Source organism: Alistipes sp. DJF_B185 (assembly GCF_964250025.1).
GTDB classification, from domain to species: Bacteria; Bacteroidota; Bacteroidia; order Bacteroidales; family Rikenellaceae; genus Alistipes; species Alistipes finegoldii.
Genome location: NZ_CAXUDY010000001.1, coordinates 340,743 through 456,085, shown reverse-complemented (window position 1 = coordinate 456,085; position 115,343 = coordinate 340,743). Strand labels below are relative to the sequence as shown.

Genomic DNA, 115,343 nt, shown 5'->3' with positions numbered 1-115,343 from the left:
GTCGATCTCCAGAATGACGCGGCCGACCTTCCGGCAGAAGGCCGTGAGCGCCTGCGAACCCATGTTCCGACCGCGCAGGGCGGGCGAAACGGCGAGATGCTCGACGTAGCGGTACGCTCCGGCGTTCCAGTGGAACAGAATGCCGATGAACTCTTCGCCGCGCCAGATGCCGTCGGCTTCGAAGCGCGGATCGCCGAACGCCCGGTCGTACCCTTGCGCGTTCCAGCGTTCGCAGCGGGGGAATGACTGTTCGTAAAGGTCCCACGCTTCGGCCCAGCCTTTGTCCGAACGGGATTCGAAAGGTATGAATTGCAGCTCCTGTGTCATTGTCGTCGTAATTTTGCGCAAGATAGTGTAAATTCCGCGCATTGCCAACTCCTGCGGCTCTCCTGCGGCTCTCCTGCGGCTCTCTGCGGCTCTCCGCGGCTCTCTGCGGGCGTTCCGGACGGCCGGGACGACGAAAAAGGGACGCCCGGTCCGGACATCCCTTCCGGCGCCTTCCGGCGCGAACTTTTTATTTCCTTTATTCTTCGGTTTTTCCGCCGGTTACCTCGTCCGGAATGCCGTCGCAGCGCACGAAGACCTGTACGTCCGAGCGGTCGTCCTTGGCCGTCCAGACCATCGAGGTCTCGGTGAAGTCGGTCACGATGTAGCGGTGCGCCCAGTCGCCTGCGCCGTAGTCGTAGCTGCCGCGGATGACCGCACCCAGCTCCGCGTCGTTGTCGATGACGAAGCGGCCCGTCAGCTTGCGGGTGCCGAAGCTGTCGAGGTTCTGGTACATGACGTACTTGGCGTCCTTGCGGATGAATTCGATGTAGACGAAGCTGCCTTCGGCGAGCGGCGCGCCGTTCCATTCGGCCAGCTGCCACGTACCCGCGATGTTGTTGTTGGTCACCTCCAACGGAGTTACGTACATGTCGTCGTCGCAGGCGCCCAGCAGCGCGAGGGCCGACAAAAGGGCCGCAAATCTCAAAAATCTTTTCATATGACTTGTTTTTATCCTGTTTCTTATTCTGTTTCTTATTCTGTTTCCCCGAACTCGATCCACAGCATGCGCTGACTCGGCGGCACGTCCGGTCCCCCGACCGGCAGGGGAGTCCGCCGGAGCGGCTGCGGGGCTTTGGCCGGGTCGAAGCGGACGACCAGATCGCCTTTTGCGCCGGGTGCCAGCGTCGCCGGTTCGCAGGCGAAGCTCAGGCCGGTCGCCGCGAACCCCTCGTCGCAGAGCGGGGTCAGCGGTTTGTCGCCCGCATTCAGGCACTCGATACGCTCGCTCTGCACCTTGTCGGTGCGGCCGAAGCGGACGGTCCGCTGCTTGAGCCGCAGCGCGCCCATCGCATGGGGATAGTCGTCGTCCGTGCGCACCGAGGCCGTGACTGCGCCCCGGAGGCTGAGGATCGCTGTAGGCTCCTTGTCCGAGAGCTGGGTGTAGACGAAAATCCGCCGGTCGAAAACCCCCGGATGTCCCTTGGGGCGGTAGGTCACTGTCACGGCGCCTTCGCCGCCCGGTGCGACGGGCTTTTTGTCCCAGCTCGCCGCGGCGCAGCCGCAGGTGGTCTGCACGCGGGTGACGACCAGCGGCTTGCCGCCCGTATTCCGCCACCGGAAGGTGTAGACCGGCGGAACGTCGTCCTCGCCGATATGCCCGGCGTCGATCAGCGTGCGTTCGAAACGCATCGCTTCAGCTCCTCCCGCGGCCGTGGCCGGGTGGGCCAGACTGTCGAGTTTGGCGCGCGGGACGATGCGGATCTGGGCGCGGAGCGGCGGGGCGGAGAGAGCCGCCCACAACGCTCCGCAGCAGAGAAGCATGCGTGTTATCGTCGCTGTTTTGCGCATCGTTGCGGGTTTAGAGCCAGCCGTTGCCGTTCGCGACCTTGCGCACCGTGATGTTGAAGGTGTGCGTCTCGTTGCCGCTCGACGTGATGCTGGCCTTGGTCGTGCCGCTCCTGAGTCCCTTGACCGTCAGTTTCCTGCCCTCGACGGAGGCCGTTGCGACCGTCGTGTCGGAGATCGAGACCGTATAGGTCATGGTCTCGCCGCCGAGGAAATAGTTGGCCGGGATGGCCGTCACTTCGCCGCCGAGGTTGATGTAGAGGTTGGGGAACGACACCTGCGTGCCGTTGCCGGCAACGGCGTTGAGCAGTTTGGCGGCGTTCACCTGACCGACGCCCATCTCTCCGCGGTAGTTGGATTTGTTGAGCTGCATGGGCTGGTTCAGACCCACGTCGGCGACGTAGCGGTAGTAGAGTTTCATGCCGCTCATGTAGTCGTCGATCGGCGTGGTGGTCTCATAAAGCAGGGCCTTGAATTCGTCGGCCGTGAAGTGGCGGCGCAGTTTTGCCGCGTACGACAGTCCCAGCGCCGCGACGCCCGAAACGTGGGGGCAGGCCATTGAGGTGCCCTCCATGTATCCGTAGCCGCTTTCGCTGACGTTGTAGGGCAGCGTCGAGAGGACGCAACCGATCTCGCCGCGCTTGTGGTCGTCGTCGAAGTATTCGTAATAGTAGTCCTGATCGCCGCCCGGAGCCGCTATCGTGGTGCCCGGACCGTAATTGGTGTAGACGGCGGGGGTGTAGTCGGCGGCCGTTGCGGAGACGGAGATGCAGAAGTCGGCGGCGCCGGGGAATCCGGCCATGGGGGCGGTTTCGTTGCCGCCGGCGAAGATCGCCAGACCGCCCTCGATCGGACCGTTGGGCGAGCCTGCGTTATGTATGAAGTACTCCAGCGCCTCCTTTTCGAGCGGCATGCTTTTCTCCCACTCTTCCTGTGTCTTGAAGCCCGGCTCGCCCCATTCGTAGCTGTTGGCCAGTCCCGAAACGTAGCCCCAGCTGCACTGCAGGATCACGGCGCCGTTGTCGGCGGCGTATTTGATCGCCTTGACCGTGGCCAGCGCGTTGCTGGCCGTGCTGCCCGAAAAAATCTGGCACGACATGATCTTCGCGCCGGGGATGCTGCCCCGGCCGCCGGCGATCGAGCTGATGCCGATGCCGTTGTCGTTCTGCGCGGCGATTACGCCCGCCACATGCGTGCCGTGGCCGGTGTCGTTGACGTCGTCCCATGAGATGACGCCCGTGTTCTTGACGAAGTTGTAGCCGTAGACGTCGCCCTGATAGCCGTTGCCGTCGTTATCCTCGTGCGAGCGGTAGATTTCGTTCTCGTTGACCCACATGTTGTTCTTCAGGTCGGGGTGCTCGATCATCACGCCCTCGTCGAGGACGGCCACGACGATCGACTCGTCGCCCGTCGAGAGTTCCCACGCCTGCTCGCACTGCACGTCGGCGTCCACGATGGATTTCTCGCCGAACATGTTGCCGCGGTTCACGAGGTGCCACTGCTGCGGAAGCAGCAGGTCGTCGAAGGGATAGGCCGAGGCTTCGCCCGTCCGGGTCGCGCGCTGGTGCTGGATGGCTTCGAGCGTCTTGCGGGAGAGGGGCATCGCCTTTTTCCCGGCGTTGTAGGCGCGGTGGATGGTGCGGTTGAAGCTGACGTGCTGCACTTCGCCCAGCGCCGAGAGTTTCTCGGCGACCTCGGCGGCGGTGAACTCCTCGCCGAAGCGGACCACGTACCACAGGTGCAGTTCCGATTCGCGGGTGCGCTCCTCGTTGCGCGGGTCCACGGGGAAGACGCGCTCGATCTCATAACCGCCGACGATGTCCAGAATCTCATCGACGGAGAGAATGCCCGAACGGGTCGCGGGGCCGCCGCTGCGGGTGATGCCCGCCCGGTCGAGTATGTCGCTTACGTAAGGTGCGAATTTCACCAGCACCTCCCCCGATTGGTATTCGGCCGGGACGTCCGGGCCCGGAGCCGGCTCCGGGGCGGACAGCTCCTCTTTGGTACATGCGGTAAATGCCAGTAAAGCGGTGGCAAGAATGCCGTATAGATAGTTTTTCATCGTCATAATTATTTGGTCGTCTCCTCCTCTTCTTCTTCCGTGCCGGGATCTTTCTTGTATCCCTCGTAGAATTCGTAGTAGTAGTTCATGTTGGCGGGTTCGTTGGTGAATCCTGCCAGCGTGCCGGTCGCATCCTTGCCCTCCTGCGTGAACACCAGCACGCTGGGCACCCACCAGTCGAGCGCCGGGTGGTAGAGCAGCCAGTCGGGCAGTTCGCCGGTCAGGCGGTTGAGGTTGATGGCGAACCGCTTGGTGTGCGGCATCACCTTCGGGGTGCCGATCAGCGCGCGGGGCAGCGTGTCGGCGTCAATGATGTCCTGTTCGGTGTATTTTTCCCAGTCGTCCATCTTGGGCAGCGGTCCCTGCAGGTAGTTGACCGAAAGCACCAGCGTGTCGAGGTCCCATTCGATCAGGCGGCGCGGGAATCCCTGTTCTTCGACAAGGCCGCCGTAGTTGGTTTCGATGGTGTTGCTCAGGTCATAGATGTTCTTGCGCGTGTTGGCGCCCATGTTCAGCGTCCGGAGCTTCGGGAAGTTCGTCGGGTTGATCTCTTCGGGAACCTTCTGGAAGTTGTTGCTGCTCAGGTCGAGGTATTCGAGATTCTTGAGCGCCGTGAAGTTCTTGTCCAGCGATACCAGACCGTAGGCCGAGATGGTGAGCCGGCGCAGCTGCGTGAGCTTGGTGATGTACTCGCCGGTGGTGAGGTCCTTGAGGAAGGCGTTGACGTTGCTGTAGAAGCTCAGCTCGTCGGCGGCCGTCAGGTACTGCACCTCGAAAGGCAGCTCCTCTTTGGTGTTGAACATGAAGAACCGGGCGTATTTCACGCGGCCCTTCTTTTCGGGCGTGTACCCCTCCATGCCCTCTTCCCAGAGGATCACGTTGTCCCAGTTGTCCATGCGTTCGCCGTTTTCCCAGCTTGCGATGGTTTCGAGCGTACGGGCGATGGCCAGCAGGGCGATCGAGTCGCCGCCGCGGGTGTTCTCCTCGATCGGTTCGGCGGCCTGTTGCGTGACCACGAGGTTGTCGTGCCGTGCGAGTTCGACCTCCTTTTTGGAGGTGAAGGTGACGTCGGCGATGCGGGGGTTGGGCTGCGAATTGATGTTCCAGTTGAAGCGCACGGTCACTTCGCGCGGGCGGATGCCGCGGTCGAATTCGACCGCCGGCTTCTCGAACTTGAGCCAGTTTTCGGCCGATTCGGGAACCTTGACGTAGAAATCCACGTTGGTCTTTATCTTGACGTCGAAGTGGCGCATGCCGTACGCCGCGTAGTTGGCGACGGTGACCTCCTTGTCGTCGATGCCGATGAGGTAGTCGAAGCCTTTCTGCGAGACGGCGATCTCCTTTTTGACCCAAGTGTTCTGCTCCATGATGCGGATTACGCCGCGGCGGGGCTGGTCGGTCAGGGCCGAGTCGATGAGTACGCGGCATTCGGTCGTGCCGCGGCCGTTGGCGGGCGAGACGGTGATCCACGGTTCGTCGGTGGTGGCGACCCACTCTTTCTCCGCCGACACCCTGACGGTGTGGGTTCCTCCCGTGGCGGGGGCTTCGATGGCGTCGCTGTCGGTGCCGAATCCGACGGTCTTGGCGGCGTCGGAGCAGCCGCACAATGCGATCGAGCAGAGGATAACCGGTATGTAATTCGTTATTTTCATTGTCATTTCTCCTTAGTGGTTATTCGAGCATTTTATCGCAGTTCAGGATATTCTGGGTCTTGTCGTAAATCAGGTTGTAGGCGCCCTGCTGCCAGTAGTAGCAGATCGCCGAGGCATCGAACGTGATGTTGGGGTTATCGCTGATGTCGAGGTGGTAGATCAGGTGGGAGATCGTGTCGTCGATCTTGCGCAGGTCGTTCGAGCCGATGTAGAATCCGCGCAGGCCGGTGTGCTGGTAGAGTCCCGTGGGCCATTCGCGCAGGCAGCGGTTGCCCTGAGCGTCGCGCTGGCCGCGGATGGCGTAGACCGTCAGGCCCGCGCAGTTGAGCGGCGACCACGGGAACTTGTCGAAGGCGTTGTACGAGACGTCCAGCCCGTAGAGGTAAGGCAGCTGCTCGGCCGTGAAATCCTTCGGCAGCTTGCTGAGCTTGTTGTAGGTCAGGTCGAGCGAGGTCATCGAAGTCGAGTATTTGCCGGAGAACGACCCTTCGGGGATTTCGTCGATCATGTTGCCGCGCAGGATGATGTATGCGACGAGCGATCCCGTCGTGCCGAGACATTTGGGGAACTTCGTGAACTTGTTCGCCGCGAGCGAGAGCTGTTCGATGTTCAGGCCCTTGAACGTGCCGTCCTCTTCGCCTTCGAAGCCGTCGATCTCGTTGTAGGAGAAATCGACCGATTTGATGGTGAACTTGCTCTTGGCCGAGAAGATGTTGGGGAACTTCGTGAATTTGTTGTAGGTCGCCGAGAAGGTCTCGACGTCGTCCATGGTGCAGAAAAGGCCGTTCCCGTCGGCGGGCAGCGACGTGAGTTTGTTGTTGTCGAGGTAGAGCTGCGCGGGAGCCACTTCTTTTCCGAACGGATGGATGGTCCCGATCTGGTTTTGGGCCAAGTCCAGCAGGCCGATCTTCTTGAGGTTCCGGAACGATTCCGGCACTTCCCGGAGATTGTTGTCGCGGACGTAGAGAATCTGTAGCTTCTCCTTCGCAGGGCCGTTGGCGATGGCGTTCAGACCCTTGTAGACCTCCTCGGCCGACCACTGCGAGTTGTTGGAAATGTTGAGCGAGATCATCTCCGGGAGCTTGGCGAGCACCATCGGGAACTGCGTCATCTTGGGGCAGTTGTACACCTCGACGTCGGTCAGCGACTTGAGGTTTGCCAGCTCGTCGGGCAGCGTCTCCAGCTCGCCGTTGGCGACGAACAGGTATTCGAGGTTTTCGAGCTTGCCGATGGCCGGGTCGATCGATTTGAGGCCGTTGGTCAGCTTGCCGTGCACCACGTCATAGGGGCGGATACGCTTCTGAAGTCCGGTTTTGCGGTCGATGATCTCGTCCTCGGTATAGTTCTCCTCGTAGAGCGAGATGCCCGGAATGGTCAGGTTGTGCTCCTTGAGCGCACGGGCGATCGGCTCGGAGGTCTGCGTCGGCGTGTGGATCAGGCGGAGGAACTCCTTGTTGCGCTCCATGCGGGTGCGCTTCCGCTCGCTCAGGCTCTTGTCGGGCGCGATCGAGGGATCGTATTCGAGCAGGTTGGCGTCGTTGTGCGAACCCAGATAAAGCTCGATCAGCTGCGTGAGCTGGCCGATGGCCGCGGGCAGGTGGCCCCGGAATCCGAAGTCGCTGAGCGTGATCTTCGCCACGCGGCCGTTGGAGTGTACCTCCACGCCGGGCTGGATGCCCCACAGGTCGGGGTCCTTGTTGAAGTCCCAGTTGGTGCCTTCGGGGTAGTTTTCGCCGGAGAAATACCAGTTGGGGCCGTCGAGCGCCTTCCAGATTTCATACAGCGCGTAGTAGTCGCGGATATACTCGTCGGCCTCGTAAAGCGTGACGCCGACCTTCGTTTCGGTGGTCTTGTTGTCCTCGATGACGAAGTCGAGGTTCTTGGGCCGCTTGTTGTTCTCCAGCAGCAGCTTGTTCTTGTCGTAGGTCTCGTACCGCATCATTTTGTAGCTGCCGGCCTTGAGCGAAAGCAGCGTGTCGCATTCGAGCGACGAGGTCTGGTAGCCGAACGTGTCGTCGTCCTCGTCGAAATGGATCGAGAACTTCGTGGGCAGCATCTTGAAGGTCGTCTGTTCGTTGGTCTCGCCCTGTTTTACGGTGAGGCTGATGAAAGCGATCTCGTCGAACGTATACTGTCTGTTTGCCGCACGGGTGACGGGCGTCTCGGTGAAGTCCGAAAGGTCCTTGCGGATGGTGAAGCGCACTTTTCCGCGCGGTTCGACATCGACCGTCAGGTCGTGGACCTGCAGGCCGCCGGCTTCGACGACGAGCCGGTCGTCGAGGGGCATGCCGTTGTATATCAGCTCGTCGTTGGCGTTGTAGAGCGAGAAGGTGATGATCTGGTACTGTCCCGTCAGCAGCCGGAGCTTCTCGCTGCGCAGGCCGAACTCGGCGCTCTCCTTGTCGGAGGCCGAGAGCGTCAGCGTCTGGGTGACGGTCGTGCCGTTGCAGCCGAGCGACACCTGCACCTTGGCGGCTTCGTAAAGGTAGTCGAGCTGGGGTTTCTGCGCCCGGCTGACGGCGTCGTAGGACGCCTGCTTGTATAGTTTGAACTGGACGTATCCGTAGTCGAGATCGCGGTTGTCGATGCCGTCGTCGTCGGAACATCCGCCGGTGAGGGCCGCTGCCAGTGCGAGAATCGCCGCTACGAAAATTTTTAAAAGTTTCATATCTAAAAACCTGTTCTGTATATTCTCCATAAATTGTAGTCGTATAGAACGGGTCCCCGCCCCTTCGAACGGGGACCTGTCGTGTGGGTGGTGTTTAGAACGCGGGCGTACAGTAAACGATGCATTTCATGTTCCAGCTGCCGTCCATGAACTGCAGCATGCCGTAGGAAGCCTGCTCCGCTTCGGGTTTGGCCATGGAGACCAGAATCTGCGTGTCGGAGAGGGGTTCGTAGTCGAGCCACTCGGCGCCCGACATCGGCATGAGCATGATCTGCTGGTAGGGCGAGACTTCCAGTACGGCGTTCGAAGGTTCGGCCGAGGTGTAGGTCAGCATGTACTGCGGAACTCCCATGCCGAGGTTCTCGGCGAACGAGGCGAGCAGGTCCGTGTTGCCGCCTGCGACCGTTTCGTAGTTCTCCTTCGTGATCTCGACCAGCGTCGCGCCGCTCACCAGATCGGGCATGGCGAACTTCACTTCGAAACCCTCGCCGCCACCGCCGATCGGATAATTCTCGTCGTAGATGCACTGGATGAGCGCAAACCGGCCGTCGGCGTCGGTGAAGACGGCGAATCCGATGTGGGCGATACCCTCGTTCGCCATCGAGCTGCCGCCGCACTTGTCCTTGGCGGGGTCCATGTCTACGATGACGCCCTCCGCGGTCTTGCGTACCGAGAGCCAGCTCTCCTCGCCGCTCATGGGCTGCAGGTCGTAGTCGAAGAAGGCGACGCCGGTATATTCGCGGTCCACGGTCAGCGTCGATTCGGGATCGTTCGACCACTCCTTCGTATAGATGAGCTTGTAGCCGTCCCTGACGCCGAATTCGCCGATGTACCAGTCGTCGGCCGGCAGCTTCTCGAAGGCGGCGCCGATTTCGGTCATGCCTGCGGGGTTGTTCGCCGAGATGGAGCCGGGATTGGCCTCCTGATTGATGGTGGTGACGAGATATTGTTTGTATTCGTCGCGGATCTCCGCGTCGATGAGCTGATAGGGGTCGGAGATCGTTTCGGCGACCGCTGCGGGCAGCGCCAGCAGGTATGCCTTGCGAGCTTTGCCGCCGTTCTCGGTCACGCCCACGGTGAACTGGCGCGACTGTACGACGTCGCTGCCGGGCGTGCTGTCCCACGGCTCCTCGGTCAGCAGGATCCATGCGAGGTCTTCGGCTTCGGCGCTCAGGTAGGGGGCGCCCCACTGCTGCGTGACCTCCGCGAAGAGGAAGAACTTCGCGCCGTCGATGCTCTGGACGCTGCCCATCGCGCTGCCCGGAACCCAGTCGCCGTTCATGCTGTTGAAATATTCGGCCTTGGTGTTGAATTTGGTCTCGGCGCTCATGCCGCTGACGGAGAAGATGTCGCGGCAGGCCGGAATCGAGATCGGAATCTCGTAGCTCACTCCGGAGTTGTTCTTGTCGGTGAATACCAGCGTCTCCTCGGCTCCGTCGAGCGGGTAGCGCGAAGCGTCGCCTTGCAGGCGCAGTTCGAGCTGCGCGCCCGGTTCGCCGATGGTCTTGGCCGGGACCTCAAGCCACTCCGGCAGTTTGCCGAGCACCCATTCGAAGTTGGCCTCCACGAGTACCGGCATCGAAAATCCGGTGCGGCCTTCGGGCCACGTCAGGGCGACGTTTTCGGCCGGTTCGGTGCCGTAGAGGTAGGTAAGCCCGGTTTCGGTGCTGTTGGGGTTGTAGATGAAGTCGCCGTAGTCGTCCAGCTGACAGGTGCGGAGCGTGAAGCCGCGGTCGAGCGTGCCGCGCGTGATCGTGGCGATGACCTTGCTCTGGCCGCCCATGGTCAGGGTCACCTCGCAGACGCGGTTGTCGTCGAACTCTTCCAGTTCGGCGGCGGCGATGACGATCCGGGCCGGGCCCGCGCCGCCGCGCAGGGTCCAGACCTTCTGCGTTCCGTCCTCGATCCAGAACCATGCGGCCGTTGCGGTCGGGACGCTTGCCTCCCAATCCTGATTGGGGTCGATTTCGATCGTGAAGGTCTCTCCGGCTCCGATGGTCGGGGAGACCGCTTCGGGGAAGTTGGGGCTGGGAGCCTTGATCTCCTTGTCCGAATCGGAACACGAAGCGGCCGCCAGACATGCTCCCGCGAGCAGTGACATCACCAAGTGTAAATAGTGCCTTTTCATATCTCTTGTCTTTTTCTGCTTTAATGGATTTAGCGCGCGTGCGGCGTGATGACTCCGCCCGGCTTCATGCCCTCTTCACGCTGGAGCCGGTCGGCCTCTTCGTCGCTGACCCACTCGATGATGTTGTAGAAGTGGCCCACCAGACCGACGTTCTCGCCCATGTTCTCGACGTGGACCTTGATCCAGAGCGTGACGTATTTCTGACACGAATTGAAGTAGGAGTCGTAGAGCGGGCTGTTGGTGACCAGAATCTTGTTGTCGCCGAGGATCTGTCCGAAGACCGAGCCTTCGTCTGCGAGTATCTGGTTCTTGTCCATGGTCACCAGCGGTTCGGCCGGATCGGCCGGGTCGAGGCGGATCGTCACGTCGTAGCTCGAAAAGAGCCAGTCGTGAAGGATGATCATGTTCTCCTCGGTGGGGTGCTTCTCGGTGCGGATAAGCCGCTGGAGCGAAGTGTTCTCGATGCCGGGATACTGGTTGAGGAAGAGCGAGGTCACGACGCACCAGCCCGTGAAGTCGTTGACGTCGTAGGGGCAGCTCTTCATCATCACGACCTTGGTCTGGTCGTGGTACAGATTCCAGTTGACCTGTTCGGGCATGACCAGCTTGAGGATGAAGCCCAGCGAGTCGGTCGGCTCGATGTTGTCGTACAGGCCGCGCACCTCTACGTTGGCGGCGCGCTGGCCGGCCTTTATGGTGATGGTGTTCGAACGCAGGGCGTAGTGCAGCCCTTCGATGGCGTTGCTGCCCTTGTCGATGATCTCCACGCCGAACGTGCGGTCGTAATCGCACGCGACGGTCGAAGTGACGGGAACCGAGAAGTATTCCTTGTCCTGAAGCACCATGTAGGTCGCCGCAGTGTCGGCGAACATGACGAACTCCCGGTCCGAATAGGTCTTGTACTCCTCCTTGCAGCCGGTGAAGAGGGCGGCGAGGAGTCCCGTTGCAAATAAAACCGTGATAATTTGTTTCATTGTTTATGGTCTGTTCGTTGTTGCTATCGGTTGCTTTCGTTGGGCAGAATCTCCGAGCCGGGAGACTCCAGTTCGTGCTGGGGAATCGGCCATACGAAGAGCGGATTGTCCGGAGTGATCTTGAGCGAGCTGCCTTCGGGCTGCGAGCACGACTGCGGCGTGCGGCGGATGCTGTAGCCGCCGTTCAGGTCGGCGTACTCCTTGCCCCAGCGCTTGAGGTCGTGCAGGCGGAAACCCTCCATGTAGAGTTCGCGCACGCGCTCGTCGGAGATGGTCTGCAGCCAGTTGTTTTTCGAGACGTTCAGCGTGCCGCCCGAAGCGTAGCGCATCTTGCGCAGCGCCGTGAGGTCGTTGCCGGCCTTCGTGAAGTCGTTCTTGCGGCAGTAGGCTTCGGCGCGGATCAGGTACTGCTCGGCCAGCCGGAACGGCTTGGGCATCGAAACGTGGAAGATCAGCTTGCTGGTGAAGTTGCGGTTGCCGTAGTATTTCACCAGCATCGGCCAGTCCAGTCCGTTGGTGTAGCCGATCGTCAGCCCCTGCTCCTTGCCGGCGAAGTAACCCGAATAACGCAGGTCGGCGGCGTCGTACAGGTTCAGCGCCGCGGTGGCCGGCACGTAGTCGGGATAGTAGTAGGTGAGGTCCTTGGTGAAGTTCAGGAACACCGTTCCGAGGGGACTGCCGTAGGAGGTTTCCGTGAAGCCGATGCGCCAGATGATCTCGTAGCTCAGGTCGTAGGCCCACATGTAGTCGAAGAAGGTGTAGTCGGCGTTGTACTTGGTTTTGGCGTCGGCCAGCTTGAAGGTGTTCTTCTTGTCGTCGATCAGGATGCTCGCGTATTCGATGGCGGTATCCCAGTCCTGCATGTAGAGGGCCACGCGGGCGTGCAGCGCCTGAGCGGCCGCCGAGGTGATGTACTCGTTGCTGTAGGCGTCCTCCTCCTTGTCGAGACGCTTCTCGGCCTCCGCCAGATCGTCGAGCACGAACTTATAGGAGTCGTACAGCGACGCGCGGCGGATCGGTTCCGGCGTGGAGTATTTGGTGCGGATGACCACGCCCAGCTCCGATTGCGCGGTGGCGGGGTCGTAGGCCTTGCAGTAATTCTTGAGCAGCTCCGAATAGCAGAGCGCGCGGATGGCGTAGACCTCGCCGGTGTATTCTTCGAGGTCTTCGAGGTTGTCGTCGCTGATTTCGTTCCGCATCACTTCGTCGATGCGTTCGAGGAAGAAGTTGCAGCGGCTGATGACGGTGTAGAGGTTGGCGTAAACGCCTTCGAGGTCGAGGTCGGTCGGGCGGACGTCCCAGCGCCAGAAGTTGCCGAACTGGTTGCTGTTGCCCTCGACGGCATAGACGAGGTCGGCCTGAATGTCGGGCAGCAGCGTGAGCCGTCCGCTGAAAAGCGAGCTGCTCTTGAAGGTGGCGTAGATGCCCGTGAGGGTCTGCTCGGCATCCGCGAAGGTCTTCATGGCATCCTTTTCGGGGATGGCGGATTCGGGGTATTTGTCCAGACACGAAGTGGCGAGGAGAAGCACCGCAAGGGCGGAAAGTCGGAATTTTATATTGCGTAACATGTTCATAGTCCCGTTTTAGAATGTTAAGTCGAGTCCGAAGGTGAATTGCCGGGCCATAGGATACTGCGCTTGGTACATGTTGGAGTTACCCTCAGGGTCGAGTCCCGTGAATTTGGTGAACGTAAACAGGTTCTGGGCCTGTGCGTAAATCCGGGCGCCTCCGATGAACCGGGTCTTGCGCAGCCACTCCTGCGGGAAGGTGTAGCTGAGCATGAGGTTCTTCAGACGCAGGAACGAAGCGTCCTCCAGCAGGCGGTCGTCGAACTCGGTGTAGACGCCGTGGCGCGGAATGTCGGTGATGTCGCCCGGTTTCTTCCAGCGGTCGAGCAGGCGTTTCGACTGGTTGAAGGAGACGAAGCGGCCGTTCGACTCGTCGAAATAGCGGTCGTTGTTGATCATCCAGCGGTCGGCCACCCAAGCGAACTGTGCCGAGAGCGAAAGCCCCTTCCATGTCAGCGTCGTGCCGAAGCCGCCCTGCCACGGGGCGAAGAAGCTCTTGCCGGTCAGCACCTTGTCCTCGTCGCGGAGTTCGGTGGTCAGCTCGCCCTGCTTGGTGTACCACAGGGCGTCGCCGTTGGCGGGATTGACGCCGGCGAAGCGGTTGATGTAGAATTCGCCCACGGGGTGTCCCACGACCAGCTTGGTGTTGGTGCTGGACATTTCGTACTCCGTGACGCCGTTATAGAGTTCGGTGATCTTGTTCTTGTTGTAGGACACGTTGGCGTTCACGCTCCACAGGAAGTCCTTGCTTGCGACGACGGCGCCCGACAGGCTCAGCTCGACGCCGCGGTTGACCATGCCGCCCACGTTGCTCCAGTGGTAGCCGTAGCCTTTGTCGGCATAGGATTCGGGAACCTCCATCAGCATGTCGGTCGTCTTCTTGTTGTAGAGTTCGACGTCCAGATTGAGCCGGCTCCAGAAGCCCAAATGCAGGGCCACGTTGGTCGTCCAGAGCTTCTCCCAGCTCAGCTCCTCGTTGCCCGGCTGGGTGGGGGCGATGCCGGCGTTGCCGAAATAGTTCTGGCCGCCGGTCACCAGCGCGAGGTGTTCGTAGTTGGGAATCTCCGAGTTGCCCGACGTACCGGTGCTGACGGCGATCTGCGCCAGCGTCAGCCAGCGGCGGGAGTTCTCCATGAATTTCTCGTTGCGCAGGTTCCACATGAAGCCCACCGACCAGAAGCCGGCCCAGCGGTTCGAGGCGCCGAAGCGCGAGGAGCCGTCGGTACGCAGCGAGAAGTCGGCGTAGTAACGGTCCGAATAGCTGTACTCGGCGCGTCCGAAGAACGACAGATAGGCGTAGTTGTCGTCGGTGGTGTCGCTCCAGCGGGTGGCGCGCGGACTCGACGAGATGTTCACCAGTTTGTCGTTGTTCTGGTCCTTGGTCTGCAAGGAGAAGGCCTCGTACCGGTAGTCGAGTCCCTCCTGCCCCGCGAGGAAGGTGAACATGTGCTTGTTGTCGATGTCGAACCGGTAGGTGATCGTATTGGTGACCGAAAGGCTCATTCCGTCGGAGGAGTTGCGCTGTACGGTACCCGAACCGAGGTTGGGGGCGTAGCTCGGATAGGAGATGCCGCGGCCCGTCGAGTGCGAATAATCGACGCCGAACTGCGAACGGAGCGTAAGCCCTTCGATCGGGGTCGCCTCGGCGAAGACCGTGGATATGATCTTGTACTTCTTGTAGTCTACGGGGTTGTTCTTGAGCCATTCGAGCGGGTTCTGCCCCTCGCCCTTCCACGAACCGTCGTTCACCGACGCCAGCGAACCGCCGGCGCGGTGCGGGTTCCAGTAGGGAAGCATGAAGCGTGCGGCCGAAATCGGTGTGGTCAGGGTGTATTCCCCGTCGTCGGCCTTCTCGATGGTCTGGTAGTTCATCATCGTGTTGGTGCCGAGTTTGAGCCACTTGGCGGCCCGCTGCTCGACGTTGGCGCGGATCGAGTAGCGCTCGAACGACGAACCCACGGCCGTACCGTCCTGACTGTAGTAGCCGCCCGAAACGTAGTAGTTGGTCTTTTCGCTGGCTCCTGAGACGGAAAGCTCGTAGTTCTGGAGCAGCGCGGCGTTGCTGAACACCTCGTCGAGCCAGTTGACGTCGGTCTTGGCCAGCACGTTGTAGTTCTTGCCGTCGGTCAGCCCCAGCTCCTTCTCATACTGGATGCGCTCCGAAGTGTTCATCAGGTCCCAGTTGCCGTAGGCGATCTGCGAAAAACCGAGCTGCATGCGGTAGTTGATTTTCGCGCGGTCGGCCATGCGGCCGCGCTTGGTGGTGATGACGATCACGCCGTTGGCCGCGCGCGCACCGTATATGGAGGTGGACGAAGCGTCTTTGAGGACCGAAAGGCTCTCGATGTCGGAGGGGTTGATGGTGTTGAAGTCCCTGCTCGAAATGGCGACGCCGTCCAGAATGTAGAGCGGCGCGGTGCCGGAGTTGATCGAGTTGGTGCCTCGGATGGCCATGGCTGCGGTCTCGCTCGGTTCGCCGGAGTCGGAAAGTACCGTCAGGCCCGGAACCTGACCCTGAAGGGCCTGATCGAAGGCCGCCGCCGGGGTGTCCTCGATCTTCTCGGCCTTGACGGTCGATACCGAGCCTGCGATGGTGCCCTTTTTGCGGACGCCGTAGGCGATCACCACCACGTCGTCGAGCGTCTGCGAATCGCCTTGCAGCGCGACGTCGCAGGTAACGGAGCTTCGGCCTGCGGGAACCGTGAACTCGAACGGTTTGTAACCGATGTACTGGAAGGTGAGGGTGGTCCCCGCCGAAACGGTTATCCGGTAGGTGCCGTCGGCGAGTGTGCTCACTCCGCTCGTGGCTCCGGAAATCACGTTGACCCCGATCAGGGGTTGCTTGTCATCCGCCGAAGTGACGATGCCACTGACGGTCACGTTTCCCCCCCCCTGAGCCATAGATACGGCCGGCAGGATGCATAGGAAAAGTGCAAGAATGTTGAGTAGAAGTTTCGTTTTTTGCATAAGTGGATGATACTTTCTTACGCGGCAAAGAAAAATAATTAAAATGAATTTGCCAAATATTCAAAATGGATGAAATGTAAGCCGGAGTGCCTGAAAAGGGCTGTTTCGGTGCTCTGTTCGGTGTGTTTCAGTGCTCTATTCGATTCTTAATTAATAACTTAAGGTTTTGATTTGATTTGTTGCGATTGGGTTGAATAATATTCAAAATATTTTCATAAAAATGTAGAAATAGGTTTGCTTATTTTGAAATTTTATCATTATATGAGCGGTGCTCGGTCGGATTTCGGGGCGGGGATTTAGCGGGCCGGAAGCTTCGGAAGCGGAAAACGGGCGTTTGTTTTTGATATATTTTAAGAAATGGCCTCCTTTTGTCGTCCGGTTTTAGGAAGCCGTAAAAAAATGTCGAAATATTTGCCGAAGGAGGGCTTTTCACCCCCGAAATTGAGAAAAGATAACAATTTCTTTAATTTTGTTAATCCCGCTTTGCAGGGAACGAGACGTCTTGAAAGCGGTCTGAAAGGCCTTTTCGGAGGTTTAATTAGGCTGAAACGGGAAATTATGTGCCGATGCAGTCGTTTTTGCCGGTGTTAAACTTACGGATTGTAAGCATTATTGTCGAATTTCATATTAATACATAACTTTCGGCCCCGATTCGGATGGATCGGGGGACAAAAAATTACTCCGGGACATGATTCCCGGAGTAATGCTTTCGGCGGAGTTCTAATATGCGGGCGCCGGGTTGCAGCAGGTTCGTGATTTCGATGCTGTAGGGAGGAGACTCAGGAGTCCAGCCATACGTTTGTCGAACGTCATTCGCTTACTTCACCCAATTCGGTGATTTGTAGGTTGGTGCGGCGCTTCGGCGCAGGCGATTAGCAACAGATCGAAGGCCGGCTGCAGTTGTTTCAGTTTTGTTGCAAGTCTATTTTAATAAGTACTGTTTTTGTCCCACCATACCGGTTTGGTCCAGTCGTCCCTGCCTCCGAGACGTTCGATGGCTTCCTGATAATTGACCGCATTGTAAAGGCTTTCGGAGATCGGATAACTCAGCCGGCGCGGCATCTTCCCGTCCTTCGCGTCGCGGGTGTAGGCGTTGGACGGCGGGGTGAGTTTGGGGAATCCGGAGCGTCGCCAGTTGGCGAAAGCTTCGAACGGATTGGTCAGGTGAAGGATCCACAGCTGCATGTTGATCTGCTCCACTTCCGTTCCGGCCGTCAGCGGATTGGCGGCCAGATAGCTGTCGATCTCCGACTGGGGAATGGCCAGCGCCTTTTCGTCGTATATTTTCAGGAATCTGATGGCTTCGTTTACGCCTGTATTGTAAAGATCCTCCGGAGTTTCGGCGATTGCGGCGATGTTCCAGCGCACCTTGGCTTCGGCCAGCAGGAAGCAGGTCTCGGCGTAGGTCATGGCGATGCCGGGGGTGTTGGTTTTCAGGAATGCGTTGTTGAGCTGGGGATGGCAGCTTCCTCCCTGCACGGCTACCGATTCATTGTAGGCCTCCTTGATCGTGCTGCTGGACGCCATCAGCCAAGGCCAGCTGTCGTACCATGCGCGCCCTTTGGGAACGGGTACGAAGTAGCGAGTCGTTCCCGAACCCGAAACCTGCTTGTTGTACAATTCGTCGGTCAGGTCGATGCGTTTGAACGGCTGTTTCTGGGCGTGGGGGTCGTCATGGTAGTAGAGCCGGCTGATTACGAAGGTGCGCGGGTCCTTTTTGCTCGATTTGGCGTATTCCGGCTTCCAGTTGCTGCCGAGTTTCTTGCCGTCCTCGAAGTTGATGTTGTCGTTGGATTCGGCGCGGCCGTACCACATGTAGTTGAAAAGGGTCTCGCACAGGAACGGCGAGGGCGAGTTGTCTACCGACTGCCATATCTGGGCCAATGCGTTGCGGCGGTACTCTCCGTGTCCGGTGTCGTAAATGTCCGAAAAAGAGTTGAACATGGCGATGTCGCCGCTGGTCATCACGCCGCCGACGTTGTTTATGGCCGCTTCCGCCTGCGTGCGGGCCGTATTGGCGTCGGCCTGAACCAAGCGCAAGGCCAAACGGAGTCGCAGGGAGTTGCCGAACCGGCGCCATTTCTGATAGTCGCCCTTGAAGATCAGGTCGCCGTCCGCACTGCCGCCGTCGGCGCTGAGGGCTTTGACGGCCTCGTCGAGTTCGTTGAAGAAGTCGTTGTAGATATCCTGCTGCTTGTCGTATTTCGGGTAGTAGTCTTTGCTGAAATAGGCGGTGCCGGCAGCGAAGTAGGGTATGTCGCCGTATACGTCGGTGAGAATCGAGAAAAGGTATACCTTGAAGATACGGGCGATGGCGTTGAGGTTGGCGTAGCCGGCATCACCGTCCGTCCGGCTCACCAGATCGACGATGTTCTTGATCTGGTTCTGGTACATGAAGTTCCACAGACTCTTGATCTGATTGTCGTCGTTGCGGTATTGGCCGCCGTAATTGGTGGCGTCCCAGTTGCCCTGCATCTGTTGCGTCAGCGGGCTCATGTATCGGTTGCAAATCGAGCCGATGTCCATACTGCCCCATTGCCTGAGTTCGATGCCGGTGAGCTGGAAGTTCGGATTCAGGTTGGCGGATTTGGTAGGATCGTTGTTCAGATCCTTGTCCACGCACGAACCCAGTAGCAGGAGCGATAAGATGAGCAGTATATTGATTGGTTTCATGTTGATTAGAATTTGAGGTTAATGTTGAATCCGAAACTGCGGCGCGAGGGCAGCGAGCCGTACTCGATTCCTTTTCCGTTGCCGTTGTTGTAGTTGGAGTCGGGGTCGATGTTCGGAACGTTCTTGAAGATGATCAGCGGGTTTCGGGCTACGAACGACAGGGTCAGTCCGTCCAGCGCCTTTCCGATCATCCTCCGCGGGAAGCTGTAGCTGAGCGTCATTTCGCGGATCTTGACGTAGGAGTTGTCCAGCACGAAGAACTGGGGAATGTTGTTGGAGATGAAGTTCCAGTAGCTTTCCGGGTTGCAGTAGCGGGTATTGGGCGCCCAGCTGATCGTGCCGTCGTCGTTTTTGACCTGAACTACGCCATCCACCAAATAGCCTCCCGTAGGATTCCATGCTGCCGTTTCGAGTCCGGCGGCAAGGCGTCCTTCTTCGGACTGATACCAGCCGTCCCGTCCTTTGAGCGTCTTTTTGGAGCGTCCGGAGCTGTAGGTGCCCCGCATGGTCGAGGTGTAGAGGTCCGCGCCGACTTTGATGTCGAAGATGGCGCTGAGGTTCCAGTTCTTGAACCGGACGTTGGTGTACATGCCGCCGGTGAATTTCCAGTGGGCGTTTCCCAGCGCGGTGTAGTTGTCGCTGACCGAGGGGATGCCGGTGGTCGGATCGACGATGATGTCGCCGTTTTCGTTGCGTTTGTAATCCTTGCCCATGATCGTGCCCAGCTCTTCGCCCACCACGGCCATGACGCGGACGCCCGCTGCGCCTACCCATTCGGCGTTCTCCACCTCGTACATCTGCGATTCGCCCAGCGAGTGCACCTTGTTGGAGTTGCGCGCGAAGTTGAAGCCCAGATCCCACTGCCAGTTCTTGGTCTTTACGGGAATGGTGTTGAGCTTGATCTCGATGCCTTTGTTGGTGAGCACGCCCGAATTGAGCAGGGCGGTCGAATAGCCGGTGCTGATGGAGGTGTTGACGTGGCGGATCTGGTCGCGGCTGGTCTGGCTGTAGTATGTAAAGTCGAGCACGATGCGCTTGTTCAGGAAGTAGAGCTCGGTGCCGACCTCCCACGAACGGGTCCGGGTCGGTTTGAGATCGCGGTTGGGTACGGTCGAGTTGGAGATCTGACCCGACGATACGCCGCCGACCGGATGCGGATAAAGTGCGTAGTTGAGCGACATCTGATAGGGGCTGGTGTCATTGCCGACCTCGGCCCACGAAGCGCGCACCTTGCCGAACGACAGGATTTTGGATACGCTCGACGGTAACAGTTCGGAGAAGATGAAGCTGCCCGATACCGACGGATACACGTACGTGTGTTGATCAGCGTGGAGGTGTTGTCGGCCCTGACGGTGACGTCCAGATAGGCGAAATTCTTATACCCCAGATTGACCATGGCGTAGGCCGAGTTGATTTGTCTCTGGTAGGGCGATTCGACGATCGTCTTGTCGGAGAAACTGTTGATTTTCTTGATTTCGGGTTCGGCCATGTCCTTGCCCGTGATCGTGGTCTGGAAGTTGTCCACACGGTAGAGGTTCAATCCGGCCGTTCCGACCAGACTCATGTTTTTGCCCAAGTTGGTGCTGTAGGTGAGCACCGCGTCCGCGTTGATCGTGCGGTTGCTGTTGGTCTGGGTCTTCAGATAGCCCGATTCGTGGCTCGGCGTGGAGATCGGCGCGAAGTCCTCGAAACTGAACTCGGTGATGTCGGCGCCTCCGGAGAGCTTGAATTTCAGCTTGTCGGTGATCTTGTATGAGATGCTGGCCGAGGAGATCAGACGGTTCTTTTTGGAGGTGTTGCTCATCTCGTTGATGATCCAGTAGGGATTGACCCGGTTCACGTCGCCGTTCCAGTTGTAGTATTTTCCCTCCTCGTCCTTATAGTTGTCCCGCAGCAGGTAGAGGTCGTAAGTCGAAGGCAGCGAGGAGAGGTTCTTGCCCTCGTTGTTGCGGTCCCCTGCCAGAGCGGGACGGTTGTTCACTTTCTCGTAGACGTAGTTTACTTTTACGTCCACGTCGATCTTCCGCCCGATTTTGGTGTTGGTGCGGACCGTGAACGTGCTGCGGTTCATGCCTGAGTTCGGCACGATATCCCGGTTACGCAGATCGGAATAGGAGAGTCTGATGCCGGCATCCTTGTAAATCTTGTTGAGCGTGATGCTGTTGTTGGCCGTGACGCCGAGCCGGAAGAAATCCTCGATGCCGTGGTTGGAGATGGTGTAGGGACGCAGTACGTTGTCGAAATACCATATTTTCAGATTCTTGTCGATTTTTGGGCCCCAGCTTTTCGAGGAGTTCGAGCGGTCGTCGATCGTTCCGTAGATGCGGCCGTTGGATCCCTGTCCATATATATATTGTACGTCGTCGAAGCGTGTCAGCTGCTGCTCTACGGTCGTGGTGGAGTTGATCTCCACGCCGAGGGACTGTCCTTTGCGGGACGAGGCCTTCTTCGTGGTGATCATGATGACGCCGTTGCCGGCCTGCGAGCCGTACAGGGCCGATGCGGCGGGGCCTTTCAGTACGGAGATGTTCTCGATGTCGTCGGGGTTGATGCTCGAAATGCCGTCTCCCAAGTCATATCCGCCGTCCTTGTTCGCACTGCCGAAATTGGTGTTGTCGATGGGCATTCCGTCCACTACGTACAGCGGCTGGTTGTTTCCCGTGAGCATCGAGCTGCCTCGGATCTCCACATGGGAGGAGCCGCTGGGGCCTCCGGCGGTCTGGCTGATGATCAGGCCCGGTTCGCGTCCCGCCAGCGAGTTGATGACGTTCAGCTCCCGCACCTTTTCGAACGCTTCGCCTTTGATGTCTCCTACCGAGTATCCCAGCGATTTGCGTTCACGGGTCATGCCCAGCGCGGTGACCACGACGTCTTGGATCGTCTCGCTGGTCGTTTCGAGCTTGATGGTGAGGTTGGTCTGGGTTCCCTCCTTAACCTCGGCTGTTTTGTAGCCGAGGAACTTTACTTCGAGGATCGATGCCGGGGTTACCTGAATCGTGAATTTTCCCGCAGTGGTTGTCGTTCCGGTTGTCGTTCCCTGAACGATGACGGTGGCGCCGCTCACCGGATTGTCGTTTTCGTCGGTAACCATACCGGACACAGTTCTCTTTTGGGTGTTACCCCCCCCCTGCCCATAGGCGGGACTCCCGAAAATCATTGCGCAAAATAACGGAAGCGCAGTGTAAATCAATAATAGTCGAATTTTGTTCATCGGGTTAATAATTTAAGTTGGTTTTTATAAAATGGGTTTTTCGCTCGGATTTTTTTGCCGTTAGCTAAATAAGCCTTTTTTTGGTTTAAATTGTGACTGAATATTGTATTTGTATGAAACAAAATTGCGATTTACTTAATTTTGTAAGATATTTATAGGTTTGTATAATTATGTGGCATATGGAGAGACGAAATTCGGCTTATCTTTAAAATATTAAAAATAAAGAAATAGAGAGACGACTTTATCGGTGGAAAAGATGGGCGGACGGATTCATATTTGGATGGCTTGTGTCGTGACGGCGTTCTTTGCGGTCGCAAGGGCGAATGCCGGAGCATATACGTTTAAAAGTTATCAGGTCGAAAACGGCCTTTCGCAAAACAGCGTGCTTTCCATCCTGCAGGACCGGGAGGGATTCATGTGGTTCGGTACCAAGGACGGACTCAATTGTTTCGACGGTTATTCGTTCAAGGTTTATCGCCGTCAGAGCGGCGTGGAGACCTCGCTGGGCAATAATTTCGTGTTTTCGCTCCGTGAGGATTCCCACGGCCGGTTCTGGGTGGGAACGGGCCGGGGCGTCTGGCTGTTCGACAAGGAGCGTGAGACGTTCCGCAAGTTTCTCGTCGAGGTTTCGGGCCGGGATATCCTGACCGCGCAGATCAGTGCGATCATGGAGGACGATGCTGGCGACATATGGCTGGCGACCCACGGGCAGGGGCTGTTCCGGATCGACAGGAATCTGGCGTGTACGCACCATTTCCAGACTCCGCAGATTCCGTCCAATTTCATCGGGTCCGTCGTTCAGGACAAGATGGGCGGCATTTGGGTGGGAACCGTCGGCAAGGGAATCGTGATGCTCGATCCCGTGACTTCGCGGGTCGATTCGCTGCCCGAATATGTTTCGGAGGGAATCCGGGACAAAGTGATTTCGAGCCTTTATTGCGACGACAACAACAATGTCTGGGTCGGCACGTCGAAAGAGGGGCTGCATTGTATCAACAACCGTGCGCTGCGGGTGCAGCACTACCTCGACAAATCGATCCTGAACATCCGGTCGATTACGCAGTATCTCGATGACGTTATCGTTATGGGGTCGGACAACGGGCTGGTCATGCTCGACACCTCCACCGGCGAATATCGCCTGACCAACAAGTCGCTCAACAGCAATCTGTCCGACAATTCGATCTTCTCGATTATCCGTGACCGGGAGAATTCGCTTTGGATAGGCACCTATTTCGGCGGCGTGAACTATTATTCCCCGTTGATCAATCGTTTCGAGCATTATTATTCCAGTAACGGGCATCGCAATTTCAACGGGAACATCGTCAGTCAGATCCGGCAGGACAAGAACGGGAAGATCTGGATAGGAACCGACGACAAGGGACTGAGCCTGTTCGATCCGCAGACCGGACAATTCGAGCCGAGTGCGTTGTGCGGAAAGGTCACCTACCACAACGTGCAGGCGATTCTTTGCAATGACGACTACCTGTGGGTGGGCCTTTACAACAAGGGAATCAACCGGATCGACTTGAAAACGGGCCGCGTGAAAAACTATGTCAGCCGTCCCGGAGACAGCACGGGCATCGACGACAGCAACATATTCGCCATCACACGGCTCTCCACGGGAGAGCTGCTCTTCGCCACGCCGATCGGGGTGAACGTCTATAACGCCGCAGAGGATAATTTTACGCGGATTCCGCAACTGGTCAATGTCTTTGTGAAATCCATTTTGGAGGATTATCTGGGCAATCTCTGGTTCGCCACCAACAACGAGGGAATCTGGTGCCGGACCAAGAGCGGTCAATGGTGCCGCTACGTCAACAATCCCGCGGACTCCAATTCGTTGAGTTATAATGCGGTGAATTATATCTACGAGGACCGGAAGAACCGGCTCTGGTTCTGTACGGACGGCGGCGGGGTGTGCCTGTGGAATCACCGGGACAAGACGTTCCGGACGATCGACGAAAACCGGGGGCTGCCCAACAATGTGGTCTACGCGATCGTCGACGATTTGAACGGGCATCTCTGGGTCAGCACCAACAAGGGACTCGCGGCGATCAGCGAGGAGGACTGGACCGTCAGGACCTACAACTCTTCGCAGCGGATACAGAACGTACTCTATAATTACAATGCCGTGCTCCGGGACCGGGACAATTATCTCTATTTCGGCGGCGTGAACGGCTTCGTCCGTTTCGATCCGCGGGAAATCACGCCCAACGATTTTACTCCGGCGGTCAAGATCACGGCGGTGAGCGTGCTGAACCGGGATATTCCCGTATCGGAGGGCGGGGACAAACGGTTTGTGCTCAAACGCAATCAGTCCACCTTCCGGTTCGACTTCGTGCTGTTGAGCTACGTTTCGCCGCCGGATAATCTCTATGCCTATAAACTGGAGGGCTTTGACCGGGACTGGACTACGGTGCAGGGTTATCCGCACGCCCATTACATGAATATCCCTTCGGGAAAATACAGGTTCCGGGTCCGGGCCGCCAATAGCGACGGGGTATGGAACGACCGAAGCGACGAAATAGAAATCGTTGTCAAACGTCCGTTCTTTTCTTCCGTGGCGATGCTCGTGCTCTATACGGCGTTGCTGCTGGCCGGAATCTGGTTCTGGGTCCGAAGGTTCAGGTCCCGCGTCAAGGCCCGGAGCGAGAAGAAGTTTCTGGAAGACAAGATCAACTTCTTCACCAACATCGCCCATGAGATACGCACTCCGCTGTCGCTGATTACGGCGCCGCTCGAAAATATCATCAAATCCGGTGACGGCACCGTGCAGACGAGAGACAATCTGCACGTGATCGAACGCAATTCCAACCGCCTGCTCGAACTTGTCAATCAACTGCTCGATTTTAGAAAGATCGAGGAGGAGATGTTTATCCTCAACCGGGAGAGGACGGATATCAACGGTATTGTCCGCAAGGTGTACGCGCAGTATGAGTACGAGGCGCGGGCCAAGAACATAGACCTGCGGATCGAGCTTCCCGGAGAGGAGGTCGGGTGTCTTGTCGATGCGGAGGCGATTTTCAAGGTGATCAGCAACCTGATGTCGAACGCCATGAAGTTTACCCGCGACACGATCTGGCTGGAGTTGTGCCGGGACGAGGGTACGGCGGTGGTCCGGGTGCGCGACAACGGGGCCGGACTCGATGACCGGGATGCCGGCAGGATATTCGATCCCTTCGTGCAGGGCAGCAACAATACGCTGAGTGCCGGTTCCGGAATCGGACTCGCGCTTGCGCAGGCGCTGGCAAGGAAAAACAAGGGCGAAATCGAACTTGACCGCAGCTGCGGTCAAGGCGCCGTGTTCGTACTGACGCTTCCGCTGGCCGAAGCCGCTGCGGACGAATCTTTGGCCAAGCATGCGACTCATTCGTTCGGAGGCGCCGCCGAGGACAATCGCCAGCGGATTCTGGTCGTCGAGGACAACGATGAGCTGCGGGAATTCATATGCCGCAGCCTGAGCGATCAGTATACGATTGCCAGCGCCGTTGACGGAATGCAGGCGCTCAAGGTTTTGGATAACGAAGGGGTGGTGGACCTCGTTATCTCGGATGTCATGATGCCCCGGATCGATGGATTGGAATTGTGCAAAAGGATCAAGAACGATCCGGCCTATTCGCACATTCCGGTCATTCTCCTCTCCGCAAAGGTAGACCAGTCGGTTAAGATCAAGGGGTTCGAACAGGGCGCCGACGTGTACATCGAGAAGCCGTTCTCGATGGACCAGCTCAAGGCTCAGATAGGCAGTGCGATCGAGAACCGGATGAGGTTGAGGGACAATTTTGTCCGTTCGCCGCTGCAATACCTCCGGGAGAACCACGGCGGCTGCGACATCCAGTTCCTCAACAAACTGAACGATACGATTCTCTCCAACCTGACCAATACCGAATTCTCGATAAACGGGCTGGCTGAACTTTTTTGCATGAGCCGGTCCAGCCTGCATAAGAAGATCAAGGCGCTGACGGGGCTGACTCCCAACGACTACATCAAGCTGATCCGGTTGAACAAGGCGGCGGAGCTGCTTTCTTCGGGGAGCTACAAGGTGAACGAGGTGTGCTATCTGGTCGGGTTCAACACTCCGTCGTATTTTGCGAAGTGTTTTTATAAACAGTTCAACAAGCTGCCCAGTTCGCAGCTCGACTGATTGTGCGGGCAGTTTGACCGCCGTTCTTTGTATTGTGCAATAACGTTGTATATGTGGCGCAGATATTGGTAGGCGCGGATCGCCGTGCCGGTTATATTTGCACGGCCGTCTGTATGATGGCGAGTGTACTAACCTAAATGATCTGTAGATTTATGAAAAGAATTGCATTAGCGGCGTTTTTGTTTGTGACGCTTGTTCTTTCTGCCGCAGAGCCGGCTCCTACGCTCAGGCGCAATACGGTGGACGAGGTGATCGCCGCCATGACGCCTGAGGAGAAGGTGCTCATGGTGATCGGCAACAAAAACAACGACCGGCGCAGGTATATCGGCGAAGGTTCCACTTGGTATTGCGCAAGGCTCGGTCTGATGCCGACCGTCATGTGCGACGGTCCTGCCGGAGTGCGCATGAAACCCTTCCGGGACGGCGACTCTACCAAAGCCTATTACAGCACCGCTTTCCCCACAGCCACCGCGCTGGCCGCTACGTGGAATACCGAATTGGTGGAGACGGTCGGTGACGCGATGGGTAACGAAACGCTTGAATACGGTGCCGACGTGCTTCTGGCCCCTGCGATGAATATTCAGCGCGATCCGCTGTGCGGACGGAATTTCGAGTACTATTCCGAAGATCCGCTTCTGTCGGGGAAAATGGGCGCCGCGATGGTGCGCGGGATTCAGTCGCAGGGCGTCGGGACTTCGGTCAAGCATTTCGCGGCGAACAATCAGGAGAGCAACCGCAAGGGTGTCAATGCCGTGATCAGTCAGCGGGCGCTTCGGGAGATTTACCTGCGCGGCTTCGAGATCGCGATCAGGGAGGCTGCGCCGTGGACCGTCATGTCGTCCTATAATCGGCTTAACGGGGTGTACGCCTCCCAGAACCGCGACCTGCTGACCACGGTGCTGCGGGACGAATGGGGCTTCGACGGAATGGTGATGACCGACTGGTTCGCCGGCGACGACGGGGTGGCTCAGATGAAGGCGGGCAACGATATCATCATGGGCGGCTTCCCTCACGGTCATTACAAATACCATCAGCCCGAAATTCTCAGCGCGCTTTCCGACAAGACGCTCGATGAGGAGGTTCTTGACCGGAATATCCGCCGGATACTCGGCTTCGTCAAGAAAACGCCCTCTTATAGGGAATACGCCTGCTCCCTGAAGCCCGATCTTGCGCGGCATGCACAGGTCGCTCAGCGTGCTGCGGACGAGGCGATGGTGCTGCTGAAAAACGACCGGAATACGCTCCCGGTCAGAAAACCGAATCGGGTTGCGCTTTTCGGCAAGACGTCCTATGATTTCATAGCCGGAGGCACGGGCAGCGGCGAGGTGCATTACGGTCATGCGGTATCCCTCAAAGAGGGGCTGTCGAACGTCGGGTTCCGGATTTCGTCCGCCGCGGACCGTTTCTACACCCGGTTCGTCGATTCGGTGTTTGCTGCCGGCGGGCACAAGAAATATGCGGTAACCCGCTCTCAGGAACCTCGGATCGACAAGGCTCTCGTCGAAGCGGAGGCGAAGGTTACGGACTTGGGAGTCGTGACTCTCGGCCGGTTGTCCGGAGAGGGCGTGGACCGTAAGGAAGAGGGTTATTTCACCCTGACCGACAATGAAAAGGAACTGCTCGGAGCCGTGTGTTCGGCCTATCATGCACTCGGAAAAAAAGTGGTTGTCGTACTCAATATCGGAGGGGTGATCGAAACGGCTTCGTGGAAAGAGCTGCCCGACGCGATCCTGCTCTCGTGGCAGACGGGTCAGCAGGGCGGCGCGGCCGTTGCCGAGCTGCTTCGGGGAACCGTCAATCCTTCCGGAAAGCTGCCCGTGAGCTATCCCGTTTCATATGCCGACGTTCCGTCGTCGAAATCGTTTCCGGGAATTCCCGCCGACCTGCCGGTCAACTCCTACTATAATGAGGGTGTGTATGTCGGCTACCGCTATTACACGACGTATGATGTCCCTGTGTCCTATCCGTTCGGTTACGGGCTTTCTTACACTCGGTTCGAATACTCCGACCTGACGCTGAGCAGCGATTCGTTTCCGGGACGGATCGATGTCTCGGTAAAGATCTCCAACACGGGCAAAGTCGCCGGAAAAGAGGTCGTTCAGCTTTATCTGACGGCGCCGGCCGTCTTGCAGGACAAGCCGGAGCGGGAATTGAAAGGTTTTGCCAAAACCCGGCTTCTTGCGCCCGGTGAGAGTCAGGTGCTTACCTTTACGCTCGATCCCCGTTCGCTTTGCTCCTTCCGCAGCGGCATCAGCAGCTGGGTGGCCGAGGCCGGAAGCTATGAGGTGAAGATCGGCGCTTCGTCGCAGGACATCCGTCAGCGAGCCTCCTTTTCGCTCGGAAAGGAGCTGGTCGTCGAGAAACTGCACGATGTCCTCGCCCCCAATGTGCCGATTAAGGATATGGGGACGACTTCGGCAAAAGTCCTTGGAACGGATCAGCCTTTCGACCACTACCATGAACTGGATTATAAATTCAACTGGCACTGGTAACTTTCCGTTCCCGTTCGTTCGGGGACGGCTCTGCGCCCGAATTGTTCCGCCCCGTCTCCGCACTTTCTTCCTGAAAAGCAAAACCGCGTTAGAAACGATTCTAACGCGGTTTTCAGTGCCCAGGACAAGACTCGAACTTGCACGAACTAATGTTCACTACCCCCTCAAAGTAGCGTGTCTACCAATTTCACCACCTGGGCCTTACCTCCGAATTTCGGATTTCGGGTGTGCAAATATAGGGTATAAATTTTAATCCGCCAAATTTTCAGGACGGTTAATGGCAATTTTTGTGCTTCTTCGGTTCTCTTATTCGGAAACGGGGCCGTTTCTCCGCCCTGCGACGGCAAGGCGGGCCGGCCGGCCGACCTGCGGTACGACGTGCATCGAATCCTCCGGCGGCGCCCCGGAACTACTCCCCGTGCTGCGGGGAGAGGACGAGCATGCCTGCGGGTCTTCGCGCGTCTTCCGGCAGCGAGACACCCGCTATCGGCGCGATGCCTGCGGCGCTCCGGCACGGAGCGGGCGTGTAGGTGCGGCCCGTAATCAGGCTCAGGGCCTTGGCGAGCATCGGCTCCTCAGGTCCGAAATCCACCAGTCTGTTGTTCCAGTCGGCGACCGCATAATCGACCGCGAGTCCGGCCGGATTCACCGTCTCCTTTTTGGCGTTGTAGCCTTCGAACGTGATCGGGGCCAGTTCGTACGAATAGTCGCCGTCGTCGAACTTGTCGATCTCCATGCCCACGTTCTTGCCGTTGGTCTTCTCGCCGATCAGCGTCACGCCGATGTCGATTCCCCTCAACCCGTTGATGACCGCTTCGCTCGACGACGCCGTGCTGCCTGTCGTCAGCACATAGATGTTCTGCAGGCCGAGGGCGTACTGCTTGAGGTCCGCCCCGTAGTAGTCGCCGTAGCTGAAATTCTCGTAAAAGAGCGCTTTCTCCCGATCGTACGTATTGCCCGTCTGCTTCTGGGTTTTCGCCGGATCGGCCATGCGGCTGTCGTTGTAGCGGTAATACTGGAAAACCTTGCCGTCGCATTTTTCGCCTGCGATGCACGTCGCCAGCATCTTTGCCGAAATCACGTGTCCGCCGCCGTTGTAGCGCAGGTCGAGTACCAGATCGGTGATTCCCGCGTCGCGGAACTTCCGGAGGGAATCCAGCAGGTCGTCGTCATATGCCGCGTCGAACCCGTTGTAGACCATGTAGCCGATCTTGTGCTTACCCTCCTCGATGACCTCCGCGCGGAGCACCGGATTCGGGTAGAGCCGTTCCGCCGTGAGGGTGGTCTCTTCACCCGTCTCCCGGACTTTGAAGAGGACCGACGCGGCTCCCGAAGGGCTTGTCAGCCGCTTGTATACGGGGGTGTATTCGCTCTCCGAATCGGCGATCTCGGCGCCGTCTATCTCCGAGAAGATCGTGCCCCGTCTGAACCCCGCCTTGTCTGCCGGGGAGCCGGGATATACCGCCATCACGTAGAACCCGGCCTTCCCCGTGTTGGAGAACCGGACCACCCCCAGCCGGGCGAATCCGAACCCGTATTCCGTCTCCTTGCGGACGCCGTGATTGACGCCGCGCGTTTTCAGCCCCGTGGCCGCGCGGCTCCGGGCTTTGCGGGTGATGTAGGAGTAGAGGTTGTAATAATTCTGTCCCGCTCCGTCCGTATACCTCTTTTTGTCGAGGGTGTTGGAGGTCATCCCCAGCAGGGTCCTCGTCAGGAAGTTGTCTTTGTCGGCGGCGTATTCGATCGTCAGGTCGCGGGTCATCTGCCCATACTCGCCGTTCCATAGATAGCGTTCAGCCAGATAGCTGTCTATCTTGTCGTTGTACGACTCCGTGGTTCCCGTGCCGCCGTTTCCGGCCGTATCTTTGGCGCAGGAACCCGCCGCCAGCGCCGAGAGAAGCGCTGCGGCCCATGCGCAGTGAATTATTCTCATCTGTCGAATTTTTTATCCGCTAAAGGTAGCGATATTTTTCTATTTCCTCTTGCCGAAGTCCATTTCGCCGAACAAATAGCCCGCCCCGCCGATGCGGTCGATCACGAACAGCACGTAACGGATATCCACGGCTATGTTGCGGCAGATCGTCTCGTCGAAGGCCACGTCGCTCATCGTCGAACGCCATGTGCGGTCGAAGTTCACGCCGACCAGCTCGCCCCGTGCGTTGAGGATCGGCGATCCGGAGTTGCCGCCCGTGGTGTGGTTCGTGGCGAGGAAGCAGACGGGCACCGTCGTGCGGCCGTCGATTTGCGTGGCCCAGCGTCCGTACTCCTTCGAGGCGTGGATGTCGCGCAGCACCTGCGGAATGTCGTAGTCGTAGATGTCGGGGTTGTCCTTGGCGATGATGCCGTCGATCGTGGTCCGGGGCTTGTGATACTCGCCGTCGGCGTATTCGTACCCCGCCACGTGTCCGTAAGCCACGCGCAGGGTCAGGTTGGCGTCGGGGAAGAACGCCCGCCCGGCATCCCACTCGCGCAGTCCCTTGATGTAGGCGGTGTAGAGCTCGTTGAGCCGAGCGCTGTTGAGGTTGCGCAGCGAGCGGGTGCCCAGCAGCCATTCGATATGGTCCTGCATCCGCTTGGCGCCTCTGGCCAGCGTATTGACCGCCGTGGTGTCGGAGCCTTCCCATACGTCGCTGAAAATCCGTTCGGCGAAGGCTTCGGGCGATCCTGCGGCCGCTGTGCCCGCGAGGAACTCCGGCGCCTGATACTGGACCGGACAGCGGCGCGCGTACTCGCCGAAGAGGTATTTGTAAAGGGCGCGCTCGGTCGCTTCGCGCTGTGCGAAGACCGCTTCGGCCCGCTCCGCGGCGGTGTAGCGCTTGGGCAGGGCGTCGAGGGTCTCGCGGGTGATCTCGCGTGCGAAGTAGGCGTCCGCGATGCGGGCGTATTCGGCCTTCAGGTCGGCCACGACGCTGCGGTATTCGGGTTTGTCCTGCGCCCACGCCGCGAAGTCCTCTTCGTAGGCGCGCTTCGAAGCCACCGTGCCCAGCCGGTTGATGCCCAGCACTTCGCCCTGCCATTTCTTCCATGCGTTGGCGATCGAGGCGTGTTTGGCGGCGTAGTGGATGCGCAGCGCCGGATCGCTCTGCTGCGCCGCCGAGATGATGTCGAGACGGCCCGTGCGGACGGCGATTTTCGCCGGGTCCGAACGCTCGGCGATGTAGGCCACGGCGTCGGAGAGAATGTACTCCTGCGTGTTGCCGGGGAAGCCGTAAATCATCGTGAAGTCGCCCTCTCCGACCCCCGCGGTCGAGATTTTGAAATGCCGCTTGGGTTTGTAGGGCACGTTGTCGGGCGAATAGGCCGCGGGTTTGTTGTCCCTGCCGGCATAGATGCGGAACAGCGAGAAGTCGCCCGTGTGGCGGGGCCATATCCAGTTGTCGGTGTCGCCGCCGAACTTGCCGATCGACGAGGGCGGGGCGGCCACCAGACGCACGTCGTCGAACTGCTCGTAGACGAACAGGAACTGCTGGTTGCCGTAATACATCTGCTCCACGGCGGCCTTGTAGCCCTTGCCTTCGGCCTCTGCCTTGCGGACGATCTCCTCCTGCGTCTGGCCTGCGGCCAGCCGGTCGGTCACCTCCTCCATGCGGACGAGGAATTTCACGTTGAGCTTCTCGTTGGGCAGCTCTTGGGCGCGCGACATGGCCCAGAATCCGTGGGTCAGGTAGTCGTGCTCGACGCTCGAATGCGACTGTATGGCGTCGTAACCGCAGTGGTGGTTGGTCAGCAGCAGTCCTTCGGCCGAGATCAGCTCGCCCGTGCAGCCGCCGTCGAACAGCACCACGGCGTCTTTCATCGAAGCCTTGTTGATCGAATAGATGTCTTCGGCCGTGAGCCGGAACCCTTTGGCGCGCATGTCGTCGATGCGCTGCGAAATCAGGCTTGGGAGCCACATGCCCTCGTCGGCCGAGGCCGCGAGTGCGAAAAGCGAACAGATGAGGGTAAGCAGTGTGCGTTTCATTATTGCAGAAATTTTTCCAATTCGACGTAAACTTTCTGGATCGGCAGTCCCATGACGTTGTAGAACGAACCGTTGATCTTCTCGATGGCGGCATAGCCGATCCACTCCTGAATGCCGTAGGACCCCGCCTTGTCGTAGGGGGCGAAGGTGTCGAGGTAGTAGCCGATCTCCTCCTCCGAGAGGGGCCGGAACCAGACGCCGCTTTCGGCCGAGAAGGTGTGCATGCGGCCGGCGGTGCGCAGCGTCACGCCCGAAACGACCGTGTGTCGGCGTCCCGAAAGGCGGCGGAGCATCTGCGCGGCCTGCCCGCGGTCGCAGGGCTTGCCCAGCACCTCGCCGTCGGAGATCACCACCGTGTCGGCCGTCAGCAGAATGTCGTTCGCTCCGAGCGGTGCGGGGTAGGCCTCGCTTTTGAGCCGCGAGAGGAACAGCGGCACCTCTTCGGCGGGCAGGGAGTCGGGGTAAATCTCCTCGCACTCGTATTTCGGAGCCGGTTCGTAGGGCAGGCCGCAGCCCGTCATCAGCTCCCTCCGCCGCGGCGACTGCGACGCCAGCAGCAGGCGGTAGGGTTCGAGTTTATCTTTCAGCAGCATGGTCTTGTTTTTAGGGTCTTATTATTTAATGTTATATGCGGTTTTTGCCGTATCGCCTCCCGGCCGCCGCCTTTGGCGGCGTTTGCAAATCCGGTCCGCCCCGTAAGGGCTTCCTGCCGCCGTGCGGCGAAACCGGCGATGCGGAGCGTCGGAACGAAGGGCGCATAATCGTCTTTTTATCGGTGCGGAGTCTGTCTCCGCGCTGTCAGCGTATGTCGAAACTCAGCAGTTCGCGCCCTTCGAGCACGGCCCGCAGGTTGTCGCCGGGGCTGACCGGTCCCACGCCGGCCGGGGTTCCGGTGTAGATCAAATCGCCCATGCGCAAGGTCATGTACCGCGACACGGCGGCGATGATGCGGTCCACCGTAAAGAGCATCTGCCGCGTGTCGCCCGTCTGGCGGGTCTGGCCGTTCACCTCCAGCGTGAAGCGCAGCTTCTGCACGTCGCCGCCCAGCTCCTGCAAAGATACGAATTCCGGCGAAATCGCCGCCGAGCGGTCGAACGCCTTGCTGCGTTCCCACGGCAGACCTTCGGCGGCGGCCTGCCGCTGCAGGTCGCGGGCCGTGAAGTCGATGCCCAGCCCCACCTCCTTGTAATAACGGTGTGCGAAACGCTCGGCGATGCTCTTTCCCACGCGGTCGATGCGCACCACCAGCTCGCACTCGTAATGCACCTCCTGCGAAAAGGCGGGAATGTAGAACGGGTCGTTGTTGCGCAGCAGCGCCGTGTCGGGTTTCAGGAACCAGATCGGCTCCGGGGAATACTCCCCGCAGCCCGGCCGGTTCCGTTCCGGCAGAGTCTCCGCTCCGTCCCCGGCTTGCGACGACGGTTCTGCCGTGCATCCCGTATTGCCCCCGTCCAGCCAAGACTGTGCTGCCGTGCATCCCGTGGCGTTCCTGTTTAGCCGGGGCTGTTCTGCCGTGCACTCCGTGGCACTGCCGATTTGTCTCAGTCCTGACGGATACTCCGCTCCGCCCCCGGCTTGCCGAGACCGTTCGGCCGGGTCTTCCGCCCCGCCCCTTATCAGGTGGTTCAGCTCCTCGGCGTGTGCGGCGTAATTGCGTCCTATGCAGATGATTTTCATGGTTTCACGTTACTGTTTGTTGTGATCGTACCGCTGCGCCCGGACCAGCATCCAGACGACGTAGACCGGAAGGTAAATTACATAGACGACCGGCAGGGCATCCTGCTGGCCTGTCAGGTTCAGGACTACTGCAAGTAAAACCCATAACGCCCCGATAATCACCAGATGCCGCCGCATGAACGACGACAGCCCTGCGATATCGACGTTTTTCTTCTTCTCCGCAGGCATGGTGTTGTAGCCCGCAATCAGCATCGGAAACCGCTTGACCAGCAGTCCGACGACGATCAGGAATACGCCGGTGAGGATGTGTATGAAAATTTCGTCCATAACTTCAGGTTATTGTACTTCGGCCGCATGCAGCTCTGCGACCATCCGGGCGGCGAATCGGTCGCTGGCGCCGGGACCTCCGATAACTTTGCGTAATTCGCCGAAGTCGGAGAGCATCTTTTCGCGCTTCGCGCCGCCTGCGACAATGGCCCGCAGTTCGCGTTCGGCGCGCGTGATGTCGAGGTCCGACTGGATGATCTCCGGGACCGCCTCGCGGCCGAGGTTGAGGTTTACGAGCGACACCCAGGGGACGTTCAGTACGTAAGGCTGCAGTTTAACCTGAAACCATAATGTCCTGTAAACCACCACTTCGGGGATGCCGAGCAGCGCCGTTTCGAGCGTCGCCGTGCCGGAGGTCACCACGGCGGCTTCGGCCGCGGCGAGCGTTTCGTAGGTCTGGTCGCAGACGTAGCGGATGTCGCTGCCGGCCATGTACTGTTCGTAAAGCGCCCTGTCCAGCCACGACACGCCCGCGACGACGAACTGGTGGCCGGGGAACTTCTTCGAAAGGTCGGCCATCAGCGGCAGGTTGTCGCGGATCTCGCCCCGGCGGCTGCCGGCCAAGAGGGCGACGATCGGCCGCCCGTCCAATCCGTTGCGGCGGCGGAATTCGTCGGGCGAGGGGAGCGCGGCGCGTTTCGCCTCGATGGCGTCCACGAGCGGGTTGCCCTCGAAAATCGGTTCGATGCCGTGCCGGGGGAAGTAGCTGCGTTCGAAGGGGAAGATGATGAAGAGCCGGTCCACGTATTTGCGGATCGCCTTCACCCTCCATTCGCGCCACGCCCAGACCTTGGGGGCGATGTAATAGAAGGTGCGGATGCCGTGCTCCTTGGCCCAGCGGGCCATCTTCATGTTGAAGCCGGGGTAGTCCACCAGAATCAGCACGTCGGGGGCGAACGCCGCCACGTCGGCCTGACATTCGAGCATCTGCCGCTTGATCGTCCGCAGGTTTTTGAGGACCTGCACGATGCCGAAAAACGAGGTTTCGCGGTAGTGTTTCGCCAGATTCGCCGCGCCGCCCGCGGCGGCCATGCGGTCGCCGCCCCAGAAGCGGAACTGCGCTTCGGGATCGGCCTTGCGAAGCCCTTCGATCAGGTTTGCGCCGTGCAGGTCGCCCGAAGGCTCGCCGGCGATGAGGTAGTATTTCATGCCTTTGCGGTTTGTTGCGGTTACTCTTCGTTCAGCAGGTCGGGGCGGAGCTGCCGGGTGCGCTGGTAGGACTGTTCCTCCTGCCAGCGGGCGATCTGGGCGAAGTTGCCCGAAAGCAGGACGTCGGGGACCCGCCAGCCGCGGAATTCGGCGGGGCGGGTGTAGACCGGAGGCGCCAGCAGGTTGTCCTGAAAGCTGTCCGTGAGGGCCGAGGCTTCGTCGCCGATGGCGCCCGGAATGATGCGCACGACCGAGTCGGCGATGATGCAGGCCGCCAGCTCGCCGCCCGTCAGCACGTAGTCGCCGATCGAGATTTCGCGCGTGACGAGGTGTTCGCGGATGCGGTGGTCGATGCCCTTGTAGTGGCCGCAGAGGATGATGATGTTGTCGAGCGTCGAGAGCCGGTTGGCTTCGTGCTGGTCGTAGCGGACGCCGTCGGGCGAGGTGTAGATGATCTCGTCGTAGTGCCGCTCGGACTGGAGTTTCTCGACCAGTTCGAAGACCGGTTCGCACTTGAGGACCATGCCCGCTTCGCCGCCGAAGGGGTAGTCGTCGGTGGTCTTGCGGCGGTCGTGGGCGTAGTCGTGGAGGTTATGGACGACGATCTGGACCAGACCCTTCTCCTGCGCGCGGTGCAGGATGGATTCGTTGAGCGGGGAGGTCAGCAGTTCGGGGACGACTGTCAGGATGTCGATGCGCATGTTTCTGAATTGAAAAATTGAAATTACTGCGGGCGGAAGATGATGTCCTTGACGCTTGCGGCGGTCAGGGGGATTTCCCGTCCGTGTTCGAGGGTGAAGGCCTTGTAGCCCAGCGCCGTGAAGAGTTCGACGATGCGGGGGCGGTTGCCGCCGCCCGTCTCGACGAGCGCCGTGGGGCGGAAGCGTTCGAGCAGCGGGCGCAGCTCGGTCAGCACCACGACTTCGTAGCCTTCGATGTCGCATTTGACGAAGTCGAGGCGTTCGAGTCCGGCGAAGAGTTCGCTGCCCCGGCGCATCTGGGCCGAGAACTGCGCGGCGGCGACCGCGCCGCTGTCGTTGACGAAGTTCTGTCCCGTGCCGAAGTAGCCCGTTTCGCGCGCCGAGTCGTTGGCCATCGTGATCGGTTTGTTCTCGGTGCCCAGCGCGTAGGGGAGTATCTCGACGTTGCGGCAGCGGCGGAGGTTGCGGCGCAGGACGGCGAGGATCGGGGGAACCGGCTCCACGGCGTAGACCCTGCCCGCCGGGCCGGTCAGCCGGGAGAGCGTGCGGGCGTAGTAGCCGAGGTTGGCGCCGATGTCGACGGCCGTGTCGCCCGCGCGGACGAGCTGCGGCAGGTGGTAGACGTATTCGGTGGCGGGGGCGTAACGCCCGATGCCGAGCCGCTGCCAGAAAAAGAACAGGCGGCTCACGGCGCGCAGGTAGCCTTCGAGCGGCAGGGTTCGGTAGAGGATTTTATGGATCAGTGTCTTCACGTTTCCGGAGGTTTGCGGAGCGGATTTTCCCGGACGGCATCCGCTGCGGTGTCGAGGCGGAGCCTCAGTTCTTGTAGTTCACTTCTTGGTTGAGGACCTCGACGACGAAGGGGTTGTAGAGCATTTCGTGGCCGATGGTCGATTCGGGGCCGTGGCCGGGGTAGACGCGGACCTCTTCGCCCAGCGGGATCAGGGAGTCGAGGATCGAGCGCATGATCCACGAATAGTCGCCGCCCGGCAGGTCGGTGCGGCCGATCGACTCGCGGAAGAGCGTGTCGCCCGTGAAGAGCGATTTGGATTCGGGGTCGAACAGCGCCACATGGCCGGGGGTGTGGCCGGGGGTATGGATCACGCGCATGACGGTATGGCCGAAGCGGATTTCGGGCGTCGTGTCGAGGTCGAGGTCCGCCGCGGGCATCTCGCCGACGGGAACGCCGAAGATGCTGCCGCTGGTCGAGGCGTTGTCCAGCAGGAACTGGTCCTTGGACGAGAGCGCGAAGGGGATGCCGTAGCGTTTCTTGAGGTGCGCCACGCCCAGCGTATGGTCGAAATGGCCGTGGGTGTTGACCGCCAGAACGGGTTTGAGTCCGTGCTGGGCGATGAAGTTGTCGAGTGCGGCGTCTTCGCGCGGATTGCTGTTGCCGGCGTCGATGACGACGGCTTCGGAGGTGTCGTCCCAGACGACGTAGGTGTTTTCCTGTATCGGGTTGAATTGCAGGCAGGCTATTTTCATAATTCGGTCGTTTTTCGGAATCGTAATGTATTTGTGCAAAGACTGTGCAGACCGGACGGGCCGGGCCGCATCGTCTCCGGGCGGATGTTTATCATGGGCAAATATAGCGTTTTTTACCGGATTTTACCTATCTTTATGACCCGAATAAACTTACTCGACATGAAACGACTCGTCGCTTTGATTTTCGCGCTGGCCGTGTGCGGCGCGGGAGCCGCGGCCCGGCCGGGTGCCTACAGGACCGTGAAAAACATCGCCTACCGCGACGCCGGGGGCGACCGGAACATCGACACGATGTGCCGGCTGGACCTCTATTATCCGGCGGATAAGGAAGGCTTCTCGACCGTCATATGGTATCACGGCGGCGGCCTGACGGGCGGGCGGCGCGATATCCCCGAAGCGTTGAAGGAGAAGGGATTCGCCGTGGTGGGCGTGGAGTACCGGCTCTCGCCGCACGTGAAGGTGGCCGACTGCGTGGACGATGCGGCCGCGTCGGCGGCGTGGGTGGTGAAGCATATCGCCGAGTACGGCGGCGATCCGCGGCGGATTTTCGTGGCGGGCCACTCGGCGGGCGGTTACCTGACCTCAATGATCGGGCTGGACAAGCGCTGGCTCGAACCCTACGGCATCGACCCCGACACGACCTTCGCGGCGCTGATTCCCTACAGCGGGCAGGTGGTGACCCACTTCGCGCGCCGCCGCGAGATGGGGATTCCCGACACGCAGGTGGTGGTGGACGACATGGCGCCGCTCAATTACGTGCGGCCCGACTGCCGACCGATCCTGATCCTTTCGGGTGACAGGGAGCGGGAGATGCTGGGCCGCTACGAGGAGAACGCCTACTTCTGGCGCATGATGCGCGTGGCGGGGCATCCCGACGTGCGGATTTACGAGTTCGACGGCTTCGACCACGGCAACATGCCGCAGGCTGGGCACTTTGCGGCGGTGCGCTATATCCGCGAGATGGAGCGGAAAATGGAGCGGTAGTTGTGTAGAATCGGAGCTATGAAAATAAACGGATATGCGCTTTTGCAGGCCGCGGCAGCCTTGTGCGCCGCGCTTGCGCTGACGGGGTGTTCGCTGCTGAAGGTCGCCGTGGCTACGGGCGACCCCCTGTCGAAAGAGGAGATGAACGTGCGGACGATGACCCGTGGATTCTATTACGACATGGCCGCAGAGGTGGCGCGCACGGCCGATTCGATCGCCCAAGCGGCGCCGGATATGGCTACGCGGGTCGCCGCGGTGCGGTGGAAGATACATGCCACGCGGGCGGGAGTCTCGGCCGCCATGCAGGGGATTCCCGACGTGGCGCTGGCCGACATGTGGATACTCTGCCGGCGGATGAACGAACGCTTTGCGGCGACGCCCGATTCGCTGCTGTTCGGGGCGCAGAGCGGCATGGCGCGCGATGCGGCGGCGCGGCTCGACCGCCGGGCCGCGCGGCTGGCGCGGCAGGTGTTGGCGGAGGAGCGTTACGGGCTGATGGAGCGTTTTGTCGCGCAATATGTGCGGGACAATCCCTCCGACGAGGGGATGGAGGCTTCGAATACGACCCTTGCGTGGATCGAGTTCCTGCGCGAGAACGGCGTAGAGCACGCCTATGCGACGGGTTCGATCGCCGAAGTGCTGGCCGACGTGAACGACCGCGTGAGCAGCCAGACGCAGCAGCTGGCCAGCAGTGTCGGCTGGTCGAAGGACATTCTCGAAATGCAGCTGCAGCAGGACAGCCTGCGCATGGAGGTCGGGGCGCGCCTCGACTCGCTCGAACGCAGTTTCACGCGCATCGTCGTCGTGGCCGAGCATCTGCCCGAAATATCGGACCGGGTGCTGGACGAGCTGAACAAACAGGTGACGCAGCTGATATATACGATGAATTACAGCGTCGATAACGCCTTTGCCGATTTCGACCGCCAGCGCGACGAGCTGCAGCGGTATGTGACCGGAGAGCGGCAGGCGTTGGTCGAGCAGCTGCGGCAGACGGCCGGCGAGGTGGTGCGGACGACGCTCGACGCGGTGCCGGGGCTGGTGGGCAAGGTGTTGCTGTACGTGGTGTTGGCGCTCGCGGTGCTGATCGGGGGACCCTTTGCGCTGGGGTTCTGGCTGGGCGGCGTGAGGGCGAGGGCCGGAGCGAAGAGAAAGGAGTAGGCGGCGGCCCCGACCGGGCTGCGGGTGTCTGAAACGGAACGGGTGCGGCGGCCAGATCGCCGTGTCGGCGGAGGTGAAGGACGAGGGCGGCGCTTCGGCAAAATGCAAGTGAACTTGCTTTTGCCCTCAGCTTGCACTATCTTTACAGAACATAGGCGGCGGCTCGGCAATGTCCAAATAAATTTGGCATTGCTCTCGCCTTGCACTATCTTTGCCGCAAATTGGAAGACGATGGCTCGCAAAAAGGCAAATTATCCCCTCATCGAGGGGCTTGAAATAACGACGCTCGCCGCCGAAGGCAAGGCGATGGGACGCTGGAACGACGTGGTGGTGTTCGTGCCGCTGACCGTTCCGGGCGACGTGGTGGATGTGCAGATACGCTCCAAGCGCCGCAGGTTCATGGAGGGATTCGTGGTCCGCTACGTCAGAAAATCGCCGCTGCGCGCGGAGGCCTTCTGCGCCCATTTCGGGGTTTGCGGGGGCTGCAAGTGGCAGAACCTGCCCTACGAGGAGCAGCTGCGCTTCAAGACCGAGCAGGTGCGCGACCAGCTGACGCGCATCGGCAAGATCGCACTGCCGCAGATCGCGCCCTGTCTGGGGTCGGAGCAGACCCGGTTTTACCGCAACAAACTCGAATTCACCTTCGCCGACCGCCGCTGGCTGACGCGCGAAGAGGTGGAGAGCGGGACGGACTTCGATGCCGCGCCCGCGCTCGGATTCCATATTCCCAACATGTTCGACAAGGTGCTGGACATCGACAAGTGCTGGCTCCAGCCCGATCCGTCGAATGACATCCGCACCGAGACCAGACGCTTCTGCATCGAAAACGGCTACACGTTCCACAACGCCCGCGAACACCGGGGGCTGATGCGCAACATGATCGTCCGCACGGCTTCGACGGGCGAGGTGATGGTGATCGTGGTGTTCGGCGAGGACGACCGGGAGCGGATCGCCGCGCTGCTGGACCATCTGGCGGCGAATTTCCCGCAGATCACGTCGCTGTTCTACATCGTCAACACCAAGTTCAACGATTCGGTCGGGGACCTCGATCCGGTTTGCTACAAGGGCAAGGACCATATCGTCGAAGAGATGGAGGGGCTGCGGTTCAAGGTGGGGCCGAAGTCGTTTTACCAGACCAATTCGGCGCAGGCGTACGAGCTTTACAAGGTGGCGCGGGAGTTCGCGGACCTCAAACCGGAGGACGTGCTTTACGACCTCTACACCGGGACGGGGACCATCGCCAATTTCTGCGCCGCGCGGTGCCGCCGGGTGGTGGGCGTGGAGTATGTGCCCGAAGCGATCGCCGATGCGAAGGTCAATTCGCAGATCAACGGCATCGGGAATACGGTTTTCTATGCGGGCGACATGAAGCAGGTGCTGAGCGACGGGTTCGTCGCCGCCAACGGCCGTCCCGACGTGATCATCCTCGATCCGCCGCGTGCGGGCGTGGACGAGCCGGTGATCGGGGTGATCCTGCGCGCCGCGCCCCGGCGGATCGTCTACGTGAGCTGCAATCCCGCCACGCAGGCCCGCGACTTGGCGCTGCTCGACGCCGATTACCGCGTCGAGGCGGTACAGCCCGTGGACATGTTCCCCCACACGCACCATGTGGAAAATGTCGTGAAACTCGTACGGCGATGAGACTGGACGGTTTCGGGATATTCGTCGAGCGGATGCCGACCATGGTCCGCTTCTACCGCGACGTGCTGGGATTCGAGATCCGCGAGGATGAAAACGCCTCGAACGTCTATCTGGAAAAGGACGGAACGCTGTTCCTGCTCTACCGCAGGGCGGATTTCGAGAAGATGACCGGCCGCAGGTTCGGCTATGCCGGCCCGGTGAACGGGCATTACGAGATCGCCCTGTGCGTCGAAAACCATGCGGCGGTCGATGCGGCCTTCCGCGAGGTCGTCGCCAAAGGCGCCCGGCCCGTCATGGAACCCACAACCGAACCGTGGGGCCAGCGCACCTGCTACGTGGCCGACCCCGAAGGCAACCTGATCGAAATAGGGTCGTTCAAGGCATGATTCCGGAGAGGGGATGCAGTATTTCGGATTTTTGGCGTTTTATTTGCAAGACAGTTACCTAAAAAACGGAAAATATGAAAAAACTGATTTTAATGGCGGCGGTGGCGCTGATGGCGCTTCCCGCGGCGGCACAGATGCAGGAGGCTTTCCCCAGCTATATTCAGGTGAACGGACGCGCCGAGAAGGAGATCACGCCCGACGAGTTCTACCTCTCGATCGTCATCAACGAGCGCGATTCGAAGGGCAAGATTTCGGTCGAGAGCCAGCAGCGCGACATGATCGCGGCCCTCAAGCGGCTGGGCGTGAACGTCGAGAAGCAGTTGAAGGTGGCCAACCTTTCGAGCGAGTTCTTCAAGAAGAACACTTCGGTGGCGACGGCCAAGTACCAGCTTCAGCTGGGATCGTCGGCCGAGGTGGCCAAGGTGTGGCAGGCGCTCGACGGACTCGGAATCTCGAACGTTTCGATCCTGAAGGTGTCGCACTCGAAGATCGACGAGTATAAGGAGCAGGTGCGCGTCGAAGCGATGCAGAACGCCAAGCAGAGCGCCCAGACGCTGGCCGGGGCGATCGGGCAGAATGTCGGCAAGTGCTTCTACATTTACGATTCGAACAACAACGTGATGCCGGTGCTGTATGACAACATGGCCGTGATGCGCAGTGCGAAGGCCGGGTATGGCGAAGAGGCCGCGGCGGACGAACCGCTCGACTTCAAGACCATCAAGCTGCAGTACAACGTGCAGGCGAAATTCGTGCTGGAGTAGCTCTCCGGCGGCATATGCGAAGAGGATGTCCCGCGAAGGGCGTCCTCTTCGTCGTCTCAGGGTGTCGCGGACGGAGGTTGTCGCGCTTCGGGTTCCGGATTCGCGGACGGAGTGCGGAGGAAGGCCGGGCGTGGTCGCGGACGAAGCCCGCCGGGTGCGAAAAACGGCGCCGGATGGTGCGGATTCCGAAAAATTATACTATCTTTGTTTACTTTGCCCCTTAAAAAAGGAGGAGTTATGGAAAAACAGTTTAGTTTCAACTACGAGCATTATGCGGCTCTTGCCGAGCTGTCCGATGCGGACCGTGAGCTGGTTCGGGAGGCCGAACGGGCCACGGCGAACGCCAATGCGCCCTATTCGAAGTTCCGGGTGGGGGCGGCTGCGCGGCTGCGCAGCGGGAAAATCCTCTACGGAAGCAATTTCGAGAGCGAGGTCTATCCCGCGGGGCTTTGCGCCGAGCGGACGCTGATGTTCTATGCGCAGGCCAATTATGCCGACGATCCGATCGAGACGCTGGCGATCGCTTCCGATCCCTCGGAGCGCGAATGCTATCCCTGCGGCCAGTGCCGTCAGGTGATGGTGGACGTCGAACGCCGTCAGGGCGCGCCCATGCGGGTGATTATGAGCGGCGGCGGCACGGCGACGGCCGTCGATTCGGCGGCGCTGCTGCTGCCCTTCACGTTCGTGCTCTGACCCGCAGCGAGCATGTCCGAGATACCGGCTTCGGCGGCGCGGCCCGCCGACGGCGGGGAAACGTTGCGTTGAAGTACAGGCCGCTTTTAGAAATACCCGAAAAATGTTCACTCCCGAAGATATCCTCTACGAAGACAATCATCTGCTGATCGTCAATAAACGCTGCGGCGATCTGGTGCAGCCCGATCCGTCGGGCGAAAGCGCGCTCGAAGACCAGATAAAAGCCTTTGTCAAACGCCGCGACGCCAAGCCCGGCGACGTGTTCCTCGGCGTGGTGCACCGCATCGACCGTCCGGTGAGCGGCGCGGTGCTGTTCGCCAAGACCTCGAAGGCCCTGACGCGGCTCAACGAGATGATCCGCGAGGGCCGCATCCGCAAGGTCTACTGGGCCTTGACCGAACGGACGCCCGACCCCGAAAGCGGCGAACTGCGCCATTACATCCTGCGCGACGCCCGCACCAACCGCTCGCGGGCCTGCGACGGGCCGAAGCCCGGCGCCAAGGAGGCGCGCCTGCGTTACGAAACGCTGGGGGCGGGGACCAACTATACGCTCGTCGAGGTGGAGCTGCTGACGGGGCGTCACCATCAGATCCGCGCCCAGTTGTCGAAGATCGGGTGTCCGATCCGCGGCGACCTGAAATACGGCGCGCGGCGTTCGCTGCCCGGCGGCGGCATCTCGCTCCATTCGCGGCGGGTCGAGTTCGAACACCCCGTGCGCCGGGAGCCCGTGAGCGTCACGGCTCCCGCGCCTGCGGACGACAACCTGTGGGCTTATTTCGAAACCCGTTGATTTACCGGAAAATATGCGATTGTTGATTCAGCGTGTGAAGAACGCTTCCGTCAGCGTCGGCGGCGTCGAGCTGTCCCGGATCGGGCAGGGCCTGCTGGTGCTGGTCGGCGTGGGCGTGGAGGACACGGACGAAGATATGGAGTATCTGGCGGGCAAGCTGGTCCGTCTGCGGATTTTCGACGACGAGCAGGGGGTGATGAACCTCGACGTGCGGCAGGTCGGCGGCGAGGTGCTGGTGGTGAGCCAGTTCACGCTGCAGGCTTCGACCCGCAAGGGTAACCGCCCGTCGTACGTCAGGGCGGCGCCCGAAGCCGTCTCGCGCCCGATGTACGAGCGTTTTACGGCCCGCGTGGCCGAGCTGCTGGGCCGGGAGGTGCCGACGGGGGAGTTCGGCGCCGACATGCAGGTGGCGCTGGTGAACGACGGTCCGGTGACCATCTGGATAGATTCCAAAATGAGGGATTGTTAACCGAAAAATAGAAGATGAAAAGATTATTGACAGTTTTGCTGGCAGGTATTTCCGCAGGTTTCGCCTCCTGCGGAGACGACGGCGCGGAGAAGGGGGACACATGGTTCCTGAAACCCGAAGCGGTGGTTTCGGGAACGACGGCGGAGATCTCCTGCCGCACGAAATTCGCCGACGGCGTGCTGACCGAGAGCGGCGCGGGGTTCGTATACACGCGGATCGGAGCCGCGGACGGCTATTTCGACGCCGAGCCGGTGGAGGTGAGCGGGAATGCGCTTTCGTGCCGTCTGAGCGACCTCGAACCCGAAACCGACTACTTGGTGTACGCTTATCTGGAGCTGGGCGGCGCAGGGCGCATGCAGAGCGAATCGGTCTCCTTCCGGACCGGGAAGGGAAGCGATCCGGGGAATGCGCCGGCATTCGGACAGCCCGCCTATTCGGAGGTGACCTCCTCTTCGGCGGTGGTGAGCTGTACGTTCTCCTATCAGGGCGCGGAGCCTGTTTCCGAGGTCTATTTCCTCTACGGGACGGGCGGCGTTTCGAAACGCGAAGCCGTGAGTGCGCAGCCCGGCGCGAAGAGCGTCCGGCTTTCGGGGCTGGACGCTTCGACGGACTATACGTTCCGTTTGTGCGTCGCTGCGGGCGGAAAGACCTATGAGAGCGGAGAGGCGGCCTTTACGACCGATGCGGGCGACGGGCCCGGACCCGGTCCGAATCCGGGGCTGACGAAGTTTTCGGGCTGGCCCGAACTGCCCGTCGAGGTGAAGAACGGCGATTACCATTACGCCTACCATACGATCAGCGACTTCAAGGTCGGAAACTACAACGCCCGCAACTACACGGTATGTTACAGCGCCGAGAATCACGGTCCCGTATGGGTGGCCGCGCCGCTGCACAACTGTTATGTGACCAAAAGCGGGAACCGCAGCTACAGTCAGGACCCGGATGTTCCGGCGGGCATACAGCCGGCGTCGAAGTCCCTCGCCGATCCCTACAACAAGGGCCACATGCTGGGCAACCGCGAACGTTCGAGAACGGCCGTCATGCGCAGGCAGGTCTGCTATTACACCAATATCGCGCCCCAGCACAGCGGGACGTTCAATACGGGAGGCGGCGCGTGGAACAACCTCGAAGACCTGATAGACACCTATTGGGATTCGACCGAGAGTGCCAATGTGGGCGATACGCTCTATGTGGTCGTCGGGGCTTACTACAAGACGTGGACCGATTCGTACGGCAATACGGCTTCGCCCAAGAAGGCCGCCTTCGGCGGTCAGCAGGCGGGCGTTCCGACCATGTTCTACTACGCCATGCTGCGGACGAGGAACGCCAAGTCCGGCAAATCGGTGCTGCGCTGTTCGCGCGAGGAGCTGCAGTGCGCGGCCTTTGTGATGAGCCATGCCATGCAGAAGGGGCACAAACCCTCGCGCAGCGATATGCGCAGCGTCGCGGAAGTCGAGCGGCTGAGCGGGTTCCAGTTCTTTACCAACGTGCCCAATGCGCCCAAGGATACCTATAACCCTTCGGACTGGGGATTGTAGCGATGTATGCGTGGGGCGATAACAGGCGGTTCAACTCCTATTCGGGGTATTTTCGCCGCATGTTCGGCTGCCGCGTGCAGAAACTGTCGGTGGACGCCGGGTTCACGTGTCCCAACCGGGACGGAACGATAAGCGGGGGAGGATGTACGTTCTGCAACAACGGGGCGTTCACTCCCTCGTACTGCATGCCGGTCAAGGGGGTGCGGCGGCAGATCGAGGAGGGGATCGAGTTCCACCGCAGGCGTTACCGCACGGCGTCGAAGTATCTGGTCTACTTCCAGTCGTTTTCGAACACCTATGCGCCGCTGGAGCGGCTGAAGGAGGTGTACGGCGAGGCGCTGGCGCATCCCGACGTGGCGGGCATCGTCGTCGGCACGCGGCCCGACTGCGTGGACGCCGAAAAGCTGGACTATTTCGCGGAGCTGGCGCGCGGGAGGTACGTGGCCGTCGAGTACGGCATCGAATCGACCCGCGACGAGACGCTGCGGGCGGTGAACCGCGGGCATGACTTCGCCTGCGCGCGCCGCGCCGTGGAGATGACCGCCGCGCGGGGACTGCACGTCGGGGCGCACTTTATCCTCGGACTGCCGGGCGAGACGGACGCGATGCTGCTGGAGCAGGTCGCGGCGATCAATTCGCTGCCGCTCACGACGCTGAAATTCCATCAGCTGCAGCTCTTCCGCGGCACGGCGATGGCCGGCGAATACGACGCCGACCCCGGCCGCTTCCGCTTCTGGGAGATCGGCGAGTACATCGACCTTTTTGTCGAGGTGCTGCGCCGCCTGCGGCCCGATCTGGTCGTCGAACGGTTCGCGAGCGAGGCGCCGCCCCGCTACCATTACGGCCGCAACTGGGGGCTGGTGCGCAACGAACAGCTGCTGGCGATGCTCGAAAAAAGATTGGAGGAACGAAATGCGTATCAAGGCGAAATTTTTGTACCTTTACAGTCGCTGCGATAGGTTCGAACTTGCTTTTGCCCTCAGTTTGCACTATCTTTGCCTTTGCAATTGCTAATATTTCCGTACCGAAATGAAACCCATCATTAAGGAGCTGATGCTGAAGCCCGTCAAGGAGTATTTCCTGATGACGGTCGGCATGATCATGTACTCTTTCGCGTGGATCGGCTGCATCCTGCCCGCCAAAGGCGTCGGCGGAGGGGCCGCGGGTCTGTCGCTCGTGTTGTGCCATGCCGTCGAGGAGTGGCTCGGCGTCTCGATTCAGATCGGTACGATGGTATTCATCATCAACGGAATACTGCTGCTGATCGCGGGATTCATCATCGGCTGGAACTTCGGCGTGAAGACCGTCTACTGCGTCGTGGTGATCTCGCTGGGGATGAACTTCTGGCAGTCGGTGCTGCCGGAGGGCGACTTCCTCCACCTCGAACGTATCCTGTCGGTGATCCTCGGCGGCATACTGGCCGGCATGGGCGTGGCGATGTGCTTCGCGCAGGGCGGCTCGACGGGCGGCACGGACATCGCCGCGATGATCATCAACAAGTACCGCACGATCAGCTACGGCAAGATCGTCATCTACTCGGATTTCGTCATCATCGGATCGTCGATGCTCGTGGGATTCCATATCGACACGGTGATCTACGGCTATGTGATGACGGCGGTCTTCGGCTATACGGTCGATATGATCATGGCCGGGAACCAGCAGTCGAGTCAGGTCTTCATCGTGACGCACGACTATGAGAAGATGGCGGAGGCCATCGTCGAGAATATCCACCGCGGCGTGACGCTCATCGACTCGCAGGGGTGGTACACCAAGAAGCAGTCGAAAATCGTCATGGTGGTATGCCGCAAGCGCGAGACCGCGATGATCCTGAAATTCGTCAAGACGATCGATCCCGACGCCTTTATGACCGTGGGATCGGTGATGGGCGTTTACGGCAAGGGATTTCAGGCGCTCAACAAACTCTGATGCCCCTCTATGCCGACATAGTACTGCCGCTGGCGCAGCCCGCCTATACGTTCGCCGTGCCCGAAGGGATGCACGTGGCGGAGGGGACGGCGGTAGCCGTGCAGTTCGGACCCCGCAAATTCTATACGGGCGTCGTTTGGCGGGTGCATGACCGCCGTCCGCCGTTCAGGACAATCAAATCCATACAGCGCGTGCTGTACGACGCGCCCCTGCTCTCGGCGCAGCAAAAGGCGCTCTGGGAGTGGATCGCCGCGTACTACATGTGTTCGGCGGGCGAGGTGATGCGCGTGGCGCTGCCGTCGCTGATGAAGCCTTCGGGCGATACCGAGGAGGAGTTCGCCGAAGACGAGTTCCGCCCCCGCACGGAGTGCTACGTGGCGCTGGCGCGGGAGCTGCACGACGAAGGGCGCCTGCACGAGGTCTTCGAGAAGCTTGGACGGCGCGCGCCCAAGCAGTACGAAGCCCTGCTGGAGATCGCGTCGGCGGGGGACGAGACCCGGATTTCGACGGGCGAGGTGGCCCGCCGCCTGCTGCGGGCCGACTATGCCGTGCTGCATGCGCTGGAGCGCAAGGGGCATATTGTCTGCACGGAGCGCGAACGCACCGTCGAGCGGGGCGGCTCGGCGTTCCGGCTGCCCGAACTGACCGCGCCGCAGCGCGAAGCGCTCGGTTCGCTGCGGGAGCAGTTCGCCGAAAAGCCTGCGGCGCTGCTGCACGGCGTGACGGGGTCGGGGAAGACCGAAATTTACATACACCTGATCGCCGAAACGCTGGCGCGGGGCGGCGACGTGCTGCTGCTCGTGCCCGAAATCGCCCTGACGGCGCAGCTGATCGGGCGCATGGAGCGCATCTTCGGCAGCCGCGTGACCCCCTATCATTCGAAACTTACGAACCGCCGCCGCACGGAGACCTACCTGCGGCTGAACCGTTCCCAAGGGGGCGAGTTCGTCGTCGGCGTGCGGTCGTCGATATTTCTGCCGCTCAGGCATCTGCAGCTGATAATCGTGGACGAGGAGCACGACGCCAGCTACAAGCAGGCCGATCCCGCGCCCCGCTACAACGCCCGCGACTGCGCCGTGGTGATGGCCCGCCTGTGGGGCGGCCGCACGCTGCTGGGAAGCGCCACGCCGTCGCTCGAAACGTGGCTCAACGCCGAGGGCGGGAAGTACGGCCGCGCCGTGCTGGCGGAGCGTTACGGCGACGCCCGCCCGCCCGAAATATTCGTTTCGGATACGATCCGCGCCGCCAAGCGCGGCGAGCGGCATGCGCATTTCAACAAACTGCTGCTGGACAAGATGGAGGAGACGCTCGGACGGGGCGGGCAGGTGATGCTGTTTCAGAACCGCCGCGGATTCTCGCCCTACGTCGAGTGTTCTCAGTGCGGGTGGACGGCCCGCTGTCCTCACTGCAACGTGACGCTGACCTACCACAAGGGAGGCGCCAGACTCGTCTGCCACTACTGCGGCTACACGGCCCCGGTGCCGGCGAAGTGCCCTTCGTGCGAGGTGACGGAGGTGCTGCCGCGGGGATTCGGCACGGAGAAGGTCGAGGAGGAGATCGCCCGGCTCTTCCCCGAAGCCCGCGTCGCCCGGCTGGACCGTGACAGCGTGACTTCCGAGCGGGCGTTCAACGCCATAATCTCCGATTTCGAAGCCCGCAAGACCGATATTCTGGTCGGGACGCAGATGATTACGAAGGGATTCGACTTCGGCGGCGTGTCGCTGGTGGGGATTCTCAATGCCGACAACCTGCTGAACAACCCCGATTTCAGGGCTGCGGAGCGGGCCTTTCAGCTCATGCTGCAGGTCGCCGGACGCGCCGGACGCCGCTCGGACGGCGGCGAGGTGGTGATTCAGACCTCCGAGCCGGGGCATCCCGTGATCCGGCAGGTCGTGGCGGGCGATTTCGCCGGGATGGCCCGCATGCAGCTCTCCGAACGCGAAGCGTTCTTCTATCCGCCCTATGCGCGGCTGACATCGCTGACGCTGCGCCACCGCGACGTCGCGCTGCTGCGCCGCGGCGTCACGGAGCTGGCGGCGCGCCTGCGCGTCAGGTTCGGCCGCCGCGTGCTGGGGCCGATGACGCCCCCGGTGGACCGCATCCGCGGCGAGTATCTCGCGGGGCTGCTGCTCAAGATCGAAAGCGGCGCTTCGTCGGCCAAGGCCCGCTCACTGCTGGCCGCCGAGCTGAAGGCGTTCGCCGAAAATCCCGAATTCAAAACGATAACCGTCGTCTGCAATGTCGATCCTCAGTGACCTGCTGAGCGACGTCGCGGCGCTCTTTTTTCCGCCGCGCTGCCCCGTCTGCGGCGTCCCGCTCGCGCAGGGCGAACGCACGGTGTGCACGCTGTGCCGCACGACGGCGCCCCTGACGGGGTTCTGGCTTGAGGCGGACAATCCCCTGCTGGCGAAGTGCCGGGACATGCTGCCCGTCGAGCGGGCTTCGGGTTTTCTCTACTACATTCACGGAAGCGGGTGGCGGGAGCTGATCCGCGGATTCAAATACCGCGGAGCGTGGCGCACGGCCCGCGCGATGGGCGAGTGGTACGGACGCTGTCTGAAGGAGAGCGGGCTGTACGACGGGGTGGAAGTGGTCGTGCCCCTGCCGCTGCACCCCGTCAAGCGGTGCAGGAGGGGGTATAACCAGTCGGAGTACATCGCCGAGGGGATCGCCTCGCAGTTGGGAGCGGAGGTAGACCGCCGGAGCGTCCGCCGCAAGCGCAATACGGAGAGTCAGGCCCTCAAGCCGCGGCGCGAGCGCGCCCGGAACGTGGACGAGGCTTTCGCGGTGCGCCGTCCCGAACGGCTCGAAGGGCGGCATGTACTGCTGGTGGACGACGTCTTCACGACGGGCAGCACGATGCTTTCGTGCGCCGGGGAGATGCTGCGCGCCGCACCCGGATGCCGGATCAGCATCGCGGCGCTCGCCGTCTCGCGGCGGGAGCTGGGGGTGAGGGAGTGATCGGAAATTAAAAATTCTTTTTCAACAGGCGTTATCCCCTGCTGCGGGGACTGTTTGCGGGAGAATCGTGTTATCAACACGATTTTCGACAACAACTTTGCCGCGGCCGTTTTGTTTTCTCCGCCCGAATCGCTATTTTTGGGCTCTGAACGAAAGCATAAATCATGGCTAAAGATTATAACCCCTCCCAACGCAACAGGGAGGCATTCGAGGCGCTGACCGACACCGCCGGCAACGTGCCCCCGCAGGCGGTCGAACTGGAGGAAGCCGTGCTCGGCGCGCTGATGCTGGAAAAGGACAGCATCATCGCCGTGCAGGAGTACGTCACGCCCGACGCTTTTTACACCGAGGAGCACCGCACGATCTACCGCGCGATCGAGGAGCTTTCGATGGAGCTCAAACCGATCGACCTCTATACCGTCACCGAGCGGCTCAAGGCCAAGAAGGAGCTGAAGAAGGTGGGCGGTGCGTCGTATCTGGCGCAGTTGACGCAGAAGGTCGGCTCGGCCGCCAATGTCGAATTCCACGCCAAGATCATCGCCCAAAAGTACGTGCAGCGCGAGCTGATCCGCTCGGCGACCGAGATTCAGAAGCGGTCGTACGACGAATCGACCGACGTGACGGAGCTGATCGGATATGCCGAGGGCGAGATATTCAAGGTGGCCGAAGGACACGTCAAGCGGTCGGTGCAGGCGTCGAAGGATATTCTGGCCCGCGCGCTGATGCAGATCGAGGAGGCGTCGAAGAATACGAGCGCCTTCAACGGCGTGCCGTCGGGCTTCATGGCCATCGACCGCGTGACGCTGGGCTGGCAGCTCTCGGACCTGATCATCATCGCCGCACGCCCTTCGATGGGCAAGACGGCGTTCGTGCTCTCGATGGCCCGCAACATGGCGGTCGATCACGAGCAGGGCGTGGCGTTCTTCTCGCTCGAAATGTCCGCCGTACAGCTGATGATGCGTTTGATTATCGCTGAGACGGGACTGAGCGGAAACGACGTCAAGTCGGGCCGTCTGACGCCCGAACAGTGGCGGCATCTGGAATCGGCGACCAAGCCGCTGGGCAGTGCGCCGCTCTATATCGACGACACGCCGGCGCTTTCGGTCTTCGAATTCCGCTCGAAGGCCCGCCGTCTGAAGATACACCACGACATCAAGATCATCATCATCGACTACCTGCAGCTGATGACCGGCAATCAGGATTCGAAAGGAAACCGCGAGCAGGAGGTGGCCTTTATTTCGCGTACGCTCAAGGCGATCGCCAAGGAGCTGAACGTGCCGATGATCGCGCTGTCGCAGCTGAGCCGCGCCACCGAAATGCGCGGCGGCTCGAAGCGTCCCCAGCTCTCGGACCTCCGCGAGTCGGGCGCCATCGAGCAGGACGCCGACATCGTGGCCTTCATCCACCGTCCGGAGTATTACGGCATCAATCAGGACGAGAACGGCATGCCGACGGCGGGTATGGCCGAGATCATCCTCGCCAAGCACCGTAACGGCGCCGTGTGCGACGTCAACCTGCGCTTCCTCAAGGAGCAGGCGCGTTTCGCCGACGTGGATGACACGATGCTGCCGCCGTCGCAGGCGGCTGACAGCCAGCAGGCCTACGACGACTATGCCAGCGGTTCGAACGCCGTGCCGGGAGCCGGAATCGGCGGCGGACTGGGCGCGGGAATCGGCGGCGGGGAGTTCGACCCCAATCCGCCCGCGCTGAACGACGAGGCGCCGTTTTAGAAGAGCCGGTTTAGAGGGGCGCTGCGGCTGATGTGGCCGGCGAAGTCGGTGCGGCTGAGGCGGTCGGTGCAGGCGATGCAGGCAGTGCGGTCAGTGCGGACGACTGTGGAAGAGGCCGGTAACAGAATGGTTAATTGATAATATTTTTTTGATAGATGTTTGTCCGGACCTATGCAGGAGCGATCGTGGGGATCGATGCCGCGGCGGTGACCGTCGAGGTCAATATCGCCGGCGGCGGACTGGGAATGTACCTCGTGGGGCTGCCGGACAGCGCCGTGAAGGAGAGCGAGCAGCGCATACGTGCGGCGTTCGAGAACTCCGGGGAGCGGATGTCGGGCCGCAAGGTGGTCGTGAGTCTGGCTCCGGCCGACCTGCGCAAGGAGGGCGCGTCGTTCGACCTGCCGATCGCCGTCGGGATTCTCGCGGCGATGTCGCGAGTGGATGCCGAAACGCTTGCCGGGACGATGTTCGCCGGGGAGCTGTCGCTGGACGGGACGCTGAAACCCGTGCGGGGCGTGCTGCCGATGGCGGTGCGCGCGCGGGAAGAGGGATTGCGGCGGCTGGTGCTGCCGGCGGCGAACGCCGCGGAGGCGGCCGTGGTCGAAGGCGTCGAGGTGATCGGGGCCGGAAGCCTGAAGGAGGTGATCGGACTGCTGAACGGCGAACGGGAGATGACGCCGGCGGTGCCTGCGGACGGGGAGCCGTTCGGGGCGGAGTCGGGCCGTTATGAAGAGGATTTTGCCGATGTGAAGGGCCAGACGCATGTGAAGCGTGCGCTGGAGATAGCCGCCGCGGGCGGTCACAACGTGCTGATGATCGGGGCGCCGGGTTCGGGCAAGACGATGCTGGCCCGCAGGATGCCGACCATCCTGCCGCCGCTGTCGCGCGAAGAGGCGCTGGAGACCACCAAGATACACTCCGTGGCCGGGAATATGGCGGCGGGCGGTCTGCTGGCGCGGCGGCCTTTCAGGGCGCCGCACCATACGATTTCGCAGGCGGCGCTGATCGGCGGGGGACAGTCGCCGCGGCCCGGCGAGGTGTCGCTGGCCCACAACGGGGTGCTGTTCCTCGACGAGCTGCCCGAATTCGGGCGCAGCGTGCTGGAGGTGCTGCGGCAGCCGCTGGAGGAGAAGAGGGTGACCGTCTCGCGGGCGAAATACAGTGTGGAATATCCCGCCAACTTTACGCTGGTGGCGGCGATGAACCCCTGTCCGTGCGGCTATTACAACCATCCGGCGAAGGAGTGCGTATGTTCGCCGGGGGCGGTGCACCGCTATATGAGCCGGATTTCGGGACCGCTGATGGACCGGATCGACCTGCATGTGGAGGTGACGCCCGTGCCGGCGGCCGAACTTTCGGCGGCGGCGCCCGGCGAGCCGAGCGCCGCGGTCCGCGAGCGGGTCGTGCGGGCGCGGGAGGTGCAGGCGGCGCGTTTCGCGGGGACGGAGGGCGTGCATACCAACGCCATGATGAACGCGGCGATGCTGCGCGAATACTGTCGGCCGGACGCCGCTTCGGCGGCGCTGCTGGAGCGGGCCATGGAGCGGCTGTCGCTCTCGGCGCGGGCTTACGACCGCATTCTGAAAGTGGCCCGCACGATCGCCGATCTGGCGGGGCGCGAAACCATAGCGGCGGCCGATGTGGCCGAAGCGATCAACTACCGCTCGCTGGACCGGGGAAACTGGGGGCGGTAAAAGGAGGACGAAAGGGCGGCGAACGGAAAGAATTCGTAATTTTGCAGGCGGCTTGCCTTGGAATGTTGTCCGGGGCGGAAGTCTGCACCCCGGTTTTCAGATCGCCGGGTCTTAGGATCGCCGGGTTTCCGGACCGCCGGGGACGGCTCTCGGATTGGCGGGCCGCCGGGTTAGCAGGCTGTCGGGGCTTCGGGCCGGGCCGCCGGGGCGGTGCCGCGGTCGGGCCTTTGAGTTGTCGGGATCTTCGGGCTTTCGGGTTGACGGGCCGTCGGATCTTCGGACAGTCGGAGGCGGGTTGAAAGATATTGATTGTAAGTAAAAAAGATAAAATAGCATGACAAGGAAAATCATCCTTTCGGGCGGCGGAACGGGCGGACATATCTATCCGGCCGTGGCTGTTGCGGAAGCGTTGAAACGGCGGTTCGGCGACGGGGTCGAGATTCTCTTCGTGGGCGCCGAGGGCAAGATGGAGATGGAGAAGGTGCCCGCGCTGGGCTACCGCATCGTGGGACTGCCCATAGCGGGTCTGCAGCGGCGCATGGACTGGCACAACCTCGCGGTGCCGTTCAAGGTGCTGAAGAGCGTCTCGATGGCCAAGAAGACCATTCGTGAATTCGGGGCCGATGCGGTCGTGGGATTCGGCGGCTATGCCAGCGCCCCGGTGCTGTGGGCCGCGCAGCGGCTGGGCGTGCCGACGGTGATTCAGGAGCAGAACTCCTATGCCGGGCTGACCAACAAGATTCTGGCCAAGCGTGCGAAGCGCATCTGCGTCGCCTATGAGGGGATGGAGCGTTTCTTTCCGGCGGGCAGGATCACGATGACGGGCAATCCCCTGCGGGGCCGTTTCTCGAAAGAGGGGGCCGACCGGGGCGAAGCGTTGGAATATTACGGCTTTACGCCCGATCTTCCGGTGGTGCTGGTCGTGGGCGGATCGCTCGGAACGCGGTCGCTGAACGAGATGATGAAGGCGTGGATACTCGCGCTCGAAGGCGCGGACGCTCCCGTGCAGGTGATCTGGCAGACGGGCAAATATTATGAGCGCGAGATGCAGGCGTTCTTGGCGGCGCATCCGGTTGCGAATATCTGGCAGGGGGCCTTCATCGACCGCATGGACTATGCCTATGCGGCGGCCGATCTGGTCCTCTCGCGCAGCGGGGCGGGGACTGTCTCGGAGTTGTGTCTGGTGGCGAAGCCCGTGCTGTTCGTGCCCTCGCCCAATGTGGCCGAGGATCATCAGACCAAGAATGCCAAGGCGTTGGAAGCCAAGGGCGCGGCGGTCGTGGTGCCCGATGCCGAGGCCCGGACGGCGGCCATGAGGCGGGCGATGGAGCTGCTCTCGGACAAGGAGGCTTTGCGGACGATGAGCGAAAACCTCGAAAAGCTGGCGCGCCCCGATGCGGCGGAGCGGATCGTGGATGAAATCGAAAAGGTAATGAAATAGCGCCGCTTCCGGCGTTTCCCCTGCGCCGCGCGGGCGATGAATGCGGCGGGGACCGTGCGGAGGGAGGAGCGGTGCGGAGAACGATAAAACTTAATCGGATGGAGTTTCAAAATATCTATTTTCTGGGAATCGGCGGCATCGGCATGAGCGCCTTGGCGCGTTATTTCCTGCATGAAGGCAAGCGGGTGGCCGGTTACGACCGCACCCCCTCGCATCTGACGGACGAACTGGCGGCCGAAGGTGCTGCGATTCATTTCGAGGACGACGTGCGGCGGATTCCCGCGGAGTTTCTCGACCCGGCGGCGACGATGGTGGTGTATACCCCGGCCGTGCCGCAGGAGCACGGGGAGTATCAATATTTCGTGAGTCACGGGTTCTGCGTCGAGAAGCGTTCGCAGATGTTGGGACATCTCGCCGAGGGCAAGTATGTGATGGCCGTGGCGGGGACGCACGGCAAGACCACGACCTCGACGCTCGTGGCGTGGCTCAACCGCGGCGTGACGGGCGGAGGAAGCGCTTTTCTGGGCGGAATATCGAAGAACTTCGGCGGCAATCTGGTGCTGGGCGCGGGGGCGCGGCTGGCGGTCGAGGCCGACGAGTTCGACCGTTCGTTCCTGCGGTTGTATCCCGACGTGGCGGTGATTACCTCGGCGGATGCCGATCACCTCGATATTTACGGCACGCACGAGGCGGTGAAGGAGGCTTTTTCGCAGTTCGTGCGGCAGATCAGGCCGGGCGGGTTCCTCATTATCAAAGAGGGGGTGGATATCGTGCTGGACAATCCGCAGATCACCGTTTACCGCTATTCGTACGACGTGCCGTGCGACTTCTACGCCCGCAACGTGCAGCTGCTCGAAGGCGGGCATTACCGCTATGACATTGTGACGCCCGGCGGCGTGGTCGAGGGGTGCACGCTCGGCATTCCGGGATGGGTCAATATCGAGAATTCGGTGGCGGCCGCGGCGTCGGTATGGTGCGCGGCGCAGGCCGAAGGCACGACGCTCGATGCGGAACGGCTGAGAGAGGCGCTGGCGTCGTTTGCGGGCGTGAAGCGGCGTTTCGAATTCTATGTCAATACGCCGAAGCAGGTTTACATGGACGACTACGCCCACCATCCGCGCGAGCTGGCGGCGACGCTGACGTCGGTGCGCAAAATGTTTCCGGGACGGCGCATCACGGCGCTGTTCCAGCCGCACCTCTACACGCGGACGCGCGACCTTTACAGGGAGTTCGCCGAGGCGCTGTCGCATGCCGACGACGTGGTGCTGCTGCCGATCTACCCGGCGCGCGAGGAGCCGATCGAAGGCGTGACGTCGGAGATCATCGCCCAAGGCGTGACGGTGCCGTGCCGCATCGTGGAGCGGGCGGCGCTGGCCGATACGGTGGCGGCGATGGACACGGACGTGGTGGTGAGCTTCGGTGCGGGCAACATCGACGCCTGCTGCGGGGCGATCGCCGAAAAGCTGAAAGCGAAGAGTTAGCCGGGAGAACGGCGGCCGGGGCGCATGTCCGCCGGGCCGGATGTAAAAACCGCAGAAGACGAAACGACGGATAATTAGAGAATAAAGACGATTTTGAGAAAATACCTCCGATACGCACTGCTCACGCTTTTGTGGGGCGCCGTGGCCGCATATGTCGTTTATGCGGGGACGGCGGCGGGGAGGCTGCGTGCCGGGAAGAAGGTCGGCAGGGTCGAGATCGAGGTGGTGGACAGCTCGTCGATGGGCTATCTGGTGTCGGGCCGCATGGTGCGCGAGTGGATCGCGCACAGCGGAATCAAGACGAACGGCACGGCAGTTGATGCGGTAGAGCTGGCGGCCATCGAGGCCCTGATCGCCAAAAACGGATTCGTGGAGCGCGTGGACGCCTATGTGACTTACGGCGGCGTGCTGCATATCGACATCAGCCAGCGCAGGCCCCTGCTGCGGCTGCTGACCGACGGCGTGGATTCGTACGTCACGCCCGAAGGCTATGTCTTCGCCGCGCCGCGCGCCTCGTCGCTCTACGTGCCGGTGGTGACGGGGGCTTACCGTCCGCCGTTTCCCGCGTCGTTCGTCGGCTCCGTGCGCGGGCATATCGACCTCGAACGGGCGAAGATCGACAAGCGGATCGCGGAGCTGGAGCGTGAGAAGTACCCCTTCTTCCGGCGCGAACTGCAGAACGACCGCAACATATCGGCGCTGCGCCGCATGCGCATCAAGAAGCAGTGGTGGCGGATGGAAAGCTCCGCGGCGTTCGATGCGCGCGTCGAAGAGCTGCGCGCCCGCAAGGCGGAGCTGCGGCGCAAATACCGCTACGAAGCGCGTCTGGTGCAGGAGGGAATAGACCGCATCGCGCAGCGGCAGGAGGCCGAAAGGCTGAAACAAAAAAAGTTGGAGAAAAGCTACGAAGATTTCATGAAACTGCTTACCTTTGTAGAGTTCATCGAAGATGATGATTTCTGGAGGTCGGAGGTGGTGCAGATTGCCGCGCATACGACCCCCAGCGGAGCTTTAGAGGTGGAGCTGGTGCCCCGGAGCGGCCGCCATACCATCGTCTTCGGACGTATCGAGCAGGTGGAGCGCAAATTCGACAAATTGCTGCGTTTCTACCGCAGCGGTCTTATGAACATCGGTTGGGGAGAGTACCGGACAATAGATATCAGATACAACGATCAGGTGGTTTGCAAGAAATAAAAGGATTATACCGTGGAAAGAAAGAATTATACCGTTGCCGTCGATCTGGGTTCGTCGAACGTCGTGGTGGCTGTCGGCGAGAAGAACGCCGAAGAGCGGCTCGATGTGGTGTGCGTCGTGTCGAAACCCGTCGAGGGGGTCAATGCGGGCAAGATTGAGAATATCGAACTGGTGAGCCGCGCCATCCGCGAAGCCGTGTCGGAGGCCGAGGAGCAGTTGGGAATCCGCATCACCGAGGCCTATGCCGGTATTTCGGGCGACTTCGTGCGCTGTGCCCGGCATATGGACCACGTCTTCGTCTACGATCCGCAGAACGGTGTCAATCAGAAGGACGTCGATGCGCTGTTCGACCGCATGCGCAACGTGCAGGCGCCCGACGACGAAACCATCATGGACCGCGTACCCCAGAACTATGTGGTGGACGACAATCAGGAGGTGAAGAATCCCGTGGGGTCGTTCGGCAAGAAGCTCTCTTCCACGTTCAACTTCATCCTCTGTCTCAAGACCCCGATGCAGCGGCTCGACATGGCCCTCAAGCGGGTGGGAATCAAGATGCTGAGCGTTACGTCGAACGCCATAGCCACGGCCGAGGCGGTGCTGCTGCCCGACGAGAAGGAGGAGGGCGTGGCCGTGGTGGATATCGGCGGCGGCGTGACCGACGTGGCGGTGTATTACCGCAACGTGGTGCGTTATATCGCCACGATTCCGATGGGGGCGACGGCGATCAACCGCGACATCCGCACGATGAGCGTGCCCGAAAAGCATGTGGAAAGTCTCAAACAGAAATACGGTTCGGCGGTGGCCGAGCTGGCTCCCGAAGACAAACTGATCCGTGTGAACGGCCGCACGGCCCGCGAGGCGAAGGATATTCTGCTGCGCAATCTGGCGACGGTGATCGAAGCCCGCGCCACGGATATCGCGGAGTTCGTACTGCAGGAGATCAAGGATTCGGGATACATCGGCAAGCTGGCTTACGGGATCGTCCTGACGGGCGGTTCGGCCAAGCTGAAGGACCTCGACGAACTGTTCCGCCGGGTGACGGGCATGGATGTGCGCGTCGCGTCGGCCGAGACCGGGATTGCCGAGGAGTCGAAAGAGAAGACAGCCGATCCGGCTTATGCCACGGCGGTCGGCATTCTGCTTAAGGGCGCCGAGCAGGGCGCCTGTGCGTTCGTCGAGCGGCCCGCGGCCCGGCCTGCGGAACAGCAGGGTTTCCGGCCCCCGCAGCCGCAGCCCGCTCCTGAGTTCCGTCACACGCCGCGCTTCCAGCAGCCCGTGCAGGCGCCGCCTGCAGCTCCGGCGGCGGAAGAGGCGGAGGAGGATGCCGCCGCTTCGGGAGGTGAGGAGACTCCGGTGATCGAATCCAAGCGCAAGCGCAACTGGAGCTCGATTTTCCAGAAGACCTTCGACAAAATCAACAGCAGCTTCACGGCGGCCGAGGACGAAGAGATTTAAGGGATAATTTGCCGCGTCCCGGTTTCCGGCCGTACGCAGCGGTCTTACAGCGGTGTTTGCGGCATGAATTTCGTGTTTGCGGGGGCGGTCCGGCGATGCGGAGGTCCGGCAATGCGGCCGCGGTTTACACCGGTTTCGGCCGGGAAGCGGTTTCTGCAGATGTGGCGGACAGCCGGGGTAAATGCGGACGGCGGATGCCGCGGATGCCGGGAGTTGCGGACGGGAAGCCGGGCGGCGGTTTTTTGAATTCCGCGGATTGCGGACGGAGAGCCGGCTGCGGGAATGATTTATAGTTAAGAATGTGGAGAAAGGAGTTAGAGATATGACAGACGAATTGATGTCGGAGATCAAAGCCCCGAAGACGGACGGTTCGATCATTATGGTGGTGGGCGTCGGCGGAGCCGGCGGCAATGCCGTGAACCATATGTGGAACCTTGGTATCCGGGGTGTGACGTTTCTGGTTTGCAACACCGACCAGCAGGCGCTGGACAAGAGTCCCGTGGAGTTGAAGATACGCCTCGGCGCAGAGGGACTGGGGGCCGGAAACGACCCGGAAAACGGCCGCCGCGCGGCCGTGGAGTCGCTGCCTGAGATTCGTCAGCACCTCGAAGAGTCGGGGACGCGCATGCTTTTCATAACGGCGGGCATGGGCGGCGGAACGGGTACGGGCGCGTCGCCCGTCATCGCCAAGCTGGCCAAGGAGATGGGACTGCTGACCGTGGCGATCGTCACTTCGCCGCTGGCCGTCGAAGGCAAGATCCGCTACGAGCAGGCTTTCAGGGGCATCGAGGAGCTGCGGCAGAACGTGGATTCGCTGCTGATCATCAATAACGAGAATATTCTCGAAATATACGGGCGCCTGTCGCTCAAGCAGGCGTTCGGCAAGGCCGACGACATTCTGTGTTCGGCGGCCAAGGGCATCGCCGAGATCATCACGGTGGAGAGCGACTTGGTGAACGTCGATTTCGCCGACGTGTCGAAGGTCATGCGTGACAGCGGCCGCGCCCATATGGCCGTGGCGACGGCCGAGGGCGACAACCGCGCCGAAGCGGCGGCCGAAGCGTCGCTGCGCTCGCCGCTCTTGGACCACAACCTGATTTCGGGGGCGAAGAACATCCTGCTCAACATCTCGGTCGCGGATGCCGACGGCCTGATGTACGAGGAGGTGGTGCGGATTCTGGAGTACATTCAGGCGCACGCCAGCGTGCAGGACGACAACGGCGTGATTCACAACGCCAATATCATATGGGGTACGAGCGAGAAGCCCCAGCTGGGCAACGCCATCGAGCTGGTGGTCGTGGCCACGGGATTCGCGGGCGACGTATCGGCGGCGGGGACGATGAAGCAGATCATTCCTCCGGTGCGGAGCGTCGAGCCGGCGAAGGACCCGGTGGCTCCCGTGCTGGAGCCGATCAAGCCGGTCGTGCCGCCCAAGGCCGCCGTGCAGCGGCCGCCCGAACAGGTGATGCTGGGGGCGAAATCGACGCGTTACAGCAACATCGAACTGTTGCTGAGCAAGCCCGCCTATCAGTCGCGCAACTCGAAATTCGTCGTGCAGATGCCCGGCGGACGCAAGGAGGTGCTGAAGGAGGAGAACGATGCCGGCCAGCAGGCGCAGCAGGATGCGCAGGGCGGATCGCTTTTTGATTAACTAATAGACCGCCGGTTTGGAGGAGACTACAACTTCGTGGATTACGTTTAACGGGTTTTCGGCCCATATCGCCGTGCTGTGTGCGGTGACGCTGGGCCTGCTGTGCGTTTCGGCGCTCGTGTCGGGCGCTGAAACTTCGTTTTTTTCTCTGTCGCACAACGATATACGCCGCCTGCGCAAACGCACGACGGCGTCGGCCGAGGCGGTGCTCCGCCTGCTGACGAACGTGGACCTGCTGCTGGCGACGATTCTCGTGGTGAACAATCTGGTGAATATCTGCATCGTCATTCTCACGTCGAGCATCATAGATTCGGTTTTCACCTTCCTGCGGTTCGAATTCCTCTTCAAGACCGTACTGGTGACCTTCCTGCTGCTGCTCTTCGGCGAGATACTGCCCAAGGTGCTGGCGCAGACCATTCCCGTGCGCTTCGCGCAGTTCGCCGCGCGGCCCCTCACGGTGCTGCGGTGGATTTTCTATCCGATCTCCTATGCGCTCGTGCGGACGAGCAGCCGCATCAGCGAGAAGGCTTCGCACAAGAGCGAGATTTCGCTCGACGAGCTGGCCGACGCGGTGGACATGACCCAGAGTTCGAGTCCTGAGGAGCATGTGATGCTGTCGGGAATCGTCAATTTCGTCAATACCGAGGTGCAGGAGATCATGAAGCCCCGCGTGGACATCACGGTGCTCAACATAACCGACGATTACGAGACGGTCAAGAAGACCATTATCGAGTCGGGATTTTCGCGCATCCCGGTCTACGAGGACGACATAGACAACATCAAGGGAACGCTTTATGTCAAGGACCTGCTGCCCTACATCAACCACGGCAGCGAGTTCGGCTGGCAGCAGCTGGTGCGCAAGCCCTATTTCGTGCCGGAACACAAGAAGATCAACGACCTGCTGGCCGACTTCCAGTCCAATAAGATCCATATGGCGATCGTCGTGGACGAGTACGGCTCGACGCTGGGACTGGTGTCGCTGGAGGATATCATCGAAGAGATCGTGGGCGAGATTTCGGACGAAAGCGACGCCGACGAAAGTTTCTTCACGCGGCTCGACGAGAAATGTTTCATCTTCGACGGCAAGAGCCATCTGGGCGACTTCGAACGGGTGCTGGGGCTGGACGAGGAGATTTTCAACGACGTGAAGGGCGAGGCCGAGACGCTGGCCGGGCTGATGCTCGAACTCAAGCGCGACTTCCCCCGCAAGGGTGATGTCTTCACGTCGCACGACATCCGTTTTACGGTGCAGGAGATGGACGGGCACCGTATCGACAAAATCCGTGTAGATCTGCTGGCATGACGAAGGGGCTCTTCATCGAGCCGCCGATGACCGAGGCGGAAGCCGCCGCGCGGGTGACGCCCGGCGAGCGGGCTGCCGCGCAGGAGTTTCTGCGCGAACGCCGCCGCAGGGAATTCCTGACATGGCGCGCCGTCGTGCGCCGCGAGCTGGGGGACGATGTGTCGATCGCCTATGATGAGGCGGGAGCGCCCGTTGTTCCGGGGCGCGAGGTGCATATCGGGGTTTCGCATTGTCCGGGCCGGGTGGCGGTCTGCATATCGGATGCGCCGTGCGCCGTCGATGTCGAACCCGAATCGCGGGATTTCAGCCGCGCCGCGTCGCGTTACATGTCGCCTGCCGAGCGGGCGCTTTCTGACGATCCGTTGCTGCCGGCCGCAGTCTGGTGCGCGAAGGAGACCCTGTACAAATATGCCGGGCGGCCGGGGCTGGATATGCTCTACGACCTGCATGTCGAGGCGGTCGATTTCGAAGCCGGAGTCGTCGTGGGGCGTATCGCGGACGGGGAGCCGCTGCGGCTTTCGCTTAAGCGCGCCGACGGGTTTATCGTTGTATATATTTTGTAGTTTCGGGGCGTGTACCCGATAATAATCCTCTAAAATCCTGCTGGGAGCCGTGCGGCTGAAGCTGGAAGTCGAGGGGAATGCGGGGGCGGAACCGGGGTTAGGATTGCCGGAGCGGATGAGGATAAGGCCGGAGGGACCGAGGGGCTGCCTGCGGGGTTGCTTGTGGGATGGAGTCGGGATTTGTTGCGTCTGCCGGAAGAGAGTGGCCGGATTGCCGTTGTCTCAGAAGGCTTCCGAAGCGGTGAAGAGGAATGCCGAGGAGCGTTTGCGGTCCCACGGGAGGTTGTGGTTGCCGTAGACGCCCCAGCCGTAGTCGAGACGGATGTTCATGCGGTTCTTGAATTCGAAGCGGTAGCCGCAGCCGAAACTGTAGAGCGTATTGTCCCACCGGAATTTGTCGGTGCCCCAGACCTGACCGCCGCCGATCCAGCCCACGATGCCGTGACGGCGGTAGATTTTCTGCCGCAGTTCGATCTGCGTCTCGACGAGCCGTTTGTCGCGGTAACGCCCCTCGTAATAGCCGCGCATGCGTTCCATGCCGCCCAGCTTGGCGTACATGTGCCACGACGGGGTGCCCGCCGTGCAGTCGGCATAGAGATCGTAGGCGAAGATGGCGCCTTTCCAGAGTTTCTGATAGAAGTCGAACGTCAGTGTGAAACGCCCGAAGTTACGGCGCGTATTGCCCAGCCACTGGGGATACCATTTGGCTTCGGCCTTGATGAAGATGCCTTTCGAGGCGTTGAAGGTCACGTCGCGCGTGTCGTACTGCGCGAAAATGCCGAGATTGGTGTTGAAGGCGTTCGGTTTGTCGCCCGTGGCGGCGATGAAGTTCGAGAAGGGGTCCTGTTTCTCCGGGTCGTAACGTTTGTTGTCCTTATATAAATCGTAGAGTTCGCCGATTTGACCGCCGGGTTTTTCCTTTTCGTGGTTGTCGATTGCGGTGAAGTACTCTCCCATGCCGCTCGACTTGTATTTGGCGCCGGTGTAGTCGATGCCGCCGCTGACGCCGATGTAGAACCGTCCGACGAGCGACGTGCAGTAGGAGATGCGGAAAATGCCCATCGTCGTGGTCAGGTCCTGCGCGTAACCCTCTTTTCCGGCCTTGTGGCCCACGCCGTAGAATGCGCCCGGAAAGTAGACGAAGGCTCCCGAATAGCTCAGACGCCGTTTGTTGTGCTGGAAGATGTTGTCGCCCGAAAAGCGGAGCAGCAGGAATTTTTGGGTCGTGATGTTGCCGTAGATCGAGATGTTGGAGGGAGCGGTCACCGAGTCCGTGCGGTCGAGACGGTACAGACCGGCGACGAGGAAGCCCAGACCGAAGCCGACGTCGGACGAGTAGTTGGGACCGGGGGCGATGCTCCAGTCGATCTTTTTCTCGAACGTGCGGTCCACGTTCGAGCGGCTGTAGTAGTCGATGATCCGGCGGATGAAGCCCTTGCGCTGGGCGGACGTCGTGAGCGCCGCCGTGTCGGCGGGCTGGCGGCCCGGCCGCGCTTCGGCCGCGCCGATCCGGGACAGAGCCTCCTGAGTCGAAGGAAAATTGTCTTTCGAGGTGTCGGTGGTTTGGGCCGTTGTCGTAAATATCGTCAGCAACAGGCTGACAGTTAGGAAGATCCTATATCCCTTTTCCATTAAAAGTGAGGTTGAAAGCGGTTTAAAGATAGCAATTTTTCGCCAATGTTCAAAATGGACACATTCAGGGCGTTCGGGGTTTCCCGATACGGAGATAAATTTCTATCTTTGCAGGGACCGGTGCCGGCCCGTCCGACTGTGGGACTTGTCCGGCTGTGGGATCCGTTTGCTGTCCGGCCCGATGATTGCCGGACACGCTGATTGCCCGATAGGCCCGGTTGCCGGATCGGAAATTTGCCGGACCCGATGATGTCGGATCATTATTGAACTGCATGGAAATTACACGCCCCGTACCTTCGCCGAATCCGGTTGAACAGACCGACGCCGCTCTGCTGCAGACCGCAGAGGAGGTGTCCGATGCGGTTTTCCGCAGCGTGCCCCTGCCCCCGCTGATGCGCGAGCATTTCTGGGTGCAGTCGTCGGTGTTTGCGGGTTGCATTTTCCCGGCGCCCGTGTTGCAGGGTTCTCATTTTACGGACGTCACGTTCCGAAACTGCGATCTCTCGAACGCCGATTTGTCGGGATGCAGTTTCCAGCGGGTCGAATTCGTGGAGTGCAAGCTGGTCGGCGCCAACCTTTCGGAGGGGACGTGGCAGCATGTCGTTTTCGAACGCTGCAAGATGGAGTTCGCCAATTTTACGCTGGGAAAATTCCGGGGCGTCCGTTTTGCCGGCGGAACGATGCGCAGCGTCGGATTCGACGAATGCCGGTTCGAACGTGTGGAGTTCTCGCTCTGCGACCTTACGATGGCGGAATTCAGTCGGACACGGTTGAAGGGGCTTTCGTTCGTCGATTCGGATATTCGCGGAATCCGGGTAGGCGATACCGGATCGTTCGAGTTGAAAGGTTTGAAAGTCAGTGCGCTGCAGGCTTCGGAGCTGGCGCGTCTTCTGGGACTGGAAATCGAGGGGTAATCGTTATTTAAAAAATTTACATAATTCTTAAAAAATATTAATAAAAATGTTTGGAAGTTTGTTTTCCGGGCATTACCTTTGTCGCATCTTAGATGATAAAATATTTTAAGAATTATTTAAAATTATTTAGTATGAAGGCGAAGATCAATGCGTGGTTCCGTACCGCTATGGTTCTGTTGGGAGAGAGCATCAAACTGAGAGCGATGTAAGGCTCCCCTTTTTTGAGACAACAAATTAAAACTTCGATATACGAAAGAGTCCCGGCCGCAAAGCCGGGACTCTTTTATTTTGGGTTTCCGCGGGGGGCGGGCTGGATTGCATCCGGGATGCAGGGTGAAGTGCGCCGGATTTCAGCAGTTTGTTCCCGCCGGGTTGTTCCCGCTGAACGGGCCTGCCGGCGGCCGGCCCGGAACTGTTCCGCGGACTGCGGTATCGGAGCGCTCCGCTGAATTGTTCCGCCGTTTCGTACGGTCGGCTTGTTTCACGGGACTGCTCCGTCCGCTATTTGAGACCCAGCCGCTTGGCGGTCTCCTTGGGCAGTGCGTTCTTGTTGACCATGATCGAAGTGGTCTTGTACTCGACGAACGGCCGCGAGAAGTACCAGAACCCGTCGTAGGGCGGGCGTACGTCCCACGAATTCTGGACCTTGAAGTAGCGGTTGCCGGCCTGATCGGTCGCCGTGCCCATGATGACCATGCCGTGGTCGTCGGTGGTCTCGTAGTTGTCGAACGCCTGCTGGCGCATCTCCTGCGTAATTCTAAGCTCCTTGCCGGGCTTGTCGAACTTATAGAGCGCATCGTCCTTCTCCTTCTGGGTCAGTTTGCCCCAGCGCTCGGCTTCGGTGCCGTCCATGTTCGCAAGGTCGGCTTCGGGGATGATGCCGATGGCTTTGGTACGGCTGAAACCCTTCTCGCTCACGTCGGTGCCCCACGATACGGGGTAGCCGTTGGCCAGCGCGTTGTCGATGACGGTCATCATCTCGTCGAGCGGCAGGTTGTAGACCGTGCCCCACATCCAGTTGTCGGGAATCTCGATGATGAACTGCGTATAGAACGGATGATGCGTGAAGGAGGTGATGTCGATGTAGTCGTCCATGTCGATCGGCAGCGATGCGGCAAACGACCGGGGCGTATACTCCTTGCCCTCGTAGGTGAATGTTTCGGGCATCCGGCCGAAATACTCGTCGAGGATGGCGTCGAAGCCGCGCTTCCATGCCGTCGAAAGCGCTTTGTCCGAGGATTTGCCGCTGGCTGTGATCACGGCGTCGAGGTAGGCCTTCAGCACGAGCGACAGTTCGTGGAAATCGGCTTTCTCGGTGCCGTAGTTGAAGCCCGGATAGGCCTCCTGCGGTACGATGCCGTGGTTCTTGATTCCTTCGGTCACGTCGTGCGAAGCGCCGCCCTCGGCGAAGTTGATCTCGCCGTGCATGCGGACGTATTTCACGGCCTTGTCCATGAACGTGTGGCGCACGATCCACATCTCGGAGAGGTGGACCGGACGGCCGCCGGCGCGCAGGATCTCGCCTTCGAGGAACGAGAGAGTCGAGTAGCACCAGCAGGTGCCGCTGCGGTGCTGGTCCTTGACCGGGGTCATGGGGATCAGCCTGACGTCGGTGAATCGGTATCCCTCCGGCTCGGTTGCGGCGGGAGTCTGCGCTGCGGCCGCGAAGGCGGTGCAGAACGCAAGGGCTGTCAGCAGGAATTTTTTCATCGCTTGTGCTGTTTGGGTATTGGTGTTCGGTTACTTCTTCGAGGAAGAGACGATCTTCCGGCACTCTTCGAGCGTCAGCGTCTCTGGCTTGGCGCCTTTCGGTAGGCGGTAATTCTTGCCTTTGTAGGCGATATAGGGTCCGTAACGGCCGTTCTTGACCAGCATGTCGGGATCTTCGGGGAAGCTGCGCAGCGGAGTGTTGGCCGCGGCTGCGGCAGCCTGCTGGGCGCGCACGACCTCCACGGCGCGCTCGTAGGTGAGCGTGTAGGGGTCGTCGCCCTTCTGAAGCGAGGCGAACGACTTGCCGTGGCGCACGTAGGGCCCGTATTTGCCGATGCCGACCGAGAGCTGCTCGCCCTCCAGCTCGCCGAGGTCGCGGGGCAGGGCGAAAAGCTCCAGCGCCTCTTCGAGCGTGATCGACTCGATCAGCTGGCCCTTCTTGAGCGACGCGAAGCGTCCCTTTTCGCCTTCGTTGCCTTCGATCTCGACCATCGGGCCGTAGCGGCCGATGCGGGCCTTGACGACATGTCCGGTTTTGGGGTCGTTGCCCAGAATGCGGGCCTGACTCTTCTTGTCGGTCTGCGTGCCGATGGCCGTATCGACCATCTGGTGGAAGGGTCCGTAGAAGTCGTGGATCATCGTGTCCCAAGTGATGTCGCCGTCGGCCACGCGGTCGAACTCCTTCTCGACGTTGGCCGTGAAATTGTAGTCCATGATGGGTTTGAACTGCGTTTCGAGGTAGTCGTTGACGACCATGCCGATGTCCGTGGGCGAAAGGCGGTTCTTCTCCTTGCCGAAGTTCTCCGTGAGGTTCTTCGAGGTGAGTTTGTCGCCCGTGAGCATGAGCTGGACGTAGCCGCGTTTCTGACCGTCCTTGTTCTGTTTGACCACGTAACCGCGGTTGATGATCGTGGTGATGGTCGGGGCGTAGGTCGAAGGACGGCCGATGCCCAGCTCTTCGAGCCGCTTGACCAGCGACGCCTCGTTATAGCGGGCCGGGGCCTGCGTGAAGCGCTCCGTCGCGGTGATCTGGGTCGAAACGACCCGGTCGCCCGCGGTCATCTTGGGCAGCAGGCCCTCGCCGCTCTCGGCGGCCTGATCGTCGTCGGTGGACTCGGAGTAGAGACGCAGGAAACCGTCGAAACGGACCACTTCGCCCGTGGCGACGAACTGCTGCGACGAGCCGGACATGTCGATCACGACCGTCGTGCGGTCCAACTCGGCGCAGACCATCTGCGAAGCGACCGTACGCTTCCAGATCAGGTCGTAGAGTTTCTTCTCGGCGGGCGTGCCCTCGATGGTGTGGTTCTCGATGTACGACGGGCGGATGGCCTCGTGGGCCTCCTGAGCGCCTTTGGTCTTGGTCTTGTAGTTGTGCCACGACGAGTATTTCTCGCCGTAGAGTTTGGTGATCTCCTCCTTGCACTGGGCGAGCGCCTGTTTGGAGAGGTTCACCGAGTCGGTACGCATGTAGGTGATCAGACCCTGCTCGTAGAGGTGCTGGGCGACGGACATCGTCTGCGAGACGGACATGCCCAGCTTGCGGCCGGCCTCCTGCTGGAGCGTCGAGGTGGTGAACGGCGGCGCCGGGAAGCGCTGCGCGGGCTTCTCTTCGGCCTTGGCCACGGTGAAGGTGGCGCCGATGCAGGTGTTGAGGAACTCCTCGGCCTGCTCGCGGGTCTCGAAGCGCGACGAGAGCTCGGCCTTGAAGATCGTTTTGTCGGGATCGCCGGCGGCATGGAACTGGGCGACGACGCGGAAGTAGGGCGTAGAACGGAAGGCGATGATCTCGCGTTCGCGCTCGACGATGAGCCGCACGGCGACGCTCTGCACGCGGCCTGCGGAGAGCGACGGACGCACCTTCTTCCAGAGGACGGGCGAGAGCTCGAAGCCGACCAGACGGTCGAGGATGCGGCGCGCCTGCTGGGCGTTGACCAGATCCATGTTGACCGTGCGGGGCTGCTCGATGGCTTCGAGGATGGCCCGCTTGGTGATTTCGTGGAAGACGATACGCTTGGTCTTGTCGACGGGGAGACCCAACACTTCGGTCAGGTGCCATGCGATGGCTTCTCCTTCGCGGTCTTCATCGGACGCCAGCCAGACCGTTTTGTCCTTGGCCAGCTTGGTCAGCTCGTCCACCACCTTTTTCTTGTCGGCCGGGATTTCGTAGACGGGTTTGAATCCTTCGCCGATGTTTATTCCCAAGTCCTTTTTCGAGAGGTCGCGGATGTGTCCGAAACTCGATTTGACGACATAGTCCTTGCCGAGGAATTTCTCGATGGTTTTTGCCTTGGCCGGGGACTCGACGATTACTAAATTTTCCTGCATGCGTGTATGTTACTTTTCAGAAATGCGAAAACCTAAGTATGTCACACTTAGGTTTCGCTTTTCAGGCTGTTTGTCTCTTATTTGATCAGGTTGTACGTGACGTCGATCTTGATCGGAACGTCCTCCTCGGTCACGCCGTCGGGCGTCATGCCCTGAAGGACGCTGTACGTCGTCGTATAGACGCTGTAGGCTTCGGGACCCAGATAGATCGTGCGGTTCTTGATCTTCTCCTTCAGCTCGTCCCACGGGGCGTCCGCTCCGAGTTCCGCCTTGGCGGACCGGTAGCTGTTCCACAGACTCTGGGCGTAACCCGTGATGTCCATCACATAGCAGCCGCGGCTGCGGTTGATGTAGCCGCCGTAAGCGAGCGTCGTGCTGTAGTTCTGCTCGTAGGCATAGGCGTAGTCGGGAATGGCCGAAAGCGTCTTGTAGTTGGTGTAAAGGCCCAGACGGGTTTGCGACTTGTCCATCTCCCCGATCATATGCGGCATGTCGGTCAGCTTCGTCCAGTCGTAATTGCTGCCCTTGAAGTAGATCGACATGCGGACCTGAGTCATGGCGAGCGTCTTGAAGTTCTGGGCGCCCTCGTTGCCTGCGACGATCTCGGCTTCCAGCGCGTCGAAGAAGGGCTTGTCGAACGTGATGGCGGTTACCACGCCGCCCATGCCCTCGACATAGATCTGGTCGTAGGTCGGGTGGTCAGTGATCGGTTTTCCGGCCTCCTCCTTGGCGTCGGCGATGTCGAACTTGGCGTCAGCGCTGGTCGCCATGCCGTAGTCGCGGCGGATCGTATTGACCGAAACGTTGCCGTACTCCGTGGAGATGCTCGTATTGTAGAATATGTAGCCCATGTCGATCGTATCCTTGATCAGCGTCGGGTCGCTCTCGACGCGGTTGCGCGCATAGACCATGAAACCCGAACTTTCGAGCTCCGTGGCGTAGATGTTGCCCTTGCCCTTCTCCTTCTGGTCTTCGGCCGGAACGATGTAGAGACCCTTGAACTCCTCCACCCACTGCTTGAGACTGTCGGTGCTGTAGATCGAGTAGTCGTCTTCGTAGGCGGTGCCCGAACCTTTTTGGAGCATCAGGCGGTCGATGAAATTCTGGGTTGCCGGGGTCGTGTTCATGGTGACCGCCGTGGTGGCGGGACCCGTCGTCTCGCCGTCGGGGAAGGTGAAAGTGAAGACCGGCTCGTCGTCCGCGCCGATAACGCCCTCCTTGACGGGGTCGAAGTTGAGGTAGAAGACCGTGTCGCGCTCGGTTTTACCCGCGGCGACCGGCTTCTCGGTCAGGTATTTGTTGCTCTTGATTTCGTAGACGTTGTACTTCTGCGGCGTGAGCGTGTCGTTTCCGTAGCTGGTGATCGTGATCAGGATCTGCGCCGAGTCGAAGATCGGGCGGTAGCCGAAATAGCCCTCCTTAACCTTGTAGACGTTGAGGTACTGGGTCAGGAATCCCGCCGTGCGGAGTCCGAACGTGTCGCTGAGCATCGAGCCCATGTAGCCGTAGGAGATGTTGGACGCCTTGAGCGAGTCGCTCTGGAACAGACGCGTCTCGACGTATTTGGCCGCATCGAGTTTCCCCGCGAGCGTCCGGGCGCCGAGCGTCGTGTAGCCCACCTTCATCTGCTGGTTGTCCGGCACGAGGTTCGAGCCCAGCGTGTCGTCGACCTTGGTACAGCCCGCGAACGTCATGAGGGCGACCGCAGCCAGAACGGCGGCGGCGCGGAACATGCGGCGGAAATTATTGCAATGCTTCATAAAATCGGTTGTAATTATCGAAAAAGTCCGCTGCTTCGGGCGACTGGTATTCGAGCATCGGCTTGCCGCTTGCGCGGGCGATCTCCAATACCTTCGGTTCGACATCCGGGGATGCCGCGACCACACCGTCGGCATACTCCATAACGAAACGGCAGAGATTTTCGTATGACGGGGTGTCGAGAATTGCGAGATTTTTATCTTTGACCCCTTCGCCGGCGATCTTCTTGCCGAAGGCGTTGTCCAGTTCGCCGGGGAAACCGTCGCCGTAGAGCGAAACGACGATCTTCACGTTGCGGAAGATGGGGTCGTCGGCGAAAATCCGCTTCAGGTAGACCGGAATCACGCTCGAAAACCAGCCGTGGCAGTGGACGACGGTCGGGGTCCAGCGCAGTTTCTTGACCGTCTCCAGCACGCCGCGGGCGAAGAAGATGGCCCGCTCGTCGTTGTCCGGGAAAGGCTTGCCCTCCTCGTCGGTCAGCACGAATTTGCGCGAGAAGTAGTCGTCGTTGTCGATGAAATAGATCTGTACGCGGGCTGCGGGGATGGACGCGACCTTGATGATGAGCTGGTGGTCGTTGTCGTCGATGATCAGGTTCATGCCCGACAGGCGGATCACCTCGTGGAGCTGGTGCCGGCGTTCGTTGATGCAGCCGTAACGCGGCATGAACGTGCGTATTTCATTCCCACGCTCCTGCATCGCCTGCGTGAGAGCGCGGCAAAGTCCGGAGCTTTCCGTCTCTGGAAGATACGGGGTAATCTCCTGACAGACGTACAGAATCTTATTTGCCATGGTTCGAGTGTTTTGTCTTTGGACTTCCGTTTTCGCCGCCTTGTATGCTCCGGACGGGGCCGGAGCGGTCCGGGCTTGGCGGAAACGGCCGCTATCTGTTTTGTAAAGATAGTGAAAAAATCTTAAAGAATGAGCATCGCGTCGCCGTAAGTGCCGAATCGGTATCCTTCCTCCTTGGCCACCTTGTAGGCGTTCATGACCGTTTCGTAGCCGCCGAAAGCCGCAACCATCATCAGCTGTGTGGAGTAGGGCAGGTGGAAGTTGGTCACCATGGCGTCGGCCACCGTGAATTCGTAGGGCGCGAAGATGAATTTGTTGGTCCAGCCCTCCATCGGCTTGATCATGCCGTTGGTCGAGACGGCCGTTTCGACGGTCCGCATGACGGTGGTGCCGATGGCGACGATCTTGTGTCCGTCGCGTTTGGCCGAATTGACCGCTTCGGCGGCTTCGTCCGTCACGAAGAACTGCTCGGAATCCATCTTGTGTTTCGAGAGGTCCTCGACGTCCACCGTGCGGAAGTTGCCCAGACCGACGTGCAGCGTGATGAAGGACTTGTCGATGCCCTTGATCTCCATGCGCTTCATCAGGTGCTTGGAGAAGTGCATGCCGGCCGTCGGGGCGGCCACGGCGCCTTCGTGCCGGGCGAAGATCGTCTGGTAGCGCTCGGCGTCCTCCGGCTCGACCTTGTCGCGCACCCACTTGGGCAGCGGGGTCTCGCCCAGACTGAAAAGCGCCTGCTTGAACTCCTCGTAGGAGCCGTCGAACAGGAAACGCAGCGTGCGGCCGCGCGAAGTGGTGTTGTCGATCACCTCGGCAACCAGCAGGTCGTCGTCGCCGAAGTAGAGCTTGTTGCCGATGCGGATCTTGCGCGCAGGATCGACCAACACGTCCCACAGGCGCAGTTCGCGGTTCAGCTCGCGCAGCAGGAAGATCTCGATCTCGGCGCCGGTCTTCTCCTTGTTGCCGTACAGACGGGCCGGGAAGACCTTGGTGTCGTTGAAGACGAAGAGGTCCTTTTCGTCGAAATACTCGATGATATCCTTGAAGATGCGGTGTTCGACGGTGCCTTTGGCGCGGTTGATGACCATCAGGCGCGAGTCGTCCCGGTTTTCCGTCGGATGTTTCGCCAGCATTTCGGGGGCGAATTCGTACCCGTATTGTGATAATTTCATGGTGAAAAAATACTCTTTTTACGTCTTAAAAACAAAACAGATTATTTTCTATACGCAAAAAAGTCTATTTTGTTTCAAGTTCCTCCAACTTTTTGAGAAATTCTTCGAATTCAAAGGCTTTTTCGAGCGTAAAGCCGCCGCTGCGGGTGCGGCGCAGCGACGTCAGGTGGGCGCCGCTTTCGAGCGCCTGTCCGATTTCGTGGGCCAGCGAGCGGATGTAGGTGCCTTTGCTGCACCGCACGCGGATGCGGATGCGGGGAAGGTCGTACTCCAGCAGTTCCAGTTCGTAGATGTTGACCGTCGCCTTGCGCATCGTGACCTCCTCGCCGGCGCGGGCCAGCTCGTAGGCGCGCGTGCCGTCGATCTTCTTGGCCGAGTAGACGGGAGGCTCCTGAAGCCGCTCGCCCGTGAGCGAAGAGAGGGCTGCGAGGACCTTTTCGCGCGTGATATGTTCGGTGGGGAAGGTGCGGTCGACGGGGTGTTCGAGGTCGTAGCTGGGGGTCGTGGCGCCCAGCATCACGTCGGCGACGTACTCCTTCTCCTCGGCCTGCAGCGCATCGACCATCTTGGTGGCGCGGCCGATGCAGACCAGCAGGATGCCGGTGGCGAGCGGATCGAGCGTGCCGGCGTGGCCCACCTTGATTTTCCGGTAGCCGAGGCGGCGCAGCGTGAATTTGATTTTGCGGACCACATCGGTCGAGGTCCAGCGCAGGGGCTTGTCCAGTACGGCGATATAACCCTCTTCGAAGTTGAGACCCCGCAGGTCGATCGGTTCTTTCATTAACAGAAATAGCTTAGGATGGATACGAGGCCCGCGGCGGCGCAGTAGAGCGCGAACCAGATGAGTTTGCCCCGCTTGACGATTTCGATCATGAATTTGCAGGCCAGACAGCCCGTGACGAACGAGGCGAGGAAGCCTGCGGCGAGAGGACCGGCGGCCACGCCGGCCGTGAGGTCGCCGCTGACGGCTTCGAGCAGCGTCTCGCCCAGAATCGGAGCCAGCACCATCAGGAACGAGAATTGCGCCACGGCGGCTTTTTTGTTGCCCAGCAAGAGGCCCGTGGCGATGGTCGTGCCCGAACGCGAAAGGCCCGGCATGGCGGCGCAGGCCTGCGCAAGGCCGATGATGAAGGCGTCGCGGTAGGAGATGGTCTCCTTCTGGCGGGGTTTGGCGTAATAGGCGAAAGCCAGCAGTGCGGCCGTCAGCAGCAGCATGGCGCCCACGATCACGAGGATATAGGGGGCGTCGAGCAGGGCGTTGATCCGCTCCTTGAACAGGAAGCCGACGAAGCCGATGGGAATCATCGAGAGCACGAGTTTGAGCACGTAGGCCTGCTCGGCGTTGAAACGGCGCGAGAAGAGACCCTTCAGGAGACGCCACACCTCGCTCCAGAGTACGACGATGGTGCTCAGGACGGTGGCGGCGTGGAGCGCCACGTCGAAGGTGAGGTTCTCTTCGAGCTCGACGCCCAGCAGCTCTTTGGCGATCTGGAGGTGGCCGCTGCTCGAAACGGGCAGAAATTCGGTGATGCCCTGCACGATGCCGAGCAGGATGGCTTGTAGAGTGTCCATTTACGGATAAGCGGGGTTATGAGTCGTCGCGGCGATGCCGGACCTTGGGTTGCGTGAATTATTTGTATCTTTTCAGGATGGCGTAGATTTCGATCACGAATCCGCCGATCACCAGAATCGGGGCCAGTGTGATGCGGCGCCATGAGAACATCGCGTAGTTGAACTGGTCGGGCGAATCGCTGCCGCCGCCGGCCATCAGCACGAAGCCCAGCAGGATCACGGCGAAGCCGATCGCCAGCAGGACGTAGTTGCGGCGGGTAAGCGGCATTTTGGGGTTTTCCTGCTCCGCAGGGGTGTTCTTATTCGCTTTTTTCATTTAATAAAGGTATATCTTGTTCGACTTCATGTTGACGAATTTGTTGAGGGCCGCGACGGTGAAGAGTCCCGATATGACGACGCCGCCCGCAATCATCGCGCCGAGGATGATGGCGATTTTGCCGCTCTCGGCGATGGTCGTCAGTTCGGGGACCGCTTCGTTGAGTCCGAAGACCGAAAGCCCGAACAGCAGCGAGGCCCCCAGTCCGGCCAGTATGCCCTGCGTGATGCTGCTGCCGAGGAAGGGCTTCATGATGAACCACTTGGTAGCTCCGACGAGCTTCATCGTGTTGATCAGATAGCGTTTCGAGAAGATCGCCAGCCGGATGGTGTTGCTCAGCAGGATCAGCGAGATGATCAGCAGCGCGCCGCCGAAAAGCAGCAGGACGAGCCGGATTTTGCCCACCGTGGCGTGCAGCCGCTCGGCCATCAGCGCGGGATAGCTGACCCGCTCGACGCCCGCGATGCCGGAGACGGAGGCGATGAAGCCGTCGAGGAGCTCCTTGTCGGCCGACTCGGCCGTGAGGGTCAGCTCGAACGAGTCGAGCAGCGGATTTTCGTCGAGAATCTCCTCGAATTCGCTTTCGAACATCTTGCGGAATTCGGCGTCGTCGGCCTTCTCCTCCTTCGTGACATAGGCGACGGTCGCGACCAGCTCCTCGGCGGTGAGCCGTTTGTTGATCGTTTCGCGCTGTTGGTCCGAGATGCCGTTTTGCAGTTCGACGGTGACGGCGATGCTCTCCTGCAGGGTCTGGGCGACCTTCATCGCGGCGACCATCAGGTAGCCTACCGACCCCAGCAGGAACAGTACGAGCATGATGCTGACGGTCGATACGATATAGGAGTTGCGGACTTTTCGTTTAAGTCTCTTGTCGTCTTTCATAGTCTTATGCCTTTTTCTTGCGGAAACAGTATGTCAGTGCCGCGGCGGCGCCGAGCAGGATCAGGAGCGACGAGACGAGCGTCACGGCCTCGGCCGCGGCCCAGCCCGGAGCGCGGAACCGCCACTCGACGGTGTGCCGGCCGGCGGGCAGTTTCATGGCGCGCAGGATGTAGTCGGCCCGGAAGCCGGGCATCGCCTCGCCGTCGACGTAGGCCGTCCAGCCGTGGTCGTAGAATATCTCCGAGAATACGGCGACCGACTCTTCGGGGGCCGTGTATTCGTATTTCTGGTAGTTGGGACGGTACTCCGTGAGCGCGATGCCGCGCACGAGCGTCGTATCCGCCTGTCCGCCCGCCTGCCACTCCTCGGCGAACGCCTTGTCGGCGGGGGCGGCGACGGCCGTCGTTTTCAGATCGACGCTGCCCAAGAGGTCGATTTCCTGCTGCGGGGTGTCGGCTGCGACGATCCCATCGACGAACCACGCCGGACCGTTTGCCGTCGCGCGGCGCACGGCCTGCGGCTGTCCGTCGTCGCCGGGGACGATCAGGTAGCGGGTGTTGAGCATGTCGAGCACCGCGTCGTTGCGGTAGCTCAGGTAGCGGTCGATCAGGTCCTGATAGCGGGCCAGCTTGGCGCCGTGGTAGCCGCCGACCGAACGGTGGAAATAGGAGGTCGTGGCGTCCTGAAACGGGCTGACCGTGAGGTTGAGGACGCGGAAGCCCGGATCCTTGTCGGCCAAGATCGCCTTGTCGGCGGCCGTGGCCGTGATCTGCCGGCGGCGCGCCGAAATGAAGTCGTCGTGCGAGAGGAACCGCAGGTCCACGGGAACGAGGTCGAGCAGCATCACCGCGCCGAGCAGCGCCGTGAGTGCGTATTTGTTGATTCTGCGCAGGGCGAACAGCGCCACGCCGCCCGCGGCGAGCAGGATCATCAGCAGCGAACGCCATGCGTCGGCCTGCATCATCGAAGCGCGTTCGGCGGCCATGGCGTCGGCCGTGGCGATGCCCATTTCGGCGTCCATGCCCCGGTCGAGGTATTCCTGCATGTTGTTGGCTTTGAGTATCTGGTGGAACTGCTCGGTCATCATCGCCGCGCTCTCTTCGCGGCCGAAGTCGAAGAGCGAGCCGCCCGCGACGGCCAGCAGCAGGCAGAGGCCCCCCGTGACGCCCGCGGCCCAGCCGAGGGCCTTGAAGAGCCGCCGGCGCGGAATTTCGTCGCGCCAGAGCCGCATCAGCGCCAGTGCGCCGAGCAGGGGAACCGTCCACTGCACGACGACGAGGGCCATCGAGACGGTGCGGAATTTATTGTAGCCGGGGAGCCAGTCGAAGGCCAATTCGGTGAACCACATCAGGTTGCGGCCCCATGCCAGCAGGAGCGTCAGCGCCGAGACCGCCACGATCCACCACTTGTTGCGGCCCCGGACCAGCGCGACGCCCAGTGCGGCGAGGAAGATCGCCGCGGCGCCGAGGTAGGTCGGACCGCCGGTGTAGGGCTGCGTTCCCCAGTAGGCGGGCAGCTGCTGCGCGGCGCCCCGCAGTCCGTAGTCGTTGAGCACGGCGGCCACTTCGCCGTCGGGGGCGAAGGCCGTGCCCGATTCGCGGCCCATGAAGTCGGGAACCAGCAGGTTGAGACTCTCCGTGCGGCCGTAGCTCCATGCCGTGGCGTAGTCGAGGGCCAGTCCGTTTTTGGACGTCTCGGCGGTCGAAGCCAGCTCGGAGCCGCCGCGCATGGTCTCCTTGGAGTGTTTGGCCGTGTACCAGAGGGGCGAGAAGTTCGAGCCGACGGCCAGCAGGCCCGCGGCGGCGAGCACGGCGGTGCGGAGCGCGAAATTCCGGAAATGCTTCTCCCGGAAGGCCGTGACGCCTTCGCTGATCCAGAAGGCGGCCATCGCCAGCAGGAAATAGTAGGTGATCTGCGGGTGATTGGCGCCGATTTCGAGCGACGCCGTGAGCGCCGTGAGCGCGCCTCCGGCCCACATGTTGCCCCGCAGGGTCATCCACGCGCCGCCCATCATCAGCGGGGCGTAGACCAGCGCCCACATCTTGGTGATGTGGCCTGCGCCGATGATGAGCAGGAAATAGGTCGAAAGGCCGTAGGCCAGCGACGCGACGACGCCCACCCACGGATTGACGCCGAAGATCAGCAGCATGAGCCACATGGCCGTCATGGCGAAAAAGAGGAAGGCGGCGGGGGTGTCGATGATCTTGACGACCCGGCCGAGGGTGTTCTTGACGAGCTGCGCCGGGTAGGCCACGTTGATCAGGTAGGCGGGCATGCCGCCGAACATGCGGCCCGTCCACTGGGGATCTTCGCCCGTGGCTTCGCGCATGTCGTTGATATCCTTGGCCATGCCGTCGTACTGCACGACGTCGTGCTGGGGCAGCACCTCGCCGCGGAACTGCGGGGCGAAGTAGACTGCGCTCACCACGAAGAAGAGCGCGAGGGCCGCCGCTGCCGGCAGCAGCCGGCGTATGATCGTTTTCGAAGATTCCATATTTCAAGTCGTTATCCGGTGGCCGGAGACCGTGCAGACTCAGGGCGGAAGCCGGGCGCGGTCCGCATTCCGCCGGGGCGCACGCTGTCTGAGTGAACGTGTTAAGCTTCGCAAAGGTACGAAAAAACATTTACTTGACGAGCGGCGATTGCGAAAAATCACTATCTTTGCCAAAGATATGCGGCGACCCGGTGTGCGGGGCATTTCCCGAACAGGCCTTCGCTCCGGGCCGTGTTGCGTCCGTTGCCGCGAACAGATTAGGCTTTATGATTACACTCGATACGATCCGCAAACCCGTGACTGCGGAACTGGAGGCGTTCGACGAATTCGTCGATCGTCAGTTTACGGCCGAGGGGGAACTGCTCTCCGACATGCTGCGTTACGCCCTGTCGTCGCGCGGCAAAGGCATCCGGCCGCTGCTGGTGCTGTTGTCGGCCGCGATGAATTCGCCGGTGGCGGAGGCGGCCAAGGGGCGCCGGGTCCATCTGGCAGCCATGCTCGTGGAGATGATTCACGTGGCGTCGCTGATTCACGACGACGTGATCGACGAAGCCGACATGCGCCGCGGCAAGCCGTCGGCCAATGCGCGCTGGCAGTCGCACAAGGCGGTGATTCTGGGCGACTACATTCTGGCCCGCAACCTGAGCATCGGCCTGACGAGCGGTCAGTTCGATCTGGTGACGCACGTCTGCGGGTCGATGGCGGCGCTCTGCGAAGGCGAGGTGCTGCAAAGCGAGTGCGCCGAAAAGCATACCATGACGCGGCAGGCGTACCTCGACATCATCTATAAGAAGACGGCGTGTCTGATCGGCGTCAGCGCTTCGGCCGGGGCGATGGCCGTGGGCGCTTCGCAGCAGAAGGTGGCCCTGATGCGCCGCTTCGGCGAGGCCGTGGGCATGGCTTTCCAGATACAGGACGACATTCTCGACTACACGCGCACGGCGCATACGGGAAAACCCGCCAACAACGACCTGCGCGAGGGCAAGATCACCCTGCCGCTGCTGGCCGTGCTGGACAAGGCGCCGGCCGAACGCCGCACGGAGCTGCTGGGGCGGCTGGCGTGCTGCCACGACGACGAGGAGTCGGTGGAATACCTGCAGCGTACGGTCGAGAACGAAGGCGGACTGACCTTCGCCGCCGAGGTGATGCGCAGCTATATCGCGCGGGCCGTGGAGATGCTCTCGGAATACGAGGCGTCGGATTACCGTACGGCGCTGGCGAACCTCTGCGCCTACATCGCCGAACGGGACCGGTAAACGGGAAAACTCATTAACCTAAATTTCATAAAACTCAATGGAGACGAAAAAACAAAATTACACTTTGCCGATCATTGTGATGATCTTCCTCTTCGGTATGATCTCATTCGTGACGAATCTGGCATCACCTATGGGTGACATTCTGAAGTACCAGTTCAATGTGCCCAACTGGATGGGAACGCTGGGCGTGTTCGCGAACTTCATCGCTTATGCGATCATGGGGTATCCTGCCGGCAACATGCTGCAGAAGTACGGCTACAAGAAAACCGCACTGGTCGCTATCGCCGTCGGCTTTACCGGCGTCGGCATCCAGACGCTCTCCGGCTCGGTCGAGAGCTTCGGTGTCTATCTGCTCGGCGCCTTCATCGCAGGTTTCTCCATGTGTTTGCTCAACACCGTCGTGAACCCGATGCTCAACAAGCTCGGCGGAGGCGGAAACAAAGGCAATCAGCTCATTCAGGCGGGCGGCTCGTTCAACTCGCTCTGCGGCACGGCGGTCATCATCCTGACCGGCCTGCTGATTCCGGAGGGTATCAAGAATGCGCAGATCAGCAACGTATTCCCGCTGATGTACGGCGCATTGGCCATTTTCGCATTCGCATTCATCGTGATCGCGCTGACGAAGATTCCGGAGACCCAGAAGACGGAGGGCAAGAAAGTCGCCGAGACGTCCAAATACAGCCCGCTCTCGTTCCGTCACTTCATTCTCGGTTCCGTGGCGATTTTCGTCTATGTGGGTGTCGAAGTCGGCGTTCCCAACGTGCTGCAGAAGTGGCTGCAGAATCCTGAGCTGAATGTGCTGGGCAGCGGCGTGAACGTCGAGGCTATCGCAGGTTCGGTCGCCGCTACGTATTGGCTGCTGATGCTGGTCGGCCGGCTTCTGGGCGCGATGATCGGCAGCAAGGTGTCGGCGAAAAGCATGCTGATGGTCGTATCTTCGGCCGGCCTGCTGCTGACGCTGGGCGCCATGTTCGCGCCGAACGTGCCGGTCAACCTGCCGGTTTTCAACGGCGCGGAGGGCTTCGGACTGGTCAACGTGCCGGTGAGTGCCGCGCTGCTGGTGCTTGTCGGTCTCTGTACTTCGGTCATGTGGGGAGGCATCTTCAACTTGGCGGTAGAAGGATTGGGTAAATATACGGAAAAGGCTTCCGGTATTTTCATGGCGCTGGTCTGCGGCGGCGGCATCCTTCCCCTGCTGCAAAACGGCATCGTCGATTTGACGGGCGGCGTAGGTTACCTGACGAGCTATTGGGTGATCGTAGCCGGTTTGGCCTATATGCTCTACTATGCGCTTATCGGTTCGAAGAACGTCAACAAGGATATTCCGGTGGACTGATGCTCCGGTCGGAAAACGAAAAATCCCGGTGCCGAGTTTGCGGCGCCGGGATTTTTTTGCTGTAGCCGGGGAGGGGCAGCGGTTGTTTGCAGGCGACGGGGGCTTGCAGAGGGAGGGAATGCTTAATCCGGCCGGCGGAATGGCGCGCCGGGATGGGCCGGAGCAGGGAGCGGAGAAGGGGCCGCACAGGAGCAGGAATGCGGATGCGGAGAGCCGCCGCAGACGGCGAGATGCAGGTGGCGGGGAGATGCAGGTGGCGGGGAGGTCGGGCAGGAAACTGAATGGCGGGGCGGAATAAGAAGCGGAGGACGGGGCGGGCTGAAGGGGACGGGCGGCGGCTTCGGATGGAAGAGACGGCGGATAAGAGAAAAGGCAGCCCGAACTGAAAGACGGCGGCTATAAATAAGAAATAAGTGATGCGCTCGTGGGCGTCGGACTGCGGGCCTGAGAGGGACGGACTGCGGGACGGAATGGAAAGAACAGCCGGTTGAAGAGAAAGGACGAAGCGAAGGGGCGGAATGAAAACGGAACGGGGCGTCGCGGGCAATAAAAAAAACAGGGAAGCCGGAGCTTCCCTGTTTTTCTTGCTGACCGTCCGGATTATTTCTTGTCCGCGCTGGTCATGCGCTTCTCCTTGATGCGGGCCTTCTTGCCGGTCAGATCGCGCAGGTAGTAGATACGTGCGCGGCGTACTACGCCGACCTTGTTGACCTCGATCTTGTCGATGTGGGGCGAGTAGAGGGGGAAGATACGCTCCACGCCCACGCCGCCCGAAATCTTACGGATCGTGAACATCTTGGTCTTGCCCGAACCCTTGATCTGGATAACTACGCCGCGGAAACTCTGCACGCGCTCCTTGCTACCCTCGACGATTTTGTAGGATACGGTGATCGTGTCACCGGCCTTGAACGACGGAACATCGGCATCCGTCTTTGCCCACATCTGCTCGTTTACGAGCTTGATGATTGCGTCTTTGTTCATTGTTGCAACAATTATTGTGTTTCGCACCCAACATTCCCGCTGTGCCCGGCTTACCATACGGATACCCTGATCCGTAATCCTGCGTCCGCGGCTTCGGACCGCCTGAGCCGTCCCCGCCCTCCTGCGCAACTGCGCGGCACCCAATGAAAGAGGTTGATATACGCCCTGAAAGGGAGTGCAAATATACGAAGTTTTTTTCATTCGGCGCAAACGGGGCGTAAAAATATCGTTTCGGGGCGCGATTTATCGTTGTCTTTACGGAAAACGGGGGCGGTTCGGGCGGAACGGGAGACGGCTTTGGTGAAGCGGAGGGCGGCATGGCTACAACAGGGACGGCATGGCTACAACAGGGACGGCATGGACACAACAGGGACGGCTTCGACAAGAGGGGAGGCGGTTTTGGTGAACAAGGGGCGGTACGGACAAAACGGGAGGTGCAGTGCGGATAAAACAGGACGGCATGGATACAACGGGACGACGCGGACAACAAGGTGCGGTTCGGACGAAACAAAGTGCGCCACGGACAAAATCGGAAACAAATTTTCGTTTTGTCGCCCGCCTTTCACTATCTTTGCGGGGAGACAGACGCCGGGCCGGCAGGTCGAATCCGGCAAAATTTTGTGCGGATACGCATTTGAGAACGGTTTGTGCTGTCTTTGCGATAAACTTGAGATATGAAGGAAGAGAGACTGATACTTGTCACCAACGACGACGGCTACGATTCGAAAGGACTTGCGGCGGCCGTGGAGGTCGCGCGCGGCTTCGGCCGCGTGGTCGTGGTGGCGCCCGAAACGACGCAGAGCGGCATGAGCCAAGCCATCACGATGTACAACCCGCTGTACCTGCGCTGTGTGCGGAAGGAAGAGGGGCTGGAGGTGTACGCCTTTTCCGGCACGCCGGTGGACTGCGTGAAGATGGCGTTCGATTACCTGCTGCGCGAAGAGCGCGTCGATCTGGTAATTTCGGGCATCAACCACGGCTCCAACTCCGCCGTGAACGTGCTTTATTCGGGGACGATGGGCGCGGCGATCGAAGGCAGCTTCTACGGCTGTCCCGCCGTCGGGCTGTCGCTCGACGACCACGGCGAGGACGCCGATTTCGAGGCGGCGGTGGCGTACGGCAGGCGGATCGTGGGCAGCGTGCTCGAAAACAGGATCGAGCTGCCGCTCTGTCTGAACGTGAACGTTCCGGTCGGCAGGCCCGACGAGCTGCGCGGCATCCGTCTTTGCCGCCAGAACCGCGGCTTCTGGCGCGAGGAGTTCTACCGCCACGAGGATCCCCGCGGCCGGGAGTATTTCTGGCTTACGGGAGCCTTCGTCAACGAAGAGCCGGAGGCGCAGGACACCGACGAATGGGCCTTGTCGCATGGTTACGTCTCGGTGGTGCCCGTGCAGGTGGACCTGACGGATTACCGTCAGCTCGGAGCGCTTGCCGAAGTGCTGAAATAATCGTATATTTGCAGTAAAGTAAATAGTCAGGCCTATGCTGATCAAAATCCTGCTCGTCATTTCGATCATCGTCCAGACCCTCGCCACGGCTTACGCCCTGCGGCTGGTACGCGCCACCAAGTACAACTCGGTGTGGATTCTCTTCATCGTGGGCTTTTCGCTGCTCTCCGTCGAGCGGTTCGTGCAGCTGCTGATGGCCGGCGGGCACTACGTGCCGCGCTGGTGGTTCGGCTATCTGGGGATCGTGGTCTCGGTATGTCTGTCGATCGGCGTCATGTACGCCCACAAGCTGTTCAAATACATCGACCGTCTGAACCGGCAGCGGCAGCTGCTCAACAAACGCATCCTCACGGCCGTGCTCCGCACCGAGGAGAAGGCCCGGTCGCGCTTCTCGAAGGAGCTGCACGACGGACTCGGCCCGCTGCTGTCGTCGGCCCGGATGTCGCTCTCGGTGCTTTCGCGCGAGGAGCGCTCTGCGGACCAGCGCGAGATCATCGACAATACGACCTATGTGATCGACGAGGCGATCCGTTCGCTGCGCGAGATATCGAACAACCTCTCGCCGCATGTGCTCAACGATTTCGGACTGGCGCGCGGCGTGCAGAACTTCATCGACAAGAGCGCGGCGATGCACGACGCGAAGATACGCTTCACGACGAACCTCCGCACGGAGCGTTACGATACAGATATAGAGGTGATCCTCTACCGCGTGATCTGCGAGCTGATAAACAACTCGCTCAAGCACGCCGCCTGCACGTCGATCAACCTGTCGCTGTCGCAGAACGGCTCGGAGCTGGCTCTCGACTATACGGACGACGGGCGCGGGTTCAATCCGCAGGCGATGATGGACTGCGGCATGGGGCTTTCGAACATCTCGTCGCGCATCAATTCGCTGGGCGGGACCTTCGACATTTCGAGCGCCAAGGGCAAAGGCATGCGCGCCGCGATCCGGGTCAATACGCAGCAGGAACCGGCGCTCCCGAAGCGCAAACGCCGTAACCGGTAGAATCATGGAACGCAAAATAGTACTCGTAGACGATCATTCGCTCTTCCGCAACGGACTGCGGGGGCTGCTCGAACGCTGCGCCGGGTGCCGCGTCGTGGGCGAAGCCGCCAGCGGCGAGGAGTTTCTCGCGATGCTGCCCGGACTGGAGACCGACGTGGTCTTCATGGATTTCGCCATGCCGGGACTCGATGGGGCGCAGACCACCGAACGGGCGCTGGCCCGGCGGCCCGATCTGCGGATCATCACCCTCTCGATGTTCGGCGAGGAGAGCTATTATTCGCGCATGGTGCAGGCCGGGGCGCGGGGATTTCTGCTGAAGGATTCCGACATCGGCGACGTGATCGAGGCCATCGACGCGGTGATGTCGGGCGGAAGCTATTTCAGCCCCCAGCTGCTTTCATCGCTCACGGGGCGGATGCGCACGCGCGACGACGTGCCCGACGAGCAGCTCTCGGTCCGCGAACGCGAGATTCTGGTGGCCGTGTGCCGCGGACTGTCGAATCAGGAGATCGCCGACGAGCTGTTTATTTCGAAGCGCACGGTGGACAAGCACCGGGCTAACATTCTCGAAAAGACCGGCTGCAAGAACACCGCCAGTCTGGTCGTTTACGCCATCCGCAACGGAATCGTCGAAATCTGACCTCCTGAAATCCTGATGTCGGGAAAAATCGTCCGGCCGCATGCGTCTGTATTCGCGTGCGGCGTATTGGTATGCGCTGTTGGCTGCAGCGCGTTTACAGCAGCGGCGAGAAGACCCGCATGAGCGATTCGGCGACGCGGCGGCTCCGGGGGCGGCGGAACCATTCGGCCGGGGTGAGCGGATGGCTGCGCGACTGGTCCTCTTCGAAGACGGAGGCCATGCGCGCCGTGAATTCCCCGTCGTAGACGAAGGCGTTGACTTCGAAGTTGTGTTCGAAACTGCGGAAGTCCATGTTCGCGGAGCCGATGACCGAGAGCATGTCGTCGATGATGAGCAGTTTGGAGTGCAGGAATCCCGGCATGTAGAAGAGTATCTTTACGCCGGCCTTCATCATGTCGTCGAGGTAGGAGTGCGTCGCCAGATCCACGACCTTCGAATCGGAGCGTGCGGGGAGCATCAGCCGCACGTCGATGCCCGCCAGCGCGGCCTCCTGCAGCGCCGAGTTGAGGACGTCGGACGGAAGGTAGTAGGGGGTTTGGATCCACACCCGCCGCCGGGCGCGGGCGATGGCGTAGCTGTCGGCCTGCAGCAGCGTCCGCCATTTGCCGAAGGGGCCGCTGGAGACGATCTGCATGATGTTGTCGGTGAAACGCGCCGCGGGGGGATAGTATTCCGCCGCGGCGATCTGCTGCTTGGTGGTCGCCGACCAGTCGCTCAGGAACGACGCCTGAAGGCCCGCGGCGCCGCTGCCCTCGATCCGGAAATGGGTGTCGCGCCATGTGCCCCACCGGGTGCCGCGGACGTAGCGGTCGGCGATGTTCATGCCGCCGAGGAAGCCCACGCAGCCGTCGATGACGGCGATCTTGCGGTGGTTGCGGTAGTTGACCTTGCTGGTGAAGAGCGGGAATTTGACGTGCAGGAAGGCGTAGACCTCGATGCCTTCGCTGCGCATGCTGCGGAAAAAGGATTTTTTGGCCCCGCTGCTGCCCACGTCGTCGTAGAGGATGCGCACCTCGACCCCTTCGCGGGCCTTTGCGATCAGCGCGTCGCGCAGGCGGCGGCCCGTTTCGTCGTCGTTGAGGATGTAGTACTGGATGTGGATGTGGTGCTTTGCGCAGGCGATTTCGGTCAGCAGGGCCTCCATCTTCGACCGCCCGTCGGTGTAGGTGGTGATCCGGCTGCCGTAGAGCGGGATCGAGTGGCTCGTGTTGGTCAGCAGGGCGGCCAGCGGGCGGTACGCTTCGGGCAGGTCGGGACCGTCGGTGTGCTCGGCTTCTTCGAGCTGCAGGGTGATGCGCTTGCGCGTCCGGCGCGAGATGATGCGCTGTTTGGAGAGGTTCTGGCCGAAGAAAAAATAGAAGATCAGCCCCAAGACGGGGGCCAGCACCAGCACGATGATCCACGGCAGCGTCTTCAGCGGATTGCGGTTGTCGGTGATGACGACCAGAATGATGCCGAGGATGGTGACCGAATAGATAATCAGAAAAATGTATGTCAGAATTTGTTGCATACGGGTTTCTTCATCGGTGCGGAGGACCGCCGGGCGGGGTTACTGCCGGGGCTGCTCCGGAAATTTCAGCAGGTAGAGCAGGTGCTCCACGCCGCGCACGTAGTTGCGCTTGTGGTTTTTGGGCGAGTAGACGTAGCAGTCGATGGTCAGGACGCGGCCGGTGGCCGTATCGACGGTCGTGTAGCTGACGAACGGGCCGCCCATGAAGTCGCCGTGGACATCCCAGAAACCGCGCAGCTCGCACCACAGGCGTCCCTCCATGCGGAACATGCGGTAGTCGGGTTCGAACGCTTCGGAGGTGGTCATGTACGAACCGTCGGACGGACCCGGAATGCGGGCGGCGAATTCGTTGCGCGCCGCGAGCAGGGCGCCCGGCGAGAGCGACTCCTTGCCCCGGTAGGGGTAGGAATAGATGAAGAAGCCCTGACTGGCCGTGGGGTATTCGTAGCGCGCCCAGAGGAAATCCTTCTCGTCGGCGGCCAGCACATAGCCTTTCGGTACGGTCATGTCGACCCCGAACGTGCTCTTTATCGCCTTGGCGACGCGCTGTTCGGAGAAGGCTTCGGCGAATTTGACCGCCCGGTCGCGCTCGGCCTTTTCGAGCACCTGCACCAGACTTTCGCGGTGCTCGGAGAGGTAGTCGGTGAGCGCCTTGTCGTCGGGACCCTGCAGGGTCAGCACGATCTGCGGTTCGGCCGTCACGTCGTACTGGACGGCGATGTTGGTCGCGGCGAGCGAAGGGTCTTCGACGATCTTGAGGATGTTGCGGTGGTCGGCGACCATGCCCGTGAATCCCCGTTCGGTGACGCGGAGCACGTCGAACAGCGGCTCGGTCTGGTTGAGGTAGGGAACCGGAGCCGTGAGTATCGAGCGCAGCGTGTCGCCCAGCTCGCCCGTCCACTCCTGCTGGGGGCAGACGACGATCAGCTCGTAGGGGGAGCCTTGAGCGGTTTTGAGCCGCGATTTTGTCAGCGAATGGAATGCGTCGCAGGCCGTCATCGCTGCGAAAAGGGCCGCGGCTGCGGCAATGCGGAAAAACGTTTTCATAGCCGGTCGTAAGTTGATTCTACACACAAATATAGCTAATTTTTCGGAAAAGCGCGGATTTTCACTATTTTTGCAGGATGATAAATTCCCCGCCCGGACCGGTACGGACGAAACGGTTCGCCGCTGTCGCGGTCTGCGCGGGCTTGGTCCGGAATAGGAAACCATGCGTTTAAAACCACCGAAAATAATCCGCCGGCTTATGCCGGACCTGATCTGGGAGATCGACGACCCGGAGGGCGTGTTCCTCACGTTCGACGACGGACCGACTCCCGGCATTACCGAGTGGATTCTCGCCACACTGGACAAGTACGATGCCAAAGCGACGTTTTTCGTGTTGGGAAAAAACGTCGAGATGTATCCCGACCTGTTCAGGCGCATCGTCGATGCGGGACACAAGGTGGGCAACCACACCTATTCGCACCAGAAGGGGTGGGGCATGAGTCTCGAACGCTATACGGAGGATGTGGATTTTGCCAACGACCTGATTCATAGCGAACTGTTCCGGCCGCCCTATGCGCGGATCACGCCGGCGCAGGCGCGGTTTCTGGGGCAGCGTTACAAGCTGGTGATGTGGGACATCATTTCGCGCGACTACAACCGCAACCTCTCGCCCCGGACCTGCCTGAGGAACGTGACGAAGTATCTGGCGCCGGGGGCTATCGTGGTGTTTCATGACAGCGAGAAAGCCTTCCGCAACATGCGCTACGCCCTGCCCCGCACGCTGGAGAAAATCAGACAGATGGGGCTGAAATGCAAAGCCATCGAATTCTGACATGAAGATCGTCGTCGCCATAACCGCCGCCAGCGGCGGTATTTACGCCCGGCTGACACTCGAACGGCTGCTGCGCTCGTCCGAAGTGTCGCAGATCGCGCTCGTATGCAGCGCCCATGCCCGCGAAGTGCTGGCGCACGAGGATGTCGTGCTGCCGGAGGATGGGCGTATCCGGCTCTTCGGCAACGACGATCTGTTTGCGCCGCCGGCGAGCGGCTCGGCCCGCTACGACGCGATGGTCGTCGTGCCCTCGACGGTCGGCACCGTGGGGCGTGTGGCGGCCGGTGCGGCGCAGAGCCTGATCGAGCGGGCCGCCGACGTGATGCTCAAGGAGCGTCGGCGGCTGGTGTTCGTGGTGCGCGAGACGCCCCTGTCGCTGATCCACCTGCGCAACATGACGGCGCTGACCGAAGCCGGGGCCGTGATTCTGCCCGCATGCCCTTCGTTTTACGCCGGGGCGCAGGACGTCGAGGCCCTCTGCGGCACGGTCGCCGACCGCGCCGTGGCGCTGCTCGGCGTCGATGCGGAGCACTATGAATGGGGCGAATAGGAATTTACGGATTTTTTTCGTAACTTTGCGACCTCGAAAAACATCTAAACAGAATACCTTATGGCAACTACAGCTGACATCAAGATCGGTATGTGCATCGAACTGGATGGCAAGACCTTCCAGATCGTGGATTTCCAGCACGTGAAGCCGGGGAAAGGCCCTGCTTTCGTGCGCACCAAACTCAAGAACCTCGAATCGGGCCGCGTACTCGACAACACCTTCTCCGCAGGATCGAAGATCGAACCCGTACGCGTCGAACGCCGTCCCTATCAGTTCACCTACGAGGATGATCTGGGCGCCCACTTCATGCACACGGAGACCTTCGAGGAGATCAATATCGACAAGGACCTGATCACCAACTACGACCTGATGGCCGACGGCCAGATCGTCGAGGTGATGTTCCACACCGAGAAGGAGACCGTGCTTTCGGCCGAGCTTCCCCCGATCGTGGACATGGAGGTGACCTACACCGAGCCGGGCATCAAGGGCGATACCGCATCGACCAACTCGCTCAAACCCGCCACGGTCAATACCGGCGCAACGGTCCGCGTGCCGCTGTTCATCAACACGGGCGACAAGATCCGCGTAGACACCCGCACGCGCGAATATTACGAGCGTATCAAGTAAATCGCCGGGCGAATGCCGGTTCCGGGCCGAACGTCCGGATCGGAAATAAACGGGGGCTGCTTTTGAAAGCAGCCCCCGTTTATCGGTTTGTGCGGCGGTCAGTCGCCGACCTTATACATGACGTAGAAGAGTTCCGTCGAACTGCGCCACATGTTGTCGTAGAACGAGTCGCGTCCCGGTTCTCCGGCGGCGCTGGGCAGCAGGAAGCGGAAAAGCCGGTTGTTGCCTTCCGTGCCGAAGATCATGGTCGAGGAGACGTTGTTCTGCGTGATCTTCATCTGGTTGGTGGTCAGGTCGAGGGTCCACTGCGATTCGCCCGGCGGAAGCAGGTGACGCAGACGCGGGTTCATGTCCAGCGGGGCTTCGACGCTGTAAGGCGCGTAGACACCCCAGAAATTGCCGTACGCCCCGTCGTCGCCGGCCGAATGGACGAGCGTTCCGGTGAGTTCGTTGTCGGAGATCTCGCCGAGCGTGATCGTCACCCGGTCGTCGTATTCGGGAAGTCCGTAGGTGCCGAATTCGCCGCTGCTGAGCTGCGTCGTCCAAGCTCCGTCGCCGACGCCGCTGACCCGCTGGTTGCACGCCAGCTTGACATCGACGATGCGCCATGTGCCGAGGAAGAACGGATCGTAGGTTTCGAGGTAGATCCACCAGTCGAGCCTGTGTCCCGACCGGGAGGTCACGGTGATGCGCGCCCGGCGTTCGGGGTTGCTGAAATTGAGCACGTCGCCGTTCCCGACGCTGGCGCCCTCCGAGACGACGATTCCCTTGACGGGAACCCGGTCGTAGGCGAAGCCGGGAGTTTCGAGGATATAGACCGTTGCGGTGGCCCGGCTGCCGTCGCGGTCGATGATGGCGGTTCCCATCTGTCCTTCGACGCGCAGTTCGAGCAGCGAATGTTCGTTGCCGGAAAGGTCCTCGTTGATGGTCTTCGTACACGATGACAGGGCCGTGACAAGCAGAAGGGCGGTCGGTATGAGGTATTTTTTCATCTTCGTAGTGTCTATTTAACGTTCGGGTTCAAATCGAGTTCGCGCTGCGGGATCGGGTAGAAGGCCGCCTGCTCTTCGGAGAGTTTCGTGGCTTCGGGAACCGTGGCGGTGACCGACGCCGTGCGGCGCAGGTCGTAGAGGCGGTTGCCTTCGAACGCCAGTTCGAGGGCGCGCTCCTGAATCACGGCCTTGCGGAATTCGGCGAGACTCATGCCCTCCGGCAGCTCCGGGATTCCGGCGCGCCGGCGGATTTCGTTGACCAGCGCCAGTCCTTCGTCGGGACCGGCCGCTTCGGCGAAGACGAGCGCAATGTCCGAATAGCGGATCAGGAAGGGACGGGCGCTGGTGCGTTCGCCGATGAAGTCGGGATCGACGTATTTGGCCGAGAAGTAGCCGCGAACGGGAGAGGGGGTGACGAGTTTGCCGGTCTGGTCGTAGATGTCCTTGTGGATCAGCTCCGTGCGCCGTTTGTCGGTGGCGAGGAAGGTCTTCTCCACGAAGTTGTCCTCGACCAGGAAGACGCCCCAGCCGTTGCCGTTGCCTTTCTGGAGACTGCCGTCGCTGTAGCGGATGTAGATCGGCGCGGAGCCGTTGTTGGGCAGGAACTGGAGCGGGATTTTCGAATACATGCCTTTGTGCGTGCCGCTGCGGTCGATGCCCATGATGAAGATGTGTTCCGGTCCGTCGGGTTTCGTAACGTCGTAGATGCTGCGCAGGTCGCTGTCGAAGTTGTACGTCTCCTTATAGTCGAAAACCACCTTGCGCGACCAGTAGGCGGCCTGCGTGTACATTTCGTCGGCGTTGCGCGGCGCCGAGGCGTAGCCGGGAGCCTTGCAGGCGATGCTCGACGCGAGCGTCAGGTAGACTTTCGAGAGCAGGGCCTGCGCGCCGACCTTGTCGATGCGGCCGAAGACCTTGTTTACCGTGAGCATCTTTTCGGCCGCGAGCAGGTCCTCCAGAATCCGGTCGTAGATCTTGTCGATCGACTCGGCCATCTGGGGCGTCGTCTCTTCGAGCGACGAGAGCGGCTCGGTGTAGAGCGGAACCCGGCCGTAGGCCCGGACGAGGTTGAAATAGTTCCATGCCCTCAGAAACAGGGCCTCGCCGACGACGCGGTTTTTCACCGTCTCGTTCAGATTGCCTCCCGAAACGCGTTCGATGACCGTGTTGGCGCGGTTGATGCCGATGTAGCAGTATTTGAAGTAGTACATCGTCAGCTCGGTTTCCGAATTGACGGTCCATTGCTGCAGCATGTGGATGTCGCCCGGCTCGTCCGATTTGGGATACATCGTTTCGGTCGGGATGTCGCCCAGATACCAGATTCCGCGGAGGTATTCGAGGTAGTTCAATGCATTGTAGGCGTACATCAGGCCCGATTCGGCATCCTCCTCCGTCTTGTAGAAGTTGTCGCTCGAATAGAAGCCGTAGGGGGTCTCGTCCAGCGAGCAGGCCGAAAGCATGCCGACCGCAGCGAGCGTGAATATGATCTTTTTCATGGCTTGTCAGAATTAGAAGTTAAGGTCGATACCGACGGTGTATTTGCGGAGTTTGGGGTATCCGCCCCAGTAAATGCCGTCGAGTCCCACTTCGGGGTCGTATCCGTCGAATTTGGTGAAGGTGTGTACGTTGTCTATGTTGGCGTAGATGCGCATGCCCTTGAGGAACCTGCGGTTGAAGTGGAGGTTGTAGCCGAGGGTGATGTTCTGGATGCGCAGGAACGAGCCGTCCTGAAGGAAGTAATCCGACAGCCAGTATTGCCGGGCGTTGTTCAGCCGCGGGAAATCGTTGGTCGGATTGTCCGGAGTCCACCGCTTGGCCTTGACGCGCGGGCTGAACGTATAGTTGTTGTACAGTACGTCGTTGCCGTAGACGCCGTAGAGGAATACGGAGAGGTCGAGGTTCTTCCAGCGCAGCGAGAGGTTCAGGCTGGCCGTGAAGTCGGGATTGGGGTCGCCGATGATGCACCGGTCCTCCGGCGTGATGGCGTAGTCGCCCGTCAGGTCTACGTATTTCAGCTCGCCGGGGCGGTCTTTCAGTCCGTCGGGGTCGATGAATCCGGGGTCCTGTCCCTCCTGAATGATGCCGTCGACGCGGTAACCGTAGAATACGTTCATCGGATGGCCTACCGTATAGATGCTGGCGTTCTGGTTGAACATGGAGACCGGTTCGCCGGTCACTTCGTAGTACATGCCCGTCAGGTAATCCTGCGAGAGACCGCTCGAAATGGCGTCGCCCAAGCTTACGACCTTGTTGCGGTTCATCGAGTAGATGAAGGTGGCCGAGAAACTCCAGTCCCTCGTGTGGACGATGTCGCCTTCGAGGCTCACCTCGAAGCCCTTGTTCGTCACTTCGCCGTCGTTGACCCATATTTTGTCGTAGCTCGACGACAGGGACAGGTATTTTTCACGCAGCAGGTCGGTGGTCTTTTTGTAGTAGACGTCGGCGGTCAGCCGCAGGCGACGGTCGAAGGCTGCGAAATCGACGCCGAAATCGAGCTGCCAAGTCGATTCCCACTTCAGGTCCGGATTGGCGATGCCGCCCCATACCATGTACCGGTTGTTGGCGCCGGTGCGGCCCACCTCGTAGCCGGGGCCGATCACGGTCGTCCACTCGCCGTTGTGCCAGAATTTCTCCATGCCGTAGCGGTCGAGGGTCTGGTAGCTGCTGATGCCCTGATTGCCGGAGGCTCCGTAGCTCAGGCGCAGCTTCAGTTCGCTCAGCCAGCGCGATTGCTTGAGCCACGGCTCGTTGTGCATCTTCCAGCTGACGGCCCCCGAAAGGAAGAAGTAGCCCCACTTGTTGTTTTTGCCGAACTTCGTCGAGCCGTCGGCGCGCATGGTGGCCGTCAGCAGGTATTTGTCCTTGAGCGAGTAGTTGATGCGCCCGTAGAAGGAGAGCAGCTTGCTCAGGTAGTACCCGTCGTTGTATATCTGGCGCAGGTTGGGATTGCCGGCGTTCATGTTTTCGTTCTGGAGGATGTCGTTGACGAATCCGCGGGCGGTCGTGTAGAGTCCGCGGCCCGTGTCCCAGTTGTAGGAGTGGCCGGCCATGACGGTCAGGGCGTGGTTCTCGTTGAACGTGCGGCTGAACGTCAGGTAGGTCTCCGACATGAGGTTCTGGTTGAACGAATTGTTGATCTGGGCGATGCCGCCGTTGTCGTTGGCGTCCTGCGAAGTGTTGCTGGCGCGGTACACGTCGCCGACCGAGGTCTGGTAGCGGTAGTCCAGCTGTGAGTGGATCGTCAGCCCCTTGACCAGCTCCCAGTCTACGGCCAGCGAGGTGACGAAGTCGCGGCCGGTGGTTTTGTTCAGCACGTTATCCAGAATGACCAGCGGATGGCCGAAGTCCTGCGCCCCGGCAAGATAGTAGTTGCCCTCCTTGTCGTAGACGGGCCAAAGGGGGTTGCGGCCGTATTCGAGTCCGTTGCTGATGTTGCGGTTGGTGATCGAGAAGACGTTGTAGGAGGTCAGTTTCAGGTTCTTGTAGAGGTTGTAGGTGACGCCGAGGTTGGCGTTGATGCGCTCGTAGGAGTCTTTCTTGTACAATCCCTGATTGTTGTGGTAGTTGACGTTGAGGTTGATCGAGGCGCGGTCGTTGGCGCTGCTGATGGCTGCCGTCGTGCTGTTCAGGACGGGGGTTCTCAGGCAGAGGTCGCGCCAGTCGGTATTGGCCCATTCGCCGTTCTGTATCTCAAGCAGCGAGGGATAATAGATGCCGCCGATGGTCTGGCCGATGTAGATGGGGTTGAGTCCGGCGTTTACCTGCTCCTCGTTGGTGACCTGAGCCATGAGCATCGGGTCGTACCAGATGTCGAGCGGGTCGGAGAGCTGGCTGATGACCGTCTGGTGCTTGACCGAAATGTTGGTCTGCCCCTTTGCGGCCGACTTGGTCGTGACGAGGATCACGCCGTTGGCGCCCCGCGATCCGTAGATTGCCGATGCCGAGGCGTCCTTGAGAATCTCGATCGACTCGATGTCCGAGACGTTGATCTGCGAGAGGTTGCCCGCATCGCCCATCGGGAAGCCGTTGACTACGACGAGCGGTGTGTTGGAGCCTTCGAGCGAGCTGTTGCCGCGGATGCGGATAATCGCTCCCGCACCCGGATCCTGCGAAGTGTTCAGCACCTGAAGACCTGCGGCACGGCCCTGAAGCAGTCCGTCGACCGAAGTGGAGGAGAGGTTGTCGAGCGCCCCCATTTTGACGGACGCCACCGAACCGGTGAGGTCGCTTTTCTTTACGGCGCCGTAGCCGACCACGACCACCTCGTTCACGAGTTTCGAATCGTCTTCGAGCGTGATCGGGTAGAAGGTCGCCGTGGTGACCTCCTTTTCCGCCGTTTTGTAGCCGAGCATCGTGATTTGCAGGGTCGCACCCTTTGCGGCGCCGAGTTCGAACGTTCCGTCGGCTTTGGCGGAGGTGCCGTTGGTCGTCCCTTTGACGATGACGCTGGCCCCCGCGACGGGCTGACCGGCCGGATCGGTGATTTTACCCCGGATGTTCTGGGGCTGGGCCCAGACCGTTCCGGCGGCCAAGAGAAGAACGGCTCCCAGCAGGAACCTGCCCAAGTTGGTTCGTAAGTTTGGTTTCATAGGGTTGTTATTTTGTTGGTTGTCAGTAGCTCATGTATTCCGAGGGCAGCGGGTCGGGCTGCATCTCCCCAGCCAGATAGTCGTCCAGACAGATGAAGGTGCCGGCGGTCCAGCCCAGCATCGCGGGCATCTCGTATTCGTTGCTGACATCGGTCGTTCCCGTTTCCGCGTTGTACTTTTCCCAGAGGTTGCCCGTCGTCTTGAACGATTCGGTGACCGCTTTCATCCATTTGACGGCAATGCGTTCGGCCTCTTTGCCGTATCCGTAGCGGGCCAGTCCCATCACCGCATAGAAGCAGACCGGGGGCCACGTGTTGGGATAGGACCACTGGTAGGGGTAGTCGTAGGGCTTGTCCTCGCAGGCGGCGATGCCGTAGGGGAATGAGCGCCTGTACGATGTCGCCGGCGTATTCACGGGGTACGGCGCCGGAGTAGAGGAGCGCGAAGACCGCTCCCGAAAGCACGTCGGAGCGCCGGCCGTTGTCGTAGTCGTAGTCGTAGAACTGTTTCGCTTCGGGGTCGTAGCAGTATTGGAGTATCCGTGCCCGGCGAAGCTCCGCTTTGGCGATCCATTCCCGGATCTCGTCCGTACGACCCAGCTCCTGCGCGAAGCGGGCGAAGTTCACCTCGTACATGAAGAGGTTGGCATTGAGGTCCAGCGGGCAGAAATCCGTACACCGGCGGTCGTAGCGCGGGTTGAAGTCCCAGCCCGATTCGGCTTCGGCGACGAAGTCGAGCCCCAGCTTGTGGAGCCGTTCGGGGGTGTAGCCCTTGTCGAAGAGGTCCGTTCCGAGGCGTTTGCCGCCGGTGACCAGAAATTCGTCGACCAGAGCGTCCGATGCGGAGCTTCCGTAGCGGTTCAGTCCGGTGGGCGTCAGGCGCTCCCGCATCCAGAATCCGTACTCCTCCTTCAGAGTCTGGTATGCGTCGGCGAGCCACTGCTTGTCGCCGGTCAGCCGGTAGATGCGGTCGACCATCATGGAGAGGTAGGGCGTCTGCGACCGCGCTTCGTAATAGGTGCGGCTGCCGTTGTAGACCTTGCCGAAGCGGCGGACCATGTAGAGCAGGTTGTCGGTATTGCCTTTGGCCAGTTCGGGATGGCCGTCCCGGACGAGTCCCTCGTTGGTGAAGAAGGTGTCCCAATAGTACATTTCGCGGAACATCGCCCCGGCCGTGGGAACCGTGTAGGGGTAAGGCAGGCCGATGAGCGTGGCGGTGTCGGCGGTGCAGTGCTGGACGGTCGTGTGCCAGTTGTCGCGGATGAACTCCCGCACGGCCGGCACGTCGGGGTTCTGCGGGCGGCAGCCGGCGAAAGCGAGACCTGCGGCGGCTGACATGACGATAAGTATTTTTTTCATGGGTATCTGTTTTTCGGGGTTAATAGGTGTCGGCCAGCGACATTGATTTCAGGCGCCGTGCAAGCTGCTTGGCGTTCAGTTCCGACGCCACGCGGACGGTGCGCGTTTCGCCCGGCATGAGGTCGAAGAAGTTGTCGGAGAAGTGCGCCGTTTCGCCTTCGACCGACAGATAGACGCCCCGCGCGAGGTTGTCCGACCGGACGGTGACGTCGTACTCCCCGCCGGCCCGGTCTACCTTGCAGTGCAGGGTTGCTTTCGGGTAATTCATCGTTTTCTGCTGTACGAGGAAGTAGTTGTTGCGGTATGTCTTCCCCGCAGCGGTGAATGTCGCCTGAATGACGACCTCCTCCGGAGCGGCTCCGTTCAGCAGCGTCCGCGTGTCGATGGCGGCGACTTTCGTGCTGGCGTTGGCCGGGACGTCGATCTGCTGTTCGAATTCCCCGGTCCGGCCGCCCGTCAGACGCACCGCCCGGACGCACAAGGTGCCTTTCTCCGGAGTGAGCAGGTCGGAAACGGCGTAGATGTCGAGTCGTCCGCCGTCGAGGATCGGGGAGATCAGTATGTCTGCGAATGCGTAGCGGGCGAAGTAGTGCTGCGCCTTCCAGACGCCGTACCAGTCGCGGCTCGACCACGAAGCTACCGGCCAGCAGTCGTTGTGCTGCCAGTAGAGCGATCCCCAGCAGTAGCCCTTGTCGCGGCGGTGCGCCTCGATCGCCGTTTTGATGGCGTCGCCCTGCAAGATCTGGGAGGCGTAGAGGAACGACTCGAAATCGTGCGGTTCGTGGTATTCGTTCAGCAGGTAGCTTTTGATCAGGTTGTTGGCGTGCTCGCCGCCCCGCTGGTGGGACATCATGACTTCCGACGTGATGTCTTGGTCGCCGGGCAGCGGCGCGTAGCGCTTCACCGTTTCGAAACACGGGAACGACTGGAACCCGTATTCGCTGAAGAAACGGCTGCGCTGGCGGTTGTACTCGGTGATGGGTTTTTTGGCGTGCCATACCTCCCAGTAGTGCCGGTCGCCCTCGTGGTCGTTGCTCATCGCGCCGTAGTCCGAGAAGGGCGAGGTGGGCTGGTAACCCATGTCGGGGGCGTATTCGGCCACCACTTGGGCCAGCATGCGGTAATACTGCTCCTCGTACTGTTTCCAGATGATGTCGGAGTATTTCGGGTCGACTTTGTCGACGTCGTATTTCCAGCCGCTGAGCCACGAATCCTGATTCTCGTTGTTGCCGCACCAGTAGACCACGCAGGCGTGGTTGCGCAGGCGTTTGACGTTGTCGACGGCCTCCAGACGCATGTTCTCCAGCAGCGCCCCTTCGGCCGGGTAGACCGCGCAGGCGTACATGAAATCCTGCCAGATCAGGATGCCCTCGCGGTCGCAAAGCTCATAGAAGAAGTCGTCTTCGTAGATGCCGCCGCCCCAGACGCGGAGCATGTTCATGTTGACGTCGACCGCGTCCCGGATCGTGCGTTCGTAGGTCTCGCGGGTGACGCGGGGCAGGAAGCAGTCGCAGGGGATGTAGTTGGCGCCCTTGCAGAAAACGGGTTCGCCGTTGAGCAGGAACCGCAGGCTGCGTCCGTAGGCGTCGGGCTTCTTCTCGACGGTGACGGAGCGGAACCCGACCTGTGCGCTGTGGCCGGCCAGCACGCGGCCTCCCAGCTCCACGGAGGTACGGAAAGTATAGAGGTGCGGTTCGCCCATGCCGCGGCACCACCATAGTTTCGGATGCTCGATCGTGAACGGGACGCTGACCCGGTTCATGCCCGCGTGGAGCTGCACGCTGCGCGAACCGAGCACCCGTTTGCCGTCGGAGACGGTGACGACGGCGTTTTCGACGGGCGCTGCCGCTTCGATCTCCACCTGCGTCTCGACACGGGCGGCTTCGGACGAGACCTCCGTCTGGCGGTGGAATACGTCTTCCAGACGCAGCTCGTTCCAGCCCTGAAGTTTTACCGGACGCCAGATGCCCGACGTAACCAGCCGCGGACCCCAGTCCCAGCCGTAATGATAGCCCGCCTTGCGGGTGAAGGGGCTGAGTTTTTTTCCGTCGAGTCCCCCGTTGTCCGCCTGATCGTTCCAAGCCTCGTAACGGTAGGGCAGGGATTCGTACAGCGGCAGGGCCTTGTTGATCGGGGAGTGGAAATAGACGCGCAGCACGTTGCCGCGCTCCTTGAGCAGGGGTTTGACTTCGGCGGCCCAGCGGCGGAACATGTTGTCCGCCGTCAGGATCTGCGTTTCGTTCAGGAAGACGTCGGCATAGGTGTCCAGACCGAGGAACTCCAGCCGGATGTGTTCATAGCCGCGCATCAGCGCTCCGGCGTCGAAGGAGACTTCGTAAATCCAGTCTTCCTTGTCGATCCACTGCAGGGAGCGTTCGTTGAGCCGGTAGTAGGGATCTTCGATCAGCCCGTTGTCCATCAGGTCGGTGTGGACTACGCCGGGTACCGTCGCCGGATGCCATTCGTTTCGGTTCGCCTGTCTGAACTTCCAGCCGGAGTGAAGCGGCATCGTGTCGTTGGCGGCCGATCCGATCGTCGCCGATCCCGCTAAAAATAATGTCATAATTGCCTTCAGGGTTTGTTTGTACATGACTAGTTCTCTTTGGTGAGGGTGAGGGTCATCGTGTTCAGGTTCAGATTGATGGTGTAGGTCCCCGACGCATACCCGAAGCGCGACGGATAGAACTGCGGGTCGCCCTTGGCGTCGCTCGTGGCCTGATCGTCGATGCGGATCACCGTGCCGAACGGCGCGTCGGGGGTCTGTCCGTACCAAGGCCACCAGCCGTCGGACGAAGCGAAGATCTTGAATCCCTTGTAATCGCCGTCGAAATTCATGGCGACACCCGTGGCTTCCCATTCGTTGTCGCCCTTCTTGGGCAGGTAGGTGCGGCTTTCCCAGCCGCCCGGAGTGGCTTCGCCGGTCATCGAATAGGCGGTCGAGTAGTCGATGCTTTTCGCGGTGAGCGTCATCTTCATCGTGTTGAGGTTTACCTCGATGTCGTATACGCCCTTGCCGTAGCCGAGTTTGCCGGGGTATACCTGCGGTGCGTCGGTGTCGGTGACAAGCTGCAGCGAGATGTCGTCGGCCGTGGCGTCGTCGGTCATGGCGTAGTAGACGCTCCAGTTGTCGCGTTCGGTGAACATCTTGAAGCCTACGTCGCCGTTGTCGCCGAACGTCATGTCGATATTCCGGGCGCGGTAGATGCCCTCTTCGGCCTTGGCGAGCTGCGTGCCGTCCCACGTCCAGCCCCATGTGAAGCAGCCGCCGAGCAGGTAGAGCTGTTCGGGCAGCGGCGCTTCGGGCAGGTCGCCCGTGCGGGTGAGGGTGAGCAGCTTCGTGTCGAGGTTTACCTCGATGTCGTAAACGCCGTTCTCGTAGCCGAACGATCCCGGCTGGAACTGCGCTTCACCGCTTTTATATACGGCGATCTTTCCGAACGTCTCCGCCGAAAGGTCCTGTGCGGCGAAACGGGGATCGTCCGTGTCGTTGACGTTGCGCGAGAAGTAGAATTTGAAGCCGTTGTTCAGGCTCATGGGCTGCACGCGCAGCTCGACGCCGGAGGCCTGATACAGGTGGGAGCCTTCGCGGCTTTCGGGCAGTTCGAGGCCCGCGTTCAGATCCCACTGCCACGGGGTGGCCGCACCCACCATGATCAGCGAGGGCGGGAAGTTCGGATAGGTCGTCTTCGGCGTTATTGCGCAGTTTTTGATCTCCGACAGCTGGGCGTCGAACTCCTCGTCCGCGTTTTTCGCATATACGGCGAACCGCACCGCCGCTTCGGTGCCGGCTTCCAGATCGAAAGTGTTGAGAAGCAGCTGATTCAGCTCGCCGTGAGTGAAGTCGTGTGTCAGGGCCGCGCCCTTGTCGATGACGACCGGACCGGAGAACATGTCGCGGTCGGTCAGGTTGACGTAGAGCGTGTAGGCGACCTCGGTCTGCTCGTCGTCGGTCGCGGCGGTCCATTCGGCGTGCAGGGCCGGTTGGTCGGAGTGCTCCGGGTCGACCAGCACGGCATCGGCCGAGAGGGTCAGCGTGGGGGCTGTCAGGGTTGCGGGTTCCGGAACCGGTTTTTCGGCCGTGTCGTCGGAACTGCAGGCGGCGGCCAGAAGAAGGGTGGCGGCCAGACCCGCGGTCAGATAGTAGAGTTTTCTTCGCATATAGGTTGGTTTTTGATTGGATTGATCGGGTGTATATGCCGAAAACAAAATTATCGTTTTGTCCGAGCCTGCAATAGAAAGGTTCGAAAAGCAAAAAAGTTTGATCGGATCGTATCAATCCGACGCTTTTTTTGCGCATGAAAAGGCCCTGAAAAGTGGGTTATACGAATTTTAAATATTATTAAAAACGATGAAACGGAATATGTATGGGTTGATTCGCTGGTATTATGTGATCTTTTTGTTGTATTATTCGATTGAAGTGTGTCATGGCTCTTGGAAAATACTTTTCGACGATGTAATTTTACCTAAAACCACACGGATTAACATGCAATGTATTGTTAATCATGTATATAACCTGATAATAACCGGCCTATGAAAAAACTCTTCCTTTTTCTCTGTCTTCTGTTCCTGCTGCCGACCGCCGCTTTGTGCAGGGATAAAACCTATACGATTCAATCACCCGATTGTTCGTTGACCGTCACGATCGGATGCGGTGATCGAATCGTATATTCCGTCCGATCGGATACGAATCAGATTCTGAAGCCTTCGCCCTTGGCTCTCAGGCTCGTTTCCGGCGAATGCTGGGGCCGGCGGAGCCGGGTGGCCGGAGTGCGGCGCTACCGGATCGACGAGGTGTACGACGCACCTGTTTATAAAAAGCGGAAGGTGGAGGATCGCTGCAACGGGATCGTGATCGATTTCCGGGAGGGATTTTCGCTGGAGTTCCGGGCCTATGACGACGCGGTGGCTTACCGCTTCGTCGCGCGTCAGCCCGGCGAGGTGCTCGTTGCGGGCGAAGAGGCCCGGTTCCGGTTCGCTCCGGGAGCCGTCGCATTCGTGCCCTATGTGCGCGACACCCCTTGCAGGCACGACGGACTGGCTTTCGGCGAGCAGTTCATGCAGTCGTTCGAGAACACCTATACCCGTACGCCGCTTTGCGAAATGGACTCCGCCCGCTTGGCGTTCCTGCCGCTGCTCGTGCAGACGGCCGGGGGTGTGAACGTCTGCATCACGGACGCCGACCTCGAATCCTATCCGGGCATGTTCCTGCACCGAAGCGGCGCGGACGAACTCGAAGGCGTTTTCGCGCCCTCTCCGCGGAAGGTCGTGCCGGGCGGTTACGACCGCATGCAGGGCGTGGTCGAGGAGTACGAGCCGTTCATAGCCTCCCTTGCGCCGGGAGACCGGCTGCCGTGGCGGGCGCTCAGTATCGTGCGGCAGGATACCCGGCTCGCGGACAACGATCTGGTCTGGAAGCTCGCTTCGCCCTGCCGGCTCGACGATATTTCGTGGATCGAACCCGGCAAGGCCGCGTGGGAGTGGTGGAACGACTGGGGGCTTTCCGGCGTGGACTTCACGGCGGGGATCAACCAGCCCACCTATGAATATTACATCGATTTCGCATCCCGCAACGGTCTGCGCTACCTCGTTCTGGACGACGGCTGGAGCCGCGATCACCATTCGCCGCTGGAGACGGCCCCCGGACTCGATCTGCCGGCGCTGGTGAAGTACGGCGAAGAGCGGGGCGTGGGACTGATCCTCTGGCTCGGTTACCTCCCGTTCGCCGAACAGATGGAGGAGCTTTGCGAGCACTATTCCGAAATGGGCATCAAGGGATTCAAGGTCGATTTCATGGACAGGGACGACCAGCAGATGGTCCGGTTCGTCTACGATGCCGCCCGTACGGCCGCACGGCACAAGCTGCTGCTCGACCTGCACGGCATATTCAAACCTGCGGGAATCCAGCGGACCTATCCCAACGTCATCAATTTCGAAGGCGTGCACGGGCTGGAGCAGGTCAAATGGTCGCCCGTCGAGATCGATCAGGTTACCTACGACGTGACGGTGCCCTTCATCCGGATGATGGCCGGACCGATGGATTATACGCAGGGAGCTATGCGCAATGCCTCGAAAGCGAATTTCCGGCCGGTGAATTCCGAGCCGATGAGTCAGGGAACCCGCTGCCGGCAGCTGGCCGAGTATGTCGTATTCGATGCTCCGCTCGCGATGCTGTGCGACTCCCCGTCGGCCTACGGACGGGAACCCGAATGCCTGCGCTTCATCTCCGGCGTGCCTACCGTCTGGGATGAGACCGAAGTGCTCGCCGGCGAGGTCGGCGACCATATCGTGACGGCGCGCCGTCACGGCGACGTGTGGTATGTAGGGGGACTTGCCGGCTGGGACGGCCGTACGGTGCGGGTCGATCTCTCGCTGCTGCCCGAAGGGACGTATGCGGTGGAGCTGTTCCGCGACGGCGAGAACGCGGCGCGCATCGCCCAAGACTATGTCCGGGAGGAGTTCCTGCTGGCTCCCGGTAAATCGTTCGATGTGAAAATGTTCCCCGGAGGCGGTTTCGCCGCCCGGATAACCAAGCGATAGCGTATGGGCATACGTCTTAGGGAAAAGATCGGTTACGGACTCGGCGATACGGCCTCTTCGATGCTGTGGAAGCTCTTCAGCGTCTACCTGATGTTCTTCTATACGGACATCTGCGGCATCGACGCATGGGTGGTCGGCGTCCTGTTTCTGGTGACGCGGATCTGGGATTCGCTGCTCGATCCCGTCGTCGGGCTTCTGTGCGACCGCACATCCAGCCGGTGGGGGACCTTCCGGCCGTGGCTGCTGTGGGGCGCCCTGCCCTTCGGGGCGTTGGGCGTCCTGACCTTCTACATGCCGGAGTGGGGAACGGGCGGAAAGGTGGTCTATGCGACCGTGACCTATTCGCTGATGATGATCGTCTATTCGTCGGTCAATGTGCCCTATGCCGCACTGCTCGGCGTCATGTCGGCCGATCCGCACGAACGCACGGTGCTCGCCGCGTTCAGGATGACCTTCGCCGCCGCAGGCAGCATGGCGGTCGTGCTGGCGGTCGAGGCGCTGGTGAAGGCTTTCCGGCCGTGGGCTGGGCCGTCGGCGAGCTGGACCGCGGCGGTCGCCGTCGTGGCCGCGCTTGCAGTCGTGCTGTTCTTCGTGACGTTCTCAACGACGCGGGAGCGGGTACGGCCCGTGCGGGCGGAGCGGCATCCGGTGCTGCTCTCGCTGCGCGACCTGCTGCACAACAGACCGTGGCTGATCCTTGCAGGGGCAGCCGTATGTCTTCAGGTGTTCAATGCGTTCCGGGAGAGCGGGACGATCTATTTCTTCAAGTATTGCGTGGCCGGCGAGACTGTCGGCACGGTGTCGTTCGCCGGGATCGCCCTGACCGGGTCGGCCCTGTTCCTCGCCGTGGGGCCGTTTTTCAACATTGCGGGCATCGTGCTGATCCCCTTCGCCGCGGACCGGTTCGGACGCCGGCGGACGCTGGTAGGCACCTTGCTGCTCACGGCCGTTTTCAGCTTCGCCTTCTATTTCGTGCGGCAGGGCGGTTATTCCGTGCTGCTTCTGGCGCAGGCGCTCATCAGCCTGAGCGTCGGCGGGGTGTTGCCGCTGCTCTGGGCCATGTCCGCCGATACGGCGGACTATGCCGAACGGCGTTCGGGCCGCCGGGATACGGGGCTGATATTCTCCTCCTATTCGATGGCCCAGAAGATGGGCTGGGCGGTCGGAAGTGCCGCGACGGCGTGGATACTGTCGCTGGCCGGATTCGAAGCGAATGCCGTCCAGTCGCCGGCTGCGCTTACGGTTATCGGCTGTCTGCAAAGCGTCTTCCCGGCTTTGGCCGCCTTGGGAACATGTGCCTTTATTCTGTTTTATCCGCTGGCCGACTCCCGGCCCAAATAATGATTTGTTATGCCCAATCCTGACATATTGACCGAGATACCGCCTATTTCAGGGCAGGACTGCTTCGTCGTGTTCGACCGTTACAAACGCGAATTCTGCTTCCCCGTGCATATCCACAAGGAGTACGAGCTGAACCTTGTGTACGGAGCGCGGGGGGCGACCCGCATCGTGGGTGACTCCGTCCGCGAAATATCCGACAGGGATCTGGTCCTGATCACGGGTTCCTACCTCGAACACGCGTGGCTGAACGGCAATTTTTCGAAGAATGCCGATGTCCATGAGGTCTGCGTGCAGTTTTCGCCCGATCTGTTCGAATCGGGGTTCATCGACAAGAAGCAGTTCTATCCGATCAAGAAGATGTTCGAGTATGCGCGCCGCGGCATCGCATTCTCCGAAGAGACGGTTTCCCGTGTCGAGCCGATCGTGGAGAACCTGATACGCAGCGAAGACAGGTTCGATTCGGTGCTCAACTTCCTGATGCTTCTCAACTGTCTGGCGCGCGAGAGCGATTACCATATCCTCGCCCAGCGCTCCGTGTCGATCGAGAACAACGTCAATTACGACATGCCGCGCATCCAGAAGGTGATGCAGTTCCTGAACGATAATTTCCACCGGGACATATCCATCGCCGAGGTCAAGGCCCTCGTGAACATGAGCGAACCGACGTTCAGGTGTTTCATCAAACGGCATTCCGGAAAGAGCTTCGTGAATCTGCTCAACGACATTCGCCTTGGGGCGGCTTCGCGCATGCTGATCGAAAACCCGACCAAGAACGTTTCGGAGATCGCCTACAAATGCGGATTCAACAACCTCTCCAACTTCAACCGGATCTTCAAGAAGGGAAAGGGTTTGACTCCCAGTCCATTCAAGACGTTCTACACCCAGAAGAAAATATCCGTATAAATTCAACCTAAAACTCAAAACGACATGAAAAAGAAATTGCTGTTCTCTGCGTGCGCCTGCATGGCTGTTGTCCTCGGTCTCGGATGTTCCGAGGTGAACGGTGTGCCGAGCCGCGCGCCTTCGGGGTATCCCGAAGGCCCCAAGACCATGGTCGATGCCGGCGCCACGGCCATTACCCGGACGCTCTACGAAAATCTGTTCGTGCTGGCCGAGCGCGGTACGATGTTCGGCCATCAGATACCGACCCTGTACGGTCTGGACAACAACAGGAAATGGTGGGCCGGCGACGACACCGACCTTTCGGACACGAAGTACCTGACGGGCAGCCATCCGGCAGTCTGCGGCTGGGAGCTTTCCAACATCGAGCTGGACATGGAGACCAATATCGACGGAGAGCTTTTCACCGAAGTGCGCAAGCACATCATCGCGGCATTCGGACGCGGAGCCGTCAATACGATTTCGTGGCATTGCGCCAATCCCGTTTCGGGCGGAAACTCGTGGGACCGGGACGCGCGCCGTCTATTCGATCATTCCGGGCGGCGAGAACCACGAAAAGTTCAAAGGCTGGCTCGACAAGGTCGCCGATTTCATGCTGAGCCTCAAGTCGCCCGAAGGCGAGCCTATTCCGCTGATCTTCCGTCCGTGGCATGAGCATACCGGCTCCGGCTTCTGGTGGGGCAAGGGAAATGCGACGGCGCAGGAGTTCGTCGCCTTGTGGCAGTTCACGATCTCGTACCTGAGCGACGTGAAGGGGCTGCACAATCTGATCTGGGCCTATTCGCCCGATATGGTCCATCTCAATTCGCGCGATGCCTACCTCGAATACTGGCCCGGCGACGAATGGGTCGATATTCTGGGACTCGACGCCTACGACCGCAACGGTGCGGACTACGACCACAAGGGATTGCAGATGATCCGCCTGATGAAGAATATCGCCTATACGAAGAACAAACCGTTGGCGCTGACCGAAACGGGTCTTGAGAACAACAATCCTGAGGAGTCGAACTACTACAACAAGAAATGGTGGACGTCGATGCTCTACAAGATTATCGAGAACGAGCCTGTATCGTTCGTGCTGTTGTGGCGCAACGGCGATTTCCCGACAAACGGCGGGCACTATTTCAGCGCTTTCCGCGGGTGCTATTCCGAGAAGGATTTTATGGATTTCTCCCGGAAGGATCAGATCCTTTTCGAGGACGACCTGCCGGATATGTACAAACTGCTCAAATAAGCGGTCCGGGGAATAAAAAAGGATGCCCGTAAGGCACACCCTTTTTTCGGACACAACTTTTGTGATTAGGGAAAATAGTTGATTGATAACGAGTTAGTAAATGACACAAGTACGGATTTATCCGTATAAACATTATTTCGCTAAGGAAACTACTCTTTTCATGTAGGTTTCTATGTAGGTTAATTAATACCAATTGATTCCTACTAATGCGAATTAATAATAAGTCATTAACTAACTCGTTATCAGTCTATGTACACGATTAACATCAGGGGTAAGCAGAACCCGAAAGACACCAAGATGGTCAAGCTGGAGATAATTTTCTTCAAGACCGGTTACGCCCGTGTGCCGAAGGTTATAAACATCACAGGGCTATTAAAAGACTGGGATGTCAAGTCTCAGAGTTTCCGTGTAGGGAGTGCGGAGGCCACTACCAAGAACAAACTGCTTTTCGATTTGCGAACCAAATATCTGCATGTCGCCGATACCTGGGAGATGGAAGGCAGGAACTGGTCGCCCGTCCAGCTATCACATTGCTTCGATGAAATCAAGGCGGCCAAACCCGAGGTCAAAGTAAAGAGTGTCCAGCAGATGATCGATTATCTTGAAGAGACATTCAAAAACAAGAAACGCATCAAGAACGGTCAGATTGTCGACAGCACGACCAATGCTAAACGGTATGTCTATCTCAAGCGTGAACTGCAGGCGTTTACAAAGGAAAAATATGAAAAAGCCTTTTCCTCTTATTTCTTTACGGATATTACAGAAGAGTTTCTTCTTGACTTTGCGTTTTGGCTTAAAGAAAGAGGTATCAGAAATGGCAACAAGGCCGGACTTACACACAAACTAAGGTTGCTCCGTGCCGTATGCAGGCAGGCAGAAAAGAAAGAGATGTACGGGGTGAATATGGATAACTTCCTCTGTCTCGGTGATGATATTAATTGGCCGGAAACCACTTCAAGAGCAGTTCCGGAAACAGTCATAGCTAAAATCGCAAATGTTGACCGTACCTTGTTTACGAAAAAAGAGCAGTTGCATCTTGATTTGTTCCTGTTCAGCTACTATACCGGAGGTATGGCGAATGTCGATGTATGTAACCTGACATGGGATTTGGTCCAGGAAGACCGCATCGTCTATGAACGTATCAAGTTTCCCAAAACAGCCAAACCGGAATTACTCAGTAAAGCAAAAGCCATCATGAATAAATACCGTGGGCAAAGTTATGGAAATTATGTATTTCCTGTTTTTACTCATAAACACACGACCACTTCCAAGAAGACTACACGTGTCAAGCAAATTTCCACACGCCTTTCACAAACCTTGACGAAAGCATGCAAGATGTTGCGCATTAAAGAAAACATCACATGGTATTCCGCCCGTGGCTCTTTCATATCGAAGATGGTAGATGCCGGTAATAATCCGTATGTGGTTGCAGAGATGGCTGGTAACAGCCCATTGACCATCTATAAGCATTACTACAAGAATACAAAGCGGGAAGAAATCAAGCGGCAGATGGAAGAAATGTTCTGACCAGACATATCCATAAAGTTGTAAACACCTTGACAATTTCTCTGATGGATAAATCATACGGTATAATGGCTGTTAAAAGTCATTGATTACCAATGTGATATTTATTATATTGACAGAATCGCTCTTATTCTTGATTATTTTCACTACCTTTGTAGTCAATAACTTAAATAATATTTATATGAAAGAGTTGGTTTCAAAGATACAGGAAGTATATGCTACATTCTCCACGGATGCGGCACTTCAGATTGAAAAAGGCAACAAGGCCGCAGGTACCCGTGCCCGCAAGACTTCGTTGGAATTGGAAAAACTGATGAAAGAGTTTCGTAAGGTTTCCTTGGAAGAATCCAAGAAATAGCCTTTACACGTCCGGTCGTTATCACATAATGCCGGTTCTTCTGCAGATGCGGCATAAAAACCATATTGGCAGAACGACATAATAAAATACGGAAAGCGTTAGCTTTTGTCATGCACCGAAATCTGGTAAATTTCACTTATCCGCAGGACAAACAGTTTTCGCCTATGCTTTTGCGTGGGCTTAACTTGTTTGCGGATAGGTTTACCAGAACCTCGGTGCTACGGGTTATGTCCCACGCTTTTTGGTCTTGGTACATTGAATGCTTGACGGGACTCAAGCCAAATACGGAGATATTATGAACGACATGAATCTGATGGATGAACTTTTGAAAATTCCTGCTGATGCAACTGCCGCCACCGTACAAGGCATAGAAATGCTTCTTATCGATGAAAACAAGGCGGGGGCTTTATTGGAGTCGGATCCTAATGACAACACCATCCACGAATGCCTTTTAAGCAACGGCCGTTTCCTGTTCCAATCGGACAATGCCAACCTCGTTGCCCTGTATAAAGTAACAGGATCATCTGAATAACGCTCCTGTTGCATATAATCACCTTATTTGTCTGATTTCATCCTTCCTGCAAAGGCTTTTGACGGCTTGAATGCCGGGATATTGTGGGCAGGCACTATCACCGTGGTATTCCTGCTTATGTTGCGTGCTGTCTTTTCCGCACGGTGCTTGATGATGAAACTGCCGAAGCCGCGAAGATAAACCTCCTCGCCGTTTATCATGGAAGACTTTACGCTATCCATGAATCCTTCGACAACTTGTAACACGACCTGCTTCTCCAGACCGGTCTGCGTTGCTATTTCCCTGACGATATCCGCTTTTGTCATATTAACTCTTGATTAAATACTGTCAATCCGTTCACAAAGATACATCATTTCCTGAAATATCCTCCTTTTACAAACACATATAATAAACATTAGCCGGCGTCCGTCTCTACTCTTTCGATACAAATAGTATCGAAGTATGAAGCTGACACTCAACCGCAAATTCAAAGGTCAGACCTATACCATAGGTGACCTGTCCATCGACGGCAAATTTTTCTGTAATACCATCGAAGATGCCGTGAGGGAACTTCCGGCAACCTGTCCGGATACTCCTCGCGGCCGTTCCTGTACCTGCAAGGAAAAGGTCTATGCCAAGACTGCCATTCCTGCCGGGACTTATAAAGTCACTCTTCAGTACAGTCCCAGGTACAAGAAGAAAATGCCATATCTGCATGATGTGCCGCATTTCCTCGGCATCCTGATCCATTCCGGCAATACCGAAGTCGATTCCGCCGGCTGTATCATCGTGGGAAAGAATACGGTCAAGGGAAAAGTTTTGGAATCCCGTACTACATTCCAAAAACTGTATGCTATACTCGAGTCCGAAAGGGACATAACCATTCAGATTGTATAAATCTAATGGCGGTCAACAGGCTCAAACCACCCAGAAACCTGCGCATCGAGTTCAAACCGTCCCCACGGCAGTATGAACTCTGGAAACTGTTGCAACCGAACTATTGTCCCCATTGTGGCGGGGAGATCGAGCAAATCCTTATCGGCTATGACCAGCAAGGCAACCCTCAGTACAGGCCCCAATGCAGGCATTGCAAGTCGCAGAACCTGCCGCAGCTGATACTGGGAGGCGGAGCGGCCGGCGGCGGAAAATCGTATATCGGCAGCGTTTGGCTGGTGTCTTCATGTATCCGGTTCGAGAATATCCGTGCGGTGGTGGCCCGTAAGACACTCAAGTCGTTGAAGGAATCGACATGGAATACCATCAAGTCGATTCTGAAGGATTGGGGACTGAAAGAGGATACAAACTACAAGATAAACAACCTCGAAGGCACGCTCACATTCTGGAATGACTCGGTCATCATCATGAAGGAGATGGCGGATATCCCCAGCGACCCCAACTTCGAGCGTTTCGGCTCTTCGGAATACACCATCGCCATGGTGGACGAGGTGTCGGAAATCTCGGAACGGGCCGTCGAAGTGCTGTTCTCCCGTCTCCGCTGGAGAACCCATGAGACATTCAAGACTCCGAGAATGCTGCTCACCACCAATCCGACGATTAACTGGGTGCGTTCCCGCTTCGTGCAGGACGAAAACGGAGACAAGGTCATCTGCCGCGAGGGTGAAGCGTATATACCTTTTTCCGTGTTTGACAACCCGAATATCGCTTTCCGTCAGGTGTACGAGGCGGCCCTGAACAAGATCCGGGATCAGGCGACAAAGGAACGCCTGCTCTATGGCAACTGGGATTTCGTGGAAGCCAACGATATGGCGATTTATAACAGTTTCGACGGCTCCCGGCATCTCGTTACCGGACTGAAAGAAAAAGCATACGATCCGACCAAGCCGCTCATCACGGTGTGGGACTTCAATGTTGCCCCCCAAATGTCGGTGCTCTCCGCACAAATAGACTATGAAAACAGGAAGGTCTATATACTGGAAGAGATACTCGGCAAGCCGGAGGAAAAGGAGAACAACACACCTGCGTTGGCACGGAAAGTACGCTTAAAACTTTACCGGGACAAGCATATCGGCGGAGTGGATGTGACCGGTGACCCTTCCGGGTTACAACGCTCCACCACCAACGAGGACGGCATCAACAACTATACCATCATCACGGACACTTTCGGCAGAGGAATCCTGCGACCGAAGGTAAAGCTATTACGCAAGCAGCCTCCGCAGGCTACACGGTGCGAGTTCGTCAACGAGGTATTCGGGGGCTATGAAGGCTGGGAGATACAAATCGATATCAAATGTCGCAAACTTACCCAGGATCTGATTTACCAGCTTCGTAACGAGGACGGTACCAAGAGCAAACAGAAGACCACCGACCCGAAAACCGGTGTCAAATATGAACGGTACGGGCACTTGTCCGACTGCCTTGACTACCTGCTCTGTTACTACCTGCGTGACAGCTGGTACAAGTTCAAGAGCGGAGGCGACGGGAACGGGTATGTGGTATCCACATCGGTAATTCAGGAAGGATTTTCATACTAATAACGGAACAAGGATATGTACAGACGGTTTCTCAATAATGACGACTATCTTGGGATAATTACTCCGGAAGCCCTGGCACAACTCACGCGGGGCAATGATGCACGATTCATCCAGGCGGAAGAATCGACGGAGATGAGTATCGTGGAATATTTGTCGGAGAACTACGAGATTGAAAAGGAACTTGCAAAAGGAAAATATATCGCCGAATACGACCGTCGGATTACCTATCCCGTGGGTGTGCATGTCTATTTCGAGGGACAAATCCATGAGGTGATACGCTCCGTCAGCGGCTATCGCAAGCCGGCAACGGTTGTCTATTGGGAAGAGAGTTCTGATATCCGTGTCGATGCGGGACAAGTTGTAAATTATTCCCAGTTCAACACCTATTATCCGGGAGATAAAGTGAATTATAACGGCATTGTTTATACTTGTCTTAATGAAAACGGGTACAAGTTCGATGATGTCCGTATCCCGTTGGTCGGCGGTTGGATCGAGGCGGAAGCCTCGTTATGGCAGCCTGTCGAGTATCCTCTGTGGGCAGTCGTCGAGTATGAAGGAGCATTCTATACTTTGATGACGCTTGAAGGTTTCGATTACAATCTTGACCCGATGGTTTCCGACTGCTGGGGAGCCATAGCCGATTACGATTCATCATACAATGCCTATGAGTTGTCGGAACACGAATATGTCGTTTATGACGGACGGGTATTTTACCCGGAAACGGATGTGAACGCGGACACACCGCAAGTCGGGCAGAACCTCTCGTTGCATGACCCCCGCAACTACAATCTCAAGAAGCACATGGTCCGGCTGGCCATCTACGAACTCACGAAACTCATTGCTCCGAATAATGTCAGTGTTGTCCGCATGCGCGATTACGAGGATAGCATGAAATGGCTCAATGATGCCGCCAAACTACGGCTTAATCCGCAGATTCCCCGCAAAGTCGATGACTCGAAGAAACCTGTCACCGACTGGCAACTGGCTACTTTCCAGACGGATTATGATCCGTATAAGAATCCGTGGATGGTGTAAATAGAAAAAGTATTAGGTATCAGAGAAATAATTGTTACATTTTTTCAACTGACTAAATAACAGAAGAATGTCGATGCCTTATACCTTACGAGCAACTAATCAAATCTAGCATCTCGTTACTTATCTAAATTTTTTAATTAGTAATATCTGGTAAATGCCGGAATTCCGGAATGAGGGATAGAAAAGTGAAAGAACTCTTTCGTACAAAAAAACAGATTTTCGGGCATTGAAAGAATAATTGATAATCAGTTATTTGTGCTGTTTTTTGACCAAAAACTTGTTTTTTGGACAGAGCAAAAATTGTCTTCTCAATTAAAAGATGGGAAACTCGCAGTCTTTATATAGCGAGTATTTCTTCCTACACCCTCTTTCTGTATAATCCCCATCTCTTCCATTTTTGAGATAAACACTCGAACCTGTCTGTCAGAACCTTGATATTATCTGATTACAGAATCAGCAGTCTATCAACTTTTCTATCCATTCATTGAAGTGACTGCACCGGGCACGAAGTTCATCCATGCCGACACTTTTGGTAACATCTTTGCCGGTAGCCGGCTTATTGTAGTTGTAATGCTGTTTTTTGTCTCCTTCTATCGCCTTGATAATACGTTTGCTCGGAGCCGTTTCCGGACTATTGTTTATCAGCTCGGGGTTGCTGGTTTTCTCCAGGTCTTTTTTCAGCTGTTCGCAGCGTTTCTCACAACCGGGGTAACGCTTTGCCAGATAGTCAATACCGCAAAAGAGCAGAGCTTCAAATTCATGCAGCTGAATATAGGGAATGAAACGACTATCGTTGATTGCTTCAGCAAACGCCGTTTCCAATGCTGCGACACGGGCGTAAGGCTCACCGATTGCTTTGGCTGCTTCATAACCGGGAAAATCATCCGGCAATGCGTAGAGGTCGAACATCGTTGTGAAAACATGACGTTCGTATTCGCCGTCCATCTTCATTTTCCGCAACAGTTCTAGGTCTGTCACCGCCTGAGCATAGCTCAGCATTCCACCACGGGCATTCTTTTTCTTGTTAGTGGTAATCAGGATGCTTTTTACACCTGCCACACCTTGCGCTTGCAGGTAGGGACGCAACACTTCCTCCACAAATCCCTGTTCCGTCTGTCCCTCACAAAGGACATGAATAATCTTCGCTTTCATACGGGACGTCCTCCTATGATGTTTTTGTCCCAAAGTTCGCTCACCGTATAGTTCTGAAGCCAAAGATGATATTCTTTGGCGTCAAGGTGAGTGACAGAGGTTGCCTGCGTTTCCTTGTTCATTTCCACCACAGAGATATCGCCGATGTCGAAATGATCGACCAAATCCTTGCTCTGCGTGGCAATAATGACCTGTGCGTGTATGGACGCATCCTTAATCATTTCTGCCAGCTGGCTGATGGCATAGGGATGCAAGCCAAGTTCCGGTTCATCCAAAATGATGACGTTGGGCATTGTCTGGGCAGGCTGCAGAAGCAAGGCGGCCAGGGCAATGAAACGGATAGATCCGTCGGAGAACTGGTAGGCATTGAAACGATAGTCCGTGGCAGAATTATCTATCCACCGGAGAGAAATGATACCACCCACGGGCTCCAGATAGAAGTCCTGGAACTGGGGAACTACGTCACGGACATAGTCAACAATCCGGTTGTAGGCATCCTTGTAGTTCTCCCGCAGGAACAGCAGGAAAGAAGGCAGATTGTTTCCGTGCGACTGGAGGTAATTGGCCGTCTCGACGGGACAAGCCTGACGTAGCGGCCCCTCTGTCGATGAATCGTGAAACTGATATACCTTGCAGTAAGAAAGCATCTGGAAAATAGTTTTGGCAACCGGATCCTCACACTCTGCGAGAGCGGACTCCTTGAAATTCGGTTCCAGTGCTATCTCATAGGGCTTTTTCTCCCCCTTGCGATGCCATGTAATCCGCTCTTCCGTGATAATCAGCCTGTCGGGAGTGGCATTGGCCAATGAAAAGCCATAAACATCCATGGAATTGCTGTCGGCAAACTTCAGTTCTCCGGACATGACCGGTGTCCGTTTAATGCCGTAATGCAGCAAGGCATGAGACGTGCCCGATATTTCCACATATCTCCCGAATGACTTGCTCATCATGTAGCTCAGCATCCGGAAAAAACTGATGATATTGCTCTTGCCTGCACCGTTGGCACCCAACAAGATGCTGACATCACCCAGCTTCAAGGTCACAGGTCTGTCATAGGCTATGGATTTATATCCTCTGATCGTGACT

General features: G+C 59.6%; 85 protein-coding genes, 1 tRNA gene and 3 pseudogenes (2 of these 89 cut by a window edge). 44 read left to right on the top strand and 45 right to left on the bottom strand.

The window, feature by feature from the left end; genetic code table 11:
* The 12 genes and pseudogenes from ACESTR_RS02140 to ACESTR_RS02085 form a co-directional block, all read right to left on the bottom strand.
* A protein-coding gene (locus ACESTR_RS02140) for a GNAT family N-acetyltransferase (RefSeq protein ID WP_039939422.1) crosses the window boundary here: on the bottom strand, window positions 1–327 show its 5' portion. Its footprint begins 243 nt before the window's first position; the window shows 327 of its 570 coding nt (coding positions 1–327); it begins with the start codon at window positions 325–327; its stop codon lies off the left edge, out of view.
* 196 nt (window positions 328–523) lie between these two features.
* Window positions 524–985, bottom strand: coding sequence for a lipocalin family protein (locus ACESTR_RS02135; RefSeq protein ID WP_014775410.1), 462 nt, complete (start codon window positions 983–985; stop codon window positions 524–526).
* Window positions 986–1,020: 35 nt separating this feature from the next.
* Window positions 1,021–1,836, bottom strand: coding sequence for a DUF1573 domain-containing protein (locus ACESTR_RS02130; RefSeq protein ID WP_373178742.1), 816 nt, complete (start codon window positions 1,834–1,836; stop codon window positions 1,021–1,023).
* A 10-nt stretch (window positions 1,837–1,846) separates the two neighbouring features.
* A complete protein-coding gene (locus ACESTR_RS02125; RefSeq protein WP_244077038.1) occupies window positions 1,847–3,895 on the bottom strand; it encodes a S8 family peptidase in 2,049 nt (682 codons plus the stop codon).
* Window positions 3,896–3,903: 8 nt separating this feature from the next.
* A complete protein-coding gene (locus ACESTR_RS02120) occupies window positions 3,904–5,547 on the bottom strand; it encodes a BACON domain-containing protein (RefSeq protein ID WP_288299382.1) in 1,644 nt (547 codons plus the stop codon).
* 19 nt (window positions 5,548–5,566) lie between these two features.
* Entirely contained in the window at window positions 5,567–8,215 is a 2,649-nt protein-coding gene (locus ACESTR_RS02115; RefSeq protein WP_315976098.1) for a DUF4458 domain-containing protein, read from the bottom strand.
* Between the two features lie 94 nt (window positions 8,216–8,309).
* The gene (locus tag ACESTR_RS02110) at window positions 8,310–10,343 is read right to left on the bottom strand and encodes a hypothetical protein (protein WP_278433977.1); all 2,034 of its coding nucleotides are present in this window, start codon (window positions 10,341–10,343) and stop codon (window positions 8,310–8,312) included.
* Between the two features lie 29 nt (window positions 10,344–10,372).
* Window positions 10,373–11,317, bottom strand: coding sequence for a DUF4984 domain-containing protein (locus ACESTR_RS02105; protein WP_014775416.1), 945 nt, complete (start codon window positions 11,315–11,317; stop codon window positions 10,373–10,375).
* Between the two features lie 23 nt (window positions 11,318–11,340).
* Window positions 11,341–12,891 carry a RagB/SusD family nutrient uptake outer membrane protein gene (locus ACESTR_RS02100; RefSeq protein WP_279065873.1) on the bottom strand — a complete coding sequence of 517 codons (1,551 nt, stop codon included), beginning with the start codon at window positions 12,889–12,891 and terminating at the stop codon, window positions 11,341–11,343.
* 9 nt (window positions 12,892–12,900) lie between these two features.
* Window positions 12,901–15,852: a SusC/RagA family TonB-linked outer membrane protein gene (locus tag ACESTR_RS02095; protein WP_373178737.1), complete on the bottom strand. Its 2,952-nt coding sequence runs from the start codon at window positions 15,850–15,852 to the stop codon at window positions 12,901–12,903.
* A 927-nt stretch (window positions 15,853–16,779) separates the two neighbouring features.
* Complete coding sequence (locus ACESTR_RS02090; protein ID WP_302267170.1) at window positions 16,780–18,525, bottom strand: SusD/RagB family nutrient-binding outer membrane lipoprotein; 1,746 nt, start codon at window positions 18,523–18,525, stop codon at window positions 16,780–16,782.
* Between the two features lie 5 nt (window positions 18,526–18,530).
* Window positions 18,531–21,736 (bottom strand): annotated as a pseudogene (locus tag ACESTR_RS02085) (SusC/RagA family TonB-linked outer membrane protein).
* A gap of 256 nt (window positions 21,737–21,992) precedes the next feature.
* Here ACESTR_RS02085 and ACESTR_RS02080 point away from each other — a divergent pair.
* Window positions 21,993–25,880 (top strand): two-component regulator propeller domain-containing protein, encoded by a 3,888-nt coding sequence (locus ACESTR_RS02080; protein WP_373178735.1) that lies wholly within the window; start codon window positions 21,993–21,995, stop codon window positions 25,878–25,880.
* 152 nt (window positions 25,881–26,032) lie between these two features.
* Complete coding sequence (locus ACESTR_RS02075; protein WP_288299418.1) at window positions 26,033–28,372, top strand: glycoside hydrolase family 3 N-terminal domain-containing protein; 2,340 nt, start codon at window positions 26,033–26,035, stop codon at window positions 28,370–28,372.
* Between the two features lie 116 nt (window positions 28,373–28,488).
* Here the strand turns inward: ACESTR_RS02075 and ACESTR_RS02070 are convergent.
* The 10 genes from ACESTR_RS02070 to ACESTR_RS02025 all read right to left on the bottom strand — a co-directional run bounded on the left by ACESTR_RS02070 (window position 28,489) and on the right by ACESTR_RS02025 (window position 37,672).
* Window positions 28,489–28,572, bottom strand: a tRNA-Leu gene (locus tag ACESTR_RS02070).
* Window positions 28,573–28,781: 209 nt separating this feature from the next.
* Window positions 28,782–30,305 carry a S41 family peptidase gene (locus tag ACESTR_RS02065; protein WP_373178732.1) on the bottom strand — a complete coding sequence of 508 codons (1,524 nt, stop codon included), beginning with the start codon at window positions 30,303–30,305 and terminating at the stop codon, window positions 28,782–28,784.
* A gap of 39 nt (window positions 30,306–30,344) precedes the next feature.
* Entirely contained in the window at window positions 30,345–32,333 is a 1,989-nt protein-coding gene (locus tag ACESTR_RS02060) for a S46 family peptidase (RefSeq protein WP_302297105.1), read from the bottom strand.
* Window positions 32,333–32,926 carry a Maf family nucleotide pyrophosphatase gene (locus tag ACESTR_RS02055; RefSeq protein ID WP_195291177.1) on the bottom strand — a complete coding sequence of 198 codons (594 nt, stop codon included), beginning with the start codon at window positions 32,924–32,926 and terminating at the stop codon, window positions 32,333–32,335. The genes ACESTR_RS02060 and ACESTR_RS02055 overlap by 1 nt, the downstream gene beginning before the upstream one ends.
* A 205-nt stretch (window positions 32,927–33,131) precedes the next feature.
* Complete coding sequence (locus ACESTR_RS02050) at window positions 33,132–33,722, bottom strand: fumarylacetoacetate hydrolase family protein (RefSeq protein WP_244989974.1); 591 nt, start codon at window positions 33,720–33,722, stop codon at window positions 33,132–33,134.
* A gap of 297 nt (window positions 33,723–34,019) precedes the next feature.
* Window positions 34,020–34,337, bottom strand: coding sequence for a DUF3784 domain-containing protein (locus ACESTR_RS02045; RefSeq protein ID WP_009597592.1), 318 nt, complete (start codon window positions 34,335–34,337; stop codon window positions 34,020–34,022).
* Between the two features lie 9 nt (window positions 34,338–34,346).
* Complete coding sequence (lpxB, locus tag ACESTR_RS02040; RefSeq protein ID WP_373178729.1) at window positions 34,347–35,486, bottom strand: lipid-A-disaccharide synthase; 1,140 nt, start codon at window positions 35,484–35,486, stop codon at window positions 34,347–34,349.
* A 20-nt stretch (window positions 35,487–35,506) separates the two neighbouring features.
* Window positions 35,507–36,187, bottom strand: a complete 681-nt coding sequence (gene trmD, locus ACESTR_RS02035) for a tRNA (guanosine(37)-N1)-methyltransferase TrmD (protein ID WP_237958529.1) — start codon at window positions 36,185–36,187, stop codon at window positions 35,507–35,509.
* Window positions 36,188–36,210: 23 nt separating this feature from the next.
* Window positions 36,211–36,939 carry an FkbM family methyltransferase gene (locus ACESTR_RS02030; RefSeq protein WP_302575484.1) on the bottom strand — a complete coding sequence of 243 codons (729 nt, stop codon included), beginning with the start codon at window positions 36,937–36,939 and terminating at the stop codon, window positions 36,211–36,213.
* Window positions 36,940–37,003: 64 nt separating this feature from the next.
* Window positions 37,004–37,672, bottom strand: a complete 669-nt coding sequence (locus ACESTR_RS02025) for an MBL fold metallo-hydrolase (protein ID WP_014775442.1) — start codon at window positions 37,670–37,672, stop codon at window positions 37,004–37,006.
* Window positions 37,673–37,831: 159 nt separating this feature from the next.
* Between ACESTR_RS02025 and ACESTR_RS02020 the strand changes: the two genes are divergently transcribed.
* The 22 genes from ACESTR_RS02020 to ACESTR_RS01915 all read left to right on the top strand — a co-directional run bounded on the left by ACESTR_RS02020 (window position 37,832) and on the right by ACESTR_RS01915 (window position 63,491).
* The gene (locus tag ACESTR_RS02020) at window positions 37,832–38,656 is read left to right on the top strand and encodes an alpha/beta hydrolase (RefSeq protein ID WP_014775443.1); all 825 of its coding nucleotides are present in this window, start codon (window positions 37,832–37,834) and stop codon (window positions 38,654–38,656) included.
* An 18-nt stretch (window positions 38,657–38,674) separates the two neighbouring features.
* A complete protein-coding gene (locus tag ACESTR_RS02015; RefSeq protein WP_279182447.1) occupies window positions 38,675–39,814 on the top strand; it encodes a hypothetical protein in 1,140 nt (379 codons plus the stop codon).
* Between the two features lie 231 nt (window positions 39,815–40,045).
* Window positions 40,046–41,455: a 23S rRNA (uracil(1939)-C(5))-methyltransferase RlmD gene (rlmD, locus tag ACESTR_RS02010; protein ID WP_042493438.1), complete on the top strand. Its 1,410-nt coding sequence runs from the start codon at window positions 40,046–40,048 to the stop codon at window positions 41,453–41,455.
* Window positions 41,452–41,841: a VOC family protein gene (locus tag ACESTR_RS02005; RefSeq protein WP_022044381.1), complete on the top strand. Its 390-nt coding sequence runs from the start codon at window positions 41,452–41,454 to the stop codon at window positions 41,839–41,841. Before rlmD ends, ACESTR_RS02005 begins: the two co-directional genes overlap by 4 nt.
* A gap of 74 nt (window positions 41,842–41,915) precedes the next feature.
* Window positions 41,916–42,602, top strand: coding sequence for an SIMPL domain-containing protein (locus ACESTR_RS02000; RefSeq protein ID WP_009597685.1), 687 nt, complete (start codon window positions 41,916–41,918; stop codon window positions 42,600–42,602).
* Between the two features lie 237 nt (window positions 42,603–42,839).
* Window positions 42,840–43,295 carry a cytidine deaminase gene (locus tag ACESTR_RS01995; protein WP_279063073.1) on the top strand — a complete coding sequence of 152 codons (456 nt, stop codon included), beginning with the start codon at window positions 42,840–42,842 and terminating at the stop codon, window positions 43,293–43,295.
* A gap of 103 nt (window positions 43,296–43,398) precedes the next feature.
* A complete protein-coding gene (locus ACESTR_RS01990) occupies window positions 43,399–44,085 on the top strand; it encodes an RluA family pseudouridine synthase (protein ID WP_009597604.1) in 687 nt (228 codons plus the stop codon).
* 13 nt (window positions 44,086–44,098) lie between these two features.
* On the top strand, window positions 44,099–44,554 hold the full coding sequence (dtd, locus tag ACESTR_RS01985) for a D-aminoacyl-tRNA deacylase (protein ID WP_195291195.1): 456 nt from the start codon (window positions 44,099–44,101) through the stop codon (window positions 44,552–44,554).
* Between the two features lie 14 nt (window positions 44,555–44,568).
* Window positions 44,569–46,092, top strand: coding sequence for a DNA/RNA non-specific endonuclease (locus ACESTR_RS01980; protein WP_009597579.1), 1,524 nt, complete (start codon window positions 44,569–44,571; stop codon window positions 46,090–46,092).
* 2 nt (window positions 46,093–46,094) lie between these two features.
* Window positions 46,095–47,051, top strand: a complete 957-nt coding sequence (locus ACESTR_RS01975) for a TIGR01212 family radical SAM protein (RefSeq protein WP_279066326.1) — start codon at window positions 46,095–46,097, stop codon at window positions 47,049–47,051.
* Between the two features lie 70 nt (window positions 47,052–47,121).
* On the top strand, window positions 47,122–48,018 hold the full coding sequence (locus tag ACESTR_RS01970) for a YitT family protein (RefSeq protein ID WP_009597574.1): 897 nt from the start codon (window positions 47,122–47,124) through the stop codon (window positions 48,016–48,018).
* On the top strand, window positions 48,018–50,273 hold the full coding sequence (gene priA / locus ACESTR_RS01965) for a primosomal protein N' (protein ID WP_009597669.1): 2,256 nt from the start codon (window positions 48,018–48,020) through the stop codon (window positions 50,271–50,273). Before ACESTR_RS01970 ends, priA begins: the two co-directional genes overlap by 1 nt.
* A complete protein-coding gene (locus ACESTR_RS01960; RefSeq protein ID WP_009597643.1) occupies window positions 50,257–50,979 on the top strand; it encodes a ComF family protein in 723 nt (240 codons plus the stop codon). Before priA ends, ACESTR_RS01960 begins: the two co-directional genes overlap by 17 nt.
* 164 nt (window positions 50,980–51,143) lie before the next feature.
* Complete coding sequence (gene dnaB / locus ACESTR_RS01955) at window positions 51,144–52,709, top strand: replicative DNA helicase (RefSeq protein WP_009597603.1); 1,566 nt, start codon at window positions 51,144–51,146, stop codon at window positions 52,707–52,709.
* 155 nt (window positions 52,710–52,864) lie between these two features.
* Window positions 52,865–54,403, top strand: coding sequence for a YifB family Mg chelatase-like AAA ATPase (locus ACESTR_RS01950; RefSeq protein ID WP_302576159.1), 1,539 nt, complete (start codon window positions 52,865–52,867; stop codon window positions 54,401–54,403).
* Window positions 54,404–54,737: 334 nt separating this feature from the next.
* Window positions 54,738–55,844, top strand: a complete 1,107-nt coding sequence (murG, locus tag ACESTR_RS01945; RefSeq protein ID WP_009597591.1) for an undecaprenyldiphospho-muramoylpentapeptide beta-N-acetylglucosaminyltransferase — start codon at window positions 54,738–54,740, stop codon at window positions 55,842–55,844.
* 98 nt (window positions 55,845–55,942) lie between these two features.
* Window positions 55,943–57,325, top strand: a complete 1,383-nt coding sequence (gene murC, locus ACESTR_RS01940; protein WP_009597635.1) for a UDP-N-acetylmuramate--L-alanine ligase — start codon at window positions 55,943–55,945, stop codon at window positions 57,323–57,325.
* Window positions 57,326–57,418: 93 nt separating this feature from the next.
* Complete coding sequence (locus ACESTR_RS01935) at window positions 57,419–58,519, top strand: hypothetical protein (protein ID WP_009597700.1); 1,101 nt, start codon at window positions 57,419–57,421, stop codon at window positions 58,517–58,519.
* 12 nt (window positions 58,520–58,531) lie between these two features.
* On the top strand, window positions 58,532–59,974 hold the full coding sequence (ftsA, locus tag ACESTR_RS01930) for a cell division protein FtsA (RefSeq protein ID WP_278685314.1): 1,443 nt from the start codon (window positions 58,532–58,534) through the stop codon (window positions 59,972–59,974).
* Window positions 59,975–60,296: 322 nt separating this feature from the next.
* Window positions 60,297–61,625, top strand: a complete 1,329-nt coding sequence (gene ftsZ, locus ACESTR_RS01925; protein WP_195291211.1) for a cell division protein FtsZ — start codon at window positions 60,297–60,299, stop codon at window positions 61,623–61,625.
* Window positions 61,626–61,641: 16 nt separating this feature from the next.
* Entirely contained in the window at window positions 61,642–62,928 is a 1,287-nt protein-coding gene (gene gldE / locus ACESTR_RS01920; protein WP_014775454.1) for a gliding motility-associated protein GldE, read from the top strand.
* Window positions 62,925–63,491 carry a 4'-phosphopantetheinyl transferase family protein gene (locus ACESTR_RS01915; RefSeq protein WP_302576154.1) on the top strand — a complete coding sequence of 189 codons (567 nt, stop codon included), beginning with the start codon at window positions 62,925–62,927 and terminating at the stop codon, window positions 63,489–63,491. The genes gldE and ACESTR_RS01915 overlap by 4 nt, the downstream gene beginning before the upstream one ends.
* Window positions 63,492–63,713: 222 nt before the next feature.
* Here the strand turns inward: ACESTR_RS01915 and ACESTR_RS01910 are convergent, their stop codons facing one another.
* On the bottom strand, window positions 63,714–65,123 hold the full coding sequence (locus ACESTR_RS01910) for a hypothetical protein (RefSeq protein WP_227042312.1): 1,410 nt from the start codon (window positions 65,121–65,123) through the stop codon (window positions 63,714–63,716).
* 272 nt (window positions 65,124–65,395) lie between these two features.
* Between ACESTR_RS01910 and ACESTR_RS01905 the strand changes: the two genes are divergently transcribed.
* On the top strand, window positions 65,396–66,037 hold the full coding sequence (locus ACESTR_RS01905) for a pentapeptide repeat-containing protein (RefSeq protein ID WP_009597600.1): 642 nt from the start codon (window positions 65,396–65,398) through the stop codon (window positions 66,035–66,037).
* A 501-nt stretch (window positions 66,038–66,538) separates the two neighbouring features.
* Here ACESTR_RS01905 and ACESTR_RS01900 read toward each other — a convergent pair.
* The 10 genes from ACESTR_RS01900 to ACESTR_RS01855 form a co-directional block, all read right to left on the bottom strand.
* A complete protein-coding gene (locus tag ACESTR_RS01900) occupies window positions 66,539–67,747 on the bottom strand; it encodes an aminopeptidase C (RefSeq protein ID WP_009597659.1) in 1,209 nt (402 codons plus the stop codon).
* A 30-nt stretch (window positions 67,748–67,777) separates the two neighbouring features.
* On the bottom strand, window positions 67,778–70,075 hold the full coding sequence (gene topA, locus ACESTR_RS01895; RefSeq protein WP_130063140.1) for a type I DNA topoisomerase: 2,298 nt from the start codon (window positions 70,073–70,075) through the stop codon (window positions 67,778–67,780).
* 77 nt (window positions 70,076–70,152) lie between these two features.
* A complete protein-coding gene (locus tag ACESTR_RS01890) occupies window positions 70,153–71,835 on the bottom strand; it encodes a DUF4270 family protein (protein WP_042493443.1) in 1,683 nt (560 codons plus the stop codon).
* Complete coding sequence (locus ACESTR_RS01885) at window positions 71,819–72,625, bottom strand: glycogen/starch synthase (RefSeq protein WP_014775460.1); 807 nt, start codon at window positions 72,623–72,625, stop codon at window positions 71,819–71,821. Before ACESTR_RS01885 ends, ACESTR_RS01890 begins: the two co-directional genes overlap by 17 nt.
* A 122-nt stretch (window positions 72,626–72,747) precedes the next feature.
* Window positions 72,748–73,797 (bottom strand): tRNA preQ1(34) S-adenosylmethionine ribosyltransferase-isomerase QueA, encoded by a 1,050-nt coding sequence (gene queA / locus ACESTR_RS01880; RefSeq protein WP_009597673.1) that lies wholly within the window; start codon window positions 73,795–73,797, stop codon window positions 72,748–72,750.
* A 64-nt stretch (window positions 73,798–73,861) separates the two neighbouring features.
* The gene (gene truB / locus ACESTR_RS01875; RefSeq protein WP_014775461.1) at window positions 73,862–74,578 is read right to left on the bottom strand and encodes a tRNA pseudouridine(55) synthase TruB; all 717 of its coding nucleotides are present in this window, start codon (window positions 74,576–74,578) and stop codon (window positions 73,862–73,864) included.
* Window positions 74,578–75,369: an undecaprenyl-diphosphate phosphatase gene (locus ACESTR_RS01870; protein WP_014775462.1), complete on the bottom strand. Its 792-nt coding sequence runs from the start codon at window positions 75,367–75,369 to the stop codon at window positions 74,578–74,580. The genes truB and ACESTR_RS01870 overlap by 1 nt, the downstream gene beginning before the upstream one ends.
* Before the next feature lie 58 nt (window positions 75,370–75,427).
* Window positions 75,428–75,685: a DUF3098 domain-containing protein gene (locus ACESTR_RS01865; protein WP_130063146.1), complete on the bottom strand. Its 258-nt coding sequence runs from the start codon at window positions 75,683–75,685 to the stop codon at window positions 75,428–75,430.
* Window positions 75,686–76,567, bottom strand: a complete 882-nt coding sequence (locus tag ACESTR_RS01860) for a cell division protein FtsX (RefSeq protein WP_014775463.1) — start codon at window positions 76,565–76,567, stop codon at window positions 75,686–75,688.
* A 4-nt stretch (window positions 76,568–76,571) separates the two neighbouring features.
* The gene (locus ACESTR_RS01855) at window positions 76,572–79,061 is read right to left on the bottom strand and encodes a YfhO family protein (protein ID WP_014775464.1); all 2,490 of its coding nucleotides are present in this window, start codon (window positions 79,059–79,061) and stop codon (window positions 76,572–76,574) included.
* 266 nt (window positions 79,062–79,327) lie between these two features.
* Here ACESTR_RS01855 and ACESTR_RS01850 point away from each other — a divergent pair, with 266 nt between their 5' ends.
* Window positions 79,328–80,317: a polyprenyl synthetase family protein gene (locus ACESTR_RS01850; protein ID WP_039940183.1), complete on the top strand. Its 990-nt coding sequence runs from the start codon at window positions 79,328–79,330 to the stop codon at window positions 80,315–80,317.
* A 37-nt stretch (window positions 80,318–80,354) separates the two neighbouring features.
* Window positions 80,355–81,653 (top strand): MFS transporter, encoded by a 1,299-nt coding sequence (locus tag ACESTR_RS01845; protein WP_227042314.1) that lies wholly within the window; start codon window positions 80,355–80,357, stop codon window positions 81,651–81,653.
* A 600-nt stretch (window positions 81,654–82,253) separates the two neighbouring features.
* On the opposite strand, the gene rplS is transcribed toward ACESTR_RS01845, so the two are convergent.
* Window positions 82,254–82,634: a 50S ribosomal protein L19 gene (rplS, locus tag ACESTR_RS01840; protein WP_009597593.1), complete on the bottom strand. Its 381-nt coding sequence runs from the start codon at window positions 82,632–82,634 to the stop codon at window positions 82,254–82,256.
* A gap of 674 nt (window positions 82,635–83,308) precedes the next feature.
* On the opposite strand from rplS, the gene surE reads away from it, so the two are divergent.
* Genes surE through ACESTR_RS01825 form a run of 3 tightly spaced genes read left to right on the top strand, consistent with a single transcriptional unit; the run spans window position 83,309 to window position 85,728 of the window.
* A complete protein-coding gene (surE, locus tag ACESTR_RS01835; RefSeq protein ID WP_009597616.1) occupies window positions 83,309–84,082 on the top strand; it encodes a 5'/3'-nucleotidase SurE in 774 nt (257 codons plus the stop codon).
* 34 nt (window positions 84,083–84,116) lie between these two features.
* The gene (locus ACESTR_RS01830) at window positions 84,117–85,088 is read left to right on the top strand and encodes a sensor histidine kinase (protein ID WP_009597670.1); all 972 of its coding nucleotides are present in this window, start codon (window positions 84,117–84,119) and stop codon (window positions 85,086–85,088) included.
* Between the two features lie 4 nt (window positions 85,089–85,092).
* Window positions 85,093–85,728, top strand: coding sequence for a response regulator (locus ACESTR_RS01825; protein ID WP_009597668.1), 636 nt, complete (start codon window positions 85,093–85,095; stop codon window positions 85,726–85,728).
* 94 nt (window positions 85,729–85,822) lie between these two features.
* Here the strand turns inward: ACESTR_RS01825 and cls are convergent, their stop codons facing one another.
* Both cls and ACESTR_RS01815 read right to left on the bottom strand, forming a co-directional pair.
* Window positions 85,823–87,238 (bottom strand): cardiolipin synthase, encoded by a 1,416-nt coding sequence (gene cls / locus ACESTR_RS01820; RefSeq protein WP_014775468.1) that lies wholly within the window; start codon window positions 87,236–87,238, stop codon window positions 85,823–85,825.
* Between the two features lie 39 nt (window positions 87,239–87,277).
* A complete protein-coding gene (locus ACESTR_RS01815; protein ID WP_009597647.1) occupies window positions 87,278–88,285 on the bottom strand; it encodes a DUF4837 family protein in 1,008 nt (335 codons plus the stop codon).
* A gap of 199 nt (window positions 88,286–88,484) precedes the next feature.
* On the opposite strand from ACESTR_RS01815, the gene ACESTR_RS01810 reads away from it, so the two are divergent.
* The 3 genes from ACESTR_RS01810 to efp are packed head-to-tail and all read left to right on the top strand — an operon-like array spanning window position 88,485 to window position 90,234.
* The gene (locus ACESTR_RS01810; protein WP_022043790.1) at window positions 88,485–89,057 is read left to right on the top strand and encodes a polysaccharide deacetylase family protein; all 573 of its coding nucleotides are present in this window, start codon (window positions 88,485–88,487) and stop codon (window positions 89,055–89,057) included.
* Window position 89,058: 1 nt separating this feature from the next.
* Window positions 89,059–89,607 (top strand): UbiX family flavin prenyltransferase, encoded by a 549-nt coding sequence (locus ACESTR_RS01805; RefSeq protein ID WP_130063150.1) that lies wholly within the window; start codon window positions 89,059–89,061, stop codon window positions 89,605–89,607.
* 60 nt (window positions 89,608–89,667) lie between these two features.
* Window positions 89,668–90,234 carry an elongation factor P gene (efp, locus tag ACESTR_RS01800; protein ID WP_009597599.1) on the top strand — a complete coding sequence of 189 codons (567 nt, stop codon included), beginning with the start codon at window positions 89,668–89,670 and terminating at the stop codon, window positions 90,232–90,234.
* 98 nt (window positions 90,235–90,332) lie between these two features.
* Here the strand turns inward: efp and ACESTR_RS01795 are convergent, their stop codons facing one another.
* The 6 genes and pseudogenes from ACESTR_RS01795 to ACESTR_RS01770 form a co-directional block, all read right to left on the bottom strand.
* Window positions 90,333–91,226, bottom strand: coding sequence for a hypothetical protein (locus ACESTR_RS01795; RefSeq protein ID WP_373178710.1), 894 nt, complete (start codon window positions 91,224–91,226; stop codon window positions 90,333–90,335).
* Window positions 91,227–91,237: 11 nt separating this feature from the next.
* Window positions 91,238–92,722 (bottom strand): RagB/SusD family nutrient uptake outer membrane protein, encoded by a 1,485-nt coding sequence (locus ACESTR_RS01790; protein ID WP_022043787.1) that lies wholly within the window; start codon window positions 92,720–92,722, stop codon window positions 91,238–91,240.
* A gap of 12 nt (window positions 92,723–92,734) precedes the next feature.
* The gene (locus ACESTR_RS01785) at window positions 92,735–95,815 is read right to left on the bottom strand and encodes a SusC/RagA family TonB-linked outer membrane protein (protein ID WP_373178708.1); all 3,081 of its coding nucleotides are present in this window, start codon (window positions 95,813–95,815) and stop codon (window positions 92,735–92,737) included.
* Window positions 95,816–95,837: 22 nt separating this feature from the next.
* A pseudogene (locus tag ACESTR_RS01780) lies at window positions 95,838–97,152 on the bottom strand (trehalase family glycosidase).
* A 40-nt stretch (window positions 97,153–97,192) separates the two neighbouring features.
* Window positions 97,193–99,736, bottom strand: coding sequence for a beta-mannosidase (locus ACESTR_RS01775; protein WP_278714472.1), 2,544 nt, complete (start codon window positions 99,734–99,736; stop codon window positions 97,193–97,195).
* A gap of 29 nt (window positions 99,737–99,765) precedes the next feature.
* Window positions 99,766–101,331, bottom strand: a complete 1,566-nt coding sequence (locus ACESTR_RS01770; RefSeq protein ID WP_302576144.1) for a SusE domain-containing protein — start codon at window positions 101,329–101,331, stop codon at window positions 99,766–99,768.
* A gap of 372 nt (window positions 101,332–101,703) precedes the next feature.
* On the opposite strand from ACESTR_RS01770, the gene ACESTR_RS01765 reads away from it, so the two are divergent.
* The 8 genes and pseudogenes from ACESTR_RS01765 to ACESTR_RS01730 all read left to right on the top strand — a co-directional run bounded on the left by ACESTR_RS01765 (window position 101,704) and on the right by ACESTR_RS01730 (window position 109,599).
* Window positions 101,704–103,710 carry a glycoside hydrolase family 97 protein gene (locus tag ACESTR_RS01765; protein WP_302576142.1) on the top strand — a complete coding sequence of 669 codons (2,007 nt, stop codon included), beginning with the start codon at window positions 101,704–101,706 and terminating at the stop codon, window positions 103,708–103,710.
* Window positions 103,711–103,713: 3 nt separating this feature from the next.
* Entirely contained in the window at window positions 103,714–105,051 is a 1,338-nt protein-coding gene (locus ACESTR_RS01760; protein WP_009597662.1) for an MFS transporter, read from the top strand.
* 9 nt (window positions 105,052–105,060) lie between these two features.
* Window positions 105,061–105,954 (top strand): AraC family transcriptional regulator, encoded by an 894-nt coding sequence (locus ACESTR_RS01755; protein WP_130063158.1) that lies wholly within the window; start codon window positions 105,061–105,063, stop codon window positions 105,952–105,954.
* A gap of 24 nt (window positions 105,955–105,978) precedes the next feature.
* A pseudogene (locus ACESTR_RS01750) lies at window positions 105,979–106,395 on the top strand (beta-mannosidase); the annotation flags it as partial.
* Entirely contained in the window at window positions 106,283–107,185 is a 903-nt protein-coding gene (locus tag ACESTR_RS01745; protein ID WP_373178799.1) for a glycoside hydrolase family 26 protein, read from the top strand. The pseudogene ACESTR_RS01750 and the gene ACESTR_RS01745, both read left to right, overlap by 113 nt.
* A 249-nt stretch (window positions 107,186–107,434) precedes the next feature.
* Entirely contained in the window at window positions 107,435–108,712 is a 1,278-nt protein-coding gene (locus ACESTR_RS01740; RefSeq protein WP_004293508.1) for a phage integrase SAM-like domain-containing protein, read from the top strand.
* Window positions 108,713–108,890: 178 nt separating this feature from the next.
* On the top strand, window positions 108,891–109,067 hold the full coding sequence (locus ACESTR_RS01735) for a histone H1 (RefSeq protein ID WP_004293509.1): 177 nt from the start codon (window positions 108,891–108,893) through the stop codon (window positions 109,065–109,067).
* Window positions 109,068–109,362: 295 nt separating this feature from the next.
* Window positions 109,363–109,599: a hypothetical protein gene (locus tag ACESTR_RS01730; RefSeq protein WP_004293510.1), complete on the top strand. Its 237-nt coding sequence runs from the start codon at window positions 109,363–109,365 to the stop codon at window positions 109,597–109,599.
* Window positions 109,600–109,622: 23 nt separating this feature from the next.
* On the opposite strand, the gene ACESTR_RS01725 is transcribed toward ACESTR_RS01730, so the two are convergent.
* Window positions 109,623–109,904, bottom strand: coding sequence for an HU family DNA-binding protein (locus ACESTR_RS01725; protein WP_004293511.1), 282 nt, complete (start codon window positions 109,902–109,904; stop codon window positions 109,623–109,625).
* 136 nt (window positions 109,905–110,040) lie between these two features.
* On the opposite strand from ACESTR_RS01725, the gene ACESTR_RS01720 reads away from it, so the two are divergent.
* The 3 genes from ACESTR_RS01720 to ACESTR_RS01710 are packed head-to-tail and all read left to right on the top strand — an operon-like array spanning window position 110,041 to window position 113,105.
* On the top strand, window positions 110,041–110,475 hold the full coding sequence (locus ACESTR_RS01720) for a DUF5675 family protein (RefSeq protein WP_004293512.1): 435 nt from the start codon (window positions 110,041–110,043) through the stop codon (window positions 110,473–110,475).
* Between the two features lie 5 nt (window positions 110,476–110,480).
* Complete coding sequence (locus ACESTR_RS01715; protein ID WP_004303996.1) at window positions 110,481–112,070, top strand: phage terminase large subunit; 1,590 nt, start codon at window positions 110,481–110,483, stop codon at window positions 112,068–112,070.
* A gap of 15 nt (window positions 112,071–112,085) precedes the next feature.
* Complete coding sequence (locus ACESTR_RS01710; RefSeq protein WP_004293514.1) at window positions 112,086–113,105, top strand: hypothetical protein; 1,020 nt, start codon at window positions 112,086–112,088, stop codon at window positions 113,103–113,105.
* 453 nt (window positions 113,106–113,558) lie between these two features.
* Here ACESTR_RS01710 and ACESTR_RS01705 read toward each other — a convergent pair whose 3' ends face one another.
* Both ACESTR_RS01705 and ACESTR_RS01700 read right to left on the bottom strand, forming a co-directional pair.
* A complete protein-coding gene (locus ACESTR_RS01705) occupies window positions 113,559–114,257 on the bottom strand; it encodes a DUF4276 family protein (protein WP_004293516.1) in 699 nt (232 codons plus the stop codon).
* Window positions 114,254–115,343: the 3' portion of an AAA family ATPase gene (locus ACESTR_RS01700; RefSeq protein WP_004293517.1), read on the bottom strand. The gene runs 35 nt beyond the window's last position; the window shows 1,090 of its 1,125 coding nt (coding positions 36–1,125); its start codon lies off the right edge, out of view — the gene reads right to left on this strand; the stop codon is at window positions 114,254–114,256. The genes ACESTR_RS01705 and ACESTR_RS01700 overlap by 4 nt, the downstream gene beginning before the upstream one ends.

Excerpts from the sequence above, each read along its gene's own strand:
- ACESTR_RS01950 (WP_302576159.1), top strand. The coding sequence starts at position 52,865 with ATGTTTGTCCGGACCTATGCAGGAGCGATCGTGGGGATCGATGCCGCG.
- ACESTR_RS02005 (WP_022044381.1), top strand. The coding sequence starts at position 41,452 with ATGAGACTGGACGGTTTCGGGATATTCGTCGAGCGGATGCCGACCATG.
- surE (WP_009597616.1), top strand. The coding sequence starts at position 83,309 with ATGAAGGAAGAGAGACTGATACTTGTCACCAACGACGACGGCTACGAT.
- ACESTR_RS02090 (WP_302267170.1), bottom strand. The coding sequence starts at position 18,525 with ATGAAACCAATCAATATACTGCTCATCTTATCGCTCCTGCTACTGGGT.
- ACESTR_RS01765 (WP_302576142.1), top strand. The coding sequence starts at position 101,704 with ATGAAAAAACTCTTCCTTTTTCTCTGTCTTCTGTTCCTGCTGCCGACC.
- ACESTR_RS01860 (WP_014775463.1), bottom strand. The coding sequence starts at position 76,567 with ATGAAAGACGACAAGAGACTTAAACGAAAAGTCCGCAACTCCTATATC.
- ACESTR_RS01910 (WP_227042312.1), bottom strand. The coding sequence starts at position 65,123 with ATGGAAAAGGGATATAGGATCTTCCTAACTGTCAGCCTGTTGCTGACG.
- ACESTR_RS01755 (WP_130063158.1), top strand. The coding sequence starts at position 105,061 with ATGCCCAATCCTGACATATTGACCGAGATACCGCCTATTTCAGGGCAG.
- ACESTR_RS01770 (WP_302576144.1), bottom strand. The coding sequence starts at position 101,331 with ATGCGAAGAAAACTCTACTATCTGACCGCGGGTCTGGCCGCCACCCTT.
- trmD (WP_237958529.1), bottom strand. The coding sequence starts at position 36,187 with ATGCGCATCGACATCCTGACAGTCGTCCCCGAACTGCTGACCTCCCCG.
- rplS (WP_009597593.1), bottom strand. The coding sequence starts at position 82,634 with ATGAACAAAGACGCAATCATCAAGCTCGTAAACGAGCAGATGTGGGCA.
- ACESTR_RS01870 (WP_014775462.1), bottom strand. The coding sequence starts at position 75,369 with ATGGACACTCTACAAGCCATCCTGCTCGGCATCGTGCAGGGCATCACC.
- ACESTR_RS02075 (WP_288299418.1), top strand. The coding sequence starts at position 26,033 with ATGAAAAGAATTGCATTAGCGGCGTTTTTGTTTGTGACGCTTGTTCTT.
- ACESTR_RS01900 (WP_009597659.1), bottom strand. The coding sequence starts at position 67,747 with ATGAAAAAATTCCTGCTGACAGCCCTTGCGTTCTGCACCGCCTTCGCG.
- ACESTR_RS01785 (WP_373178708.1), bottom strand. The coding sequence starts at position 95,815 with ATGAAACCAAACTTACGAACCAACTTGGGCAGGTTCCTGCTGGGAGCC.
- ACESTR_RS02065 (WP_373178732.1), bottom strand. The coding sequence starts at position 30,305 with ATGAGAATAATTCACTGCGCATGGGCCGCAGCGCTTCTCTCGGCGCTG.
- priA (WP_009597669.1), top strand. The coding sequence starts at position 48,018 with ATGCCCCTCTATGCCGACATAGTACTGCCGCTGGCGCAGCCCGCCTAT.
- murC (WP_009597635.1), top strand. The coding sequence starts at position 55,943 with ATGGAGTTTCAAAATATCTATTTTCTGGGAATCGGCGGCATCGGCATG.
- ACESTR_RS02045 (WP_009597592.1), bottom strand. The coding sequence starts at position 34,337 with ATGGACGAAATTTTCATACACATCCTCACCGGCGTATTCCTGATCGTC.
- ACESTR_RS01740 (WP_004293508.1), top strand. The coding sequence starts at position 107,435 with ATGTACACGATTAACATCAGGGGTAAGCAGAACCCGAAAGACACCAAG.
- ACESTR_RS02015 (WP_279182447.1), top strand. The coding sequence starts at position 38,675 with ATGAAAATAAACGGATATGCGCTTTTGCAGGCCGCGGCAGCCTTGTGC.
- ACESTR_RS01825 (WP_009597668.1), top strand. The coding sequence starts at position 85,093 with ATGGAACGCAAAATAGTACTCGTAGACGATCATTCGCTCTTCCGCAAC.
- ACESTR_RS01980 (WP_009597579.1), top strand. The coding sequence starts at position 44,569 with ATGAAAAGATTATTGACAGTTTTGCTGGCAGGTATTTCCGCAGGTTTC.
- ACESTR_RS02095 (WP_373178737.1), bottom strand. The coding sequence starts at position 15,852 with ATGCAAAAAACGAAACTTCTACTCAACATTCTTGCACTTTTCCTATGC.
- truB (WP_014775461.1), bottom strand. The coding sequence starts at position 74,578 with ATGAAAGAACCGATCGACCTGCGGGGTCTCAACTTCGAAGAGGGTTAT.
- queA (WP_009597673.1), bottom strand. The coding sequence starts at position 73,797 with ATGAAATTATCACAATACGGGTACGAATTCGCCCCCGAAATGCTGGCG.
- ACESTR_RS01790 (WP_022043787.1), bottom strand. The coding sequence starts at position 92,722 with ATGAAAAAGATCATATTCACGCTCGCTGCGGTCGGCATGCTTTCGGCC.
- ACESTR_RS01805 (WP_130063150.1), top strand. The coding sequence starts at position 89,059 with ATGAAGATCGTCGTCGCCATAACCGCCGCCAGCGGCGGTATTTACGCC.
- ACESTR_RS01760 (WP_009597662.1), top strand. The coding sequence starts at position 103,714 with ATGGGCATACGTCTTAGGGAAAAGATCGGTTACGGACTCGGCGATACG.
- ACESTR_RS02135 (WP_014775410.1), bottom strand. The coding sequence starts at position 985 with ATGAAAAGATTTTTGAGATTTGCGGCCCTTTTGTCGGCCCTCGCGCTG.
- ACESTR_RS01795 (WP_373178710.1), bottom strand. The coding sequence starts at position 91,226 with ATGAAAAAATACCTCATACCGACCGCCCTTCTGCTTGTCACGGCCCTG.
- ACESTR_RS02055 (WP_195291177.1), bottom strand. The coding sequence starts at position 32,926 with ATGCTGCTGAAAGATAAACTCGAACCCTACCGCCTGCTGCTGGCGTCG.
- ACESTR_RS01810 (WP_022043790.1), top strand. The coding sequence starts at position 88,485 with ATGCCGGACCTGATCTGGGAGATCGACGACCCGGAGGGCGTGTTCCTC.
- efp (WP_009597599.1), top strand. The coding sequence starts at position 89,668 with ATGGCAACTACAGCTGACATCAAGATCGGTATGTGCATCGAACTGGAT.
- ACESTR_RS01720 (WP_004293512.1), top strand. The coding sequence starts at position 110,041 with ATGAAGCTGACACTCAACCGCAAATTCAAAGGTCAGACCTATACCATA.
- cls (WP_014775468.1), bottom strand. The coding sequence starts at position 87,238 with ATGCAACAAATTCTGACATACATTTTTCTGATTATCTATTCGGTCACC.
- ACESTR_RS02100 (WP_279065873.1), bottom strand. The coding sequence starts at position 12,891 with ATGAACATGTTACGCAATATAAAATTCCGACTTTCCGCCCTTGCGGTG.
- ACESTR_RS01845 (WP_227042314.1), top strand. The coding sequence starts at position 80,355 with ATGGAGACGAAAAAACAAAATTACACTTTGCCGATCATTGTGATGATC.
- ACESTR_RS01885 (WP_014775460.1), bottom strand. The coding sequence starts at position 72,625 with ATGGCAAATAAGATTCTGTACGTCTGTCAGGAGATTACCCCGTATCTT.
- ACESTR_RS01970 (WP_009597574.1), top strand. The coding sequence starts at position 47,122 with ATGAAACCCATCATTAAGGAGCTGATGCTGAAGCCCGTCAAGGAGTAT.
- ACESTR_RS01775 (WP_278714472.1), bottom strand. The coding sequence starts at position 99,736 with ATGACATTATTTTTAGCGGGATCGGCGACGATCGGATCGGCCGCCAAC.
- ACESTR_RS01735 (WP_004293509.1), top strand. The coding sequence starts at position 108,891 with ATGAAAGAGTTGGTTTCAAAGATACAGGAAGTATATGCTACATTCTCC.
- ACESTR_RS01960 (WP_009597643.1), top strand. The coding sequence starts at position 50,257 with ATGTCGATCCTCAGTGACCTGCTGAGCGACGTCGCGGCGCTCTTTTTT.
- ACESTR_RS02025 (WP_014775442.1), bottom strand. The coding sequence starts at position 37,672 with ATGAAAATAGCCTGCCTGCAATTCAACCCGATACAGGAAAACACCTAC.
- topA (WP_130063140.1), bottom strand. The coding sequence starts at position 70,075 with ATGCAGGAAAATTTAGTAATCGTCGAGTCCCCGGCCAAGGCAAAAACC.
- ACESTR_RS02080 (WP_373178735.1), top strand. The coding sequence starts at position 21,993 with ATGGGCGGACGGATTCATATTTGGATGGCTTGTGTCGTGACGGCGTTC.
- dnaB (WP_009597603.1), top strand. The coding sequence starts at position 51,144 with ATGGCTAAAGATTATAACCCCTCCCAACGCAACAGGGAGGCATTCGAG.
- rlmD (WP_042493438.1), top strand. The coding sequence starts at position 40,046 with ATGGCTCGCAAAAAGGCAAATTATCCCCTCATCGAGGGGCTTGAAATA.
- ACESTR_RS01725 (WP_004293511.1), bottom strand. The coding sequence starts at position 109,904 with ATGACAAAAGCGGATATCGTCAGGGAAATAGCAACGCAGACCGGTCTG.
- ACESTR_RS01730 (WP_004293510.1), top strand. The coding sequence starts at position 109,363 with ATGAACGACATGAATCTGATGGATGAACTTTTGAAAATTCCTGCTGAT.
- ACESTR_RS01915 (WP_302576154.1), top strand. The coding sequence starts at position 62,925 with ATGACGAAGGGGCTCTTCATCGAGCCGCCGATGACCGAGGCGGAAGCC.
- ACESTR_RS01865 (WP_130063146.1), bottom strand. The coding sequence starts at position 75,685 with ATGAAAAAAGCGAATAAGAACACCCCTGCGGAGCAGGAAAACCCCAAA.
- ACESTR_RS02125 (WP_244077038.1), bottom strand. The coding sequence starts at position 3,895 with ATGAAAAACTATCTATACGGCATTCTTGCCACCGCTTTACTGGCATTT.
- ACESTR_RS01855 (WP_014775464.1), bottom strand. The coding sequence starts at position 79,061 with ATGGAATCTTCGAAAACGATCATACGCCGGCTGCTGCCGGCAGCGGCG.
- ACESTR_RS01715 (WP_004303996.1), top strand. The coding sequence starts at position 110,481 with ATGGCGGTCAACAGGCTCAAACCACCCAGAAACCTGCGCATCGAGTTC.
- lpxB (WP_373178729.1), bottom strand. The coding sequence starts at position 35,486 with ATGAAATACTACCTCATCGCCGGCGAGCCTTCGGGCGACCTGCACGGC.
- ACESTR_RS01975 (WP_279066326.1), top strand. The coding sequence starts at position 46,095 with ATGTATGCGTGGGGCGATAACAGGCGGTTCAACTCCTATTCGGGGTAT.
- ftsZ (WP_195291211.1), top strand. The coding sequence starts at position 60,297 with ATGACAGACGAATTGATGTCGGAGATCAAAGCCCCGAAGACGGACGGT.
- ACESTR_RS02105 (WP_014775416.1), bottom strand. The coding sequence starts at position 11,317 with ATGAAACAAATTATCACGGTTTTATTTGCAACGGGACTCCTCGCCGCC.
- dtd (WP_195291195.1), top strand. The coding sequence starts at position 44,099 with ATGCGATTGTTGATTCAGCGTGTGAAGAACGCTTCCGTCAGCGTCGGC.
- ACESTR_RS01815 (WP_009597647.1), bottom strand. The coding sequence starts at position 88,285 with ATGAAAACGTTTTTCCGCATTGCCGCAGCCGCGGCCCTTTTCGCAGCG.
- ACESTR_RS01705 (WP_004293516.1), bottom strand. The coding sequence starts at position 114,257 with ATGAAAGCGAAGATTATTCATGTCCTTTGTGAGGGACAGACGGAACAG.
- ACESTR_RS01710 (WP_004293514.1), top strand. The coding sequence starts at position 112,086 with ATGTACAGACGGTTTCTCAATAATGACGACTATCTTGGGATAATTACT.
- murG (WP_009597591.1), top strand. The coding sequence starts at position 54,738 with ATGACAAGGAAAATCATCCTTTCGGGCGGCGGAACGGGCGGACATATC.
- ACESTR_RS01850 (WP_039940183.1), top strand. The coding sequence starts at position 79,328 with ATGATTACACTCGATACGATCCGCAAACCCGTGACTGCGGAACTGGAG.
- ACESTR_RS02110 (WP_278433977.1), bottom strand. The coding sequence starts at position 10,343 with ATGAAAAGGCACTATTTACACTTGGTGATGTCACTGCTCGCGGGAGCA.
- ACESTR_RS02020 (WP_014775443.1), top strand. The coding sequence starts at position 37,832 with ATGAAACGACTCGTCGCTTTGATTTTCGCGCTGGCCGTGTGCGGCGCG.
- ACESTR_RS02120 (WP_288299382.1), bottom strand. The coding sequence starts at position 5,547 with ATGAAAATAACGAATTACATACCGGTTATCCTCTGCTCGATCGCATTG.
- ACESTR_RS01830 (WP_009597670.1), top strand. The coding sequence starts at position 84,117 with ATGCTGATCAAAATCCTGCTCGTCATTTCGATCATCGTCCAGACCCTC.
- ACESTR_RS02000 (WP_009597685.1), top strand. The coding sequence starts at position 41,916 with ATGAAAAAACTGATTTTAATGGCGGCGGTGGCGCTGATGGCGCTTCCC.
- ACESTR_RS02130 (WP_373178742.1), bottom strand. The coding sequence starts at position 1,836 with ATGCGCAAAACAGCGACGATAACACGCATGCTTCTCTGCTGCGGAGCG.
- ACESTR_RS01995 (WP_279063073.1), top strand. The coding sequence starts at position 42,840 with ATGGAAAAACAGTTTAGTTTCAACTACGAGCATTATGCGGCTCTTGCC.
- ACESTR_RS02060 (WP_302297105.1), bottom strand. The coding sequence starts at position 32,333 with ATGAAACGCACACTGCTTACCCTCATCTGTTCGCTTTTCGCACTCGCG.
- ACESTR_RS01905 (WP_009597600.1), top strand. The coding sequence starts at position 65,396 with ATGGAAATTACACGCCCCGTACCTTCGCCGAATCCGGTTGAACAGACC.
- ACESTR_RS01890 (WP_042493443.1), bottom strand. The coding sequence starts at position 71,835 with ATGAAGCATTGCAATAATTTCCGCCGCATGTTCCGCGCCGCCGCCGTT.
- ACESTR_RS01990 (WP_009597604.1), top strand. The coding sequence starts at position 43,399 with ATGTTCACTCCCGAAGATATCCTCTACGAAGACAATCATCTGCTGATC.
- ACESTR_RS02115 (WP_315976098.1), bottom strand. The coding sequence starts at position 8,215 with ATGAAACTTTTAAAAATTTTCGTAGCGGCGATTCTCGCACTGGCAGCG.